A 115,343-nucleotide genomic window follows, 5' to 3' on the forward strand; every position below is an offset into this window, starting at 1 on the left:
CATTCCGAACCCGGAAGCTAAGCCTCACAGCGCCGATGGTACTGCAGGGGGGACCCTGTGGGAGAGTAGGACGCCGCCGAACTATCTTTAGAGAGTTGGTCCCTGAACTTCGGTTCAGGGGCCAGCTCTTTTTTGTTTACCGTTACTTGAAATTCACTTTGCGCGGCAAGTATCCGCGGCATGGGTACTGCTGCAATGCTCAGGGCTGCAGGCGTCGGAGTCGGTGACGAGGTCATCGTGCCGGCCTTCGGGAATGCCGATGTCGCCGAGGCCGTCGCCCAGGCCGGTGCGGCGGTCGTCTTCGCCGATATCGACCCGATGACGTACTGCCTCGACGCCGGCGCGGTCGAGGCCGTCGTGACTCCGCTGACGGCGGCCATCGTCGTCGTACACCGCTTCGGGCGGTCGGCGGACGTGGTGCGGTTGCGGGAGGTCGGGCAGCGGCGCGGGCTGTTGGTGTTGGAGCAGGGTGAGTCCGAGGTGCCGTACGACGAGGTGGCGCAGCGCAGGGCTCGGGCCGCGTACCTCGATGCGCGGCTGCGTGGGGTGAGGACACCGGACGGTGGCGACGGGCACACGTACCAGCAGTACGTCGTGCGGGTGCCGGGCAATGGCAGGCCGGACCGGGACGCTTTCGCTCGGGCCGTGCGGGCCAGGGGAGTTGAGTGCTCGGTGCCGGTGAAGACACCGGTGCACCGGATGGCCGGATTCCAGCAGGACGTACGGCTTCCGGTGACCGAGCGGGCCGCGGATGACACTCTCGCGCTGCCCGTGGACGGAGCGTTGACGAGGCGGGAGATGCAGCGGATCGTGTCCGCGTGCAACGCGCTCGGTGGGCTGCTTCAGCCCGCCGGCTGATCCGGGCCTGATCCAGCGGGACTTGTTGGGAGCACGCTTCTGTTCGGGGTATGATCTATTTCGTTGCCGCGAGGGAAACCTCGAACGGTGACCGGCCCCCCTAGCTCAGTCGGTAGAGCGTCTCCATGGTAAGGAGAAGGTCAACGGTTCGATTCCGTTGGGGGGCTCCAACAACAAAAGGCCTCTGCCCTTTCGGGCGGGGGCCTTTGTCGTATCTGAAGCGTCGTATCTGAAGCGTCGTGTCGCGAAGCCGTGCCTCAGTCCTTCTGGAGGCCGGGGACCCGCATCGCCAGAATCGCCATGTCGTCGGACGGGGCGTCGGAGGCGAAGCGTTCGACCGCGCGCATGATGCGGGCGGCCACCGCGCCTGCGGTGAGGCCCGTGCAGGTGGTGAGGACGTCCGTGAGGCCGTCGTCTCCGAGCATGCGGGTGCCCTCGCGGCGTTCGGTGACGCCGTCCGTGACGCAGAGGAGGACGTCGCCCGGGTCGAGCGTGATGGTCTGCTCGTAGAGCTCCAGGTCGTCCATGACGCCGAGGAGCGGCTGTGGATCGGCGGCCGGTTCGACCGTGCCGTCCTGGCGCAGGCGGAGGGGAAGCGGGTGGCCGGCGCAGACCACCTTCAGGAGCGCCGAACCGTCCTCCTGGGGCCACAACTCGCCGTACAGGAGCGTGAGGAAGCGGCTGCGGGCGCCCTCGTCGAGGATCGCGGAGTTCAGGCGCTCCAGGACGGCCGGGCCGGTGAAGCCCTCCCGGGCCAGCAGCCTGAGTGCGTGCCGGGCCAGGCCGGTGACCGCCGCCGCCTCCGGGCCCGTACCGCAGACGTCGCCGATCGCGAAGCCGTACGCACCGTCGCGGATCGGGAAGAGGTCGTAGAAGTCGCCGCCGACTTCGTTGCCCTCGCCGGCTGCTCGGTAGATGACCTCGACCTCGACGCCCTCGATCTGCGGGAGTTCCGGCGGCAGGAGGCTGCGCTGGAGGGACTGGCTGATGGCCGTGCGCTCCGAGTACAGGCGGGCGTTGTCGAGGGCGAGGGCGGCCCTGCGGCTCAAGTCCTCGGCGAGTTCCAGGATTTCCTGGCGGAAGTGTTCGTCCGAGGGCTTGCCCAGCGTCAGCATGCCGATGACGCGGTTGCGCGCCACCAGGGGGAGGACGACCGTCTCGCCGCCGACTGCGGCCGCGGTGGCGAGAGTTGTGCCGATGCCCGAGCTGAGCGTCGCGCGTTCGCCGAGGCTGCGCATGGAGGTGCGCAGGGCTGATTCGTGGGCCGCCTCGGCGGGCGCGGACCAGACGCGGGCGCCCGGGGTGGGGACCGGGTCCGGCGGGGAGATCTTGGACAGCAGGGCCTTGAGGCCGTCGATGCGTTCCTCGTCCTCGTGCAGGACGTACGAGAGATACGGCTCGGACGCCTGGTCGGCGATGGTGTAGACGGCGCACCAGGTGGCCAGGGTCGGGACCGTCATCTGGGCCATGAGGGCCAGTGTCTGGTCGCGGTCCAGGGTGCCGGCGAGGAGGTCGGAGGCCTCGACGAGGAAGGACAGCGAGCCGCGGCGCAGGCGTTCCAGCTCGCCGAGGCGGGCGGATTCCACTGCCAGCGCGATGCGGTCGGCGGCGAACTGGAGGCGCAGGGCCTCTTCGTTGGAGTATCTGCCCGGTCCCTCCGCGGCGACGCCGAGGGAGCCGGTGAGGCGGCCCTCGACCTTCAGCGGGACGGTGACGACCGAGCGCATGCCGGTGCCGTTGAGGAGGGGTACGGCGCCGGGGACGACCGTCAGGTCCTCGTGGACGGCGGGCATACGGGCCGAGCCGTAGCGCCCGGGGCCTGCCTCGACGGGGACGCGGGCGAAGCGCTGGCGGGCGGAGGGGAGGCCCGTCGAGGCTCGTACCTCCAACTCCGTTTCGTCGTCCGTCGCCAGGAGGAGGAAGGCGGAGTCGCCGTCGAGCATGTCGCGGGCGCGCTCCACCGTGCGCTGGAGGAGGCCGTCCAGGTCGTCGGGCGCCGGGGAGCCGATGAAGACCTCGAAGGGATCGGAGGCGTGGCCCTCGGAGCTGGTGGTGGTGTCGGTGGCCGAGACGCGCAACGGGGTCTGGAGAACGGCGCGTTCGTGGTCTCGTACGAGAAGGCAGACCGTGGAGGGCTCGCCGCCGGTGTCGCGGACCCGAAGATGTGAGGCGTAGACGGGAGTTACCCGGCCGTTGGCGCCGCGGATGCCGTACGTGCCTTCCCAGCGCGAGAGTTGGAGGGCCTCGACGATGCCGGTGGAGGTGCCCGGGGTGTGCGGCCAGGCGGCGAGGTCGGTGAGCGGCTTGCCGATGACCAACTCGGCCGCGTATCCGAAGAGGTCCTCGGCGTCCTCGTTCCAGGCGTTGATCGCGCCGGTCCGGTCGATCTGGACGACTGCGACGCGGACGCGGCCGTCGGCGAGCGGGAGGAGGTCGGCCGGCAGGGCCGGGCCGGCGGTCCGGGTGCCCACCGCGCGTTCGGGGAGTTCGAGCTGGAACCAGACCTGCTTCTGCGTGGGCGTGTACTCGACACCCCAGCGGCTCGCCAGGGCCGCGCAGAGCTGGAGGCCGCGGCCGCCCTCGTTGTCCGGGCTGCCCATGTTGACAGCCGTCCCCTGGAGTGGAATTTCACGTTCCGGGTAGCGGTCCGCCACCTCGATGCGTACGCCGTCGTCGCTGCGCAGGCACAACACGTCAGCGGCGGTGCCCGCATGCACGACGGCATTGGTCACCAGTTCGCTGGTGAGGACCACGGCGTCGTCGACGATGTCGGCGAAACCCCAGCCCTGGAGGGTGTCACGGACGAAGGAACGGGCGGTCGCGACCGATCGCCCCACGGGCTCGAAACTGGCGGCCGCGCGCGCGGTGATCACAGAACTCCTCGTCCGGTTGTCGGCATGCGGGGCTCCATGGCCGCCCCGCTCCTGCCGGGGCAGAGCGTGGTTCCCCGTCGGTCGGGGATCCTGGGGCGGTCCCCCAGGATGCAGTCCGGTGGTCATGGTGCGGTGCCCCTCCGATGCCTGCCCGCTCGTGCTCGTGCCACCGCCCAGGCCGGACGGGACCGGCATGGCTGGACAGCCGCATGCAAGGTTACTTACCTTCGCCGTCCATGCGGATGCCGGTTGCACTCTTTCCGTCCGGAGGGTGTGCGGACGGTGTGCGAAGCTGCCGAACTGTTATGGCCGGGTTCAGGCATGGTGAAACACTGGGCAAGCTTCAGAGGAAGGTCCTGGCAGGGTGAGTGCCTGCCGGCACGCGGAGCAGTAGTACCCGAGTACGCCGAGCAGTAATGGTCGACCCTTCTGGGAGGGACACAGTGGAGTCTGGCGCAGCGACGCGGGGCACTGAGACGCGCGCAAAAGGCGGACAGTCCCTGAAAGACCGGCGCCCACCGCGCAACGGCACCACCGAGGTGGATACGGCTGCGCTGAACCGGCTGATGGCGGCCCTGGTGTCGATGCGGGACGGGAACTTCCGCAAGCGGCTCACGGTCTCCGGCGACGGCGTGATGTCCGAGATCGCGGCGGTTTTCAACGAGGTGGCCGACCGGAATCTGCATCTGACGGGTGAGCTCTCGCGGGTACGACGCGTGGTCGGGCGTGAGGGGAAGCTGACCGAGCGCCTGGAGTCCGGGGCCTCCGAGGGGTCCTGGGCGGCCGCGATCGACGCCTCGAACGCGCTCGTCGACGATCTCGTACGGCCTGTCTCCGAGGTCGGCCGGGTGCTGTCCGCGGTCGCGGAGGGCGATCTGTCGCCGCGGATGGACCTGCGGGCGCAGGCCGCGGACGGGAACGGGCATCCGCTGCGCGGCGAGTTCCTCAAGGTCGGGCGCACGGTCAACAACCTGGTCGACCAGCTCTCTACGTTCACCGACGAGGTCACGCGGGTGGCCAGTGAGGTGGGCACCGAGGGCAAGCTGGGTGGACAGGCGCGAGTGCGCGGTATGTCCGGCTCGTGGAAAGATCTCACCGATTCGGTCAACACCATGGCGTACCGGCTGACGGCTCAGGTGCGTGACATTGCTCTCGTGACGACGGCGGTCGCCAAGGGTGACCTGTCCCGGAAGGTCACGGTTCACGTGGCCGGCGAGATGCTGGAGCTGAAGGAAACCGTCAACACGATGGTGGACCAGCTCTCCTCGTTCTCCTCCGAGGTGACGCGAGTCGCGCGTGAGGTGGGTACGGAGGGTGAGCTCGGCGGCCAGGCCAGGGTGCCGGGTGTGGCGGGTGTGTGGAAAGACCTCACCGATTCGGTGAATCTTATGGCCGGGAATCTGACGGCCCAGGTGCGCGGCATCGCGCAGGTGACGACGGCGGTCGCCAGTGGCGACCTGTCACAGAAGGTCACGGTCAGTGCGCGCGGTGAGGTCGCTCAGCTCGCCGAGACCATCAACCAGATGACCGAGACGCTGCGGACGTTCGCCGACGAGGTCACGCGCGTGGCCAACGAGGTCGGTGGCGAGGGCCGGCTCGGCGGGCAGGCGAACGTGCCGGGTGCGGCGGGTACGTGGAAGGACCTGACGGACTCCGTCAACACGGTCTTCCGGAACCTCACGACCCAGGTGCGCGACATCGCCGCGGTGACGACTGCCGTGGCCAACGGTGACCTCTCGCAGAAGGTGAGCGTCGAGGTAGCCGGCGAGATGCTGGAGCTGAAGAACACCGTCAACACGATGGTCGACCAGCTGTCGTCGTTCGGTGCCGAGGTCACGCGCGTGGCGCGCGAGATCGGTGTCGAGGGTGAACTGGGCGGGCAGGCCGCGGTGCCGGGTGCGGCGGGTACGTGGAAGGACCTGACGGACTCCGTCAACACGGCCTTCCGGAACCTGACAGGACAGGTCCGCAACATCGCACAGGTGACGACGGCGGTCGCCAACGGCGATCTGTCGCAGAAGGTCACCGTCGATGTCTCCGGCGAGATGCTCCAGCTGAAGAACACCGTGAACACCATGGTGGACCAGCTGTCCTCGTTCGCCGACCAGGTCACGCGGATGGCCCGGGACGTGGGCACCGAGGGACGCCTTGGCGGTCAGGCCCGCGTGGACGGCGTATCGGGTACGTGGAAGGAACTCACCGACTCCGTCAACTTCATGGCGGGCAACCTGACTTCGCAGGTACGGCAGATCGCGCAGGTCACGACCGCTGTGGCCCGGGGCGATCTCTCCCAGAAGATCGACGTGGACGCGCGCGGCGAGATCCTGGAGCTGAAGAACACCATCAACACGATGGTCGACCAGCTCTCCGCCTTCGCGGACCAGGTGACACGGGTCGCCCGTGACGTGGGTACGGAGGGCAGGCTCGGCGGGCAGGCGCAGGTGCCCGGCGTCGCCGGTGTGTGGCGCGACCTGACGGACTCCGTGAACGGCATGGCGGGCAACCTCACCGCCCAGGTGCGCAACATCGCGCAGGTCGCGACGGCGGTGGCGCGCGGTGACCTGTCGCAGAAGATCGACGTGGACGCGCGCGGCGAGATCCTGGAGCTGAAGAACACCCTCAACACGATGGTGGACCAGCTCTCGAACTTCGCCGAGCAGGTCACACGGGTGGCCCGAGAGGTGGGCACCGAGGGGCAGTTGGGCGGTCAGGCCGAGGTGCAGGGTGTCTCCGGCACCTGGAAGGACCTCACCCAGTCGGTGAACTTCATGGCGAACAACCTGACCATTCAGGTGCGGAACATCGCCGAGGTCACGACAGCGGTCGCCAAGGGTGACCTGTCCAAGAAGATCACCGTCGACGCGAAGGGCGAGATCCTCGAACTCGTCACCACCGTCAACACGATGGTCGACCAGCTCTCCAACTTCGCCGAGCAGGTGACCCTGGTGGCCCGCGAGGTGGGCACCGAGGGCAACCTGGGCGGACAGGCGCGGGTCCCGGGTGTCACGGGCATCTGGAAGGACCTGAGCGACAACGTCAACGTGATGGCCAACAACCTGACCAACCAGGTGCGGAACATCTCGCAGGTCGCGGCCGCGGTGGCCAACGGCGACCTCACCAAGACGGTCACCGTCGAGGCCAGCGGTGAGGTCGCCCAGCTCGCCGACACCGTCAACACGATGGTGAAGACGCTGAGTTCGTTCGCCGACCAGGTCACCAAGGTGGCCCGCGAGGTGGGCACGGACGGCATCCTCGGTGGCCAGGCGCACGTACCGGGAGTCGCCGGCACGTGGAAGGACCTCACCGAGTCGGTGAACGGCATGGCGTCGAACCTGACCGGCCAGGTGCGCAACATCGCGATGGTCACCACGGCCATCGCGAAGGGTGATCTGACCAAGAAGATCGACATCGACGCCCGCGGCGAGATGCTGGAGCTCAAGACCACCATCAACACGATGGTCGACCAGCTGTCGTCGTTCGCCGAGGAGGTCACCCGGGTGGCCCGCGAGGTGGGCACGGAAGGGCAGCTGGGCGGCCAGGCGCGGGTGCGGGACGTCGACGGCACCTGGCGCGACCTCACGGAGTCCGTGAACGAGATGGCCGGGAACCTCACCCGGCAGGTGCGTGCCATGGCGCGGGTGGCGACCGCGGTGACCCGCGGCGACCTGAACCTGAAGATCGACGTGGACGCCTCCGGCGAGATGCAGGAGCTGCAGGACTACATCAACAAGATGATCGCCAACCTGCGCGACACCACCATCGCCAACAAGGAACAGGACTGGCTCAAGGGCAACCTCGCCCGCATCTCCGCCCTGATGCAGGGCCGCCGCGACCTCGACGACGTGGCCTCGCTGATCATGAGCGAGCTGACTCCCGTCGTCGCCGCGCAGCACGGCGCGTTCTTCCTCTCCATGCCGCTCGTCGACGGCAAGGACGTACTCATCGAGGACGAGGACGCGTACGAACTGCGCATGCTCGGGTCGTACGGCTACTCGATGGGCTCCATGCCGACGTCGTTCCGGCCCGGTGAGGCGCTGATCGGGACGGCCGCCAAGGAGAAGCGCACGATCCTCGTGGAGAACGCCCCGAGCGGCTATCTGAAGATCTCCTCCGGGCTCGGTGAGGCACCGCCCGCGCAGGTGATCGTCCTTCCGGTGCTCTTCGAAGCGACCGTGCTGGGCGTCATCGAACTGGCGTCGTTCACACCGTTCACGCAGATCCAGAAGGACTTCCTCAACCAGATCGCCGAGATGATCGCGACGAGCGTCAACACCATCTCCGTCAACACGAAGACGGAGGTGCTGCTGAAGCAGTCGCAGGAGCTGACCGAGCAGCTCCAGGAGCGGTCGGCGGAGCTGGAGAGCCGGCAGAAGGCACTCCAGGACTCCAACGCGCAGCTGGAGGAGAAGGCCGAGCAACTCGCCCAGCAGAACCGCGACATCGAGGTCAAGAACACCGAGATCGAGGAAGCCCGGCAGGTCCTGGAGGAGCGCGCCGAGCAGCTCGCGGTCTCGATGCGCTACAAGAGCGAGTTCCTGGCGAACATGTCGCACGAGCTGCGTACGCCGCTCAACTCCCTTCTGATCCTCGCCAAGTTGCTCGCCGACAACGCGGACACGAACCTCACCCCGAAGCAGGTCGAGTTCGCCGAGACGATCCACGGCGCGGGCTCGGACCTGCTGCAGCTGATCAACGACATCCTCGACCTGTCGAAGGTCGAGGCGGGCAAGATGGACGTGTCGCCGACACGCATCGCGCTCGTCCAACTCGTCGACTACGTAGAGGCCACTTTCCGTCCACTGACGGCGGAGAAGGGCCTCGATTTCTCCGTACGCGTGTCGCCGGAACTGCCCGCCACGCTGCACACCGACGAACAGCGCCTCCTCCAGGTGCTGCGCAACCTGCTTTCCAACGCGGTGAAGTTCACCGACTCCGGAGCGGTCGAGCTGGTGATCCGGCCCGCCGGTGCGGAGGTTCCGGTGGCCATCCGGGAGCAGCTCCTGGAGGCGGGTTCGCTGCGGGACGCGGACGCCGACCTGATCGCGTTCTCCGTGACGGACACCGGTATCGGGATCGCGGCCAGCAAGATGAGGGTGATCTTCGAGGCCTTCAAGCAGGCGGACGGCACGACGAGCCGGAAGTACGGCGGTACGGGCCTGGGGCTCTCCATCTCCCGGGAGATCGCGCGGCTGTTGGGCGGCGAGATCCACGCGCAGAGCGAACCGGGACGTGGCTCCACGTTCACACTGTATTTGCCGTTGCACCCCAGTGAACTGCCTCCCCAGGGCTACGGGCAGCTCGCGCCGGCGCTGGAGGCCGGGGAGTTGCTGGCTTCCGAGGCGGAGCTGGCCTCGGCGGGCATCCATATGCCGGCCGAGGTGAAGTCGTACCAGGAGACCCAGAACGGGCCTGCCGCGCTCTTCCGGCGGCGCCGCCGGGCGGTGCCCGCGGACGAGCAGCGGGGCGCGTCGGCGGGGCAGCCGGGCGCGGCTCAGGAGCAGTGGGCGCCGGCGGGCCGGCCGGACGGGGCGCAGCAGCCGCGCCGTGGGATCCGGTTCGAGGGTGAGAAGGTGCTCATCGTCGACGACGACATCCGCAACGTGTTCGCGCTGACCAGTGTGCTGGAACAGCACGGCCTCTCGGTGCTGTACGCGGAGAACGGCCGTGAGGGCATCGAAGTCCTTGAGCAGCACGACGATGTGACGGTCGTTCTGATGGACATCATGATGCCGGAGATGGACGGCTACGCGACGACGACGGCGGTTCGCCGGATGCCGCAGTTCGCCGGGCTGCCGATCATCGCGCTCACGGCGAAGGCGATGAAGGGCGACCGGGAGAAGGCCATCGAGTCCGGCGCGTCCGACTACGTGACCAAGCCGGTCGATCCCGATCATCTGCTCACTGTGATGGAACAGTGGATGCGTGAGCGGTGACACACTCCTGTGAGGGAGCCTGTCGGGGCGCCCGTTTTCGCATAACTCACTGTGCCCGACGCGGTGTAGAAGTACGGGATTCGGGGAACCTTCTGGTCTCCCGCTACGTTTCTGCTACGTGCACAGTGACATCGCAGTGACAGGGTGTGGCGACAGGCGGGGTGCGGCTACCATGACCGGCACAAGGGCGGGCGACGCAACGGAGTCGTCCCCTGGGGCGGCGCCCGGTGCACTGCCGGGGCGAGGAGGGCGGGCCATGGTGCAGAAGGCCAAGATCCTCCTGGTCGATGACCGGCCGGAGAATCTGCTGGCGCTGGAGGCGATCCTCTCCGCGCTCGATCAGACACTGGTGCGGGCATCGTCCGGGGAGGAAGCGCTCAAAGCACTACTCACGGACGACTTCGCGGTCATTTTGCTGGACGTCCAGATGCCGGGTATGGACGGCTTCGAAACCGCCGCGCACATCAAGCGGCGAGAGCGGACCCGGGACATCCCGATCATCTTCCTCACCGCCATCAACCACGGCCCGCATCACACCTTCCGGGGGTATGCGGCCGGTGCGGTGGACTACATCTCCAAGCCGTTCGACCCATGGGTGCTGCGCGCGAAGGTCTCCGTCTTCGTCGAGCTCTACATGAAGAACTGCCAACTCCGGGAGCAGGCGGCGCTGCTGCGGCTCCAGCTGGAGGGTGGCGGAGGCAGGGCGGCGCTGGGCGAGGCCAAGGAGCCCGCCGGTCTGCTCGCCGAACTCTCCGCGCGGCTCGCGGCCGTTGAGGAACAGGCCGAGGCGCTGTCCAAGCAACTCGACGACGACTCGGCGGACGCGGCGGCGGTGGCGACCGCGGCCCATCTCGAACGCAAACTCACGGGGCTGCGCAGAGCCCTGGACGCCCTGGAGCCCGGCACGGGGAACGGGGCGGCTTCGGTGCCTTCGCAGAACTGAGCGGGGCCCTTCGGGGGCGCGGGTGACGTACCTATGCCCGGGGTCGGGAACCTGCCAAGGGTGTTCGTATATGTCGTCGGCGTGTGTCCAGCAGGGCAAGGCCGGTGAGCCGGCGTCAGTTTCGGGTACCGCTCCGGGCGACACGAACGGGTGAAGCAGTAAGCACACGTGTCCGCTGTCGTCTCCACCGGTAACCTCACACACATGGCCTCACGTCAGCCCGCAGCCAAGAAGCCGCCCGCGAAGAAGGCGGCCGCTTCGACGAAGGCCCCCGCGAAAAAGGCCGTCGCGAAGAAGGCGCCTGCCAAGAAGGCCGCGGCGAAGAAGCCCGCACCCGCGCCGGCGCCCAATCCCACCGCAGGCGTGTACAGACTCGTCCGCGCCCTCTGGCTGGGGGTCGCGCACGCCGTCGGAGCGATGTTCCGCGGCATAGGGCGGGGCGCGAAGGGGCTCGACCCGGCGCACCGCAAGGACGGTGTCGCGCTGCTGCTGCTCGGCCTTGCACTGATCACCGCGGCGGGCACCTGGTCCAATCTGCAGGGCCCCGTCGGCGACCTCGTCGAGATGCTCGTCACCGGCGCCTTCGGCCGCCTCGACCTGCTGGTCCCGATACTGCTCGGCGTCATCGCGGCCCGGCTCATCCGGCACCCCGAGAAGCCCGAGGCGAACGGCCGCATCGTGATCGGCCTGTCCGCGCTCGTCATCGGCGTGCTCGGCCAGGTCCACATCGCGTGCGGGGCGCCCGCGCGAAGCGACGGCATGCAGGCCATAAGGGACGCCGGCGGGCTCATCGGCTGGGGTGCCTCCACCCCGCTGACGTACACCATGGGTGACGTCCTCGCCGTACCGCTCCTGGTGCTCCTGACGATCTTCGGGCTGCTCGTCGTCACGGCGACCCCGGTCAACGCGATTCCGCAGCGGTTGCGGCTGCTCGGCCAGAAGCTGGGCATCATCCAGGCCGACGACGACGAGGACCGCTTCGGGGAGGACGACGAGCGCTACGGCGAGCAGTGGCGTGAGGCGCTCCCCACAGGCTCCAGGAGGCGCTCTCGCGCCCCTGAGGAGTACGACCCCGACAGTGCCGAGCAGGAGGCGCTCAGGAGGCGCCGTGGCCGCTCCAGGCGGCCCGCCATGCAGCAGCCCGACATGAACCGGCCGATGGACGCGGTGGACGTCGCCGCGGCCGCTGCTGCCGCGCTCGACGGGGCCGTGCTGCACGGGATGCCGCCCTCGGCGCTGGTCGCCGATCTGACGCAGGGCGTCGGCGTGGAGCGGGACGGGTTCGAGGAGACGACGCCGGTCCCGGCCGCGCGCGCCAAGCTCGTCCCCGGGGCCAAGCGGCCCAAGCAGGAGATGCTCAAGGCCGAGTCCGTGGTGCCCGACCTCACGAAGGCCGCGCCCGACGAGGCGCGCGAGCTGCCCCCGCGCGCGGAACAGCTCCAGCTCTCCGGCGACATCACCTACTCGCTGCCGTCGCTCGACCTCCTGGAGCGCGGTGGCCCCGGCAAGACGCGCAGTGCCGCCAACGACGCGGTCGTCGCCTCTCTCCAGAACGTCTTCATGGAGTTCAAGGTCGACGCCTCCGTCACCGGCTTCACGCGCGGTCCGACGGTCACCCGCTACGAGGTCGAGCTCGGACCCGCCGTGAAGGTCGAGCGGATCACGGCGCTCGCCAAGAACATCGCGTACGCCGTCGCCAGCCCCGATGTTCGGATCATCAGCCCGATCCCCGGCAAGTCGGCTGTCGGCATCGAGATCCCGAACTCCGACCGCGAGATGGTCAACCTGGGTGACGTACTGCGTCTCGCGGACGCCGCCGAGGACGACCACCCGATGCTCGTCGCACTCGGCAAGAACGTCGAGGGCGGCTACGAGATGGCCAATCTCGCGAAGATGCCGCACGTCCTGGTGGCCGGAGCGACCGGCTCCGGCAAATCGTCATGCATCAACTGCCTGATCACGTCCGTCATGGTCCGCGCGACCCCCGAGGACGTGCGGATGGTCCTCGTCGACCCCAAGCGCGTCGAGCTGACCGCGTATGAGGGCATTCCGCACCTGATCACGCCCATCATCACCAACCCGAAGCGGGCGGCCGAGGCGCTGCAGTGGGTCGTACGGGAGATGGACCTGCGCTACGACGACCTCGCGGCGTTCGGGTACCGGCACATCGACGATTTCAACGAGGCCATCAGGAACGGCAAGGTGAAGCTGCCCGAGGGCAGTGAGCGTGAGCTGACGCCGTATCCGTACCTGCTGGTGATCGTCGACGAGCTCGCGGACCTGATGATGGTGGCGCCGCGGGACGTCGAGGACTCGATCGTGCGGATCACGCAGCTTGCGCGTGCGGCCGGTATCCACCTGGTGCTCGCCACGCAGCGGCCGTCCGTCGACGTCGTCACCGGTCTGATCAAGGCGAACGTGCCGTCACGGCTCGCGTTCGCCACCTCCTCGCTCGCCGACAGCCGGGTCATCCTCGACCAGCCGGGCGCCGAGAAGCTGATCGGCAAGGGCGACGGGCTCTTCCTGCCGATGGGGGCCAACAAGCCGATCCGGCTGCAGGGCGCCTTCGTCACCGAGGGCGAGATCGCGGCGATCGTGCAGCACTGCAAGGATCAGATGGCGCCGGTCTTCCGGGACGACGTCACGGTGGGCACCAAGCAGAAGAAGGAGATCGACGAGGACATCGGCGACGACCTCGACCTGCTGTGCCAGGCGGCCGAACTGGTCGTCTCCACCCAGTTCGGGTCCACCTCGATGCTCCAGCGCAAACTGCGCGTCGGCTTCGCCAAGGCGGGGCGCCTGATGGACCTCATGGAGTCCCGCGGCATCGTGGGTCCCAGCGAGGGCTCCAAGGCGCGTGACGTTCTTGTGAAGGCTGATGAGCTGGACGGAGTGCTCGCGGTGATTCGCGGGGAAGCCGAGGCGTAAGGACGGCAGGTGGCCGAAGCGTGAGGAAACGGGACAGGCGGGCCGCTCCGCGCGTGGCTTTGCGGCAGATGGGTACTTGATCGTGACTCACCCGTAAGGGATCGGTGCGCAACCGTTTCCCTTCGGCGTACGTCAAGTTGAGCGAGGAGACACGTACGTGTCCCATCATCAGGATGACCGGCCATTCTGATGGCGTAAGAAGTCCTGCCGCCCGGTCGCATCATCCTTTCCCACCCCCCTAAACTGAACCTCCAGCACAGGTGGCTACACGCTCGAAAGGCGCCCCCGTGTCCATCGGCAATACCCCCGACGGCAACTCACCCGAAGACGAGCGTCCGTTCGAAGACGACCGCGCGGCAGAGCAGCCTTCGATCGGCCGTGCCCTGCGGCAGGCCCGCGTCACGGCCGGGCTGACCGTCGATGACGTCAGCAACGCCACCCGGGTCCGCATCGCCATCATTCACTCGATCGAGCAGGACGACTTCGCTCCCTGTGGGGGCGACGTCTACGCGCGCGGTCACATCCGGACTCTGGCGCGCGCCGTACATATCGATCCCGCCCCGCTGCTGGCGCGCTACGACGCCGAGCACGGCGGGCGTCCCGCGCCGACGCCGGCCGCCCCGCTCTTCGAGGCGGAACGTATCCGTCCCGAGCGACGCGGGCCGAACTGGACCGCCGCCATGGTCGCCGCGATCGTCGCGGTGATCGGCTTCGTCGGTTTCACCGTGGTCAAGGGCGGCGCCGACGACGACTCCAAGACACAGGTCGCCGAGGGATCCACGCCGACCACCAGCAAGCCCGCGACCAAGCCGACCACGGCCAAGCCCGTCGAGCCGAAGCCGGAGCCGTCCGACAGCGCCATCGCGGCCGCCCCGCAGGACAAGGTGACCGTCCAGGTGAGCGCCCCCGACGGGCGCAGCTGGATCTCGGCCAAGGACCACAACGGACGGCTGCTCTTCGACGGCCTTCTGGAGCGCGGCCAGTCCAAGACCTTCCAGGACCAGGAGAAGATCGATCTGGTCCTCGGCGACGCGGGCGCCATTCAGCTGCACGTGAACGGCAAGGAAATCGAAGACGAGTTCCAGCCCGGTCAGGTCGAGCGCCTCACTTACACGAAGGGCGACCCCGAAGTCGGCTGATCGACTCGAGGGAGTTTCCTCAAAGGGACAGGCAGTCACGGGGTTGGCCAAGATCGGCCAACCCCGTCGACGTGGGCTGTCGGCGGGACGAAGTAGTCTTGAGCCCATGCCTGAACGCCGTACCGTCGCACTCGTCACCCTTGGCTGCGCCCGTAACGAGGTGGACTCGGAGGAGCTCGCAGGCCGCTTGGAGGCGGACGGCTGGCAACTCGTGGAGGACGCCGAGGACGCGGACGTAGCCGTCGTCAATACCTGTGGCTTCGTCGAGGCCGCCAAGAAGGACTCCGTCGACGCCCTCCTCGAAGCCAATGACCTCAAGGGCCACGGGAGAACCCAGGCCGTCGTGGCCGTGGGCTGCATGGCCGAGCGGTACGGCAAGGAGCTCGCCGAGGCGCTGCCCGAGGCCGACGGCGTACTCGGCTTCGACGACTACGCCGACATCTCCGACCGCCTGCAGACCATCCTGAACGGCGGCATCCACGCCGCTCACACCCCGCGTGACCGTCGCAAGCTGCTGCCGATCAGCCCGGCCGAGCGGCAGTCGGTCTCCGACGTCGCGCTTCCCGGCCACGGCGCCCCCTCCGACCTTCCGGAGGGCCTCGCTCCGGAGTCCGGCCCCCGGGCGCCCCTGCGCCGTCGTCTCGACGGTTCGCCCGTCGCTTCGGTGAAGCTCGCCTCCGGCTGTGACCGGCGCTGCTCCTTCTGCGCCATTCCGTCCTTCCGTGGCTCGTTCATCTCGCGGCGCCCGAGCGACGTGCTCAACGAGACCCGCTGGCTCGCCGAGCAGGGCGTCAAGGAGGTCATGCTGGTCTCCGAGAACAACACCTCGTACGGCAAGGACCTCGGCGACATCCGCCTCCTGGAGACGCTGCTGCCCGAGCTGGCGGAGATCGAGGGCGTCGAGCGCGTGCGGGTCAGCTACCTGCAGCCCGCCGAGATGCGCCCCGGACTCATCGACGTCCTCACCTCGACGCCGAACATCGCGCCCTACTTCGACCTCTCCTTCCAGCACTCCGCGCCCGACGTGCTACGCGCGATGCGGCGCTTCGGTGACACCGACCGCTTCCTGGAACTGCTCGACACGATCCGCTCCAAGGCTCCGCAGGCCGGCGTGCGGTCCAACTTCATCGTGGGGTTCCCGGGCGAGACCGAGGCCGATCTCGCCGAGCTGGAGCGGTTCCTGACGGGTGCGCGGCTCGACGCGATCGGTGTCTTCGGGTACTCGGACGAGGACGGCACGGAGGCGGCGACGTACGAGCACAAGCTCGACGAGGACGTCGTCGCCGAGCGGCTGGCGCGGGTCTCCCGGCTGGCCGAGGAGCTTGTCTCGCAGCGGGCCGAGGAGCGCGTCGGGGAGACGGTCAGTGTCCTGGTCGAGTCGGTGGACTCCGCGGAGGGCGCCTTCGGGCGTGCCGAGCACCAGGCGCCCGAGACGGACGGCCAGGTGCTGTTCACAAGCGGCGAAGGTCTGACCGTCGGCCGTATCGTCGAGGCCAAGGTGGTCGGTACGGAAGGTGTCGACCTGGTGGCCGAGCCGCTTCTGGGCTCGCTCCCGTGTACTGAGGAGGCGGGCAGATGACCGGAGCCCCGGCATCCGCGGCGGGCGGCTCCCCCAGCGCGAAAGGGGCGGCGGGCGCTCCCGGCGCACCGGGGGGCGCGAAGCCTGTGCGGGCCGGGAAGCTGGGCGCTGCCGCAGTCAACCAGGCCAGCCTCTGGAACATCGCCAACCTTCTGACCATGCTCCGGCTCGTTCTCGTGCCCGGCTTCGTCGCCCTGATGCTGGCCGACGGCGGGTACGACCCCGCGATGCGCGCGTGGGCCTGGGCGGCCTTCGCCGTCGCCATGATCACCGACATCTTCGACGGCCATCTGGCGCGCACCTACGACCTCGTCACCGACTTCGGGAAGATCGCCGACCCCATCGCCGACAAGGCGATCATGGGCGCGGCGCTGATCTGTCTGTCCTATCTCGGCGATCTGCCGTGGTGGGTGACGGGGGTGATCCTCGGGCGAGAGCTCGGGATCACCCTGCTGCGTTTCGTGGTGATCCGTTACGGGGTCATCCCGGCGAGCCGCGGCGGCAAGATGAAGACGCTGGTCCAGGGCACGGCGGTCGGGATGTACGTCCTGGCACTGACGGGGCCGCTGGCCACCCTCAGGTTCTGGGTGATGGCTGTGGCGGTCGTCCTGACCGTCGTCACGGGGCTCGACTATGTGAGACAGGCCATTGTGCTGCGCAGGAGCGGGCTCGCCGAGCGTCTGGCCGCCACCGAGGAGGCGGAGCGGTGAGTTCCCTGGCTACTGAAGTGCTGCGACTACTGACGGTGAGGGGAGAGACGCTCGCTGTGGCCGAGTCCCTCACCGGTGGCCTGGTGGCGACGGAGATCACAGCGGTGCCTGGGGCGTCCAAGGCTTTCCGGGGCTCCGTGACCGCCTACGCCACCGAGCTCAAGCACGAACTGCTCGGCGTCGACGCCACTCTGCTGGCCGAGCGCGGGGCGGTGGATCCGCAGGTCGCGGCGCAAATGGCGGCCGGCGTGCGCACGGCTCTCGGTGCGGACTGGGGGATCGCGACGACCGGTGTCGCCGGTCCCGCTCCGCAGGACGGACAGCCCGTCGGCACGGTTTTCGTGGCCGTCGAGGGGCCCTCGCACGCCACTTCCGATTCCGCCGGTGGCGGGAAAGTCGTACCGCTGCGGTTGAACGGCGGCCGTGCGGACATCCGTATGGAGAGTGCACAGAGCGTACTCGCACTGCTCCTGAAGGAGCTTGCGGGCGAACACACCGGGAATGAGCGGGCACAGGATACGGAACAGAACGGGGGGTTTTGATGTTTGCAGCCCTGAGTGAACACGACATCGCTCCCCGCACGGCCGCGGCGCAAGGCGGTACGGTGGGGCGTGAAGGATGCGGCTACGCGGTCCGAGGAGGGAGCCACCGATGATTCTGCTCCGTCGCCTGCTGGGTGACGTGCTGCGTCGGCAGCGCCAGCGCCAGGGCCGTACTCTGCGCGAAGTCTCCTCGTCCGCCCGAGTCTCACTCGGCTATCTCTCCGAGGTGGAGCGGGGGCAGAAGGAGGCATCCTCCGAGCTGCTCTCCGCGATCTGCGACGCGTTGGACGTACGGATGTCCGAGCTCATGCGGGAAGTGAGCGACGAGCTCGCCCTCGCCGAGCTGGCACGGTCGGCTGCGGCCACCGAACCGGTGCCCGCACCGGTACGTCGCCCGATGCTCAATTCCGTATCGGTGACCGGTGTGCCACCGGAACGGGTCACTATCAAGGCGCCTGCGGAGGCGGTCGACGTCGTCGCCGCTTGACGCCCCATGATGTGGCGCGCATGAACTGAGAAAGCGTGCAGGAAGCCCCGGTCGGGGCCTTCGGGGAGACCTGGAGGAACTGGCTGGGGCTTTTGCATGCCTTCGATTACCCCGCTTGTGCCCGATCACTCTCGCTGCTCGTCCCCGCTCGCTTCGGCTCGCCTTCGAGTGACCCAAATTGTGCGTATATGACATTGTTGGTGATCTCGCGAGAATCGGAGGATTCAGATGTACGTCGTCAAGAGCTCATTGCCCGACCCGGACCTGAAGACCGTGGCCGAGGCCTTGCAGGGCGCACTGGTCGACTTGGTCGACCTCTCCCTGGTGGCGAAGCAGATCCACTGGAACGTGGTCGGACCGCGCTTCCGCTCCGTCCATCTCCAGCTCGACGAGGTCGTGGACACCGCGCGGCTGCACTCCGACACCGTGGCGGAGCGCGCCTCGACGCTGGGCGTCTCGCCCGACGGCCGGGCCGCGACCGTGGCCTCCAGCAGTGGCATCGGCTCGACGCCTGACGGCTGGGTCAAGGACACGGACGCCGTGGGGGCGCTCGTGGACGCCCTGAGTGCGGTGATCACGCGGATGCGGGAACGGGTGGCGGCGACCGGGGACCCCGATCCGGTGAGCCAGGACATCTTCATCGGCATCACGGCCGATCTTGAGAAGCATCACTGGATGTTCCAGGCGGAGAACGTGCAGGCGGAGAACCGGTGACCTGTCCGCTGCGGGAGCTCAGGGTGCATCTGTGTGCCGCCGGTGCGCCCTGTCGGGCGTGAGGGCGGTGTTCTAGCTTCGGGCTGGAGGTGGCGGCCATGACAGGGCGGATAGTGCGCTGGGGGGTGGTTCTGGGGCTCGGCGGGCTGTGGTGGTGGAGCGTGCTCCGGCTCGCACTGGTGCCTGGCGCGGGGGTCCTGGAGGGGGCGGTCGCGGCCGGCGGATGGGGGTTGAGCCTGCTGCCGGTGCACTGCGTTCCGAAGGTGAAGGCGAGGGTGAAGGTACGGGCGGGGCGGGGCGTGGGGGCGCCGTCAGGGCCTCGCGGCGCTGTTGTGGGGGAATGAGGCGGGCGGGGCGGTGCCGGGGTTGGTGTGGTGGCGGCTGGGGTGCTCCCGGCCTGGGGGAGGGGAAAGGGGTCGCCGAGTCCCTGGAGTGGGGCTACCAAGGCATGGCGACGCCGCCGTTGGGACGGAGGATCTGGCCCGTGGTGAACGCCGAGGCGTCGCAGGCCAGGTGCAGCACGGCGTGGGCGACGTCCTCCGGTTCGCCGACGCGGCCCAGCGGGGCCAGTCGGGCCATGAACGTCTCGGTGTGCGCTTGTGCCTCCCCCTCGTGCCGGTCTGTCATCGGCGTACGGATCCAGCCGGGCGCCACCGCGTTGACGCGGATGCCGTGCGGGCCGATCTCGGTCGCCAGGGTCTTCGTCAACTGGACGACCGCGGCCTTCGCCGCGCCGTAGCAGAACAGGCCGGGGCTGCCCGTGTCGACGGCGCCCGAGGCCATGGTGACGATACTGCCGCGGGTACCGGTCGCGATCATCGCGCGGGCCGCTTCCTGGCAGGCGTACAGCACGCCCTTGAAATTGACGCTCAGTACGCGGTCGAGGTCCTCGTCCCTGGTCTCCAGGACCGGGCTGCTGTGCATGATGCCGGCGACCGCAGCCATGACGTCCAGACGTTCGCAGGACGCGACGGCCTGCCTGAGCTGTTCGCGGTCGGTCACGTCGAGTGGATGGGCGTGGGCGGTGCCGCCCTGCCCCTTGATCAGAGTCGCCGTCTCATGCAGGCCCTGCGCATCGCGGTCCGCGCAGTGGACGGTGGCGCCCGCCTCGGCGAGCAGAACGGCGGACGCGCGGCCGATGCCGCTGGCCGCGCCGGTGACGAATGCGGTGCGTCCGGTGAGGTCGTACGCCTTGAGGGCCATGAAGGGACCGTACGAGGGTTTCTGACGGGCCGTCAATTGCCTGTACGTCGGCGACCTGTGCGAGGTTTGGCGGCGCCCGGCGGCGGCGTGGGGCCGGCTTGGCAGGTCGGGCACCAGTAGGTGGGGCGCTCGCGGGAGCCGTCGCCCTGGTCGGCTGAGCGGATCGGGGTGTGGCAGCGCAGACAGGGGCGGGCTGTGCGGCCGTAGACGTAGAGGTTCCGGGCGCGTGCCAGGGCGCTGGGTCCCTGAGGGCTGCGGGATGTGGTGTTACGGGTCCCGGTGTTGGGGGCTGTGGTGTTGAAGGTCGTGGTGGTGCGGGTCGGGCGGTCGCGGTTGGATTCGAGGAGCTTCTTGGCCAGGGCGGGCAGGTGGGCGGCGCGGTCGGCGGGGAGCGCGCCGATGGGCAGCCAGGGGGTGACGCCGAGGAGGAAGCACAGCTCGCTCTTGTAGACGTTCCCGATACCGGCGAGATTGCGCTGGTCGAGCAGGGCTTCGCCGAGCGGGCGGGCCGGGTCGCGCAGCAGGTTCTCCAGGGCTTTGTCCGGGTCCCAGTCCGGGCCCAGGAGATCGGGGCCGAGGTGGCCCACGGCGCGGTCCTCGTCGCTGGTGCGGATCAGTTCCAGCACGGGGAGCCGGTAGCCGACGGCCGTGCGGTCCTCGGTGCCGAGGATGGCTCGGATCTGGTGGGCGGGGCCGCCGCTCCAGCGCTGCCCGTTCGCGTACACCTTCCACGAACCGTCCATCCGCAGATGCGAGTGGAGGGTCAGGCCGCCCTCGATCCTGGTGAGAAGGTGCTTGCCCCGCGGGGTCACGTCCAGGACGGTGCGGCCGGTGAGATCGGCGGTGGCGAACTTCGGGACCCGCAGGTCGGAGCGGGTCAGCACCTTGCCGGCGAGGGCGGTGTGCAGTCGCCTCGCGGCTTGCCAGACAGTGTCTCCTTCGGGCATGGGTCCAGGGTGGCATGTCGGGGAGGGAGTGACTTGGGGTGTTTGCGCGGGGGCATGGGGGCCTTGGGGACAGGCCCTAAGCGCGGAGGCGCAGTCCGCGGGGGGTCGCGATGAAGCCTGCTCCTTCCAGGAGGGTGCCGAAGGGGGAGGTCAGGGCGGACGTGCCGTTGACGCGCTCCACCGTAACCGTGCCCAGGGAGCCGGCGCGGGCCGCTGCCGCGAGGGACTCGGCTGCGACGCGGAGGCGGGCGTCCTGCGTGATGGTGCCGTCCGGGTCGGCGGGCCAGGCCAGCAGGGTCTTGCCGCCACGCTCCATGTACAGCGTCAGCTCGCCGTCGACCAGCACGACCAGGGAGCCCGCCTTCCGGCCGGGCTTGTGTCCTGCGCCGGTCGGGGGTTCGGGCCACGGGAGGGCCGCGCCGTAGGCGTTGGCGGGGTCGGCGGCGGCAAGGACGACGGCTTGGGAGCCGGCGCGGCTGCGAGGGCGGGAGCGGCTGCCCGGGTGGACGACGGTGTTGGGGAATCCAGGGCCCTCGGGGGAGGCGGAGCGGTCTGAGAAGGCGGAGTCGGCCGAATCGGCGGAGAAACCGTGGTCGGCGGTGAGGCCGGAGTCGGCTGGGCCGGGTGGGAAGTCGTAGGAGTTTGTGGGGTCGAGGGCCCCCGGGTCGTGAAAATCACCGGGGGCGCCCGGGTGGCTCGGGGCGTCGAAGCGGCTTAGGGGGGCAGCCGGGTCGGGGCTGGTGGGGGAGCTTGAGTCGTGGTCACCGTCGCCAGGGAAGCTGCGGTGGCCGGAGGGGGCGTCGTGGGGTGGGGAAGTGGCTTCGCCCGGGAAGTCCGGGATGCTCGCGGAGGTGTGGCCGTCGGGTGAGTCCGAGGGGCTTGTGGAGCCGCTGTCGGTCCGGAAGGTTGAGGTGCTCGCGGAGTAGCGGTCGCCCGGGAAGGCGTGCTGGTCCGGGAATCCGTTCGGGAGGAGGTCCGGGTCGGACAGGGTCTCGCCCCGGTCCCGGGCGTTCGCCGCCGCGCGCAGGCGGTCCACCGCGCCGTCCATCGCGAACTGGGCCGCGCCGAGTCCTTCGACCACGTATCCACGGCGTGCCTGGCCGCTGTCCTCGAAGGCGGACAGGATGCGGTAGATCGCGGAGAAGCCGCCCTCGACGCCCTCGGCGGCGACAGCGCCACGGGTCACCACTCCGTGCCGGTCGAGCAGGGTGCGGGCCAGGGCGTGGGCGCGCACGGTGAGGTCGGGCTCGCGCTCGGGGAGCAGGGACCAGCGGCCCGCCACGGTCGGCGGGCCGGTACGGGACTGGGGGCGCGCGGCGCCGGTCACGGAGCCGTAGCGGCCGCGTGGCATCGAGCGCTTGGCACGGTGGGCCGTGGAGCCGGCGGTGCGGCCCGAGCCCAGCAGGGAGCGCATCGGGGCGAGCGTGTCGTTCGTGAGCCGGCCCGACCAGGCCAGGTCCCAGATCGCGTCGGCCAGTTGAGGATCGGTGACGTCCGGGTGCGTGGTCGCGCGGATCTGGTCGGTGATCTGACGGAAGAAGAGGCCGTAGCCCCCGGAGAGGGCGTCCAGGATGGATTGGTGGAGCGCAGTCAGCTCCAAGGGGTGCGGGGAGGGCAGCAGCAGCGGGGCGGCGTCCGCCAGGTAGAGCGAGACCCAGCCGTCCTTGCCCGGCAGCGACCCGGCCCCGGCCCAGACCACCTCGCCGGCGGCGGTGAGCTCGTCGAGGTGCGCGGGGGCGTAACCGGTGACCCGGGACGGCAGGACGAGCTTCTCCAGCGCGGACGCGGGAACGGACGCGCCCTGCAACTGCTCGATGGCGCGCACCAGTCCGTCGATGCCGCGCAGCCCGTGTCCGCTGCCGATGTGCTGCCACTGTGGCAGGAACTGCGCGAGCGCGGCGGGCGGCACCGGCTCCAGCTCATGGCGCAGAGCCGCGAGCGAACGGCGCCGCAGCCTGCGCAGGACCGCCGCGTCGCACCACTCCTGACCGATACCCGCCGGATGGAACTCCCCCTGTACGACGCGTCCGGCCGAGGCGAGTCGATGCAGGGCGCCGTCCGTGACGGCCGTGCCGAGCCCGAAGCGGGCGGCGGCCGTCGTCGATGTGAACGGGCCGTGGGTGCGTGCGTACCGCGCGAGGAGGTCGCCGAGTGGATCCTTGACCGGCTCGGTGAAGGCCTCCGGGACACCGACCGGCAGCGCCGTACCGAGTGCGTCGCGCAGCCGGCCCGCGTCCTCGATTCCTGCCCAGTGGTCCGCTCCGGCGACCCGGACCCGGATGGCGCGGCGCGAGGCGGCCAACTCCTGGGCCCACCGCGGCTCGGCGCCGCGCTCGGCCAGCTCGGCGTCCGTGAGCGGGCCGAGCAGACGCAGCAGGTCCGCGACGCCTTCGACGTCCTTGATGCGCCGGTCCTCGGTGAGCCACTGGAGCTCCCGCTCCAGCTCGGTCAGAACTTCGGCGTCGAGCAGCTCGCGCAGTTCGGCCTGGCCGAGGAGTTCGGCGAGGAGCCGCGAGTCCAGGGACAGGGCGGCGGCGCGCCGCTCGGCGAGCGGGGAGTCGCCCTCGTACAGGAACTGGGCGACGTATCCGAAGAGCAGTGAGCGGGCGAACGGCGAGGGCTCCGGTGTGGTGACCTCGACCAGGCGCACCTTGCGGGACTCGATGTCGCCCATCAACTCTGTGAGGCCAGGGACGTCGAAGACGTCCTGGAGGCATTCGCGAACGGTCTCCAGAACGATCGGGAACGAGCCGTACTCGCTGGCCACCTCGAGTAGTTGGGCGGCGCGCTGCCGTTGCTGCCACAGCGGAGTGCGCTTTCCGGGACTGCGGCGCGGCAGCAGGAGGGCCCGGGCGGCGCACTCGCGGAAACGGGACGCGAACAGCGCCGAGCCGCCCACCTGGTCGGTGACGATCTGGTTGACGTCACCCTTGTCGAAGGCGACGTCCGCGGCGCCGACGGGCGCTTGGTCGGCGTCGTATTCGGTGCCGGCTTTCGTCGGTGCCTGGTCGAGCAGGTCGAGGCTCATCAGGTCGGCGTCGGGCAGCCGCAGCACGATGCCGTCGTCCGCGTGCATGACCTGGGCGTCCATGCCGTAGCGCTCGGAGAGCTTGGCGCCGAGTGCTAGGGCCCAGGGGGCGTGGACCTGCGCGCCGAAGGGGGAGTGCACGACGACCCGCCAGTCGCCCAGCTCGTCGCGGAACCGCTCGACGACGATGGTGCGGTCGTCCGGGATGTGACCGCATGCCTCGCGCTGTTCGGCGAGGTACGAGAGCACATTGTCGGCGGCCCAGGCGTCCAGTCCCGCGGCGAGCAGCCGGAGGCGGGCGTCTTCCTTGGGGAGGGAGCCCACCTCGCGGAGGAACGCGCCGACCGCGCGGCCCAGTTCGAGTGGGCGGCCGAGCTGGTCGCCCTTCCAGAACGGCAGCCGGCCGGGGACCCCGGGCGCGGGGGAGACGAGGACGCGGTCGCGGGTGATGTCCTCGATGCGCCAGGAGCTGGTGCCGAGTGTGAAGACGTCGCCGACACGGGACTCGTAGACCATCTCCTCGTCGAGCTCGCCGACCCGGCCGCCGCCCTTCTTGGGATCGGCTCCCGCGAGGAAGACCCCGAAGAGCCCGCGGTCGGGGATCGTGCCCCCGGAGGTGACGGCGAGGCGCTGCGCCCCTGGGCGCCCGGTGACCGTACCGGCGACGCGGTCCCACACCACTCGGGGACGCAACTCCGCGAAGGCGTCGGACGGATAGCGGCCGGCGAGCATGTCGAGCACGGCCGTGAACGCCGACTCCGGGAGCGACGCGAAGGGAGCGGCACGGCGGACCGTGGTCAGCAGGTCGTCGACCTGCCAGGTGTCGAGGGCGGTCATGGCGACGAGCTGCTGAGCGAGCACGTCCAGGGGGTTGGCCGGGACCCGGAGGGACTCGATGGAGCCGGTGCGCATCCGCTCGGTGACCACGGCGGCCTGCACGAGGTCGCCCCGGTACTTGGGGAAGACGACGCCCGTGGAGACCGCGCCCACCTGGTGGCCCGCGCGGCCCACGCGCTGGAGCCCGGAGGCCACCGACGGCGGCGACTCGACCTGGATGACGAGATCCACCGCGCCCATGTCGATGCCGAGTTCCAGGCTGGAGGTGGCGACCACGGCGGGCAGGCGGCCTGCCTTCAGGTCCTCCTCGACGAGGGCACGCTGCTCCTTGGAGACCGAGCCGTGGTGGGCGCGGGCGAGAACCGGTGGGGCGCCCTGTGCCGCGCCCGAGCCGCCCATCAACTCGGCCGGAGCGTGGGCTTCATCGAGGGGCTCGCCGGTCGCACGCTCGTACGCGATCTCGTTGAGCCGGTTGCAGAGTCGCTCCGCCAGGCGGCGGGAGTTGGCGAACACGATGGTGGAACGGTGGGACTGGACGAGGTCGGCGATCCGCTCCTCGACGTGCGGCCAGATGGAGGGTTTCTCCGCGCCTTCGTTGGCATCGGCGACCGGGGAGCCGCCCAACTCGCCCAAGTCCTCCACAGGGACGACTACGGAGAGGTCGAATTCCTTGCCGGACGGCGGCTGGACGATCTCCACCTTGCGCTGGGGCGACAGATAGCGCGCGACCTCGTCCACCGGACGCACGGTGGCGGAGAGGCCGATGCGGCGGGCCGGCTTGGGCAGCAGCTCGTCCAGGCGCTCCAGGGTGAGCGCGAGATGGGCGCCGCGCTTGGTGCCCGCCACTGCGTGCACCTCGTCCAGGATCACCGTCTCGATGCCCGTCAGCGCCTCGCGCGTGGCCGACGTCAGCATCAGGAACAGCGACTCGGGGGTGGTGATCAAAATGTCCGGCGGACGGGTGGCGAGGGCGCGGCGCTCGGCGGGCGGGGTGTCGCCGGAGCGGATGCCGACCTTCACCTCGGGCTCGGGCAGCCCGAGCCGCACCGACTCCTGCCTGATGCCGGTCAGCGGGCTCCGCAGGTTCCGCTCGACGTCCACCGCCAGGGCCTTGAGCGGTGAGACATACAGCACTCGGCAGCGCTTCTTGGGGTCGGCCGGCGGCGGGGTCGACGCCAACTGGTCGAGCGCGGCGAGGAACGCGGCCAGGGTCTTGCCGGAGCCGGTCGGGGCGACGACAAGGACGTCCGAGCCCGCACCGATGGCCGCCCACGCCCCGGCCTGGGCCGCGGTGGGCGCGGAGAACGCCCCCGTGAACCAGCCGCGGGTCGCGGGGGAGAAGCCGTCGAGGGCTCGGTGTGCGGAGCTGACCATGCGTCCATCCTGCACCCGACCACTGACAAACGCTCTGACCTGCGGAAATATGATGGCAGAGGCTCCGTCGGACAAGGCAGTGGCGCCGGTCGGATGGGTCGCCTCGGTCGCTAGGGCGTCGTCGTACGGGTGCTGAGCGCGACCCCAGCCGGCGACCCGGCCTACGGCATGAGGCCATCGTCACCGCTGACGCAGAATGGGGGCATGGCGGGTTCGGCGGAGAAGGCGCGGCACTGGCGGTACGCGGAACTGCCCGGCGTCGATCTGCTGCGGGCCCGATACGTCGAGAAGATCTTCGTACGGCACACCCACGAGAACTTCGTCATCGCCGCCATCGCCGACGGGGTGGAGGTCTTCCACCACGGCGGCGCCGACCAGTACGCGGGCCCGGGCACCCTGGCGCTGGTCAACCCCGACACCCCGCACACCGGCCGTGCGGGCGTCCCCGAAGGCTGGCGGTACGGGGCGGTGTACCCGTCGCCGGAACTGGTGGCCGAGATAGCCGCCGAGACCACCACGATCCGGGGTACCCCGGGATTCACCAGCCCGGTGCTCGACGACCCGTACGCCGTGAATCTCGTCCACCAGGTCCTCAGGGCCGCCGAGGAGGGCAATGCGCTCGCCGCCGACACCCTGCTGCGGGTCGCCGTGACCCGGCTGCTGCGCCTGAACGGCGGCACGCTGCCGCAGCGGGCCGTGCACACCGCCGGCGCCCGGATCGCCGCACGTGCGCGTGCCGTGCTCGAAGAGCGGATGGCCGAGCCGCCTTCCCTGGAGCGGCTCGCCGCCGACCTCGGCACCAGTCCGTTCGCGCTGCTGCGTGCGTTCCGCGACGCCTACGGCATGCCGCCCCACACCTGGCTGACCGATGCCCGGGTACGCCGGGCCCGCCGCCTCCTGGACACCGGTTCCGCACCCGCCGAGGCAGCCGTGGCCGTCGGCTTCACCGACCAGCCGCACCTCAACCGCCACTTCACCCGGATCGTGGGCGTGCCCCCGGGCTCCTACCAGCGGGAGCGCAAGAACGTACAAGACGGCGACGGGCCGCTGCTCCTACCGTCCGGGGTGTGGCAGAACAGACAGCTCCCCCAGAAGCGCAAGAAGAAGACACTGGAAAACCCGACGCAGCCGTCGTCCGAGACGCCCTGGGAGTCGGGGTCGCCGTCGGACTGTCCGGTTTCGCCTTCGGGGTGACCTCGGCGGGCAGCGGGCTCACTCTGCTGCAGACCTGCGCGCTCAGCCTGCTGGTGTTCACCGGCGCCTCACAGTTCGCGCTCGTGGGCGCCCTCGCGGCCGGCGGGAACCCGCTCACGGCGGCCGCGGGCGCCTTCTTCCTCGGGGTGCGCAACGCGTTCTACGGACTGCGGCTGTCGCAGTTGCTGGCCCTCCCGCGCGCGGTGCGCCCGTTCGCCGCGCAGTGGGTCATCGACGAGACCACGGCGGTCGCCCTGGCCCAGCCCACCCGCCGTAGCGTCCGTATCGGCTTCACCGTCACGGGGCTCACCCTCTACGTGCTGTGGAATCTGACCACGTTGCTCGGAGCTGTCGGCGCCGAGGCCATCGGAGACACCGATGCCTGGGGGCTGGACGCGGCCGGGCCCGCCGTCTTCCTCGCACTGCTCGCACCGATGCTGAAGACCACCACGGAGCGTGTGGTCGCGGGATTCGCGGTCCTTCTGGGCCTCGGTCTGCTGCCCGTGCTGCCCGCCGGAGTCCCCGTCCTGGTGGCCGCGCTCGCGGCTCCCGTCGCGCTCTACGTAGAGGGCCGCCGCAGCGCGCGGACCGCCGACGAAGCACCCGGGGAGGACCGATGAACATCTGGATCGCGATCGGCGCGACCGCGGTCGGCTGCTATGTCGTCAAACTCATCGGGCTGCTGGTCCCTGCCGGCGTACTGGAGCGGCCGCTCGTCCAGCGACTGGCCGCCCTGTTGCCCGTCGCCCTTCTCGCCGCCCTCACGGCTCAGCAGACCTTCGCCGATGGGCATGCCCTGGTGCTGGACGCGAAAGCTGCTGGGCTTGCCGCGGCTGCGGTCGCACTGATCCTGCGTGCACCCTTCCTGCTCGTGGTCGCCGCGGCCGTGCTGGTGACGGCGGGGGTGCGGGCGATGACGGGGTGAGGTGCGGCGCGTCGGGAGGGATACCGCAGACCCACGGGCCGCCGCCTTGGGGATGCCGCTACCGCCTTGGGGATGCGGCCACCGCCCTGGGGGTGGCGGGATGTACGCCCATGGCTTGTCGCTGCACCTCCACGGTCGGCCGATGCGGCGTCCGTACGCCCGTGGTGTAGCCGCGGCATCGCACGGTCGGCCGATGGAGTGTCCGTATGCCCGTGGCATAGGCGCGGCATCGCACGGTCAACCGATGGCGCGTCCGTACGCCCGAAGGGTGCGCAGCGCCTCGATCGTCACCATGGGGCGGCACTCAAGGGCGGTGCCCGGTGCCCACTGGCGCCAGCGGATCGGCCAGCCGCCGTCCTCCTGCTGGTCTTTCGCCAGATGGTCGAGTGAGCGCGCCATCTCCTCGTCGGTGAACCACGCGCGCGCGAGCGAGCCCGGGGTCTTCGCGTAGTCATGGGGAAAATGGTGCTCACCGGGCGCGTAGCCGGGCGCTACCGGGAACGCCTCCAGGCGCTCCGGGTCCAGCGCCGCGAGCCGGTGTTCGCGCACCAGGCGGCCCAGCCGGTCGGCGGCCGCCTCCGCGCGCGGGCGGTCGGGCGCGGAGTCCAGGAAGGTCACGGCGGCTTCGATCTCGTACGGGTGGGACTTCTCCAGGGAGTCGATCGCCTGCCAGCAGAAGTCCGTCGCCCGGAACAGCCAGGCGTGCCACACCTCGTTGCGGTGCAGCAGGCCCACCACGGGCCCGGTGGCGAGGAGTTCGCTCGGCGGGTTGTCGACAACCGGCACGAAGGGAGCCGTCGGATAGCCGCGCTGGCTGGGATGGATCGTCGGCAGCGCGCCGTCAGGCGTCGAGACGGCGGTCAGATAGCGGCACACACGCTCCACGCGCTGTCCTCCACAGCGCCCGATCGAGTCGAGCACGCGCAGCGCGTGCCCGGTGTGCAGCGGCTGGCTGACGGGGCCGCGCAGATCGGGCTCCAGCGCGTGACCGTAGCCGTCGTCGTCATTGCGATAGGCGGCCAGCGCGGTTTCCACCGCGTCGGCGCCGTCGGCGTCGCTGTTCAGGAAGTGGTACTCGTAGCGGCGCTGCTCGAGCACGCGCGCGGTGAGCCAAACGAAGTGCTCGGCGCGCGCGAGTGGGGAGTGCGCCGGGGGCGTCGGGGGGAGTGGGGATGCTCCTGATTCGGCCATGGGTCCGACCGTAGGACGGAAAGCGGTCTCGGCAAGCGGTCCCGGCTCGGGCCCACTCTCAGGAGCGGGATACTGGAGTCATGCGGTTGACGGTCTTCTGGCAGCGGATGGCAGATCACTTCGGTGCGGGGTACGCCGAAACCTTCGCGCGCGATCACGTGATGACGGAGCTCGGCGGGCGGACCGTTCACGAGGCGCTGGACGCGGGCTGGGAGGCCAAGGACGTGTGGCGCGTGGTGTGTGCGGCTGTGGATGTTCCGTACGAGAACCGCTGACGGGGCAAGAAGATCCGGGGGCGGCGCTCGATTGTCGGTGGCGTGGGCGAGACTTGCTCCGTGGCCCCGACAGATGAGACCTCTCAGGTCGCCCAGCAGGCATCACCGTTCGGCACGACGCCGCCCGACGGCCCCCCGGCCGGGGACGCCGCCGCGCAGGGCGGACGCATGCCGCGCTGGCTGCCGCGCGCCATGGTGCTGGCCCTCGCGCTCATCGCCGTTTTCCAGCTGGGCAGTTGGGCCTTCCATGAACTCACCGGCCTGCTGATCAACATTCTCATCGCCTTCTTCCTGGCACTTGCCATCGAGCCCGCGGTGAGCCGGATGGCCTCGCGGGGCATGCGCAGGGGGCTGGCCACGTTCCTGGTCTTCCTCGGCCTGCTGATCTTCGCCGCGGGATTCGTCACGCTGCTCGGCTCGATGCTCGCGGGCCAGATCATCAAGATCGTCGAGGACTTCCCGGACTACCTCGACTCCGTCATCAACTGGGTCAACGCGCACTTCAACACCGACCTGAAGCGGGTCGACGTCCAAGAGGGCCTGCTCCGCTCCGACTGGTTGCGCAACTACGTCCAGAACAGTGCCACCGGTGTCCTGGACGTCTCCGCCCAGGTGCTCGGAGGCCTCTTCCAACTGTTGACGATCACCCTGTTCTCGTTCTACTTCGCCGCGGACGGGCCGAGGCTGCGCCGCGCGCTGTGCTCGGTACTGCCGCCCGCCCGGCAGGCCGAGGTGCTGCGCGCGTGGGAGATCGCCGTGGACAAGACCGGCGGTTATCTGTACTCGCGCGGCCTGATGGCACTCATCTCCGGAGTCGCGCACTACGTCCTGCTGGAAGCCCTGAGCGTGCCCTACGCGCCCGTGCTCGCCGTCTGGGTGGGCCTGATCTCGCAGTTCATCCCCACCATCGGCACCTATCTCGCGGGTGCCCTGGCAATGCTGATCGCCTTCACGGTCGATCCCTGGTACGCGCTGTGGGTGCTGATCTTCGTCGTGATCTACCAGCAGTTCGAGAACTACGTACTGCAGCCCAAGCTGACCGCGAAGACAGTCGACATCCACCCTGCGGTCGCCTTCGGATCGGTCGTCGCGGGCAGCGCGCTCCTCGGTGCCGTCGGCGCGCTGATCGCCATCCCCGCGGTCGCCACGCTCCAGGCGTTCCTGGGTGCCTATGTGAAGCGGTACGACGTCACGGACGATCCCCGGGTGCACGGTCACCGGGAACGGGGCACGAGCCCCCTCTCCGCGCGTGTGCGGCGGTTGTTCAGCAGGTGAGGACAAGCCCGGACCCGGGCTCCTTCGCCGACGCCGCGTTCGACGTGCGAGGCCAGAGGTTCGGCCGGTGTCAGAGCGCGAACGTACTCTCGGTGATGCCGCGTGGTGCGCTTGACACCAAAATCGAACATCCATTCTCATGGAGTCTCCGGCGAAGTTCCCGACGGGGATTTCGGCAGGGTTTTCATGGAGATGTGCCCGAGTTATCCACAGGCTGGACGGGCGTCGGGGCGCATTGTCAGTGGCAGGCGTTAGCGTCTTTGACGTGAAGCGATCGACTCAAGCAAATCGGGTGGAACCCATGGCAGGAACCGACCGCGAGAAGGCACTGGACGCCGCACTCGCACAGATTGAACGGCAATTCGGCAAGGGCGCGGTGATGCGCCTGGGCGAGCGGCCGAATGAGCCCATCGAGGTCATCCCCACCGGGTCGACCGCCCTCGACGTCGCCCTCGGCGTCGGCGGACTGCCGCGCGGCCGAGTGGTGGAGGTGTACGGCCCGGAGTCCTCCGGTAAGACAACGCTGACTCTGCACGCGGTGGCGAACGCGCAGAAGGCAGGCGGCCAGGTGGCCTTCGTGGACGCCGAGCACGCCCTGGACCCCGAGTACGCGAAGAAGCTCGGCGTCGACATCGACAACCTGATCCTGTCGCAGCCGGACAACGGTGAGCAGGCTCTGGAGATCGTGGACATGCTGGTCCGCTCCGGCGCGCTCGACCTGATCGTCATCGACTCCGTCGCCGCCCTGGTGCCGCGCGCGGAGATCGAGGGCGAGATGGGCGACTCGCACGTGGGTCTGCAGGCCCGACTGATGAGCCAGGCGCTCCGCAAGATCACCGGCGCGCTCAGCCAGTCGCAGACCACCGCCATCTTCATCAACCAGCTTCGCGAGAAGATCGGCGTGATGTTCGGCTCCCCGGAGACCACCACCGGTGGCCGGGCGCTGAAGTTCTACGCTTCGGTGCGTCTCGACATCCGGCGCATCGAGACGCTGAAGGACGGCACCGACGCGGTCGGCAACCGCACCCGCGTCAAGGTCGTCAAGAACAAGGTCGCGCCGCCCTTCAAGCAGGCCGAGTTCGACATCCTCTACGGGCATGGCATCAGCCGCGAAGGCGGCCTGATCGACATGGGCGTGGAGAACGGCTTCGTCCGCAAGGCCGGCGCCTGGTACACGTACGAGGGCGACCAGCTCGGCCAGGGCAAGGAGAACGCGCGCAACTTCCTCAAGGACAACCCCGATCTCGCCAACGAGATCGAGAAGAAGATCCTGGAGAAGCTGGGTGTCGGTGTGAAGCCGGAGAAGCCCACCGTCGAGCCGGGTGTGGACGCGGCGGTCTCGGTCGCTTCGGAGGGGGCCGCCAAGACGGTGCCTGCTCCGGCGGCGGCCAAGGTCTCCAAGCCCAAGACCGCGGCGGCCAAGAGCTAGCCCATGACACGACGAACCGACTGGGCCGAGTACGCCTACCCTGCTGCCCCGGAGGGGCAAGGGCAGGGGTACGACGGGGGCGTGGGTGGCTCGGCCGGAGACGGTGACGGGGCGTACGGCGGTGACGGGGCGTACGAAGGTGGGACGTCCGGCGCCGGCGGGTTCTACGGCGGCGATCCGGACGGCAGGGGGATGTCACCGGAGAGCGGCTCAGGGGGCGGCGAAAGCCTGCCCTGGGGCGAAGGTTCACCCAGCGGGGGCTCGCGCCGGGGCGGCGGCCGACGCGGTGACGGCGGGCCGCGCGGTGCACGAGTGCGTCGGAGGCGTGGCGGTTTCGGTGAGCCGTCCGGCGACCCACAGGACGGAGGTGCCCCTTCCTCGTCGAGGGCCGAGAAGGGGGAGCCCCCAGCGGACCCGGTTGAGCGGGCGCGGGCGATCTGCCTGCGCCTGCTCACCGGGACCCCGCGCACGCGCAAACAGCTCGCGGACGCGCTGCACAAACGCGAGATCCCCGACGACGTGGCGGAGAAGGTGCTGTCACGCTTCGAGGAGGTCGGCCTGATCAACGACAGCGCCTTCGCCGACGCCTGGGTGGAGTCCCGGCATCACGGCCGGGGCCTGGCCAGACGGGCACTCGTGCAGGAGCTGCGGACCAAAGGCGTGGACCCGACGCTGATCGATGAGGCGGTCGGACAGCTCGACTCCGAGCAGGAGGAGGCGACCGCGCGCGAACTGGTCGCCCGTAAGTTGCGCTCCACACGCGGCCTCGACCGGGACAAGCGACTCCGGCGTCTCGCGGGCATGCTCGCCCGCAAGGGCTACCCCCAGGGCATGGCCCTGCGAGTGGTCCGCCAGGCGCTGGAGGAAGAGGGCGAGGACACGGAAGGCCTTGAGGACGAGGGGTTCTGATCCGGCGGGGAGGGGCGGCGCGAGCCCGGCGCCACATCCACGTACGACGTGAAGAACCGCACGTCGCAGATGAAGAACTTCACGTGCGACGTGCGGAACTCCCACCACATCAGGGAAGAACTCCTCGTACTTGGCTATGGACCACTGACCGCGGACCACTGACCGCGGACCGCGGGCCACCGACCGCGTACTAGACCGTCACCGGAAGCCCGGCCGCCTTCCACGCCTGGAAGCCTCCGACCAGGTCGGTCGCCCGGTGCAGTCCCAACTGCTGCAGGGACACAGCGGCGAGGCTCGACGCGTACCCCTCGTTGCACACCACGACGACCCGCAGATCGTGGCTCGTGGCCTCCGGGGCGCGGTGGCTGCCCTGGGGGTCGAGCCGCCACTCCAGTTCGTTGCGCTCGACGACGAGGGCGCCGGGGATCAGGCCGTCGCGTTCGCGGAGGGCGGCGTACCGGATGTCGACCAGAAGGGCCTCGCCGGCCTGCTCGGCGTCGTATGCCTCCTTGGCCTCCACGCGGTCGAGTCCCTCGCGGACCTGGTCCAGCAACTCGTCCACTCCCAGCGGGCGTTGAGCGGTCACTGCCAGTCCTCCGGGCGCTCGACCTGCTCCAGGCGCAGCACTTGGCCGGTACGGCTGTAACGGCGGATCCGGGGCAGCGGTGGGTAGTAGGCGTGGACCGAGATCGCGTGTTCCTCGGTGGACTCGTTGAGGACCTCGTGCACATGGTGGCGGCCGAAGGCGCGGCCCTTGCCGGCCGTCAACCGGCGCTCGCGGTCCACCCCTTCGGTGAGTTCGAGGGTTTTCCAGCCGTCGGTGGGCAGTCGGGCGGCGAGCGAGTACTCCTTGAGTTCGCCCGACGCGGTGAGGAAGGCGCCGACCGAGTCGGCATGGTCGTGCCAGCCGGTTCCGGTGCCGGGAGGCCAGCCGATGAGCCAGGCCTCGCTGCCTCCGGGGCCTTCGAGACGTACCCAGGTGCGGCCTTCGGGATCGAGCGGCAGCGAGGCGATCAGCTCGGGGTCGGCGGCGCTACGGCGCACGAAGTCGAGCAGCTCGGCCTGGGTGGGAGCTTGCGGGGGCGCGGAAACAGAGGGTGACACAGACACACGTACCGTCCTGAGGGTTTCGCCTGGGAAGCCCGCGGCCATGGAGCCGGCTCTCGCGGGAGAAGGATGCGAATCAGCAGGACGGGTGACAGATGCAGCCTGCATAGCGGAGCAGGTCCATATGGACCCTCCGCCACAAGTGCACACAGGTATCGGTCACGATCCGGAGTACACCATGGCAGTGGAGAAGGGTCAACTGACAGTCACTATGTGGACCACCTGGTGTCCGACACATCGGGCAGGCGTGAGTGACCGTCGGATCAGCCCCACGACATGGGCTGAGTGACCGTTGGATCAGCCCCACGACATGGGTTGAATGGCCGTCGGATCAGCCCGTACCAGCCGTCGCCTCCGCCGTCGCCTCCGTCTTCGCCGGGCCGCCCAGTGTCGCCTCGGCCGCCGCGTACAGATCGGCCGGGCGGACTCCGCTCAGCGCGGTGACCAGGTGCCCGTCGGGGCGGACGAGCAGTACGGTGTGCGCGGCGGCGCCGGGGTAACTCTCCGCGACCAGCAGTTCGGCCGGGTGCGGCAGCGCGGTCACGGCGGCCGCGAGCCGGGGCATGATTCCGGCCGTCACCCAGTGCTTGCGCTCCCACACGCCGGTACCCGGTGCGATCAGTACGACCAGCAGTGCCCCGCGCCCGAGCCGCTCCCGCAACGGCACGAACGAGCCGTCCTCGGCCGTCACCTGCACGTCGACGACCGGCGCACCGGGCGTCGTGTCCACAGGCGCCTCCGACTCGGCGTACGGAGGCGCGAGCGGCGAATCGGCGTACGCCCCCGGCGCGCCCAGCGGACCGCGCCCCAGGTGACCGTCCGTGAGGAGTGTGTCGTGTCCCCGGGCCGACCCGGGGACGTACGAGCGCAGCCCACCGCCGCCGCGCAGCAGGGGCAGTGCCTGGTCGGCGGCGCGCAGCCGGCCCGCGACGACCGCGCGCCGCTCGGCCTGGTAGCTGTCGAGCAGCGCCTCGTGCGGCCCGTGGTGCCAGGCCAGTGCCAGCTTCCAGGCGAGGTTGTCGGCGTCCCGCAGCCCCTCGTCCAGGCCCTGCGCGCCGAGCGCGCCGAGCAGGTGAGCGGCGTCCCCGGCGAGGAAGACACGGCCGGACCGCCACCGGCGGGCGAGGCGGTGGTGGACGGTGTGGACTCCGGTGTCGAGAAGCTCGTACGGAGGGGTGGAACCGCCGCTCCAGCCTCCTAGGGTCTCCCGGATGCGTGCCACCAGCAGGTCGGGCGTGACCAGGTCCTTGCCCGGGGGCAGCAGCCAGTCCAGCCGCCACACGCCGTCGGGGAGGGGGCGTGCGGTCACCTCTCCGGCCGAGGGGCCCGACGTCCGCCACGGCGGCATCCGGTGCAACAACGCCTCGCCGGGCCAGGGGAGTTCCGTACGCAGCGCTGCTACGGCGTGTCGTTCTACGGCGGTACGGCCCGCGAAGCGGATGTCCTGGAGTTTGCGCACCGTCGAGCGCGGTCCGTCGCAGCCGACGAGGTAACTGCCGCGCCACCAGGTGCCTTTGGGGCCGCGGGTGTGCGCGGTGATGCCGGAGGTCTCCTGCTCGACGGAGTCGAGGCGGCTGTTCGTGGCGATCTTGACGAGTCGTTCGCCCGCGATGGCCCCGCGCAGGGCAGCGGTCAGGACGTGCTGGGCGACATGTAAGGGGGCGGCGAGGGACTCGCCCGCACCCGGAACGTCCGCACCGACGGGGCCCTGGCTCTCCGCGTCCTCGGATCCCTCTTGGCCGAACCTGATCTCGCGCATCACCTGCTTGCGCCGCATCGACCGCCATCCGGCCCAACGGAGGCCGGCCTCGGAGAGGGGGAAACCTGTCAGCCGCTCGACGAGTGCGGCCGTGTCCTCGCGCAGAACCACCGTTCGCGCGGGGCGTTGTTCTTCCTTGCCCGGTCCTTCGTCCAGCACCACGGAGGGGACCTCCTGGCGGGCGAGCGCAAGGGCGAGCGTGAGCCCCACGGGCCCCGCTCCGACGATGATCACCGGGTCCACGGCGCGGTGCCCCCTGCCCGGAGCGGTGCCCTGAGGGACGTACGGGAACAGGCAGTTGGAGCGGGGTGCACGATCACAGAACGTATGCAACCTATTGCCGGTGCTTGCGTCAAGTGACGGAGGCAGTGGCGATCATGCCACTGCCTCCGTGTCGTGCAAGCGTGTCGTTCAAGCCGCTTGACTGTACATCAGGTCATCGGGGTGGCTTGTCGGTGAAGGTGAAGCCGCTCGGGCCGCCGCCCTCGCCACCCGTCCCGAAACCGCCCCCCACCGCAGCGGGGTTGATCTCCACCGCGTCCTCGCCGAGGACCACGCCCGTGCCCTTCTTGCTGCGCCGCAGCCTGCCCTCCAGCCAGCTGGCGAAGCTGGTGAGGATGAAGTTCACGATGATGTAGATGACCGCCACCACGATGAAGCTCGGGATGACGTTGGCGTAGTTGGCCGCCAGCGTGCTGCGCGAGTTGAGCAGTTCGGTGAAATTCAGCATCGCGCCACCCAGCGCGGTGTCCTTCACGATGACGACGAGCTGGCTGACGATGGCCGGCAGCATCGCGGTGACGGCCTGCGGCAGCAGGACGTTGGTCATCGTCTGGCCCTTGCGCAGACCGACCGCCATGGCGGCCTCCGACTGCCCCCTGGGCAGCGAGAGGATACCGGCTCGGACGATCTCGGCGAGGACCGAGGCGTTGTAAAGCACCAGGCCGGTGACGACCGCGTAGAGAGGCCGGTCTTCGCTTGAGATGTCCGTGTAGCGGACGTAGACCTCGTTCGCGAACAGCATCAGCAGCAGCACCGGGATCGACCTGAAGAACTCGACCACCGTGCCCGCCGCGCCCCTCACCCATCGGTGATCGGAGAGGCGTGAGATGCCGAGGACCGCGCCCAGGGGAAGGGCGATCACCATGGCGATCGCCGCGGCCTTCAGCGTGTTGGCCAGGCCCGGCAGCAGGTATGTCGTCCAGGCCTGCGACGTGGTGAACGGGTCCCACAGGTCCCACTTCAACTGGCCCTTGTCGTCCATGGTCCGCCAGATCCACCACAGGAGGAGGGCAAGCAGGACGAAGAAGACCACGGAGAAGATCACATTGCGCCGCTTGGCGCGGGGACCCGGGGTGTCGTAGAGCACGGAGGTCATCGCTTCACCGCCAGTCGCTTGCTCAGCCAGCCGAGGAGGAGGCCGGTCGGCAGGGTCAGTACCACGAACCCGAAGGCGAAGACCGCTCCGATGGCGATCGTCTGGGCCTCGTTCTCGATCATTTCCTTCATCAGCGCGGCAGCCTCGGCGACGCCGATCGCGGCCGCCACCGTGGTGTTCTTGGTGAGCGCGATCAGTACGTTGGCCAGCGGGCCGATGACCGAACGGAAGGCCTGCGGAAGGACGATGAGCCTCAGGACCTGACTGAAGCTCAGCCCGATGGCGCGTGCCGCCTCGGCCTGTCCGGGGGGCACGGTGTTGATACCGGAGCGCAACGCCTCGCAGACGAAGGCGGCGTGGTAGCCGACCAGACCGAGCACGGCAAGGCGGAAGCCCTGGGTGTCGAAATTGTCGGGCGCTCCCATCGTCACGCCGAAAATGTCGGCGAGGCCGAGCGAGGCGAAGACGATGATGACGGTCAGGGGGATGTTCCGGACGATGTTCACGTAGGCGGTGCCGAACCCGCGCATGAGCGGGACCGGACTGACCCGCATGGCGGCCAGCAAAGTGCCCAGGATCAGGGAGCCGAGGGCGGAGAGGGCGGTGAGCTTCACCGTCATCCAGAACGCCCCGAGGACGTCATAACCATCAAGAAAGTCGAACACGATCTCCCGCGCTTCCGGGTGTGTGGCTTACGTGGAGGGCATGACGCGCCGCCGCCCTGATCGCTGCGGGCGGCGGCGCGCCATGGAACCCTGCGTTGCTGTGCCGGAGCCTGTGTTACGAGACGATGTCGCCGATCTTCGGCGCGGGCTCGTTCTTGTACTCGGCCGGACCGAAGTTGGCGTCGACCGCCTTCTGCCACGAGCCGTCACTGACCATCTTCGTCAGGGCGGCGTTGATCTTGTCCGTGGTGGCGGTGTCGTCCTTCTTCACACCGATGCCGTAGTTCTCGTTGCTCAGCTTGAGGCCGGCGAGCTTGAACTGGCCCTTGTACTTGTCCTGCGCGGCGAAGCCCGCGAGGATCGAGTCGTCGGTGGTCACCGCGTCCACGGCGCCGCTCTGCAGGGCGGCGATGCACTCCGAGTAGCCGCCGTACTCCTTCAGCTGCGCCTTGGGGGCGATTTCCTCCGTGACGTTCTGCGCCGAGGTGGAGCCGACCACGGAACACAGCTTCTTGCCGTTGAGGTCCGTGCCCTTGGTGATGTCGGAGTCAGTCTTGACCAGCAGGTCCTGGTGGGCCAGCAGGTAGGGGCCCGCGAAGTTGACCTTCGCCGCGCGCTCGTCGTTGATCGAGTACGTGGCCGCGATGAACTTGACGTCGCCGCGGGCGATCGCGTTCTCACGGTCGGCGCTCTTGGTCTCGACGAACTCGATCTTGTCGGCGGGGTAGCCGAGTTCCTTGGCCACGTACGTCGCCACGTCCACGTCGAAGCCGGAGAAGGAACCGTCGGGCTCCTTGAGGCCGAGACCGGGCTGGTCGTACTTGATGCCGACCTTGATCGTGCCGCCGCCGCTGGAGCCCGAGCCGGCGTCGTTGCTGTCGTCGCCACCGCACGCGGTGGCGGACAGGGCGAGCGCGAGTACGGCGGCCGAGGCAGTGGTGACCTTGCGAAGCTTCATGGTGAACATCCTTTGGAAGAGGACGGATGCGGGCCGTCGGTGACGAGAGGTAAAGACGATCAGTGGTGAAGGATCTTCGACAAGAAGTCCTTGGCCCGGTCGCTCCGGGGATTGCTGAAGAACTGGTCCGGCACAGCCTCTTCGACGATGCGGCCGTCGGCCATGAACACCACCCGGTTGGCAGCCGAACGAGCGAAGCCCATTTCGTGGGTGACGACGATCATGGTCATGCCGTCGCGGGCGAGCTGCTGCATGACCTCCAGCACCTCGTTGATCATCTCGGGGTCGAGCGCCGAGGTCGGCTCGTCGAAGAGCATGACCTTGGGGTCCATCGCCAGCGCCCGGGCGATCGCCACGCGCTGCTGCTGGCCACCCGAGAGCTGCGCGGGGTACTTGTCCGCCTGCGTGCTGACGCCGACGCGGTCGAGCAGCCCGCGCGCCTTCTCCTCGGCCACCTTCTTGTCGGCCTTGCGGACCTTGATCTGGCCCAGCATCACGTTCTCGAGCACCGTCTTGTGCGCGAAGAGATTGAAGGACTGGAAGACCATGCCGACGTCGGCCCGCAGCCGAGCCAGCGCCTTGCCCTCGTCGGGCAGGGGCTTCCCGTCGATCGCGATGTCGCCGGAGTCGATGGTCTCCAGGCGGTTGATGGTGCGGCACAGGGTGGACTTCCCGGACCCGGAGGGCCCGATGACCACGACGACCTCGCCACGGGCGATCGTCAGGTCGATGTCCTGGAGAACGTGCAACGCGCCGAAGTGCTTGTTGACGCTCTTCAGGACGACCAGGTCTTCGGTCGCGGCCACGGCGTCCTTGGCCACCGATACTTCGGTCATCGCTCTTTGGCTCCGTCCTCGCGGTTTGGGAGGACAGTAGTGACCCCGTACGACCAGCGTCATTACATCTGAGGGGAAATTGAGCATAACGATCCGATAGCGGGCGGCCACTCCGTGTAGCGATCATCGTCATGCTGCGTAGTGATCACCGCCATGCCGCGTACCGGCTGGATAACGGAAGCCGCGCGCAACCAGAACGCCCTTGACGCCGTCCTTGGCTATCGGCGTGACTACACAGGGTCCACGCGTGCGGGTCCGTGTTCAGGCATCATCTGTTTCTTACAACACGTGTTCGCGTTCTTACAATCCGGGACCGTACGACGGATGATTCGAGGCCGTGCGACCGATGAAGCTGGAGGGGGCCGGAATGAGACTGCTCCTCGTCGAGGACGACAATCATGTCGCCGCCGCCCTCTCCGCGGTCCTGGCGCGGCACGGTTTCCACGTCACGCACGCCCGCAGCGGCGAGGAGGCGCTCCAGGCGCTGGTCCCGGAAAGCGACGGCTTCGGGGTCGTCCTGCTCGACCTGGGCCTTCCCGACCAGGACGGTTACGAGGTCTGCGGCAAGATCCGCAAGCGGACCAGCACCCCGGTGATCATGGTCACCGCGCGCGCGGACGTACGTTCCCGGATCCACGGCCTCAACCTCGGGGCCGACGACTACGTGGTGAAGCCGTACGACACGGGAGAGCTGCTCGCCCGTATCCATGCCGTCAGCCGGCGCAGCGTGCCCGATGACGCCTCGGCCCCCGGTGAGAACGCGTTGCGGCTGGGACCCGTGCGCATCGAACTCCCCACCCGCCAGGTCAGCGTGGACGGTTTGGTTGTCCAACTGACCCGCAAGGAGTTCGACCTTCTCGCGCTGCTGGCCCAGCGGCCCGGGGTGGTGTTCCGCAGGGAGCAGATCATCAGCGAGGTGTGGCGCACGAGTTGGGAGGGGACCGGGCGCACCCTGGAAGTGCACGTCGCGTCCCTGCGCTCCAAGCTGCGTACGCCGGCGCTGATCGAGACCGTGCGCGGAGTCGGCTACCGGCTCGTCGCCCCTGCGGCGTAGCGGGGACCGTTGCGCACACGTCTCTTCCCGCTGCTCATCGTCCTGATGGCCGCCGTGCTGCTCGCGCTCGGCGTCCCGCTCGCGGCGAGCATCGCGGCCGCGCAGCAGCAGGAGGTGGTCGTCGACCGCATCGACGACACAGCGCGTTTCGCCTCCCTCGCGCAGTACGTGGCCGACCCGTCGACCGGTCCCACGGACGGCACCACGGACGAACGCCGCGAGACCCTGAGCAAGGAACTCGACCGCTACTACAGCCTGTACGGCATCCGGGCCGGCGTCTTCTACCGCGACGACGCCCCCATGGCCAACGCCCCGGACAGCTGGTTGCTGCCCAAGACGGGGGAAGGGCGCGATTCCTTCAACGAGGCGCTCGCGAGCCGTCGCAGCCACGATCCGGAGCAGGTCTGGCCCTGGCAACGGCACCGGCTCGTCGTCGCCTCCCCGGTCGTCAAGGACGGCGATGTCGTAGCGGTCGTGGTCACCGACTCGCCGACCGGGCAGATGCGTTCGAAGACCCTGCACGGCTGGCTGATCATCGGCGCGGGCGAGGTCGCCGCGATGCTCCTCGCCCTCGGCGCCGCGCTGCGCCTCACCGGCTGGGTGCTCAGGCCCGTACGCGTCCTGGACGCCACCACCCACGACATCGCCACCGGACGCCTCAAGTCCCGTGTCGCGGCCGCCGGCGGTCCGCCGGAACTCCGGCGCCTGGCCCACTCGTTCAACGAGATGGCGGACAACGTCGAGGACGTCCTGGAGCAGCAGCGCGCCTTCGTCGCCGACGCCTCGCACCAGCTGCGCAACCCGCTCTCCGCGCTGCTGCTGCGCATCGAGCTGCTCGCCCTCGAACTCCCCGAGGGCAATGAGGAGATCGCCTCGGTCCGCACCGAGGGCAAGCGCCTCGCCCATGTCCTCGACGACCTCCTCGACCTGGCGCTCGCCGAGCACGCCGAGGCGGACCTGCGACTCACCGACATCGGCGAGCTCACGGCCGAGCGGGTGGCGGCGTGGGGGCCGGTCGCCGCGAGCAAGGGCGTACAGCTCGTCGGCTCCTGCCCGGCCACCACCGCCTGGACCGACCCGGTCACGCTGTCCAGCGCGCTGGACGCGGTGATCGACAACGCGCTGAAGTTCACGCCCGAAGGGGAGAGCGTGGAGGTGAAGGTCGCCTCGAACGGCGAGTCCTCGACCGTCGTGGTCACCGACGGCGGCCCCGGCCTCGGCGACGACGACCTGAACCGCATCGGCGACCGCTTCTGGCGCAGCGCCGGGCACCAGAACATCAAGGGTTCGGGACTGGGCCTCTCCATCTCCCGCGCGCTGCTCACCGCGGCCGGCGGCTCCATCTCGTACGACCACCACGAGCCGCACGGCCTGAAGGTGACGGTGCGGGTGCCGAGGTCACGGCCCAGTTCGTGAGAAGGCCTGGCTACGGCTTGACCGACCGGTAGTAGCGCCGCGCGCCCTCGTGCAGCTGGAGCGGATCCGTGTAGATGGCCGTCCGCAGGTCCACCAGTTGCGCCGCGTGCACCACGCCGCCGATGTCGTCGCGGCTGTCTATCACCGTGCGGGTGATCTCCTCGGTGAGTCTCGCGTCCGTGTCCTCCCGAGTGACCAGGAGGTTCGCCACCGCCACCGTCTGCACGGACGAGCCGAGCTGGGCCTTGGGATAGGCGTCGGCGGGCATCACGGCGGCCCGGTAGTAGCCGGAGGCACCGCCCTGCTCGTGCAGCTTCTCGATCAGGTCGCTCCCTATCGGCACCAGCCTGATGTCGTAGTCCTCGGAGAGATCCAGCACGGCTTGCGTAGGCAGGCCGCCCGACCAGAAGAAGGCGTCGATCTCGTGCTTCTTGAGCTTCTCCGGCATGGTGCTGATGCCGTCGGCCAGCGGCTCGATGTCCTTCGTCGGGTCGAGTCCGGCCGCCTGGAGCACATGATTCGAGATCAGCCGAACACCGGAGCCCGTCGGCCCCACGGCGACCCTCTTGCCGCGCAGGTCGGCCACGGACCGTATCGACGACGTGCGCGGGACCACCAGGTGCACATAGTCGTCGTAGAGCCGGGCGCAGCTCCGCAGCAGGTCCGCTCCCGGCTGGCCCTGCTGAATGTACGTCGCCACCGCGTCGGCCGCCGCGATGGTGAAGTCGGCCTGGCCCGTGGCGACCCGGCGGACGTTCTCCTGCGATCCGTCGCTGTTCAAAAGCTTCACGTCCAGACTGGGCATGTCCTGGCTCAGCTCGCCCTGAAGGAGCTCGCCGTACTTCTGGTAGACACCGCTCGGCGTGCCTGTGCTGAACGTGATCGTTCCGCCGGGAGGCTCTTCGCCCAGCGGCAGCAGCCACCACAGCAGCAGCCCGAAGACCACGAAACCGGCGGCCGAACCGAACAGCGCGCGGCGCCTGCCGATGTGGGGGAATGCCTGGAACATGCGCGCGATCCTGCCATTCCGGGCGCGGATCTGACCAGGGCGGGCCCGCGGGGGTTGCGGGGGTTCCCTCCGGGATCCTGTGGGTCGGGGCACGGGCACCCGGGCGGACAAGAGGTACTCCGGGCACCGCCTACCCTTGTCACATGAGCAGCAGCGACCGGAGCCAGGCAGTGGACGTTCAGGAAACCAAGACCTACGAGGTACGCACGTACGGGTGCCAGATGAACGTCCATGACTCCGAACGGCTCTCTGGGCTCCTTGAGGACGCCGGTTATGTGCGCGCCCCCAAGGACGCGGACGGCGACGCGGATGTCGTCGTCTTCAATACGTGTGCCGTACGGGAGAACGCCGACAACAAGCTGTACGGCAACCTCGGCCGGCTCGCCCCGATGAAGACGAAGCGCCCCGGTATGCAGATCGCCGTCGGCGGCTGTCTCGCGCAGAAGGACCGCGACACCATCGTGAAGCGGGCACCCTGGGTGGACGTCGTCTTCGGGACGCACAACATCGGCAAGCTGCCGGTCCTCCTGGAGCGCGCCCGCGTACAGGAAGAGGCGCAGGTCGAGATCGCCGAGTCCCTGGAGGCGTTTCCGTCGACGCTGCCGACCCGCCGCGAGAGCGCGTACGCCGCCTGGGTGTCCATCTCCGTCGGGTGCAACAACACCTGCACCTTCTGCATCGTCCCGGCGCTGCGCGGCAAGGAGAAGGACCGCAGGACCGGCGACATCCTCGCCGAGATCGAAGCCCTGGTCGGCGAGGGCGTCTCCGAGATCACGCTGCTCGGCCAGAACGTAAACGCTTACGGCAGCGACATCGGCGACCCCCAGGCGTTCAGCAAGCTGCTCCGTGCCTGCGGCGCGATCGAGGGCCTGGAGCGCGTGCGCTTCACCTCGCCGCACCCGCGCGACTTCACGGACGACGTGATCGCCGCGATGGCCGAGACACCGAACGTGATGCCGCAGCTCCACATGCCGATGCAGTCCGGCTCGGACACCGTCCTGAAGGCGATGCGTCGCTCATACCGCCAGGAGCGCTACCTGGGGATCATCGACAAGGTGCGGGCCGCCATCCCGCACGCGGCGATCACCACCGACATCATCGTGGGCTTCCCCGGCGAGACCGAGGAGGACTTCGAGCAGACCCTGTACGCGGTCCGCGAGGCCCGCTTCGCGAACGCGTTCACGTTCCAGTACTCCAAGCGGCCCGGAACTCCGGCGGCCACCATGGAGGGGCAGATCCCCAAGGAGGTCGTCCAGGCGCGCTACGAGCGTCTCGTCGCCGTCCAGGAGGAGATCGCCTGGGAAGAGAACAAGAAGCAGGTCGGCCGCACCCTGGAGCTGATGGTCGCCGAGGGCGAGGGCCGAAAGGACGGCGCCACCCACCGCCTCTCCGGCCGCGCTCCCGACAACCGCCTGGTCCACTTCACCAAGCCCGACGAGGACGTACGCCCCGGTGACGTCGTCACCGTCGAGGTCACGTACGCCGCCCCGCACCACCTCCTCGCCGAGGGCGCCGTCCTGGACGTGCGCCGCACGCGCGCGGGGGACGCTTGGGAGAAACGACACGTCGAAAGCACAGCCGCGGCCGCGAAGCCGGCGGGCGTCATGCTCGGCCTGCCGAAGATCGGCGCGCCTGAGCCGCTGCCGGTCGTGGCGGGCAGCGGCTGCGGGTGCGACTGAGCGCGCTGCGCGTCGGGAAGGGGTGCCGGGTGGCGGCGTGGCCTGGTGCCTGGTGTGCGTTCCGTGCGGCGTGGAGTTCGCCTAGCGCGCCCAACCAGTGACGTTCCGCCGCTGAGCGGGGCTACGCTGCCGATCATGCTTGTAGCCGCCGCAGTCTGCCCCTGTCCGCCGCTGCTGGTCCCGGACGTTGCCGCCGGCGCGGCGCCCGAACTCGCCGACGCGCGCGCCGCCTGCACGGACGCGCTGGGCGTGCTCGCCGCCTCCCGCCCTGACCTGCTGGTCGTAGTGGGCCCCGCCGAACAGAGCGGGCGCGGGCCGCACCCCGAGGGCACCGAGGGCTCCTTCCGTGGCTTCGGCGTGGATCTCGACGTACGCCTTGGGAATGTGGAACTGGCGTCGGGCCCGCAGGCTTCCGGGCGTCCGCTTCCGCCGTCGCTCGCCGTCGCAGCGTGGCTCCTGGAGCGCACGGGCTGGTCCGATGCCCCTGTCGAGGGTCTCGGTGTGGGGGAACCTCTCGCGGCTGAGCGGTGTATCCAAGTGGGGGAGGAGATCGGCGCGCGGGCCGGGCGGGTGGCACTGCTGGTGATGGGCGACTCCAGCGCGTGCCGGACGCTGAAAGCGCCCGGTTATCTCGACGACCGTGCCGCGGGCTTCGACGAGGGCGTCGCGCGTGCGCTGGGGGCGGCTGACGTGGCGGCGCTGAAAGCGCTGGACGCGGAACTGGCGCAGGAGTTGAAGGTGTCCGGGCGGGCGCCCTGGCAGGTCCTCGCGGGCGCGGCGGAGGGAGCGGGGCTCGGCGGAGCGCTGCTGTACGAGGACGCGCCGTACGGGGTGGGGTATGTGGTGGCGGCCTGGTCGTAGACGTGACCACGGTCTCCTGAGACGCCCCGCCCAGCTGTCATGCAGCCCTGGGGCATGACCGCGAACACGGCGGACGGCCGGGAGCCCTGAGTGCTCCGCGGCCGTCCGTCGATGCGTGCTGTTCGGTTCAGTTCGGTCAAGAAGCCGGCGGCGGAGGCATGGCGCCACCGTCACCGTCCTTGTGCGCGAGGCGGTCCATGGCGCCCTTCGCCTTGCCCGTGCCTGTCTGGATCTTGTCGCTGTACTTGTGCTTGGTCTTTTCGTCGACCACCTTGGCGGCCTTGTCGAGACCCTGACTGACCTTGTCCCCATGCTGCTGCGCGAGGTCCGAGACCTTGTCCTTGGCAGGCGCCAGCTTGGCTTTGAGATTGTCCAGAAGACCCATGGTCCACCTTCCCTCGCGGGCGGTTATGTGCGGGCGCCTTCGCCGGCCTCGCTGTCGGCGGCCTTTTCGGCGGTCTGTTGCTGGGGGATCTCGACGTCCTCCGTGGTGGATGCCCCGACGGTCTCGGTCTCGGTCTCCGCCGTCGCCCCGCCCTCGGTCTCGGACGAACCCTTCGCCTCTTCCGCCACCGCCACCTCCGCCTCGGCCGTTACCGTGTCGGCCTGCACCTCAGCGGTTGACGCCTCCTCCGTGGCCTTCGACCTCCGGAGAAGTCGTGCAAAAACGCCCATATCCACTCCATACGTTACTCGTGAGGGTGAAATTCCGCGTTGCCCGGTGCGTCCCATTGCGCCGCCCGGGTCACCGCTCGTCCGAAACCGGCGGCTGGAACCTCGCAACAGGCAACGACCTCGGACTTTTGCCGTTACGTAACTCGTTCGAGGAGAGGTCCGGACGTTTGCGAGACTGGGACCGTGAGAAGCAACCCCCCCACCCCCCGGGTCATCGCCGTCGTCGGACCGACCGCGGCAGGAAAGTCCGATCTGGGCGTTTTCCTCGCCCAGCGACTCGGAGGCGAGGTCGTCAACGCCGACTCCATGCAGTTGTACCGAGGGATGGACATCGGCACCGCCAAGCTGACGTCCGAGGAGCGCGGCGGGGTCCCGCACCACCTCCTGGACATCTGGGACGTGACCGTCACGGCCAGCGTCGCCGAGTACCAGCGGCTCGCCCGCGAACAGATCGACGCACTGCTCGCCGAGGGCCGCTGGCCGATCCTGGTGGGCGGCTCCGGGCTGTACGTCCGCGGGGCCGTGGACCATCTCGAGTTCCCCGGCACCGACCCTGAGGTGCGGGCCCGCCTTGAGGAGGAGCTCACCCTGCGCGGCTCCGGCGCGCTGCACGCCCGGCTGGCGGTGGCCGACCCGGAGGCCGCGCACGCGATCCTGCCCAGCAACGGCCGCCGTATCGTCCGCGCCCTCGAAGTCATCGAGATCACCGGCAAGCCCTTCACCGCCAACCTGCCGGGCCACGACTCCGTGTACGACACCCTCCAGATCGGCGTCGACGTGGCGCGCCCCGAGCTGGACGAGCGCATCGCGCGCCGGGTGGACCGCATGTGGGGCGCGGGGTTCGTCGACGAGGTGCGTGCACTGGAGGCGCAGGGGCTGCGCGAAGGGCGCACGGCCGCGCGCGCACTCGGCTACCAGCAGGTGCTCGCGGCGCTCGCGGGGGAGTGCACCGAAACGGACGCGCGGGCCGAGACCGTACGTGCCACCAAGCGCTTCGCGCGCCGTCAGGATTCATGGTTCCGCCGGGACCCGCGGGTGCATTGGCTCAGTGGGGCTGCGGCAGATCTCACAGAACTCCCGCAGCTCGCGCTGGCGTTGGTCGAACGACCGGTCACAGCCTGATCACGTCATGGCATCGGGACGCTCCGGCCGTCATCCGGGCCTCTGGCGCCGTGCCATCATCGAGCTTCGATCGACCAGTGAAAGTCCGAGTTGGGAGGGCGCGTGGCGATGGAGGCCGGCCCTCGTGACACCGCACGAGACACTGAGCACGGTATCGATCCGGACGGCGATCGTCTGAACATCGATCCGGATATCGATCCGGACGGAGAACCCCTGATTTCCGACGGACCCGAGGACACCCCGGATGGTGTGATCGCCGACGGGCCCGGGCCGGGCGAGATGTCCCCGGAGCCCGAGGTCGAGGTCGAACTGCGTCCGCAGCGCCGGCTGCGTATCTGGCAGCTCGCGCCCATCGTGGCCCTCGCCGCGATCGGCTCCCTGATGTTCGCCTTCCCGCTGGCCTTCGAGTTCGGCGACGGCGGCGCCGTGGTCGCCATGCTCGGCCTGCTGATCTGCTCCTGCGCCGCCGGCTGGGGAATGATGGCCGCCCGCCGGGTCGGCTACACCTGGCCGGGCTTCCCGCAGCGCGGTTCGGGCCGAGGTCCGGACTGGCGTGTGGTGATCGCGTACGTCGTGCTGGTCGCCGCCGTGGTGGTGCTCGCCGTGGGGCGCGTGGCGCGGCTGCGCTGACGCACCTGTGTGCGTGATCCGGCTTCGCCGGTGTCGCGTCGGGCTCCGGCTGCGCCGACGCCCGCCCGCGTGCGTGCGGAGTGTCGGACCGAACCCGTACGATCGAGGAATGAGCGCGCGGATCGCCTTCCTCAAGGGGCACGGGACCGAGAACGACTTTGTGATCATCCCGGACCCGGAGAACGTCATCGACCTGCCCCCGGCCGTCGTCGCCGCCCTGTGCGACCGCCGCGCGGGAATCGGCGGAGACGGTGTGCTGCATGTCGTACGGTCCGCCGCGCACCCCGAGGCCAAGGAGATGGCGGCCGAGGCGGAATGGTTCATGGACTACCGCAACGGCGACGGGTCGGTCGCGGAGATGTGTGGCAACGGAGTGCGTGTGTTCGCGCGCTACCTCCAGCGGGCCGGACATGTGGCCGCAGGTGACATCGCGATCGCCACGCGCGGAGGCGTGAAGGCGGTGCATCTCGCCAAGGACGGCGACGTGACCGTCGGCATGGGCAAGGCGCTCCTCCCCGAAGGGGACGTCAGCGTGAGCGTCGGCGGGCGCACCTGGCCCGCGCGCAACGTCAACATGGGCAACCCCCACGCGGTCGCCTTCGTGGACGACCTCGCACACGCGGGCGAGCTGTACTCGCCACCGCCGTTCAGCCCGGAGTCGGCGTACCCGGACGGGGTGAACGTCGAGTTCGTGGTGGACCGGGGCCCGCAGCACGTCGCCCTCCGGGTCCACGAGCGCGGCTCCGGGGAGACCCGCTCGTGCGGCACGGGCGCGTGTGCCGTGGCCGTCGCCGCGGCCCGACGTGACGGCGCCGACCCGGCCGTGACCGGCACTCCGGCGACGTACACCGTGGATCTGCCCGGCGGGCGGCTGGTGATCACCGAGCACCCGGACGGCGAGATCGATATGACGGGACCCGCGGTGATCGTGGCCGAAGGTGAGCTTCTTGCCGAATGGTTCGAAACCGTAAACCCCTGAACCTTCGCTCGAATGGGTGATCCGTTTCACGCTCGGCGAGAGGCGGTCAGCGGCACGTGGCGGGCTCGGTAGCATCAAGCACCGGCCCGGACGGGGGATCGACACCATCCCCTGAGCCGTGTTCGCCATGGGGCACCCGTCCGCCGGTCTACGCAGCCGGAGGTGCCCATGAGTGCGGAGGCGACGAATCCCGCGACGCCAGGCCCTGTAATGCCGTCCCCCAAGCTCTCGGCCTCACCCCCGCTCGCGACTTCGCTGGACCGGGGGGACGCTCCTGAGCAGGGAGTACCTCCCGTGCACCGCAGGAAGGGCCTTCCCCGGATCGACCTGCGCCGCCTGGGCCGGGCCGCTTTACTCGGCCCCGCGGCCCGTGACCGGCTGCCGGACGCGATCGGCCACGTGGCCGAGGCCCACCGTGCCCACCACCCCAGCGCCGACCTGGAGCCGCTGCGCCGGGCGTACGTGCTCGCGGAGTCCTCGCACCGCGGTCAGATGCGCAAGAGCGGTGAGCCGTACATCACACACCCGCTCGCCGTGACCCTGATCCTCGCCGAACTCGGCGCGGAGACCACGACGTTGACCGCCTCCCTGCTGCACGACACCGTCGAGGACACGGAAGTGACCCTCGATCAGGTGCGGGAGGAGTTCGGCGAGGAGGTCTGTTATCTGGTCGACGGTGTCACCAAGCTGGAAAAGGTCGACTACGGAGCTGCCGCCGAGCCCGAGACGTTCCGCAAGATGCTTGTCGCCACCGGCAACGACGTCCGCGTGATGTCGATCAAACTCGCCGACCGGCTGCACAACATGAGGACCCTCGGCGTCATGCGCCCCGAGAAGCAGGCCCGAATCGCCAAGGTCACCAGGGACGTTCTGATCCCGCTGGCCGAACGGCTGGGCGTCCAGGCGCTCAAGACCGAGCTCGAGGACCTCGTCTTCGCGATCCTGCACCCCGAGGAGTACCAGCACACCAGGGGGCTGATCGCCGACAACGCGGCGCGCGACGGCGACCCGCTGGCGGAGATCGCCGAAGAGGTGCGCGGGGTCCTGCGCGAGTCGGGTCTGCAGGCCGAAGTCGTCATCCGGCCACGGCACTTCGTCTCCGTCCACCGGGTGTCACGCAAACGCGGACCCATGCGCGGCGCCGACTTCGGACGGCTCCTGGTCCTCGTGAACGAGGACGCCGACTGCTACGGGGTGCTCGGCGAACTGCACACCTGTCTCACGCCGGTGGTCTCGGAGTTCAAGGACTTCATCGCCGTGCCCAAGTTCAACCTCTACCAGTCGCTGCACACGGCCGTCGCGCGCGGCGACGGCGAGATCGCCGAAGTCCTCATCCGCACCCACCAGATGCACAAGGTCGCCGAGGCCGGGGTCATCGCGCTCGGCAATCCGTACGCCGCTCCCGCCGAGGAGCAGGCGGAGCGTTCCGCCGACGGCGAGCGGGCCGACCCCACCCGCCCCGGCTGGCTCTCCCGGCTCCTCGACTGGCAGGCGGGTGCCGCGGACCCCGACACGTTCTGGTCCACGCTGCGCGAGGACCTCGCCCAGGACCGCGAGATCACCGTCTTCCGTGCCGACGGCGGCTCATTGGGCCTTCCCGACGGCGCCAGTTGCGTGGACGCCGCGTACGCGCAGTACGGCGACGACGCGCACGCCTGCATGGGAGCCCGCGTCAACGGCCGCCTGGCGACGCTGAGTACGGTTCTGCGGGACGGCGACACCGTGCAGCTCCTCATGGGGCAGGACCCGGCCTCGGAGCCCTCCAGGGAGTGGCTGGAGCACGCGCACACACCCGCGGCACGGATCGCCATCCAGCGCTGGCTCGCCGCGCACCCTTCGCCCAGCGACGCCGAGGCCCCCGAGGCGCCCGCCGCGGCCCCTCGCCCGGCCTCGGACGGGCCCACCGCCCGGCCCGGCGCCGCGAACGCCGTCGTCGAGCAGTCCGGCGCGTCCGTACGGCTCGCGGGCTGCTGCACGCCCGTACCGCCCGACGCCGTGACCGGCTTCGCCGTACGCGGGGGAGTGGTCACCGTCCACCGGGTCGAATGCGCCGCCGTGGAGAGCATGAAGGGCGTGGGGCGCGCGGAGGTCGGGGTGAGCTGGGGCGACACCACCGAGTGCCGAGTCACGCTGGTGGCCGAGTCCTTCGGGCGCCCGCATCTGCTCGCCGATCTCACCGAGGCCATCGCCATGGAGGGCGTCGCCATCGTCTCGGCGACCGTCGAACCGCCCAGCCAGCAGCGCGTACGGCACACGTACACACTCCAACTCCCGGACGCGGCGCACCTTCCCGGGCTGATGCGGGCCATGCGGAACGTGCCGGGCGTGTACGACGTCAGCCGGGCGCAGCACCAGGCGGCGGCCGCGCAGTAGGAGGACCCTTTCGGGTGGACCCGGCGCGCGTCGTCACCGTACGGCGGTTGCGCGCTGGTAGCCGTGGTCCATGCCGCTCACCCCCACCCCCAGCCCAAGGGCTCGCCTCCCCAAGCCCCGTCGGATCAAGGCGGCCCTGCTCGCCTCCGCCGTCTCCGTCTGCCTCATCGCCGCGAGTGCGCCCTCCCCGGCCGCACCGCTCGGCGTCGGCGACCGGCTCTTCCCGTACCTGGGTAACCCCGGGTACGACGTCGCGTCGTACGACCTCGCCTTCACCTATCCCGGCACCAACACCAAGCCGCTCGCGGCCGTGACGACGATCGATGCCGTGGCGTCCGCCGCGCTCGATCAGGTCAACCTCGACTTCGCGCACGGGACGGTGGGCTCGGTCGACGTCAATGGGGTGCCCGCGTCCTTCAAGAGCGCTGGGGACGACCTGGTGGTGACGCCCGCGGAACCGGTGGCCGCCGGGGGCTGGATGCGGATCACGGTGCAGCACACCAGCGATCCGGTCCCCGCCGCGAACCAGGACGGCGGCTGGGTGCAGACCAAGGACGGGCTGGCGATGGCCAACCAGGCCGACGCCGCGCACCTGGTCTTCCCGTGCAACGATCACCCGTCCGACAAGGCGATGTTCACCATCCACGTCACCGCGCCCGACGGGTACACGGCTGTCGCGAACGGTCTGCCGGCCGGAACGGAGCGGGCCGGCAAGTCCACCACCTGGACGTACCGCACCCAGCACCCCATGGCGACCGAGCTGGCCCAGGTGTCCATCGGCCGCTCCACGGTGCTGCACAGGACCGGGCCGCACGGTCTGCCCGTACGCGATGTGGTGCCCACCAAGGACCGCGAGCTGCTGGAGCCGTGGCTCAAGAAGACCCCCGACCAGATCGCCTGGATGGAGGGGAAGGTCGGCCCTTACCCCTTCGAGGCGTACGGGCTGCTGATGGCCGACGCCCGGACCGGCTTCGAACTCGAGACGCAGACGCTCTCTCTCTTCGAGAGAGAGCTCTTCACCGAGCCCGCGTACCCGAAGTGGTACGTCGAGTCGATCATGGTGCACGAGCTGTCGCACCAGTGGTTCGGAGACAGTGTCAGCCCGCGCACCTGGTCCGACCTGTGGCTGAACGAGGGGCACGCCACCTGGTACGAGGCCCTGTACGCCGAGGAGAAGGCCGACAGGCCCATGGCGACGCGTATGAAGGCCGCCTACCGGGCGTCCGACGGCTGGCGGGCCGCAGGAGGGCCGCCGGCGGCGCCCAAGGGGCCCAAGCCCGGTCAGAAGATCAGCATCTTCCGGCCGAACGTCTACGACGGGGCCGCTCTGGCGCTGTACGCGCTGCGTGAGGAGATCGGGCGTCCGGCCTTCGAGCGGCTGGAGCGGTCCTGGGTGAGCGCTCACTACGACGGGGTCGCGTCGACGGCGGACTTCGAGAGCCTGGCGTCGGGCATCGCGGGCCGCGATCTGAGTGGGTTCTTCAAGGCGTGGCTGTACGGCGAGAAGACTCCGCCCATGCCGGGCCACCCGGACTGGAGGAGCGACACCCCGGCGCCGGCACAGAGCGCCGGATAACTCACGTGACGAGACGGGGCGTGCCGTGCGACCATCTTTCTGGTCGGCGGCACGGCCCCTCCGGGCCGGTGAAACGGTCCCTCGGGGGCCGGCGACCCGGACCCGTGAGGTTGACCTGGCGGAATCCGGGAATCTCACGGTGGCCCGGGACGTTCTACTCCACGACAGACGCTGTCCGCCGCCCCATCGTTGTCCCCCTAGACGTAAGGATCCAATGACCTCCTCTTCTTCCCCTTCCCAGGACGCGCAGAGCCTCGCGCAGAACCACCCCGAAGGTCTTCGGGCCGATGCCCTGATGGAAGAGGACGTCGCCTGGAGCCATGAGATCGACGAAGAGCGGGACGGCGACCAGTTCGAACGTTCCGAGCGCGCGGCCCTGCGCCGCGTGGCGGGCCTCTCCACCGAGCTTGAGGACGTCACCGAGGTCGAGTACCGGCAGCTCCGCCTGGAGCGCGTCGTACTCGTCGGTGTGTGGACGTCGGGGACCGCGACCGACGCGGACAACTCACTCGCCGAGCTGGCGGCCCTCGCGGAGACCGCGGGTGCCCTCGTGCTCGACGGCGTGGTCCAGCGCCGCGACAAGCCGGACGCGGCCACGTACATCGGTTCCGGCAAGGCAAATGAGCTGCGGGACATCGTCCTGGAGACCGGCGCCGACACCGTCATCTGTGACGGTGAGCTGAGCCCCGGCCAGCTGATTCACCTCGAAGACGTCGTCAAGGTCAAGGTCATCGACCGTACGGCCCTGATCCTCGACATCTTCGCCCAGCACGCCAAGTCCCGAGAGGGCAAGGCGCAGGTCGCGCTCGCGCAGATGCAGTACATGCTGCCGAGGCTGCGAGGCTGGGGTCAGTCTCTGTCCCGTCAGATGGGCGGCGGCGCGGGCGGCGGCCTCGCCACCCGTGGTCCCGGTGAGACCAAGATCGAGACCGACCGGCGCCGTATCCGCGAGAAGATGGCGAAGATGCGCCGGGAGATCGCGGACATGAAGACGGGCCGCGACATCAAGCGCCAGGAGCGCCGTCGCAACAAGGTGCCCTCGGTCGCCATCGCCGGTTACACCAACGCCGGCAAGTCCTCGCTGCTCAACCGCCTCACGGGCGCGGGAGTGCTCGTCGAGAACGCGCTGTTCGCGACCCTCGACCCAACCGTGCGCCGGGCCGAGACCCCGAGCGGGCGGCTCTACACGCTGGTCGACACGGTCGGTTTCGTCCGGCACCTGCCGCACCACCTGGTCGAGGCGTTCCGCTCCACGATGGAGGAGGTCGGCGACGCCGACCTGATCCTGCACGTGGTCGACGGTTCGCACCCGGCCCCGGAGGAGCAGCTGGCCGCCGTGCGCGAGGTCATCCGTGACGTGGGCGCCATCAAGGTGCCCGAGATCGTGGTGATCAACAAGGCGGACGCGGCCGATCCGGAGGTGCTCCAGCGGCTGATGCGGATGGAGAGGCGCTCCATCGCGGTCTCGGCCCGTACGGGTCTGGGCATCGACGAGCTGCTCGCGCTCATCGACAACGAGCTGCCGCGTCCCTCGGTCGAGATCGAGGTCCTCGTGCCGTACACGCACGGCAAGCTGGTCGCGCGTGCGCACAACGAGGGCGAGGTCATCTCCGAGGAGCACACCCCGGAGGGCACGCTGCTCAAGGTGCGGGTGCATGAGGAACTGGCGGCGGAGCTCATGCCGTATGTTCCGACGCCGGCGCTTTCGTAGGGTCGTATCCGATGTTCCGTCCGGTTCGGACCGATTCGGTGCTGTAGGCGTGTCAGCGCGGGCGTGTTCGGGCTTCGGCCGGGACCCTGGTCCGTGCGTATGAAGGCCCGCCCCTCTTGTCGGAGGGGCGGGCCTTCGTCGTATGGCGTATCGCTGCTACGGCCGTTGTGTCACTGCCCGGCGAACTTCTCGCTCACCTGGTCGTACACACCCTTGGCTTCGGTGCCGAGGTGCGGACCGGCCAGCCAGCCCGAACTGACCGGGCCGATCGACGTGTTGGACACCAGCGCGGGCTTGCCGTCGGCCCCCGCGGCCACCCAGCCGCCGCCGGACGAACCACCTGTCATGGTGCACCCGATGCGGTACATCGTCGGGTCGGCCTCCACGATCGACAACCGTCCCGGCTTGTCCGTGCACTGGAGCATCGTCTCGCCGTCGAACGGCGCCGCCGCCGGATAGCCGGTCGCCGTGATGCTCGCCACCTGCGACACGGCCGGTGCGCTGAAGTTCACCGGAAGCGCCGAACCGACGGTCTCCTCAAGGGACTTGCCGTTACCGCCCTCTTCCGGCGTCACATGCAGCACGGCGAAGTCGTACGGGGCTCCGTCGCCGCCCGTGGCACCGCCCTGCTCGATCCACTGGTCCGAGGTCTGCGCCCAGTCGCTCCACCAGACGCCGTACGGTGCGACCTCCTCCTTCGTCGCGGACGCCAACTCGGCTGCTGTGGCGGCGTCGTTGTTGTACGAGGGGACGAAGGCGATGTTGCGGTACCAGCCGCCCGTCTTGCCGGAGTGCACGCAGTGGCCCGCGGTCCACACCATGTTGGACTTGCCCGGGTTGGCCGGGTCCTCGACCACCGTCGCCGAGCAGACCATCGTGCCCTCGGGAGAGTCGAAGAACACCTTGCCCGCCTCGGCGGCGTTGTCGTGGTACGGCGCCGGCACGGCCTCCGCGGTCACGGGATCCGGGGTCGGGTCGGTTACACCCTGGTCACCGGAGAGATCGCTCTCGTCAACGCCCTTGTTCTCGTCCGGATCGTCCGCCTCGCGCATCCGGTCCGGGTCCCACAGGCCCTCGATGATCGGGTTGATGTAGTCCTCGGCCTCGCGCAGCCAGTCGTCCTTGTCCCAGTTCTTCCAGGCGCCGTCCTTCCACTTGTCGACATCGATTCCGTGCTCTTTGAGCCTGTCCTTGATGTCGTCCGGAATCGTGATCTTGTCGTCGCCGCTCTGCGCCGCGGAGGAGGCCTCGCCGCCTGCTGTGTCGTCGCCCGAGCCGCAGGCGGTGGCGGTCAGCGCGAGTGTCGCGGTGAGACAGACGGCGGCCAGCACGGGGGAGGTTCTGCGCCGCGCGCCCCTCCCTCGACGACCGGCGAAGGGCGGGCGTATCGATCGCATGGTGTAACTCCCCCTGGAGATATGAGAACTGGCTTGCTGCGGGTGCGGGTGCGGGTGCAGGTACGGGTGTTGTGTTCTGTGGTCTGCGAGGCGGTGCGAGTACGGGCTGGTGCTGGTGCCTCGCGGTGGGCTGTATGGCCTTACCTGCCTTGGCCGTTCGGCGTCACCGGACGGCATCACAGACTATGCGGTCGCTGTGGGGGACATCCGACGGAACAGCAACGGTTCCGTCACGGCAAGGATCTTCGCCACGCCCGCTTCCCCGCGCGCGCAGCGTCGTTGGTACGTACGGGGGACCTGACGCATGCGTTCAGAACCCCCTGCCAACTCGCCTCTGGACAGCGGGAGGACCTGAAGTCGTGGCCGTGACCGAGTCTGCGGTGGTGCCGGTGGGGCGAGAGCCCGAGGAGCTGCGGGAGGGTGCGTTCCGTGCTTCCGGCGGGACGGGAGAAGATGTGCCCCGCGCCGCAGAGGGGGCGCGAGAAGGTGGGTTCCGCGCGGCAGAAGGGGCGCGAGGCGATTGGGCTCGGGTAGCCGAGGGGGCGCGAGGAGATGGGTCCCGGGTCGCCGAGGGGGCGCGTGCGGCACACGAGGGGATTCTGCGGCGCCAGTCGGCGCGCGAGTCGGCGGCACGCACCTACGCACGCGCCCTTCCGATCGTCCCCGTGCGGGCGCGCGGCCTGACGATCGAGGGTGCCGACGGCCGCCGCTACCTCGACTGCCTCTCGGGTGCGGGGACCTTGGCCCTCGGACACAACCATCCGGTGGTCCTGGAGGCGATCAGAAAGGTCCTCGACTCCGGAGCCCCGCTGCACGTCCTCGACCTTGCCACGCCCGTCAAGGACGCCTTCACCACGGAGCTGTTCCGCACACTGCCGCCCGAGTTCGCCGCCCGCGCGCGGGTGCAGTTCTGCGGACCCGCCGGGACGGATGCCGTCGAGGCCGCGTTCAAGCTGGCGCGCGCGGCGACCGGGCGGACCGGGATGCTCGCGTTCACCGGCGCCTACCACGGGATGACTGCGGGGGCGCTCGAAGCATCCGCGGGCGCGACCGACGTACGAGTCGCGCGCCTGCCCTATCCGCAGGACTACCGCTGTCCGTTCGGCATCGGCGGTGACCGGGGCGCCGAACTGGCCGCACGCTGGACGGAGTCCGTGCTCGACGACCCCAAGTCTGGCGTGCCACACCCCGCCGGGATGATCGTCGAACCCGTCCAGGGCGAGGGCGGGGTGATTCCGGCGCCCGACGCGTGGATGCGCAGGATGCGTGAGATCACCGCAGCGCGGTCCATCCCGCTGATCGTGGACGAGGTCCAGACCGGCGTCGGCAGGACCGGGGCCTTCTGGGCGGTGGAGCATAGCGGGATCACCCCGGACGTCATGGTCCTGTCCAAGGCGATCGGCGGAAGCCTGCCGTTGGCGGTCGTCGTCTACCGCGACGACCTCGACGTCTGGCAACCCGGCGCTCACGCGGGCACGTTCCGCGGCAACCAACTCGCCATGGCCGCGGGCACGGCGACCCTCGCGTACGTCCGCGAGAACCACCTCGCCGAGCGCGCCGGGACCCTGGGTGCCCGCATGCTCGCCCAACTCCGGGTGCTGGCGGACGAGTTCTCCTGCATCGGAGACGTACGCGGCCGGGGACTGATGATCGGCGTCGAGCTGGTGGACCCCGAAGCCGCTCCGAACCCCGCTGCCGGCGGCTCCCGCCCCGCCGCCCCCGAACTCGCTGCCGCCGTCCAGCGGGAGTGCCTTCGCCGAGGCCTGATCGTGGAACTGGGCGGCCGCCACGCCGGCGTGGTGCGGCTCCTCCCTCCGCTGACCATCAGCGACGAACAGGCGACCGCCGTACTCGACCGCCTCGCGGACGCGGTGAACGCGGTGGCTCGGGGGCACCTGAGGCGTGGCGGGGGCGAGGCACGTGCGGAGCCGGACGGGGGCGTGAACCTTGGCGGGTGTTCCGGCGGAGGCCGACTTCGTGACCGTCGCGAGCTGCCGGGGCCCGCTGACCAAGGCCGGCGTTCCGGGTGTACCGAACACACCGGATAGGGCGGCACTGGCGGGGTGCGTGGGCCGATCGGTCGTTGCGCCGCTGGGGTGCTGGGGTGCTGGGGTGCTGGGGTGCTGGGGTGCTGGGGTGCTGGGGCGCTCGGGCGCTGGGGCACCAGGGCGCAGGGTTGCCGGGCCACCAGGGTGCCGGGTCGTTGGTGCGGCGAGTGGCGACGCGGCGGCGGAGGCACCGAGGCACCTCACGGGGCGCGAGCGCCGGATCACGAGGTGCGCGTGTCCGGATGGGCGGCGTACGGCTCGGGGATCCGGCGTACGCGCTTGGGTCTGCGTCCGGCGAGGGGGGTCCGGTGCTCGGCGCTTGGGCGCCCAGCGGAGGCCGGACCCTCGTACGGACACCCCACCCAAGCCGGACCGGACCTCCGATCCACCCCCACCCGCCGCCTCACCCGCATCAACCAGAAACGCCAAAGGCCCAACGCACACCCGTACAACCCCAGTTCGTCGCCGCACGAGCTAGGACGACCCCCCAAGGAAGTCTCTTGAACGCCAACCCCGCACCCGACGGTCGTCCCCACACCCACGAGCGAGCGGCCCACGCCGCGCAGAGCCGACTCGTACCCGCGGCCGAATCGGTCCCCCGCCAGAAGGGAGGGGCCAGGGAGTCCGAGCGTCTGCGCGGCGTCACGGCCGACCTGTTGGAGCACCCTGACGCCGATACCGCCGCCCAGGCCGCGGCCGTCGAGAACCTGTTGCGCTGCTGGGTACGGGAGAACAACCTGCCCGCACCCGAGGACGGCACTCTCCGCATCCCGCTCCCTGCCAGCGCCGTGACCCTGCTCGTCCCCGTCCACTACTGGTCACCCACCGGTTGGCACCGTCTCGGCCTCCCGTACTTTGCCGACGCTTCCGACGAGGCACCGCCCGTCGACGCTGTCACGGTTGCGGCGCTGCTTGCGCGGCAAACGGTCAGGAGCGCCAGGACGCCCCGCACCGATCCCACGCCGGCTGCACCCGGCGAAACAGCCGGAGGAGACAGAGCGCCCCGACCCCAGCCGCAGGGTTCGCACAGCTCTGCCGGCGAGGGAGCCGATCTCGTCGGCCGTGTCGCCGATTCCGTTCGACATACCGCCGTGTTCATCAGTGACCGCAGGGAACACCCCGCCGACGAACCCGACCTCTTTCTGACCGCCGAGCAGGCGCTCCTGCTCGGCCACCCGCTGCATCCCACCCCGAAGAGCCGTGAGGGCCTCTCCGAGGCGGAAGCCCGCCTGTACTCACCGGAGTTGCGTGGCTCCTTCCCGCTGCACTGGATGGCTGTGGCTCCCTCGCTGCTGGCGACGGACTCGGCATGGACGGAACGCGGCCGCCCTGTCCCCGCGGAGCAGCTCACCGCACGGCTGGCCGGCGCCGGACTGTCCCTGCCCGGCGGGTACGCCGCCCTGCCCATGCATCCCTGGCAGCTGGGCGAGGCCCGGCACCGTCCCGAGACCGCGGCCCTGCTGGATGCGGGACTGCTCAGGGACCTCGGCCCGCTGGGCTCCGTGTGGCACCCCACCTCCTCGGTCCGCACCCTCTACCGCTCCGGTGCCCCCGCGATGCTGAAGCTGTCGTTGGGCCTGCGCATCACCAACTCCCGTCGCGAGAACCTCCGCAAGGAACTCCACCGTGGCGTGGAGGTCCACCGCCTGTTGCGCAGCGGCCTGTTCAAGCAGTGGCAGGCCGTCCACCCGGGCTTCGACATCGTGCGTGACCCCGCCTGGCTGGCCGTCGACGGCCCGGACGGCACCCCCTTGCCCGGACTCGACGTGATGATCCGCCACAACCCGTTCAGCCCGACGGACGACGCCGGCTGCATCGCGGGACTCGTCGCGCCCCGGCCCTACGCCCGACCCGGCCCCCGGGACCAGGCAGAGGACAGGCCCCTGATGCCATCCCGGCTCGCCGAGATCGTCACCCGTCTCGCCGGCCGCACCGGTCGCCCCCGCGGAGCCGTCGCCGCCGAGTGGTTCCTGCGCTACCTGGAGCAGGTCGTACGGCCCGTGCTCTGGCTGGACGGCGAGGCGGGGATCGCTCTGGAAGCGCACCAGCAGAACACGCTGCTCCTGCTGGACCCGGAGGGGTGGCCCACGGGCGGCCGCTACCGAGACAACCAGGGCTACTACTTCCGCGAATCGCGGCGCGCGGAACTCGACGCCCGGCTGCCCGGTATCGGCGAGCGCAGCGACACGTTCGTCTCCGACGAGGTCACCGACGAACGCTTCGCCTACTACCTCGCGATCAACAACGTGCTCGGCCTCGTCGGCGCGTTCGGCTCCCAGCACCTCGCGGACGAAGAGCTGTTGCTCGCGGCGTTCCGCCGCTTCCTGGCTGACGTGGCCGTCGGCCCGGCTCGGCTGCGTACGTCTCTGCCCGCCCACCTCCTCGACTCCCGCGTCCTGCGCTGCAAGGCCAACCTGCTCACTCGGTTGCACGGCCTCGACGAACTTGTCGGTCCCGTCGACACCCAGTCCGTCTACGTCACCATCACCAACCCCCTTCATTCCTGAGGAACATGACCCACCACGTCTCCTGAGAGGAGCGTCGCCGTGCCCCCTGCCGATGCGAGCACCGACGCCGGTACCGGACCCGTCACCGGACCCGTCACCGAACTCGCCGTCCGAACGCGGCCTGGTTCGAGCGCCGGCGCCAATGCGGACTGCGAGGACACCCTGGACCTTCGCCTGCCAGACGACTTCATCGCGCTCTTCGCGGAGAAAGCCAGGGAGGAGCAAGCCAGGGCACACGGCGACACCAGGGAAGAGCGGAAGAGCACGGCGGAGGAAGCCGACCTCGCCCCGGCCGGTGACGACCTGCTCGACCGCGTCGGCGGCTGGGGGCCGACCGATACTCCCGCGGGCGCCTTCCACCTCGTCCCCGTACACGTCGAGCGCGATCTCCCGCTCGTCACCCGTTGGATGAACGACCCTGCCGTCGCCGCGTTCTGGGAACTGGCGGGTGCCCAGTCCGTGGCCGAGGAGCACCTACGCCGACAGCTCGAAGGCGACGGACGAAGCGTTCCCTGCCTCGGCGTGCTGGACGGCACGCCCATGAGCTACTGGGAGATCTACCGCGCGGACCTGGATCTCTTGGCGCGCCACTACCCCGCCCGACCGCACGACACCGGAATCCACCTCCTCATCGGTGGTGTCGCCAACCGTGGGCGAGGTCTCGGCTCCACCCTGCTCAGGGCTGTCGCCGACCTCGTGCTGGACAAGCGCCCCTCGTGCGCTCGCGTTGTCGCGGAACCGGACCTTCGCAACACCCCCTCCGTCTCCGCCTTCCTGAGCGCCGGCTTCCGGTTCTCCGCCGAGGTCGACCTGCCCGACAAGCGGGCAGCCCTCATGGTCCGAGACCGGGCCCTGCGCGATGTGTTGTAGCGCCGTCACATGTGGTACACCGCTCGTCCCGTTCAGGTTCCCTGTCGAGGAGTCCCCGTGCCGAATTCATCCGCCACCCCGGGCTCCGGGGAGCCATCAGCTCTGTACGACCCCGCTGAACTGGGCAAAGGCCGGTGGGAGCAGGCCGGCCACCGCCTGCTCGCCAAGATGATCGGCGAGTTCTCGTACGGGCCGATCGTCCAGCCGGAGCCGGAGCCGGAGCCGGAGCCGGAGACGGAGCGGGGGCCGGAGCCGGAGTTGCGGCCTGATTCGCGGCCTGAGTCGCGTCCGGTGCTCGTCTTGATCGCGACCGTCGTCCCCGCCTTGATCGCCCGGTTGTCGGTGCCGACCCTTAGGGTGGCAGAGCTATGACACAGCCCTCACTCCCCGAACTCCTGCATGCCGCCGTCACTGCTGTCGGTGGTACGGAGCGCCCTGGCCAGGTGACCATGGCCGAAGCCGTCGCAGGTGCCATCGACGACAGCTCCCACCTGCTGGTTCAGGCGGGCACCGGCACCGGAAAGTCGCTCGGCTACCTGGTGCCCGCGCTCGCGCACGGGGAGCGGGTCGTCGTGGCGACCGCCACCCTGGCGCTCCAGCGGCAGCTCGTGGAGCGGGACCTTCCACGGACCGTGGACGCGCTGCATCCGCTGCTGCGCCGCCGCCCCGAGTTCGCGATGCTCAAGGGCCGGTCGAACTATCTGTGTCTGCACCGCCTGCACGAGGGTGTTCCGCAGGAAGAGGAGGGGGGCCTCTTCGATCAGTTCGAGGCGGCCGCTCCCACCAGCAAACTCGGCCAGGACCTGGTGCGGCTGCGGGACTGGTCGGGCGAGACCGAGACCGGGGACCGTGACGACCTCACGCCCGGCGTCTCCGACCGCGCCTGGGCCCAGGTGTCCGTGTCGTCCCGGGAGTGCCTGGGCGCCAGCAAATGCGCCTACGGAGCGGAGTGTTTCGCCGAGGCGGCCCGCGAGCGCGCCAAACTGGCCGAGGTCATCGTCACCAACCACGCGCTGCTCGCGATCGACGCCATCGAAGGCGCGCCGGTCATCCCGCAGCACGAGGTGCTGATCGTCGACGAGGCCCACGAGCTGGTCTCCAGGGTCACCGGCGTCGCGACCGGCGAGCTCACGCCCGGCCAGGTCAACCGGGCCGTCCGCCGGGCAGCGAAGCTGGTCAATGAGAAGGCCGCCGACCAGCTCCAGACCGCCGCCGAGGGCTTCGAGCGGCTCATGGAGCTGGCCCTGCCCGGGCGCCTGGAGGAGATCCCGGAGGACCTCGGGTACGCCCTGATGGCATTGCGCGACGCCTCCCGCACGGTGATCTCGGCGCTCGGCTCCACGCGCGACAAGTCCGTCCAGGACGAGGACGCGGTACGCAAGCAGGCCCTCGCCTCGCTGGAGTCCGTGCACGATGTGGCGGAGCGGATCACCAACGGTTCCGAGTGGGACGTCGTCTGGTACGAGCGTCACGACCGCTTCGGCGCATCACTGCGCGTGGCCCCCATGAACGTCTCCGGGCTCCTCAGGGAGAAGCTCTTCACGGACCGCTCCGTCGTCCTGACCTCCGCGACGCTGAAGCTCGGCGGCGACTTCAACGGCGTGGGAGCCTCGCTGGGGCTCGCCCCGGAGGGCACGGAGGGCGAGGATCTCCCGCAGTGGAAGGGCGTCGATGTCGGCTCGCCCTTCGACTATCCCCGGCAGGGCATTCTCTACGTTGCCAAGCATCTGTCCCGCCCCGCCCGTGACGGCGATCGCGGCGACATGCTGGACGAGCTCACCGAGCTGATCCAGGCCGCCGGCGGCCGCACGCTCGGGCTGTTCTCCTCGATGCGGGCCGCCCAACTCGCCGCCGAGGAACTGCGCTCGCGTGTCCCCGAGTACCCCATCCTGCTCCAGGGCGAGGAGACGCTCGGCGAGCTGATCAAGAACTTCGCGGCCGACCCGAAGACCTGCCTCTTCGGCACCCTCTCCCTCTGGCAGGGCGTGGACGTCCCGGGTCCGAGCTGCCAGCTCGTCGTCATGGACAAGATCCCCTTCCCGCGTCCCGACGACCCCCTGATGAGCGCCCGCCAAAAGGCCGTCGAGGACAAGGGGGGCAACGGTTTCATGGCCGTCGCCGCCACCCACGCGGCCCTGCTGATGGCGCAGGGCGCCGGCCGTCTCGTACGAGCGTCGGGGGACCGCGGCGTCGTCGCGGTGCTGGACCAGCGCCTGGCCACGGCGCGCTACGGCAGCTATCTGAAGGCGTCACTGCCCGACTTCTGGTTCACGACGGACCGTAATCAGGTACGGAGGTCGCTGGCCGCGATCGACGAGGCGGCGCGGAAGTCGGAGGAGGAGGCGTAACGCCTGCGCGGCGAGCGGGCGGGTGCTACGCGGCGGGGCCGGCCCGCGTCGCTGCTGCGCCGCACCGAAGCCGGCCTCGCCCGGCTTCGGTGCGTTGCTGTGGCGGGCAAGGCGTCGGGCCTGGTCTGCGAACACGGCGGTGCTGTACGTCGCCCTCCCCGCGCGCCTTGCCCCTGCTGACAGCCCTGCGTTCGGGGCGGCGTTCGAACCACACAGGCTTGTCGATGCCCCGGGGTACCGGACGCCAGGCCCCACGGCTCCGGCAGGAAGCGCTCAGCAGGCCCCCAGCCCTCGGCCGGTAGGGACACATCCCCGAGGCGCCCTCGCCCGCGCCATGACCAGCTAAAAGGCCTCCGTCCAGGGCGCGCACAGCCCAAGCGCCCTCGGCCAGGACACCCACCGCCCAAGCCCCCAGGCAAGGACCGTCAGTCCAGGACCCCGGTCAGTACACCCACTCCCAAGGCCCCGACAAAAAGCAGGCGCTCCAGGCCCCGGCAAGGACACCCACCCTCTCAAGGCCCCCGGCCAGAAAACGCACAGGGCCCCGGAACCGGCGCAGTTGGTTCCGGGGCCCGGTCAAGGGCGGGGCGGAAGGTGCCGCCCGGCGCAGGGTGCTAGATCCGCCGCAGCACTGCCACGACCTTGCCGAGGATGGTCGCCTCGTCGCCGGGGATCGGCTGGTACGCGGAGTTGTGCGGCAGGAGCCACACATGTCCGTCCTCGCGCTTGAAGCGCTTCACCGTGGCCTCGCCCTCGAGCATGGCGGCCACGATGTCGCCGTTCTCCGCGACAGGCTGGCGGCGGACCGTGACCCAGTCTCCGTCGCAGATGGCGGCCTCGATCATCGAGTCACCGACGACCTTGAGGACGAACAGCTCGCCGTCTCCGACCAGTTGGCGGGGGAGGGGGAACACGTCCTCCACCGATTCCTCGGCCAGGATCGGCCCACCGGCGGCGATACGGCCCACGAGCGGGACGTACGACGCGGCAGGCTTGCCCGCCGTGTCCGTGGGCTGCGCCGAGGACTGGTCGGAGCCCCGGACCTCGTACGCACGCGGGCGGTGCGGGTCGCGCCGCAGGAAGCCCTTGCGCTCCAGTGCCATCAGCTGATGCGCGACCGAGGAGGTGCTGGACAGGCCGACGGCCTGCCCGATCTCGCGCATCGACGGCGGGTAGCCGCGCCGCTGCACGGAGTCCCTGATGACCTCGATCACCCGGCGTTGCCGGTCGGTGAGGCCCGAGCTGTCCGCCCGGATGCCTGGAGGTCGGCCCGGTAGAGAACGCTTGGGCCCCTCATGATTCGCAGCTTCGTTCATCGCTTGCACCGGCTCGAGTCGGCCCTGGGAGCGGTCCTGGGCAGTGATGGTGGCACTGTCTGCGGTGGTGGTCACGTCGGCCCCTCTCGATGGTCTCCCTGCTGGACAACGGTAGTTGCTTTCGAAAGGTTGCGCCAAACACACGTTCGAGTGAAAAAGTGTGGATTACCTGTCCTGATCATGTGTCTGGGTGTATGGCTAACGCTGCGTCTGGCGGACGAGGGGGCGTATTGCTGTACCCTCCACCGCCGGGGCGACAGTCGGGCCGGTCGAACTGGGCCGTCGCCCAGTCTGCCACCCGGTGTCCCGCCGACCGGGAACCGCCCCCCTTTTTCCTGCGGTGACCACGCTATCTCCGCGTGTCTGGAATCGGTATGGCCGTGCGGCACATGCCAATACGTGTGCGACACGCGCGTCATCGGTGAATTTACGCGCCAAGCCCCACATGTAGTGGTTGGATTGCGACAGCAGCCCAGAAGTTGTGGTCCCCCGGGTCTCCGACCTCTCGGCCATCGCCTATGCTGGGGACTGCTTCGAGGGGCCCAAGGGGTCTCCAGAGCTCTATGAGTCGTGCTGTGAAGGAGGGTTGGAGCCATGCACTGCCCCTTCTGCAGGCACCCTGACAGCCGCGTCGTCGACAGTCGTACGACCGATGACGGCACGTCGATCCGCAGGCGCCGCCAGTGCCCCGACTGCTCCCGTCGTTTCACGACCGTGGAGACGTGCTCACTGATGGTGGTCAAGCGCTCCGGCGTGACCGAACCCTTCAGCCGTACCAAGGTCATCAATGGCGTCCGCAAGGCCTGCCAGGGGCGGCCTGTCACCGAGGACGCACTCGCCCAGCTCGGCCAGCGGGTCGAGGAGGCGGTGCGGGCCACCGGAAGTGCCGAACTGACCACCCATGACGTGGGACTGGCCATACTCGGCCCCTTGCAGGAACTCGACCTCGTCGCCTATCTGCGATTCGCGTCCGTCTACCGGGCGTTCGACTCGCTCGAGGACTTCGAGGCCGCCATCGTGGAACTCAGGGAAGAGACGAGGCAGCGCCCCGCTGCGGACGAGGCGGACGACGAAGACGCCTCCGCGGAGCGCCCGGAAAGCGACCGCGGGTCCGGAGGGACTGTTCAGGTCCCCGTGCCCGCCAGCGCCGCCGACTGACGGAAAGGCCGACTCCGGTCGGCTCGCCGACGGCGACCACAGACCTGTTGCGCGCGGCCGCGTATGCGGCGCGCGCAGCATTTCAGACACACACCGTGCCACGGGAAGAACCAGGCACTTCTGGGCGTTTTAGCCCGATACAGGGAGGCGGCATGACAGAGACGGCGAGCGGTCCGGCACGAGGTTCCCGCACCAAGGGAACCAAGGCTGCCAGCAAGGGACTGCGCATCGAGCGCATCCACACCACTCCCGGCGTGCATCCGTACGACGAGGTGGAATGGGCGCGCCGTGACGTCGTCATGACCAATTGGCGCGACGGCTCGGTCAATTTCGAGCAGCGTGGCGTCGAGTTCCCCGACCAGTGGTCGGTGAACGCGGTCAACATCGTCACCAGCAAGTACTTCCGCGGTGCCGTAGGCACTCCGCAGCGCGAGGTGAGCCTCAAGCAGCTCATCGACCGCATCGTGAAGACGTACCGGAAGGCCGGTGAGGACTACAAGTACTTCACCTCGCCCGCCGACGCCGAGATCTTCGAGCACGAGCTGGCGTACGCCCTCCTGCACCAGATCTTCAGCTTCAACTCGCCGGTGTGGTTCAACGTCGGCACGCCGCAGCCCCAGCAGGTCTCCGCCTGCTTCATCCTGTCCGTCGACGACTCCATGGAGTCGATCCTCGACTGGTACAAGGAAGAGGGCATGATCTTCAAGGGCGGCTCCGGCGCCGGCCTGAACCTCTCCCGTATCCGCTCCTCCAAGGAGCTGCTCTCCTCGGGCGGCAACGCCTCGGGTCCCGTCTCCTTCATGCGCGGTGCCGACGCCTCCGCAGGAACGATCAAGTCGGGCGGCGCCACGCGCCGCGCCGCCAAGATGGTCATCCTCGACGTCGACCACCCCGACATCGAGGGCTTCATCGAGACCAAGGTGAAGGAAGAGGAGAAGATCCGCGCGCTGCGTGACGCGGGCTTCGACATGGACCTGGGCGGCGACGACATCACGTCCGTCCAGTACCAGAACGCCAACAACTCGGTCCGGGTGAACGACACGTTCATGAAGGCGGTCGAGGCGGGCGGCAAGTTCGGCCTGACCTCCCGCATGACCGGCGAGGTCATCGAGGAGGTCGACGCCAAGTCGCTCTTCCGCAAGATGGCCGAGGCGGCCTGGGCCTGCGCCGATCCCGGCATCCAGTACGACGACACCATCAACGCCTGGCACACCTGCCCGGAGTCCGGCCGGATCAACGGCTCGAACCCGTGCAGCGAGTACATGCACCTGGACAACACGTCCTGCAACCTCGCCTCGCTGAACCTGATGAAGTTCCTGAAGGACGACGACAAGGGACACCAGTCCTTCGACGTCGACCGCTTCTCGAAGGTCGTCGAGCTGGTCATCACCGCGATGGACATCTCCATCTGCTTCGCGGACTTCCCGACCCAGAAGATCGGCGAGAACACCCGCGCCTTCCGCCAGCTGGGCATCGGTTACGCCAACCTCGGCGCCCTCCTGATGGCGACCGGCCACGCGTACGACTCCGACGGCGGCCGTTCCCTCGCCGGCGCCATCACCTCGCTGATGACCAGCACCTCGTACAAGCGTTCCGCCGAACTCGCCGCGGTCGTCGGCCCGTACGACGGTTACGCACGCAACGCGCAGCCGCACCAGCGCGTCATGAAGCAGCACTCCGACGCCAACGCCGTGGCGCCTCGCGTGGACGACCTGGACAGTCCGATCTGGGCCGCCGCCACGGAGGCCTGGCAGGACGTGCTGCACCTCGGTGAGAAGAACGGCTTCCGCAACGCGCAGGCCTCGGTCATCGCCCCGACCGGCACCATCGGTCTCGCGATGTCCTGCGACACCACCGGTCTTGAGCCCGACCTCGCGCTGGTCAAGTTCAAGAAGCTGGTCGGCGGCGGCTCGATGCAGATCGTCAACGGCACCGTTCCGCAGGCCCTGCGCCGCCTGGGCTACCAGGAGGAGCAGATCGAGGCGATCGTCGCCCACATCGCCGAGAACGGCAACGTGATCGACGCCCCGAGCCTCAAGCACGAGCACTACGAGGTGTTCGACTGCGCCATGGGCGAGCGCTCCATCTCCGCGATGGGCCACGTCCGCATGATGGCCGCGATCCAGCCGTGGATCTCCGGCGCGCTCTCCAAGACGGTCAACCTGCCGGAGACGGCGACCGTCGAGGACGTCGAAGAGGTCTACTTCGAGGCCTGGAAGATGGGCGTCAAGGCGCTCGCGATCTACCGCGACAACTGCAAGGTCGGCCAGCCCCTCTCCGCCAAGACCAAGGACAAGGAGAAGTCCGAGGTCACGGCGAAGGCCGAGGAGACCATCCGTACCGCGGTCGAGAAGGTCGTCGAGTACCGCCCGGTCCGCAAGCGTCTCCCCAAGGGCCGTCCCGGCATCACCACCTCCTTCACGGTGGGTGGCGCCGAGGGTTACATGACCGCCAACTCCTACCCGGACGACGGTCTCGGCGAGGTCTTCCTGAAAATGTCGAAGCAGGGTTCGACCCTCGCCGGCATGATGGACGCCTTCTCCATCGCCGTCTCGGTCGGTCTGCAGTACGGCGTGCCCCTGGAGACGTACGTCTCCAAGTTCACGAACATGCGCTTCGAGCCGGCCGGTATGACGGACGACCCGGACGTGCGGATGGCGCAGTCGATCGTCGACTACATCTTCCGCCGCCTGGCGCTCGACTTCCTGCCCTTCGAGACGCGCTCCGCGCTCGGCATCCACTCCATCGACGAGCGTCAGCGTCACCTGGAGACCGGGTCGTACGAGCCGTCCGACGACGACGTGGACGTGGAGGGCCTCGCCCAGTCGGCGCCCCGTGCGCAGGAACTGAAGGCGGTCGCCGCCCCCAAGGCGGAGGTCGCGGTCGAGGCGGTCAAGCCCGCCCCGCAGGAGGTCCACACCAGTGCCGAACTGGTGGAGATGCAGCTCGGTATCCAGGCGGACGCCCCCCTGTGCTTCTCCTGCGGCACGAAGATGCAGCGGGCCGGCTCCTGCTACATCTGCGAGGGCTGCGGCTCGACGAGCGGTTGCAGCTGATCTCAGCGTTGAAGGCCTGAAGGTCTGAAACGCTGAAGGTCTGAAACGCTGAAGGTCTGAAGCAATGAAGGGCGGTACGGCCACAAGCCGTGCCGCCCTTCGCGTGCTTCAGATCTTCAGCGCTCAGGATTCCTCGGGGTTGCCCATCACCTTGGCGAAGGTCGCCGGGTCCGTGTCGTAGCCGCGGATGCCGGGGTGGAAGGTCCACTCTCCGGAGTCGTCGCGCACGAACTCCCCGACGGTCGCCGCCGTGGACCCCAGGACGCCGCCGAACTGGTCCTCGGCCAGGACGGTATAGCCCTCGCGCATGCGCAGCGCGGGGTTCGCCACGCCGACGAACGTCTTGTGGCCGCCGCGCTGTTGGATGAGCACGCCGACCACCACGCGGGCGAAGCGCCTGTCGAGGCGGTTCAGTTCCAGCGTCATGACCTCGTCCCAGCCGAAGCCCTTGCCGTCCTTGCTGTCCCGGTTCAGATAGATGGTGCCGTCCGGGGAGCGGCTGTCGAAGTGGACTACGTAGGTGGGTTTTCCGGGGTCGTCCGTCGTGTACGTCGCCGCGACGATATCCAGATCGGTCGAGGGCTCACCTACGGGACTCGGGTCCCACTTCACCGCGAGCTCGACCTTGCGGATGCCTTTGTTGAGACCGTTCACCGGATCTCTCCTCCCCGTTCCCCATCTGCTTCCCGACTCAACTGCTGCGAAATCAGGGCTGGTTGTCCATCGTGCCACGCGCGCCGGGGCGCTCGCGCGGATGTCCTGCGCCGGAGCGTGACCAACGCCACGTTCCGTGGCCTTACGATGGCGCGGTGCTGGTCAAGTGGATTCGCTGCACCGTGGTCGACCGCCGCGGTTTCGAGCGGGGGCAGCGAAAGTGGGCGGGGCTTCTGGGCGAGCCGGGATTCCGGGGACAGGGCGGAGGATGGAGCCGGGAGCGGTCCGGCGTCGCGCACGTTTTCGCCTTCTGGGAGAGCCGTGCCTTCTACGACTCCTTCATGGCCCGCTCCCATGACAGGCTCGCTGCGGCGCAGTCGGGCACCTTCAAGGATTCCCAGGTCAAGTTGTTCGATCACCGTTTCGATGTGAAGACGGGATTCGAGCCGCGCTTTACGGACGCCGACGTGGTGCGGGTGGCCCACCTGCGCATCCACGAGGAACGGGCCGAGCACTTCGCGCTGATGCAGGAGAAGGTCTGGAATCCGGCGATGGCGGGCTCGCCCGGCATGGTGCGGGGCCTGTTCGGCGAGGCGCCAGGCCATGAGTTCCTGATCCTCTCCATGTGGCAGTCGGCCGCCGAGCACGGCAAATACCGCTCCGAACGGGTGGAACGGCTCGCGTTGCGCGCGCAGACCGAGGCCGACGTGTCCGCCCTCGCGGGCGACATCGTGGAGCTGGAGCCCGGCTGGACGGTCTGACGGGGCCACCTGTCGTGCACCCCGATGTGTGCCGGTCTTGTGTGACCTACGCCGTATGGAGCCCGTACGAGTGCTCGATCTGGGGTCACCCCATTTAGGGTCTTGGCATGGTTCGACCACGGCGCATCGTCCTTGTCCGGCACGGCGAGTCAGTGGGCAACGCCGATGACACCGTGTACGAACGCGAGCCCGACCATGCCCTGGGGCTCACCGAGCTGGGCTGGCGGCAGGCGGAAGAGACCGGGAAACGGCTGCGGGAGGTGTTCGGGAGCGAGACGGTAAGCGTTTACGTCTCTCCATACCGACGCACGCATGAGACGTTCCGCGCCTTTCACCTGGACCCGGAGTTCGTACGGGTGCGCGAGGAGCCGCGGCTGCGCGAGCAGGACTGGGGCAACTGGCAGGACCGTGACGACGTACGCCTTCAGAAGGCATACCGGGACGCGTACGGGCACTTCTTCTACCGGTTCGCGCAGGGGGAGTCCGGCGCCGATGTGTACGACCGGGTCGGCGGGTTCCTGGAGAGCCTCTACCGGAGCTTCGAGGCGCCCGACCACCCTCCGAACGTGCTCCTGGTGACACACGGCCTCGCCATGCGGCTGTTCTGCATGCGCTGGTTCCACTGGACGGTCGCGGAATTCGAATCGCTGTCGAACCCGGGGAACGGCGAGACGCGGATGCTCGTCCTCGGCGAGGACGGCAGATACACCATTGACCGGCCCTTCGAACGCTGGCGCGATCCGGAACCGTACGGAATCACCGGATAGAGTGGCAGGGCGATGATCGCTGACTCCTCTCTCCCCGGACGCCTTGACCGTGCCATGGCGAGCCTGCGTGGACTCGCGGTGGGGGACGCGCTGGGCTCGCAGTTCTTCGTGCCCGCGAACTACCCGCTGCTGAAGCGCCGTGAGCTGCCGCCCAGGCCCTGGCAATGGACCGACGACACCGAAATGGCCTGCTCCGTGGTGGCCGTTCTGGCCACCCATGACCGCATCGACCAGGACGAGCTGGCCCGGTCCTTCGCCGAGCACCATGACTTCGACCGGGGCTACGGGCCTGCGGTCAACCGGCTGCTGAGGCTGGTCAGGGAGGGCGGCGACTGGCGTGAACTGTCGGCCGCCCTCTTCAACGGGCAGGGGTCCTGGGGCAACGGCGCCGCGATGCGGATCGCTCCTCTGGGTGCCTGGTACGCCGATGATCCGGAGCAGGCCACGCACCAGGCCGAGATCTCCGCGTACCCCACACACCAGCACCGGGAGGCCGTGGTCGGCGCCATGGCCGTCGCGGCGGCCGCGGCCCTTGCCGCCGGCCCGGCCGGTCCGCCGAGCCCCGAAGCCCTGCTCGACGGCGTCATCGCGCTCGTCCCGCGCAGCGCCGTCGGCGCCGGGCTGCGGCGCGCCCGGGACATGCTCGACTACGCAGACTCCGCCACCGTCGCCGCCGTCCTCGGCTGTGGTCGGCGTACTACGGCCCACGACACGGTTCCCTTCGCCCTCTGGTCGGCGGCCAGGACCCTGGGTGACTACGAAGGAGCCTTCTGGGCGACTGCCCAGGTGGGCGGCGACATGGACACGACCTGCGCCATCGTGGGCGGCGTCGTCGCCTCCGCGAAGGCGGGAGCGCCGCCCGGGGCGTGGCTGGAGCGGACGGAAGGCCTTCCGGACTGGATGCCGGGGGCGGCGTACGGACGCGGGACGACGCGCGGGGCGTAGCGGCGGTCCGTGGGGCTCCTGACGGGTGTGGCCCTGAGATCGGGGCGGCTGCCTGGGCCTGTGCGGCTGCGTGGGCCTGTGCGGCCTGCCGCGTGAGCCTCTGAAGACGATCCGCTGCGGAGAGCCCCGGGGACCCTGGTGGTCCCGTCAAGGGTGCACTGGGGACCCTGGTGGTCACGTCAGGGGTGCACTGGGCGTCAGGGGCGCGTTGGCCCCCTTTGGCGGCCGCAGCCCCAGCCGTCGCCTCTGTCACAGGCTTGCTACAGCGCCGCTGGCACGACCTGGAGCGGATGGCCCGTGGTTACCCTTTCCGCCACGCCGCCTGTTGATCATGCCGGGCGCGTGCCGACAAGACACCGGTCACCAGTCTCACCAGCCCCCCGCCGAGGCGGCGTGTCGTGGGCTGTGTCAGGGCCGGCAGGGAGGGGGTTTCGTGTCCGACATACCGTCCACGTCCGAACCGAGGGAGCAGGAGACCGCGCGGCCGGGAGATGGCGAGCCCGATGTGCCGGAAAGCGTCGGGGCGGCCGTAAATCGCGAGCCTGAAGACGCCGTCCCGGAATCTGCGTCCAAGGCCGCTCCCAAGGCCGCCTCCAAGGACGCTCCTGAACCCGTCGTCAGGTCCGTCGCAAAGTCCACCGTCGAGGATGATGCGGCCGAGGACGACGAGGACACCGACTGGGGCCATCCGCTGCCCGTCCCCTGGCTGCCCGAACTCCAGGTGGAGGCACCTGCCCCGGTGCGTACGGCCACCCTGTGGGCCGTGCTGGCCACCGGACTGGCCAGCATGCTGCTCCTGGGCGACGGACTGGCGCTCAACCTCGTGTTGGTCGCGATCCCGGCGTCGCTCGCCGCGTACTTCGCCGCCGAGGCCGCGGGGCGACGCCCGCGCGCGTGGGCGCTCGTCTGGGGGCTCGGCGGAATCGCGCTGCTGTTCGTACCCGCTCTGCGCGACGCCGGCTGGCCCTCGTTCCTGGCCATCGTCGCCGCGGTCGCGCTGGGCTCGTTGGCGCTGCACGGCGGCCGCACCTGGCCCGCAGTCCTGCTGGGCCCCATCGGCGTGCTCAACTCCCTGGTCACCGGCCCTGCCTGGGGCTGGCGCGGGCTGCGCGAACGGTCCGGTGGTACCCGCGGCAACGTGGGCGCGGTACTGCGCGCGCTCGCCGTGACCGCGGTTCTGCTGCTGGTCTTCGGGGCGCTGTTCGCGGGCGCCGACGCGGCCTTCGCGGATCTGCTCGGTGATCTGGTGCCGGACACCTCCGTCTCCGGCGGACCCTGGCGCCTCCTGCTTTTGCTGCTCGGCCTGGTCGGCGCGCTCGCGGTGGCCCACACGGCTGCCGCGCCGATCCAGTGGGACCGGGTCGAGGTGCCCGCGGGCCGGCCCCGCGGCCGGGTCGAGTGGGCGCTGCCGCTGGTCGTGCTCACAGCCCTGTTCGCGGCCTTCAACGCGGTCCAACTCGCCGTGCTCTTCGGCGGATACGACGCCGTACTGGAGAAGACCGGCCAGACGTACGCCGAATACGCGCGCCAGGGCTTCTGGCAGCTGCTCCTCGTCACGCTCCTGACCCTGCTCGTCATCGTCTTCGCCCTGCGCTGGGCGCCGCGCGACGGCGGAGGCGACCGGAAACTGGTGCGCGGTGTGCTGGGAACTCTGTGCGCGCTGGCGCTCGTTGTCGTGGCATCGGCGGTGCGGCGTATGGACATGTATGTGGACGCCTATGGACTGACACGGCTGAGGGTCTCCGTGGTCGCCGTGGAGCTCTGGCTGGGCCTGGTCATCGTTCTCATCATGGCGGCCGGGGTATGGGGTGCTCGCTGGTTGCCGCGTGTGGTCGCGGCGAGTGCGGCCGCGGTCGTCCTCGCGTTCGGGCTGCTGTCGCCCGACGGCCTGATCGCCGAGCGCAACGTCCAGCGGTACGAGGACACCGGCAAGTTCGACCTCGCTTACGCGCAGGGGCTGTCCGCCGACGCCGTACCCGCCCTGGACGCGCTGGAGGAGCCACTGCGGTCATGCGCGCTGCGGTTCATCGCCGCCGACCTGGAGGATGGCGACGCACCCTGGTACGCGACCAGTTGGGGCGAGGCGCGTGCCCGGGACATCCTCCGTGACCGGCCGGTGTCGAAGGACGCGGACGGGAGTATCTGCTACGGACTGGGTGACGACCTCACGTACCGGTGAGCCAGGTACGGGTAGGGCCGGCTGCGGCTGCTGATGGCCGGACCGGGGTGTCCTCGCCTTCGATCCCCTGGCCCCGGTCCGGCCTTCGCAGCCCGCGTCAGCCTCCGGCGGGTCCCGCTGTGGATGCCGTACCGGCGAGGGCGTCCAGGTCGCTCTTGCGGACCCGGATCACCAACGCGGCGGTGGCCAGCGCCAGTAGGGCCATCGCGACGGCCGGGATGAAGGCGGTCGAGATGCCGTTGGCGAGCACCTCGTGTCCCCATGGGGCGGGCAGCTGCTGTGTCTTGGCGAACTCGGCCTTCTGCTCGGCGGAGGCATTCGCCATGAAGTCCGGGATCTGCTTCTCCGCCTCGTTCCGGCTGGCCGTGCCGAAGACCGTGGTCAGGATGGAGAGTCCGAGCGAGCCGCCCACCTGCTGCGTGGTGTTGAGCAGGCCCGAGGCCGCGCCGGCCTCGTGGGCGGCGACACCGGAGACCGCGGTGAGGGTCAACGTCACGAAGTTCAGCCCCATGCCGAAGGCGAACAGCAGCATCGGGCCGAGCACTCCACCGACGTACGAACTGTCGGGGTTGATGAAGGTCTGCCAGCCGAGTCCGAGTGCGACGAGAGCCGAACCGACGATCATGAACGGCTTGGGCCCCAGGACCGGCAGGAACCGCTGGGACAGGCCCGCCCCGATCGCGATCGCGAACGTCACCGGAAGGAAGGCGAGGCCTGCCTCGATCGGCGTGTAGGACAGCACGTTCTGCACGAACAGGACGATGAAGAAGAACATGCCGAACATGGCGGCCGCCAGGCTGAGCATGATCACGTACGTGCCCGACCGGTTGCGGTCGGCGAACATCTTCAGCGGAGTGATCGGCTCCTTGGCCCGCATCTCGATGAACACGAAGGCCGACAGCAGGACCACCGCGGCGCCGAAGGACCCGATGGTGAGGCTGTCGCGCCAGCCTTCCTCGGCGGCGCGGATGAACCCGTACACCAGGGCGGCCATTCCGAGCGTGGAGGTGAGCGCGCCGGAGATGTCGAAGCGCCCGGGATGACGTTCGGACTCGCTGATGTACAGCGGTGTGAGTACGGCGATCAGGACGCCGATGGGCACGTTGACGAAGAGCACCCAGCGCCAGTCGAGCCACTCGGTGAGCATGCCGCCGGCGAGGAGTCCGATGGCGCCGCCGCCGGCCGAGACCGCGGCGAAGACACCGAAGGCCCGGTTCCGCTCGGGGCCCTCGGGGAACGTCGTGGTGATGAGGGCCAGCGAGGTGGGCGACGCGATTGCGCCACCGACCCCTTGGAGAGCGCGCGCGGCCAGCAACTGCCAGGGTTCCTGGGCGAATCCGCCCAGCAGCGAGGCGAGTGTGAAGAGCAGGATGCCGGTCAGGAAGACCCGGCGCCGACCGAGGATGTCCCCCGCACGCCCGCCGAGAAGCAGCAGGCCACCGAAGGTGAGGGTGTACGCGCTGACCACCCAGGTGAGGTCGGTCGTACTGAAGTTGAGCGCGTCTTGAATGTGCGGGAGGGCGATGTTCACAATCGTCGCGTCGAGTACCACCATGAGTTGGCAGGCCGCGATGACGGTGAGTGCGATGCCGGGATGTCCCTCCCGGCGGGCCGCTCCTGGTTTTGGGCCGTCCTGTATCAACTGAGAGGTTGTCACTATGGGTCCCCCACAAGTGCGTTAGTGAACGCTCGCGTTCACTGTTGCGTCAACGGTAGTGAGTCCCCGACAGTGAACGCAAGCGTTCACTGAAGTCTCTGCCGAGTGGCGTCACGCGACTGCTCTCCCTCCCCGTACGTCCCCCTCCTTCATGCTCAACGGAGACACTCAGATGACCATTTCGCGTTGGACGGCCGCACCCGCTCAGACGGCCTCCCCGCGTCGACGCGGTGCGGTGCTCGAACGGGCGATCCTCGAAGCCGCCCTGGAGCAGCTCAGTACGGTCGGCTGGAACGGCCTCACGATGGAGGGCGTCGCGGCGCGCGCTCAGACCGGCAAGGCCGCCGTCTACCGGCGCTGGCCCTCCAAGGAGGACCTTGTCGCGGACGCGCTCCAGGCCGGGCTGCCGAGCCTGACGGAGGCGCCCGACCTCGGGGGCGTACGGGAGGATCTGCTGGAACTGTGCCGGCGTGTGCGTAACGCGATGTTCTCGCAGCCCGGGTTCGCGCTTCGGTCGGTGCTTTACGAGTGCGATGTCGCTCAGGCCGAGCGCTTCCATGCCGTGATCCTCGGCGGGGTCGTCGAACCGACCCTGCAGATCCTACGAGAGGTCATCCACCGGGGAATCGAGCGCGGCGAGGTGCGGCCCGACGCTGCGAATCCGTACGTCTTCGATGCCATCCCGGCGATGATGATGTACCGCTCCAAGGTGTGCGCGAGCGAATGGAGCGACCGGGATCTGGAGGAGATGATCGACCAGTTGGTCGTCCCGCTGCTGCGGCGGACGGTTGTCTGACGGGCGTCGGGCGAGGGGGCTCGTGGGCCTTGCGCGAGGTGTCCGACCGGTCTTGCGCGAGGTGTCCGACCGGCTTTGTTTCAGGTGTCCGTCCGGGTTTGCGGAAGGCGTCCGACCGGCGTTGTTTCAGGTGTCCGTCCGGCCTCGCGCCGGGTCTTCGTCCGGTCTTGCGCCAGGTGTCCGTCCGGCCTCGCGTCAGGTCTTCGTCCCGTCTTGCGGAAGGTGTCCGTCCGGCCTCGCCGGGGAGGCCGTGGCCGCTCGGGGGACTGGGGTGTCGCGAGGCGGTTCGGGCGGCGTAGTCTGAGTGCGCCATGCCGTACGAACCTCCCACCCACACCGTCGAGCGCTCCCTCCGCGCCACGACCGGAGCGAAGATCATTGCCGGTGTCGACGAGGTGGGGCGCGGTGCTTGGGCCGGCCCGGTCACCGTCTGCGCCGCCGTCACGGGTCTGCGCCGTCCTCCCGAGGGACTCACCGACTCCAAACTCCTGACCGTCAAGCGCCGTACGGCGCTCGCCGGCGAGTTGGAGAAGTGGGTGACGTCGTACGGCCTCGGTCATGCCTCTCCGGAGGAGATCGACCAGCTGGGGATGACGGCCGCCCAGCGGCTCGCCGCCGTACGCGCACTGGAAGCGCTTCCGGTACGGCCGGACGCGGTCATCCTCGACGGGAAGCACGACTACCTCGGCTCGCCCTGGCGGGTTCGTACGGTGATCAAGGGCGACCAGTCCTGCGTGTCCGTCGCGGCGGCCTCGGTGATCGCCAAGGTTCAGCGCGACAAAATGATGGCCGAACTGGGTATCGACCATGCAGACTTCGGTTTTGCGGCCAACGCCGGGTATCCGTCTCCGGTGCACAAGGCCGCGCTGGAGGATCGGGGCCCCACCCCGTACCACCGGCTGTCGTGGGCGTATCTTGATGCGCTGCCCCAGTGGCGGCACCTCAAGAAGGTTCGCAGCTGGGCGGACGGAAGCGTTCCGGAGATCGAGGGCCAGCTCGGCTTCGATTTCTGACGATTCCGCTCGCACTAATGTGCCACCCGCCGACGCGAGTCGCACCGGCGTTTGATAGATATCAGCTCATGCCTCTCATTCCCGAGGAGCCTCAGATTCACGAGAGTGCCCAGGGTCCCCGCGCTACTCCGGCCAGTGGCCGCACAGCGCCGACCCCCCGTCCTGTACCCGGCCCCCGTCCCGCGGCTCCGCCGCGTCCCGGCCGTCCGGGTCCTGTCCGGCCGATGCCGGCCCAACGCACCCCGCGCGAGCCGGTAGTGGCCGCTCCGGGGCCGTCCGCCCCGGCGGCTGCTCCCGCTGCCGCCGCCACCCCGCAGATCCAGCTCATCCCGGCCTCGGCCGAGGGCGCGCTGGACGCCGCCGAAGAAGCCGTCGACCTGCTGTTGGAGTCGGGCCGTGCCCCCGGGGAGGTGCTGGTGATCACCACCGGCGAACCGCACCCGTGGGCCGCGCACGAACTCTCCTTCGGCGAGACCGCATACTGGGCGCAGCACGACGCGGGCGACGACGTCTTCTACGCCGACGCCTCAGCCGTGGGCCGGGCCGCGTCCCGTCCCGTGGTCGTGGTCGCCGTCAACGGCGGTTCCGACACTGTCGCCACCACCGCGCTGCCCCTGGCCCTCGGCCGGGCCGGTGCCCTGCTGATCGTCTGCGGTGACCCGCAGACGATCAACTCGGCGCTGGGCGCGGGGGTCTGAGCACGCTCCGGACGCCGTCCGGGGCTCGCTCGGGGGACACCCGCTCGGGGGGACGCTGAGGGTGCCGCTGCGGCGGCACCTGTCCGGTGGTCATCCTGACGTGCGCCGATGATCGCTGTGCGCCTCTGCGGGGCCTGTTTTTGAGATGTGTTTCGGGACGTCGTCCCATCTCGGCCGGTTCTGCCGGGTCTTCCTTGTGCATGCCTTGCCGTACGCCGCTGCCGGCGCGCTGGGGAGGTCTCTCGCCCCGGGTTGGACGGAAGTGGGTAGGCGGCGGGCAGGGGAGTTCGTTAGCCCTTGTTTGGTCGGCCGTCGGCCGTCGGCTGCCGGCGCGCTGGGGAGGTCATTCACCCGGGTTTGACGGACGTCGGTAGGCGGCGGGCAGGGGAGTTCGTTTGCCCTTGTTTGGACGGCCGTCGGCTGCCGGCGCGCTGGGGAGGTCTTTCGCCCCGGGTTGGACCGACGTCGGTAGGCGGCGGGAGGGGGAAGTCACGCCCCTGCTCGGCCGGACGTCGGGGGGCGGCTGTCCCGGGTCTCGGTGTGTGGCTGTCCCGGTCTCAGCGGGCGGCTGCCCGGCGCAGTATCTCCGAGGCGGCGCCGCCGGTGCGCGGCAGGGGTGGCAGTGCCTCCGTCGCCGTGAAGGACTCCGGGGCGGAGTCCGTGTTCGGACGGCGTCCGCCGCGGCCCTCGCCGAGGACCTGCCAGCCGTCACGCGTCAGCGTGATGTACGCCCCGCAGCGCAGCCCATGGAGCGTGCAGGCGTCCCGCAGCCCCCACATCCACGCCCCGTCCTCCTCCGTCCAACGCGCGTCGCCGTCACGGCAGTAGAGCAGCACCGCCGTCCGTACCGGAGTACGACGCCGCAGGTCGTGCGGTATGACCCGGCGCAGCTGCGCGAGCAGCGCGTTGCGGAACATCCAGCCGTCGGCCGGAGCCGACCGCCGGGTGAACGAGGCGCTTGCCGTCAGCCGCTCGTCCGGGTCGAGGACGGCCACGATCGCGGTCGCGGGCCGTGGCCGGTGCCGCGCGTGCAGTCCGCTGACGACCTCACGTGGGTTGCGCAGCAGCGGAATCCCGGCAGAGGCCCATTCGGCGGGTTCGAGCATTCGGGCCAGCGGGTCGGCGGAAGCGGCGGACAGATCGGCAGACGTCGACATGGATGCCGCCGAGGACGGAGCGAATCCGAAGGTCACGTTCCTCCCTTCGGCTACGCGCCCACACTGCGGGCGGGGGTCGGACTTGAGGGAGCGCGCCGCGGCACAGCCCTACCGGACCACCGATGAGGCATGCGGGGAGCGATCCCAATTCTTCCTGTCGAACTGGGATGCGGCAACGAGCAATTGGGGCCACCGACCGTATTCCGGCGATAGGTCGCGTATATCCCTGCCCACTGTTCTTGGCAGCGACACAAGAGCCACGCTTGCATGGCGAGGACCAGCGGCAACACCCCCGGCGCACCAGCTCGTCGAAGCATGCGCGCGGCCGGGGTGAGTGTCCAGCCGGTTTCCGCCACAGCGTCCGGAAGTAACCGTAAGCAACCGTAAGTAATGCGGGACTGCCCGGCCTGCGAGCCAGGTGTCACGCTGGGTGAGTTCGCCGATTGTCAGTGCCATCGGGTTGCATGGGGGGCATGGACAACCTGGAGCTCCGCGCAGAAGCCGATGCCATCCTCGCCGAGCTGGTGGGTGGCCCCGGGGGGTCGGCGCGGCTGCGGGAGGACCAGTGGCAGGCGGTGGCGGCCCTGGTGGAGGAGCGTCGGCGTGCGCTGGTGGTGCAGCGCACCGGCTGGGGCAAGTCGGCGGTGTACTTCGTGGCCACCGCACTGCTGCGGCGGCGTGGCTCCGGACCCACGGTGATCATCTCGCCGTTGCTGGCACTGATGCGTAACCAGGTCGAGTCGGCGGCGCGGGCCGGGATCCAGGCACGCACGATCAACTCGGCCAACCCGGAGGAGTGGGACACCATCTACGGGGAGGTCGAGCGCGGCGAGACCGACGTTCTCCTCGTCAGTCCTGAGCGTCTCAACTCTGTTGATTTCCGCGATCAGGTGCTGCCCAAGCTCGCGGCCACGACCGGACTGCTCGTGGTCGACGAGGCGCACTGCATTTCGGACTGGGGCCACGACTTCCGCCCCGACTACCGCAGGCTGCGCGCGATGCTGGCCGAGCTGCCCGCCGGCGTGCCGGTGCTGGCCACCACCGCGACCGCCAACGAACGGGTCACCGCTGATGTGGCCGAGCAGCTGGGTACGGGCGCCGGTGAGGCCCTAGTGCTGCGCGGCCCGCTGGAGAGGGAGAGCCTGCGCCTGGGTGTGGTCAAGCTGCCGGACGCCGCACACCGTCTGGCCTGGCTCGCCGAGCACCTGGACGAGCTGCCGGGGTCCGGGATCATCTACACCCTCACCGTCGCCGCGGCCGAGGAAGCCACCGCCTTCCTGCGTCAGCGCGACTTCCGCGTGGCGTCGTACACGGGGAAGACGGAGAACGCCGACCGGCTGCAGGCCGAGGTCGACCTCCAGGAGAACCGGGTCAAGGCGCTGGTCGCGACATCGGCGCTGGGTATGGGCTACGACAAGCCGGACCTCGGGTTCGTGGTGCACCTTGGTTCGCCGTCCTCGCCGATCGCGTACTACCAGCAGGTCGGACGTGCGGGTCGTGGCGTGGCCCACGCCGATGTGCTGCTGCTGCCGGGGCGGGAGGACGAAGCCATCTGGCGCTACTTCGCCGATACGGCCTTCCCGCCCGAGGCGCAGGTCCGGCAGACCCTCTCGGCCCTTGCCGACGCGGGACGGCCACTGTCCGTGCCGGCCCTGGAGGCGGCCGTGGATCTTCGGCGCAGCCGCCTGGAGTCGATGCTGAAGGTCCTGGATGTCGACGGCGCGGTGAAGCGGGTGAAGGGCGGCTGGACCGCCACGGGAGCCGACTGGGTGTACGACGCCGAGCGGTACGCCTGGGTGGCCAAGCAGCGGGCGGCCGAGCAGCAGGCCATGCGCGACTACGTGAGCACGTCCCAGTGCCGGATGGAGTTCCTTCGCCGACAACTCGACGACGAGGGCGCGATCCCGTGCGGCCGTTGCGACAACTGCGCGGGAGCCTGGGTCGATTCCTCCGTTTCGGCGGAGACGCTGACAGGAGCGACGAAGGAACTGGACCGCCCCGGGGTGGAGGTTGAGCCGCGCCGGATGTGGCCGACGGGGATGCCCGCACTGGGTATCGACCTCAAGGGGCGCATCCCGGCCAAGGAGCAGTGCTCCACCGGGCGTGCCCTGGGGAGGCTCTCGGACATCGGCTGGGGCAACCGGCTGCGCCCGCTGCTGGCCGAGAGCGCGCCGGACGGACCGGTCCCCGACGATGTCCTGCGGGCCGCGGTCGCGGTCCTTGCCGACTGGGCGCGCTCTCCGGGGGGCTGGGCGTCCAACACGTCGGATGCCACGGCCCGGCCGATCGGAGTCGTCGCTGTGCCGTCCCTGTCCCGTCCGCAGCTGGTCGGTTCCCTCGCACAGGGGATCGCGACCGTCGGCCGCCTTCCGTTCCTGGGCGCCCTGACGTATAGCGGGCCGAGCGACGCGCACGTGGTACGCCGCAGCAACTCCGCCCAACGTCTCAGGGCGCTGTCCGACGCCTTCACCGTCCCGGAGGAGCTGGCGGCTTCCCTGGCCGGCTCGCAGGGCCCGGTGCTGCTCGTGGACGACTACACCGACTCAGGCTGGACCCTCGCAGTCGCTGCCCGGCTGCTCCGCCGGGCAGGCGGCGGGGAGGTCCTTCCCCTGGTGCTTGCCGCGGCGGGCTGAGCTTCCCGCACGGGAGTTGCGCCGTGGGCGACGGCATTCGGGCGCTGTGGAATCCGGATGGAATTGCACACTTCAATGAGGCACTCGGGCATGTGCCAGGGGTTATTGCGGCGCTGTTGGCAGTACTTGCCGTCCCTGAGGTTTTCCGGAAAGTCCCGGAGGCCTTCAGTCAGTGGAGCGGACGGCGTCGAATCCCTGTGGAATTCGGCGAATACACTCCACGCGATGGGATAGCGACGCCACCGGATCCCGGACCGAGGCTCCGGCGTCGACGGCGCCGGACCGCTCCATTGGCGCGAGTTGCCACCGGGGGAACAGTCGCTCTCCATCGTTCACTCCTGCTAAGGATGGAAGCAGGTCGAACGTGTGGGACTCGTAGCGGTCCACCAGCAGGGCTCTCGTCCCCCGGAGTTCCCCCATTTCCGCTCGGGGGGCGCAGTGAATCCTGCCACCGGCGGATGAGGGAGGGGAAGGAGGATCAAGGCGAATTCATGGTGGGCAACACTGCGGACATATTGCGTACATACAGCGGCGGGTGGTGCTGGAAACCTGCCCCGCCCGGTGGGTCCTCGCTCCGTCCGTGGCGCCGCTCGCTTCACGGTCGTGGCCCCGCAGAGCCGGATGATTTCGGCCAGGTCGGCTGGTGGACGAGGTCCGGCGAGGTGACGGACGGGTATGCCGGGATGTCCGTGCTGCGGGGTGGTCCGCGCGTCCGTCGGTCCACGCCCCGGTCACCGCGAGCGCGCTGTCCGCGTCCCCGACCTGCGCACGCGCAAACTGCGCCGACCGTGGCGGGCAGTTGTGACACACAGCTCGGGGAGGGTGTCGCTGACCCCCGAGGCCGGGCCCGTCGACCGGGACGCCGACCTCGGGGGACGTGAGTGGGACTACTCGGTCACTTCGTGGCCGTTGCGCCGGCGCCCGCGCGGCCGCTGTCCGTCTGCGCCGAGACGGCCGGCCCCGTCACGGAGCTGAGGTCGTGCGCGTACGTGCCCACCGAGTTGGCGATGACGTCGGTGTTTATGTCGAACGCCTTCATGTTGATGTGCTCGATGGTGTCGTCGGCCTTCTGGTAGTTGACGTCGAAGGCGACACCCGCCGTACCCCCGAACTTCGCGGCCTGGGCAGGGGTCTTGATCGCCTCAGCGCCGCTGAACGTACCGCCGGAGGCGATGCCGGCGTCGACGAAGGGGCCGTAGTCGAAGCGACTGACGAACGGCGTGCCCTCGTGCGAGAGGCCCCGATTGTCGAGGAACTCTGTGATCCCGCGCTCGAGTTGGGCCGAGCCCGGCGGTACGTCCTGCGAGTTGGCGCCGTCCGAGCCGTCCCCGTCCAGCACGAACAGGCCGTAGTTCGGCGAGGCGAGCATCTCGAAGTGGAGGTAGAGCTTGATCTCCTGCTTCGCGAGCGGCGTCAGGTTCGTGACGTAGTTCTGGGAACCGACCAGGCCGCTTTCGGTGGCCGACCACCAGGCGAAACGCACCTTGTTGCGCGGGTGCTTCTCCTTCTTGGCCAGCTTCAGGGCGACGTCGAGCAGCCCGGCGGAGCCGGAGCCGTCGTCATTGATGCCCGGACTCCCCGGCACCGTGTCCAACTGCGCGCCGAGCATCACGGTGTTGGCGGCGTTGCCGCCCGGGGTCTCGGCGATGACGTTGTTCGTGGAGCGCACTTCCTGGAACTGACGGATCTCGAAGGAGATGTTCACCGGGCCCCGGGCGATGTCCGCGGCGAGCTTCTCGCCGTCCGCCTTGCTGATCCCGCCGGTCGGGATCCTGGCGGCGGCCGGGTCGCCGAGAGTGCCTGCCAACGGGCCGTACCCGGCGTCGATGTTGTTGTAGATGATGGCGCCGACCGCGCCCGCGGCGGCGGCCTGTTCCTGCTTGGCGGCGAAGGAGCAGCCGCCGCGCCTGATCAGGGCGATCCTGCCGGTGAAGCCGCCGGCGGCGTAGTCGCCGGACTCACAGCCCGTAGTGCCGTCGGCGTCGACGGGGACCGCGGCCAGGTCGGCCGTGATGCCGCCCACGGGCGTCGACTTGGTGTACGTCAGCGCCTTGATCTGGACGTCGCCCGGCGTGGGGGAGAGGACCGAGACCTTCTCGGCCAGCGTCTGCGTGTAGACGAACTCGAACTGCTGGTACGAGACGCGGTAGCCGGCCTTCTGCAGCAGCTTGTACACGTAGGCCGCCGCCGCGTCGTGCCCCGCGGAGCCGGCGACGCGATCGCCGCCCGTCGAGTCGGCTAACTGCTGGAACTTCTGGAGGTACTTGTAGGCGTCCTTGGCGGACGCCTCACGAACGAGCGCCTTCGAGAGCTTGGCTGCGTCCTTGCCCGGGTCGTCCTTGTGAGCCGAAGCGGGCGAGGTCGAGGCCATCAGGAGCGGTATCGAGAGTGTGACCGCGGCCAGAGTGGCCGTGGCTCTTCGACGGTATGCGTTCACAGAGGTCCTTCCCGGTGCGAACAAGGTTGAGAGGAAGCTAGCGATCTTCAGCCCGTTCTACGAACAGATGTGCCGCAACTACGTCATTTGTCGCACTGTTGATCATCATCCCGCTGTAGACAGTCGCTGTGGATGTCCAGGGTCAGTGCAGGCGATCGCGGCCCGGCCGAGGGGCGTCGGGCCGGATTGCCGGGGCCGCCCGTCGGCCCCAGTAGGTGATCGGGCCGGGCGCCGGGTCGGAAACCATTGCCTTGTGCGTCGCGGCGTGTGAAAGCTCGCCGTCATTGAGGAAATCATTTACCGGTGCAATCCTGCGTACGCTTCGACGGAGTCGTGGAGTCCTTGCCGCGGCGTCCGGCTACGTTCACTCGTCATTCGGTTTGTACTCGGACGTCTTCGGTGTCGACCGGAAGTCGATATATCGGACGCCTGTGGCTGTCTGATTCCTTTCGGTGGATTTGTGTGGCTGCTCAATGGTGCGAGAGGTTTGCATGGAGTCGCTTGACGTTCTTTAGGCAGTGCGGCAGGATCATGCCGAATCTCCGGCCTTTCTCCTTGTTTTTATCGTCCGGGCGACGAGGGAGCCGGGCCAGGGGAATCGGGGGAGGGGGAGGCGTGTCCGACACGTCGGTACGGGAAAAGCGACGGAAAGATCCTCGCGTCGAAGACACGAGGCTGGCCGCGGAATTACTTGCCTGTGAGCCTGAGTTGCTCGATGTCTATCGGAGCAGACTCATCGAGCAGCGGAATCCGCTGGGGATCAATTCTGAAGCTTGGGATTCCTGCCGTGACCAGGCCCGTGGAGTCCTGTCCGAGTGCCGCTCCGCGCTGGAAAGCGATGCCGCGGCTGCGCGCGATCAGCGTTCCCCGAAGCGTCCGCGTCTTGCGAGGAGAGTTCGGATCACTCAGGGAACCGTGCCGGTCCAAGCCGTGCATGCGGGGTCCCTGCTGGTCCAGCTTGTGGCGGAGTTCCTGGAGGGGTCGCCCCTCACAGGCCGCCCGTACAGCGGCCGGAGTCTGATGAGACTGATGGCGATGCTCCAGACGGCGATCACGTGCCGTTTCGAAGAATGCGGAGAAGGAGGAGACGGACGTGAAGGAGCAGGCGGGTACGCCCCGACCCTGCTCGACGTCACACCGGAAGCCGCCAGGCAGAGCCGCAGCTCAATGGCGCGGGAGGTTCACGACCGCATCGGCAGCGCGGCCAGCCTTGCCCTGCGTCAGTTGGAGCTCTACGAACTCGCCCGGAATGTCTCCTCGGCGACGGACCCCCGGCTGGACAGCCTGAAGCAGGCGATCCTGGAGACGATGCACGGCACCAGGGACATCGTGACCGAACTGCGTACCAGCGTGCGCTGCGTCGGTTCTCTGGAGACGGCGCTGTCCGCCTTCGTCACCGCCATGGCGATCGAGGAAACCGTCGTGGACATCCGGATCGAGGATTTCCACGAACCTCTGCCGGATGCCATCGGGGACAACGTCTTCCTCGTCCTGCGTGAATGTCTGCGCAACGCCCTGGCGCATGCCCGGGCCTCCCGCGTGACCCTTTCCGTGCGAAGTGACGCGCGTCGACTACGGGCGTCCGTGACCGATGACGGAGTAGGTCTCCCCGCGGAGCGGAAGTTTGGCAACGGCCTCGCCTCCATGGCGGAACGGATCCAGTCACTCGGCGGCCGGATGGAGATCAGGAGTGCTCCCGGGCGCGGCACGACCCTAGAGTTCTCGGTACCGATGGGCGAGGCCTGGCATGCGGTCGGCTGATGAGCAACGGCTGTTGAGGGCGGGCGAGCCCATTCGCATCGTCGCGGTCGACGACCACTCACTGTTGCGCGGTGCCCTCTGCCAGCTCCTCGACGCGGAGGACGACCTGTGCGTCGTGGGCGAGGCCGACACCTCCGAGGGGCTCGGCGACCTGGTGCAGAGCAGCGGAGCCCATGTCGTGCTGCTCGATGTGGAGATACCCGGCCACCACGCGCCGAGCGTGGTCGGTGAGCTGACCGCGCGCTTCCCGCGTCTGCGGGTGCTGATGCTGTCGATGTACGGCGACGGGCCGCTCGTCCACGAGTTGCTCGCCTGCGGCGCCCACGGATATCTGCACAAGAGCACCCCCCGCGCATCGCTGCTGTCCGCCATCCGCGGTGCGGTGGCCCCCAACCCGCAGGTCATGGTGGCTCTCCAGGGCAGCCTGATTCCGGAAACCGCCTTCCGTGGAGCCGGGCAGTCCCTCTCGCCTCGCGAACGAGAGGTCCTCACCCATGTCGCCGACGCGCTGAGTAACCGCCAGATCGCCCATGAGTTGGGCATCACCGAGGCAACGGTGAAGCGACACCTACGGAACATCTTCGAGAGACTCGGCGCGGCCTCACGTATCGAAGCCGTCAACAAGGCCGTGGACGCCCGGCTCATCGAGCCTGCGAGAAAGGGCAGGTGACCCCCCGGTCACCGACGCGTCGGCCACGTCGCGCAACCGGTCCCCGTACTCCTTTAGGAGCATGCCCGATGCTCCTTCAGAGGCCTGGTGTCGGCCCGGCGTCCGGATTACATTCGCAGGCATGCCTCAAGTGACGCTCTGCGAGACGCACAAGAGCGGCGATGTTGACCATCGATTCGCAAGTGACACGAGCCGGTGTCCCTCGGGGCGCGAACTGGCGGCACCTTCCTGTCGGGGTGTCACGACACGCGGCGCGGTTCTTCCTGCTGACGCCTGTCACGGGTGACCGCCACGGCCGGCCTGACCAGCCTCGGCCTTCCGCGACGTCCTGAACCCCGGACAGGCCTCCGGCCCGGTGCTGCCACCCTCGCCTGTCCTGGCGCCCCGGGCTCCTGACCTTCCTCGCGACCCCGGGCCTGCGTTCCGCGTTCCTCGGAACGCGCTCGGTGTCACTCCTCTCCGCCGACCAGTTCGCCGAGTCCGCCGCCGATCATCACCGGCGGACGCTCCGGCTCTTCATAGACGCGCGATACGCGGCGCAACTCGTCGCCTTCGTGCAGCCCGTGGCCCGAACGGCCACATCAGGCACGGACGTGAACAGCACACGACCCATAGGGGGAACGGGACCATGAACGGCACGGGGGACCCTTTTCGCATCCAGCTCTTAGGACCGATAAGAGCCTGGCGACGGGACGAGGAGGTGGCGCTCGGCTCACCCAAACAGCGTGCGGTGCTCAGTCTGCTCGCCAGCCGGGCGGGCGAAGTGGTGAGCGGGGAGACCATCACCAGTGCCCTCTGGGGCGGCGACGCTCCGCAGACCGCGGCCAACGGCGTCCACACCTATGTGGCCCGGCTGCGCCGCGCGTTGGAGCCGGGGCGCGGCAGCAGGGGCGCCAGTACGGTTCTCTCCTCGGAACCCGGGGGCTACTGCCTGCGCGTGGAGCCGGTATCGGTGGACGCCACACTCTTCGTCGAGCGGCACGGTCACGCGCGCAGGTCACGCGAGGGCGGTAGCGCTGAAACGACACTGCAGATGTACGAGGACGCGCTGGCCCTGTGGCGGGGCGAGGCGTACTCCGGAGTGCCGGGGCCCTTCGCCGCCATGGAAGGTGTCCGGCTGCGGGACATGAGGCTGACCGCGGTCGAGGAGTGGGCCGCCGTCATGCTGGAGGCCGGACAGTACGCCGAGGCGGTCGACGCGCTCTCGCGCGCCGTGTCGGAGGAGCCGCTGCGCGAGAAGCTCCGCTGGCTGCTGATGCTCGCGCTCTACCACGCGGGCCGTCAGGCACACGCCCTCTCGGTGTACACGGAGACCCGGCAACTGCTGCGCCGGGAACTGGGCATCGAGCCGGGGGCCGAACTGCAGGACCTCCACCGGTGGATCCTCGCCGGACAGCAGGAGTTGCGGCCTCTCGGCGGACGTATGTCCCGCAGGACTCGGGAGGGACTTGGCGCCGGTGTTCCCAAGCCCGCTCAACTCCCCTCAATGGCACGCGGGTTCACGGGGCGCGACAGCGAGCTGAGGCAGCTGGAGGGCCTCCTGGACGACGAGTTCGCACAGCGCGGCACCCCGGTGATCGTTGTCGACGGGGCCGCGGGCGTCGGCAAGTCGGCACTCGTCCTGGAACTGGCGCACCGGCTCGCGCACCGCTTCCCGGACGGCCAGCTTTATGTGGACCTCTGCGGCAACGGGCTGCGCGGCCGGCCGCTGAGTGCCTCGGACGCACTGCTGCAACTGCTCACCAGCATCGGGGCCGACACCGCGCGGATACCGCGGGACGTGACCGGCCGTGCCACGCTCTATCGCAGCCTGCTGTACGGCAAACGGATGCTGGTGGTGCTGGACGACGCCCTGAGCGTTGATCAGCTGAGGCCCTTGATACCGCGCGGCGAATCGTGTGTCGTGGCCACGAGCCGGCAGCGGTTCGGCGGACTGGCCGCACGGGACGGCGCTCGCACGTTCACCGTCAAACCGCTGGCCGACACCGAGGCGGCACACCTGCTCACCAACCTGTCCGCAGGACGGCTCACCGGAGAGCCGCAGGCAGCCCGGCGACTGGCGGCACTGTGCGGTGGACTGCCGCTGGCCTTGCGCATCGCCGCGGAGGAGCTCACCGCGAACCCCGGTGTCCCACTGGGAACGCTGGTGGAGCAGTACGCCGAGGAGAGCGGCCGGCTGGACCGCCTCACCATGGAGGACGACGGCCTGGCCAGTGTCCGCGACGCGTTCGAGACCTCCTACCAGGCACTGTCCGGCGAAGCGGCCCGGATGTTCCGCTTCCTGGGGCTGTCCAAGGACGGCCCGATCACGGTTCCCGTCGCGGCGTCACTGACGGACACGGACCCAGACACCGCCCGCCGGCTGCTCGACCTGCTGGCCGCCAACCACCTCCTCGAGACACACGGGCATCAGTACCGCTTCCACGACCTCCTGGGGATCTACGCGGCCGAGTGCGCAAAACGTGAGCCGATGCTGAACAGGAGAGCGGCCCTGGCCCGGCTGGGTTCGGCGAGCCTGGCCGCTCCGCGCGAGCGGATCGCGGACGAGAACAGGGAGGTGGCCGGCGAGGTCGTACTCGCGTAGTGCCGCCCTGTTCCGAGTCCGCCGAGGGATCTCACACCGAGGTGAGGACACCGTCCTCGGGCCCCGTCGGCATGCTGCGCAGCCTGCCGACGGGGGACAGGATGATCGGGACCAGCATCGCGGCGGAGACCAGGCCCGCGATCCACAGGGCACCGTGAAGGCCCGCGAGCGCGGCCAGCAGGCCGCCGACGGGTCCGCCCAGCGCACCGCCGCCGTACAGCAGCATGCGCATCGCGGCCGTCATCCGGCCCATCAGATGCTGCGGAGTGACGGTCTGGCGCAGGCTCACGATGAGGACGTTCGAGACGCTGCTGCCGAAGTACTCCAGGAAGAACGAGGCGACGAACAGGCCCAGGAGCAGCCAGCGGGGACCGCCGGCGGCGGGTATGAGCAAGGGGCCGAGGAAGATGATCGAGACCGACACCCGGTAGGCGGTGCCCACCGACAGCCGGCGCACCACCATGCCGGACACCAGCGCGCCCAGCAGACCGCCCACGGCGGCCGCGCCCATGATGAAACCGACTGCGGCCGCGGACAGTTCCTTGTCGCGCACCGCGTACAGCAGGAACAGCGTCTGCACCATGGTCAGGAGGAAGTTGCAGCTGCAGCCGACCAGGCCCATCGCCCGCAGCAGCCGGTTGCCGAACACCCAGCGCAGGCCCTCGGCCAGTTCGGCGCGCAGCCGGCGTTCGGCCTTGGGCGCCTCCGGGACGGGCTCCGGCCTCCTGATGAGGAGCAGCGACAGCACCGACAGGGCGTACGAGAAGGCGTTGGCGGTCATGGCGAACGGCGCCGAGAACGCGCTGACCAGCGTTCCCGCCAGCCCCGGCCCGGCTATGTCCGCCGACGACAGTGTGGCGTTGAGCTTGGTGTTGGCCTCCAGCAGGCTGCGCCTGTCCTTCACCAGCACCGGGACGTACGACATCCAGCTCACGTCGAAGAGCACCGACGCCACCCCGATACCGAGCGCCAGGGCGTACAGGAGGGGGAGCGTCAGCAGGTCGAAGTGGTGGAGGAGGGGCACCAGGCCGATCAGCACCATGCGGGCCAGGTTGGCGCCCAGCATGATCGGACGCTTGCGGGCCCGGTCCACCCATACGCCGAAGAGCAGGGCGAGCCCGAGGAAGGGAACCAGCTGGGCGAACCGCAACAGGCCCAGTTCCTCGGCCCCCACCTCGAAGACCAGTACCGCGGTGAGGGGGAGTGCGAGAAGGGTGATCTGGGTGCCGTAGAGGGAGAGCCCCTCGCCGGTCCAGAACACCATGAAGTCCCTGTTGTGCCAGAGGGACCGAGGTGGGTCCTCCGTCTCGGCCGCGGTGGCCGGTGCGGTGGGCGTGCCGTGCTCCGTCATGCCGGACTTGCCTCTCGTAGGGCTTGGTTGACGACGCCGCTGATGACACCCAGCCCCTGGCCCTGCCACACGGAGTGGTGGTCACCGGGTGCGGTGTGTTCGGTGAGACGGCTCACATAGGGGCGCCAGTCCAGCAGCCTTCCCTCCGATTCCGCGGCCTTGATCAGGAGAGCGGGCCCCTGGTGGACGGAATCCAGCCGATGCCGTCGCAGGGCCAGAACGCCCGTACGGAAGAGGGCATAGCGCTCCAGCAGGAACTCCACGTCGAACTCCTCGGGTACGGCGCCGTGGTGCTCCGCCGCGGCGAAGATCTCGGCCGGTTCCGCGCCCGGCGGCATGCCTGCCAGAGCCCTGTCGACTTCGGGTGCCCGGTCACGGGTCACGCCGAGGAAGTCGTACAGGAAATAGCGGGCCAGTTGCTCGTCGGGCGGCACCGACTGTGTCCCGGGCAACGCCGCGTCGACGATGACGAGCAGCGGCACCTCCTCGCCCGCGGCGACCAGCAGCCGTGCCATCTCGTAGGCGACGACGCCGCCGAGCGACCAGCCGAGCAGCTGGTAGGGGCCGTGGGGGCGGGCCGCCCTGAGCGAGGCCGTGTGCAGTTGGGCCAGCTCGTCGATCGACTTGGCGGGCTCGGAGACACCGTCGAAACCAGGTGCCTCGAATCCGAACACCGGGTGCCCGGCGTCGAGTTGGTGCGCCATCGCCGAATAGCAGTAGGGCGAACCCGAGACCGGGTGGACGCAGTGGAGCGGGAGCAGGTCGCCTGCCTCCCGGAGGGGGACGAGACTGTCGACGCTGGGTTCGATCACTGTGCCGACGCTCCGTTCGAAGTGGGTGCGAGCTGTGCGAGCCGCTCGTCTATGACGGAGGCGATACCGCTGACGCTGCTCCCGCCGTACAGGAGACGGACGTTCACCCTGATCCCGAAGTGCTTGTTGAGCCGGGTCACCGCACGCATGGCCTGCAAGGAGTTGCCGCCGACCGCGAAGAAGTCGCCGTCCGTGCCGATCCTGGGCACGCCGAGCACGGCCGCGAAGATCTCGGCCACGGTCCGCTCGGTCGCCGTCGCCGGCGCGGCCAGGCTCTCCGGGGGCCCGCCGATGTCTTCGGGCGGCGCCGGCAGGGCCCTGCGGTCGACCTTGCCGTTGGGCGTCAGGGGCAGTTCGTCCAGGACGAGCAGCGTGCTCGGCACCATGAAACGGGGCAGGGAGCGGGCCGCGTGCTCGCCGACCGTCCCTGGCTGTACCGTCCGGCCGGCCTCGGCGACGACATAGGCGACCAGCCGCCGGTCGCCCGCCCCGTCGGGGTGTGCGGTGACGACCGCCTCCCGGACGGTGTCGTGGGCGCGCAACACGGCTTCGATCTCGCCGAGTTCGATCCGCAGGCCGTGCAGTTTGACCTGGAAGTCCGCCCTGCCCAGCAACTCGATGAGACCGTCGGGCCCGTAGCGGGCCACATCGCCGGTCCGGTAGAGCCGCTCGCCCGACACCTCGCCGAACGACCACTCGAAGAAGCGCTCCGCCGTCTGCTCCGGCCGGCCGAGATAGCCCCGGGCGAGCCCGATTCCCGCCAGATGGAGTTCGCCGGGGACGCCCGGCGGCACGGGCTGGAGAGCTTCGTCGAGGATGTACGTGCGCTGGTTGGCCATGGGGCGCCCGTACGGGATGCTCGTCCAGCGGTCGTCGGTCTTCGTCACCTCGTAGAGCGTGGAGTGGATGGACGACTCGGTGGCCCCACCGAGGGCGATGAAGCGCAGGGCGGGAGCGATCGCCCGTGCCCGGTCGGGCAGCGACACGGGGATCCAGTCCCCGCCGAGCAGGGCAAGGCGAAGGTCGCCGAGAGGCTGCGCACCCGTACTGTCGAGGTGGTCGACGACCAGATCGAGGAGAGCGGGAGCCGAGTTCCAGACGGTGACCCGGTGGGCGGCGAGGAGTTCGGCCCAGTGCTCAGGGTCCTTGGCCCGCCCCGGCTCCGGCAGGATCACGGTGCCACCCGCGGCCGTCAGCCCGAGGAACTCGTACACGGACATGTCGAAGCTGGGCGACGACAGCGCGAGGACCCGGTCGTCGGCGCCCACGCCGAAGCGGGAGTTGAGATCCGCGATGTTGTTCATCACCCCGCGATGGCGCAGGGCGATCGGCTTCGGGGCGCCGGTGGACCCCGAGGTGTGGATGACGTACGCGAGATCCTCGGGGGTGGCGCCGCCCGGGGGATTGTGGTGCGGGCGCTCGGCGAGGAGCTCCTCGACCTGATCGAGGAGGACCACGGGAGTGTCCGTACCGGTGTCCGGCAACGAGAGGCTCGCTGCCGGACCGGTCCGGCTGACCACCACCGTGCAGGAAGTACCGGTCACCATCGTGGTGAGGCGCTGCTGGGGGTAGTCGGGGTCGAGCGGCACATAGGCACCGCCCGCCTTGAGCACGCCCAGGACAGCGACCAGCAACTCGGCGGACCGCTCCAGGCAGATGCCGACCCGCCGGTCGGGACCGATGCCCAGGTCGCGCAGATGATGAGCGAGACGGTTCGCCGCCTCGTTGACCTCGCGATACGTCCATGTCCTGCCGCCGCCTACCAGGGCGACGGCGTCGGGTGACTCGGCGGCGCGGTTCTCGAACGCGGTGTGCAGGCACACGTCGTGCGGAAGATCCGCCGCCGTGTCGTTCCATTCGACGAGCATCCGGCGCAGCTCGTCCCGCGGGAGCAGCCGCAGCCCCGACACCGGCCGGTCCGGATCGGCGAGCCCGTCCTCCAGCAGAGTGCGGTAGCCGACGAGGAGACGCTGGATGGTGGCCAGGTCGAAGAGCTCGGGGGCGTAGCGCAGCTCGGCAGTGGGAACGCCGTCGTCGCCCGGCGTGTGCAGCACCAGCTCGAACTCGTCCGGCTGCGCCGGCTCCGCGACCGGCTCCGGCCCGCCACCCGTGTCGCGGGCCAGCTCGGCCAGGGTCGCCGTCCCGGTGACGGTCCGGTTCAGGCGGGCCGCGCCCGACCCGGGCGTCCGCACGGCGAAGCCGAATGCGGACTGTCCGGTCCAACGGTGGAGCAGCGCGGTGAAGCCGGCCAGGAGCATCTCCTCCGTGGCGGTTCCCGCCGAGGGGCCGAGCGGCACCTGGGCGGTGCCGGTACGTTCCGGCGTGGCTCCGGGCAGTCGTGGCCGGTCGGCCGGCAACAGCGCGGGCGGTGCCGGCACGGGGGATGTCCTGGGGGCTGTGTTCCGGCTCAAGACCTCGCTCCTCGGTCGCGGTCGGAGACCTCGGCGGTGTCGGCTCCGGCGCCGAAGGGCAGTGGGTGGGTGCGGCACAGGGCGGCGACCTCGGCCGCGACCCGGTCGCGCACCACGGGATCCGTGCGGTACTCGGCGTCGCCGAGCACCGTGGTTGCCCTGAGCACCTCGTCCAGCAGACCGGCGCAGACCCGCATCTCGGCGGGCCCCATGCCCCGTTGCGACAGCACGTTCGTGCCCAGCCGCAGACCGCTGGCGACGAGAGGGGCCTTGGTGTCCTTGGGGATGCGGTTCCGGTTCGTGAGGATTCCGCAGTCCTCCAGGGCGCGTTCGGCGACCACACCCGTGATGCCGCGGTCGAGGATGTCCAGTAGCACCATGTGATTGTCGGTGCCTCCGGCCAGGACCCGGTAACCGAGTCCGGCCAGATCCTCGGCGAGCGCCGCCGCGTTGTCGACGACGAGCCGCATGGTCGCCTTGAACGCCGGTTCCGCAACCAGCTTGAGCGCATGTGCCTTGGCGGCGATCGACGCCGGGCTCGGCGTCCCCTGGGACTGGGGGAAGACCGCGCGTTGCATCAGCCGTTCGAGCGGGGTACGGCGACTGTCCGGGCCGGGAGTCCGGTGCTCCTGGCCGATGAGGATCAGCCCTCCGCGCGGCCCGCCCAGCTGCTTGTACGTACTGGTGGTCGTGATGTGGGCCAGGTCGATGGGGCTGGGGTGTTCCCCCGCGGCGACCAGACCGGCGATGTGCGAGATGTCGGCCACCAGATAGGCCCCGACCGAGTCCGCGATCGCGCGGAAACGCGCGAAGTCCAGGGTCCGCGGATAGGCGCTGGCTCCCGCGATGAGCACCTTGGGACGGTGGGCCAGGGCCAGCTCGGCCACCTGCTCGTAGTCGATGAACCCCTGTTCGTCGAGGCCGTAGTGGACGGCCCGGTAGTGACGCCCGGTCACCGAGGCGGTGGATCCATGGGTGAGATGGCCGCCGGAGTCCAGGTCGAGGGCGAGCAGCACACCGCCCGGGGGCAGCAGCGCGGCCAGTACGGCCTGGTTGGCCGAGGAGCAGGAATGCGGCTGCACATTGGCGTAGCGGGCGCCGAAGGCATCCTTGGCCCGTTCCACGGCCAGGCGTTCCACCGCGTCGAACCGGGCCGCACCGGGGTGGTAGCGGGCCCCCGGATAACCCTCGGCCGTCACGTTCGACAGGGCGGCTCCCCCGGCCGCCAGGACAGCCGGGTTCGCGACGCTGGCGGACGCCACCATGGCCAGGGTGCCGGCCTGCTCGCCCACTTCACGGTCGAGGACCAGGGCGAGTTCGGGATCGGTCCGGCTCAGCAGCGTTGCTCCCTGGTGCAGGAGCAGAGTCTGCGCGGAGTCGGTGTCGACGGCGGACCCGAAGCGGGAGCCGATCGGTCGGAGGTCCTGGGACGGGAGTGACACCCGTGAGGTCTCAAGCACGGCTACCCGTCGCCTCCTTGGACGCCGTCAGCGCGTCGATGGCCGTGGCGACCGTGGCAACCGTGGCACCGCCGTACAGGAGGCGGACGTTGACCTTGACGGCGAAGTGCTTGTTGAGCCGGCTCACGACGCGCATCGCCTGCAGTGAGTTGCCCCCCAGCTCGAAGAAGTTGCCGTCGCCACTGATTTGCGGCGCGGACAGTACGGCACCGAACACCTCGGCCACCTTCTCCTCGGTCGCGGTCACCGGGGCGACGAAGCTCGCCGTCCCGTCGCCCGAACCGGCCACCGGAGCAGGGAGTTTGGCGCGGTCGATCTTGCGCGCCGCCGTCAGCGGGAACTCCGCCAGCTCCACCCAGCCCGTCGGCACCATGTACTCGGGCATCGTGCGGCCCAGGTGCTCACGGAGTTCGGCCACGGTCGGCGAACTGTCGCCCAGCACCGTGTAGTACGCGACGAGCTGCTTCTCCCCGTAGTCCTCGCGCAGCAGGACCACGGCCAGCCGGACCTTCGGGTGCGTCAGCAGCCCTGACTCGATCTCACCGAGCTCGATCCGCAGCCCCCGCAGCTTCACCTGGTTGTCGAGCCGCCCGATGAAGTCGATCTGCAGATCGCGGTTCCAGCGCACCAGGTCCCCGGTGCGGTAGACCCGGCCCTCACCCAGGAACGGGTCGGGGACGAACTTCTCCTCCGTCAGCTCCGGCAGGTTGAGGTAACCACGGGCCAGGCCCTCGTCGCCGCCGATCAGCAACTCGCCCGGGACGCCCACCGGCACGAGGTTGAACTCCTTGTCCACCACGTAGTGCAGACGGCTGAACTCGGGCCTGCCGATGGGCGGCGACGACTGCCATTCCTTGTGCTCGCACAGGTACTCGGTGGTGGCTACCGACGCCTCGGTGGGTCCGTAGAGGTTCACGAACTTGCGACCCGGCAGATTCCACTTGTTGACCAGCTCGGCCGGCAGCGCCTCGGCGCCGCCCATGATGTATTTCAGGTCCGGGTACGGTCCCGCGTCGACCACGGAGAGGATCGCGGGAGACAGTCCGGCGTAGGTCACCCGCTGGTCACGGATCAGGGCGCCCAGCGACTCGGGGGACGAGGCGTCCTCCGGCGCCACAAGGACCAGCGCCGAACCGCTGATCAGTCCGGCGAAGATCTCGCCCTCGGACATGTCGAAGGTCAGCGCGGGCAGTTGCAGGAGCCGGTCCTCGGTGGTCCACTCGCCGAAGGTGCGCCGGTACGCCTCGATGAACATGCGCAGACCGCGCTGCTCGATCATCACGCCCTTGGGGCGCCCGGTCGACCCGGAGGTGTAGAGGACGTAGACCAGGGAGGTCGGGTGCGCCCACTCCTCCAGCGGTTCGTCGTCCGGCTGCGCCTCGATGAGCTCCCAGTCGGCGTCGATCCGGATGCTCTCCCAGCCGCACGAGTCCGGCAGGTCGCCCACCGAGGCCGACCGGGTGATGACCAGCGGGGCCTTGGTGTCCCGCAGCATGTGGTCCAGACGGGCGTTGGGGTGCGAGGGGTCGATGATCGTGTAGGCGGCACCGGACACCATGACACCCAGGATCGCCACCAGGGCGTCCAGATCGCGGTCCATCGCGATGGCCACGACCTCCTCGCGCCGCACTCCGCGGGAGCGGATGTACCGGGCGAGCTTGCCCGCCTGGCGCATCAGTTCGCCGTACGTCAGCTCCACGCCACGGCAGACCGCCGCGACCAGCTCCGGGTTCTCCTCGGCGATCCGCGCGATGGTCGCGTGCACCGGCTCCGTCGGGTAGTCGAAGTCGGCGCCGCGCCCCACCTCGAGCAGCTCGCGCCGCTCTTCCTCGGACAGCAGCGGCAGCGCCGAGACCGGGGTGTCCGGGGCGTCCGCCGCGGCGGCCAGCACCGTACGGAAGTGCCCGATCAGGGCCTCGACGCGCCAGCGGTCGTAGAGGTCGGTCGCGAACTCGACGATCAGACGCAGCCGTTCGGTGCCCTCCACAAAGCTGAACGAGAGGTCGAAACGGGAGCGGGAGCCGGCCACCGTGATCGACTCGGACGTCAGACCGGCCAGCTCCAGCGTGTCGCTGGTGCTCGCCTCGCCCAGCAGCTGGCAGGCGATCTGGAACAACGGGTTGCGTCCCGCGTCCCTGGTCGTCTGCACCCGGTCCACGACATGGTCGAACGGCACGTCCTGGTTGTCGTACATGTCGAGGTTCGCGTCGGCGACCCGTTCGAGCAGCTCGGCGAAGGTGACACCGCCGGACAGGTCGCAACGGAGCACGGTCATGTTGATGAACAGGCCGACGACGTCTTCGAGTTCCGGGTCGGTGCGGCCGAGCATGGGCACGCCGAGGGCGATGTCGTCCTGCCCGCTGTAGCGGCTCAGTACGACGTTCAGCGCCGCGGCGACCACCATGTAGAGGGACGCGCCCTGTTCGTGGGCCAGGGCGCGGGCCTTTACCAGCAGTTCGGCCGGGAAGTCGACCACGAAGGTCTCGCCGTTCTGCGTGGGCTCCGTCGGGCGGAGCCGGTCGGCGGGCAGTTCGAGCGCGTCGAGGCCGGCCAGCCGCTCCTCCCAGAACTTCAGCTCCTCCTCCCAGACGCCGTCGGCCCGCTGCTTGCGCTGCCGCTTGATGTGGTCGTCGTAGCCGATGGACAGTTCCGGCAGGGACGGAGTGGTGCCCGCGGCCAGGGCCCCGTAGGCCTGGGAGAGTTCGCGGCTGATCACACCCCCGGACCAGCCGTCGGTGACGATGTGGTGGAAGCTCAGGCTGAGCACGTGCTCCTCGGGGGCCAGCCGGAACAGCTGGAACCGGGAGATCGGCCCCGCGGCCAGGTCGAACGGGGTGTCCGCCTCGGTCTGCAGCGCCTCGCGCAGCGCGCTCTCGGCGTCGTCGGGGGCCAGCCCGGAGAGGTCCCGGACCGCCAGTGGCCGGTCCTCCGCGGGCGAGACGACCTGGTAGGGGACGCCGTCCTGCGCGTGGAAGGTCACCCGCAGCTGTTCGTGGCGCTTCACCAGCAGGTTGAGCGCGCCTTCCAGGGCAAGCGGGTCGAGCGGGCCGCGCAGCCGGTAGGCCACGGGAACGTTGTACGTGGTCTCACCGGGACTCATCTGGGACAGGAACCACAACTGTTCCTGCCCGAATGACAGTTGGATGCGCGCGTCGGCGGTGTGCAAGCTCATCGTCTCAGGACTCCATTCGGGTGTTCACGGTGATTTCCCAGGGGCCGGGGAGCCCGGGCTCGGCGCACCGGGGCGGCAGGAAGCGAGCCCCGGAGAGCGGGGGCGACAGCAGGCAGGGAAGGGAGGAGCACGGAGGGTGAACCGGGATCTGGGATCTGGGATCTGGGATCTGGGATCTGGGATCCGGGATCCGGGACCTGGGATCCGGGATCCGGGACCTGCGATCTGGGGACTTGGCAGCGGCGCCGGGGTCAGCGGGCCTGGGCGGAGCCCCAGGGGTTTGGGGTAGCGCCGGGGTCAGCGGGCCTGGGCTGAGAGCCCCCGGGGTTTGGGGGCAGCGCCGGGGTCAGCAGGCCTGGGGGTTTGGGGTAGCGCCGGGGTTCAGCGGGCCTCGGCGGAGCCGGCCGTGGGAGAGGCGGGCCTGAGCACACGCTCCACGCGGCGCAGCCCCTCGGCGACGGCCTCGGGCGAGCGTGCGAAGCAGATACGGAAGCCGTCGGTCGCGCCGAGTGTCTCGCCGGGCATGAGCAGCACGCCCAGGTCCAGCGCTCTGCGGCACATCGCCAGCGGCTCCTCCCCGGTGTTGAGCCAGAGCCAGGCGAACGGGGTGTCCTCGGGCTCCACGAGGGTCACCGCGTCCGCGTTGCGCCGGGCGAAGTCCCGGACCAGGTCCAGCCCTTGGCGGGTGAGGTCGTGGTACGCGCGCAGATGGTGCTCCCGGTTGGCCAGGACGTCGAGGGCCAGGGTCTCGCACAGCACCGAGTTGGAGATGGTGGACAGGAACTTGCGCCGGGCGCAGCTCTCCACGACGTCCGGCGGACCGTAGAGCCAGCCGACCCGCAGTCCGGGGAAGCCGTACACCTTGGACAGACTGGACACGGAGATCACCCGATCGCTGCCCAGGGCGGGGGACCGCGAGAGGTCGAGCGCGTACTCCTCGTCGAGCAGAAGATGGGCCCCCGTGCGCTCCGCGAGGGCCAGCAGGCCGCGCAGGTCCTCCTCCGTCATGCGCCGACCGGTGGGATTGCACGGGCTGTTGGCGACGATCAGCCGCACATCCGGCCCGGCCACCGCCTCGGCGGCCTCGACATCGAAGCTGAGGTCGGGGCGGAACCCGACGAGTTCGACACGGCAGCCCAGCTCGGGAGGCACATCCCAGGACTGCTGCCAGCCGGGCCGGAAGGCGATCACCCGGGATCCGGGTGTCAGCAGCGCCGTGTAGACCAGGTAGAGCGCCTGCTGGGCGCCTTGGGTGATGAGGATCGAGTCGGCCGCCCCGCCGTAGAGGCCGGCGACCGCTTCGCGGAGGGCGCCGAGGCCCCGGTCGTGTCCGTAGTCCAGCTCCAGTCCGGGCGGCACCTTGAGGGCGTCGAGCCGTCCGGGGACCATGTTGCTGTCGCCCAGGTCTATGTCGAAGCGCCCCACGGCGTCCTCGAAAACCCACCGCTGGATCGGATAGTCGCGCGACTGCTGCGAGGAAGTGGTCACCGTCGGCTCCCTGTTGACGCCATCCGGTCCAGCCGTGCGCGCAGAGCGGGTGCGAAGGATCCGGCGGCCACCTGCTCGGCGTCGCCGGTCATGGTGACATGTCCGTCGTCGGCGACGGTGATCTCCACGCTGCCACCGGGCATCCTGACCTCGACCTTGCCGTCACACAGCCCGAGTTCGCGGGCCGCGGACACCGCGGCACAGGCGCTCGCCCCGGACGCCGTCACATATCCGGCGCCGCGCTCGAAAACCTCCAGCTCCATCACGGCCCGGTTCGCCATGCGCACGAACTGCACATTGGTGGCGTCCGGGAACCGGATGTGCCGGGCGATCCTCGGGCCGAGCCGACGGGCCAGCTCCGCAGTCGGCTCGTCCACCAGCACCACGGTGTGCGGATTGCCGTTGTACACACAGGTGACGACGAGTTCGTCGCCGTCCACGGACAGCGGTACGCCCACCGCACGGCCGCTGTACGGCGCCCCGTGCTCGTCGAGCAGAGGCAGATCGGCGGCCTCGAAGCTGGGCTGCCCCATACCGACCTCCACGCGCCCCTCGTCCGCGTCGACCACCCGCACCGGGCAGTCTCCGGCGGCCGTACGGAGGGTGAACTCCCTTCCGTCGGACCAGGTGTCGCGCTCCTGCTCGGCGAGATGGAGCGCGAACATCCTCAGCCCGTTGCCGCTCCTCCTGCAGTCGGAGCCGTCGGAGTTGTACAGGTCGAGGGAGACCGGCACACCGGCACGGGGCGTTTCCAGCGGCCCGTAGAGGACACCGTCCGCCCCTATGCCGCGGTGCCGGTCGCAGACCAGCCGGATCGCTTCAGGGGTCACGCGGAAGTTGGTGTAACGGGGGTCGATCACCAAGTAGTCGTTGCCTGCTGCCTGATATTTGAAGAAGTCGATCACAGCTGATCTCCAGGGGCTGCTGGGCGCGGTGCCGCCCCGAGGCTTCGTGCCTCACCTCGGGGCGGCACCCCGGTTCACTGCTCGGCGAGAGCGGCGGAGTCGTGCTCCTCGCCGTACCACTTCTCGGCCCACCGCGAGAACGCGACGATGACGATGTCCCGGTGACCGGGGCCGCCGTCGGCGGAGAGCACGTCGGTGACGTCATGGGCCAGCGCCTGGTCGTCCAGCAGGACCGCCTGTCCCGGTTCGAGCGTGCCGCTCCAGAAGGGCGCGTCGGCCCCGGGGTTCCACAGACGCGTGGTGCCGCCCGCGACGTTCACCTTGTTGAGAATCGCGATCATCACGAACTCGTGCCCGTCGTGGTGCACCCCCTCGGGGGTGAGGGGGCCCGGCTTGCCGCCGTCCGCACGGGTCCTGTTCTGGTGGACGTTGATCTGCCAGTCCTCGGACCTGTCGAGGCCGAGTTCGCGGATGCCTGCCTCGATCAGCGGTGTGAAGTCCACCTTGATCGGCTCGTAGACCCGACGAATGCCGCCACCGACCGAGTTGAACTTCTTGTACGTCGTGTAGTTGCGGTGCGGGAGACGGTCGAACGACCAGTCGTCGCTGCCCTGAGGGGTGATGCGGTACTGCGAGAACCGCTTGAACCGGGTGCCGTTGCCCATGTACTCGTCGACCGGGCAGTCGTCGTAGCTGGGCACGATGTCGGGCGAAACGTCCGACAGTTCGATGATGGTGAAGCCTTCGCTGCCGAGTGGCATGGTCACTCTCCTCCAGGATGGGTGGCGTCGTGGGACTTCAGACGGCGAGGGTCGGCATGCGCTCGTCCAGGTAGGCGGCAGAGGAGTTGAGCCGCCACAGGATGCCGCGGGCGATGGCACGGCGCATGTACGCGGATTCGGCAGCGGGCAGCACCACGTTGTGGAACCAGCCCTGGGCGTGCTGCGAGTCGATGGTGATGTGCAGCCGGTGATAGGTGATCCCGACCTCCGGCAGACCCAGGCGCTCCCAGGCGTGCACGACCTGGACGAACCTGTCCGGTGCCATCCACTCGGTCATCCCCAGGAAGCCGACGGCCTCCGAGTACAGCGAGCGGTGGCGGCACAGCATGACCGCGAGGTTGCCGTTGAGCAGCGAGGTGCCGGTGAGCGAGCGACCGAGCTCCTCCTCCGAGATCTCGAAGACCTCGAAGATCTTGTTGAAGAGATGGGTGTGGACCTCGGCGTGATCGCCGTTGCCCATCTCGTCCCAGAAGTTGGCGGCGATCTCCATCTTGGCCGCGCCGGCGGTACCCACCTGCATCATGGCGAGCAGGTCGTCGAAGCGGCCGTCCACGACCGACTCCTGCATCACGTAGTTCCGCAGGTCGCTTTCGGTGGCCGTGTTGCGGATGAACTCGTGGTAGTACGGGTGCTTGTACACCCGGTGCTCGCGGGCGGTCTTCTTGAGCCAGGACAGGTATTCCCGCGGCTCCGTGGGCGCTTCTTCGAGCAGTCCCGGCTCGATCAACTGGTCCTGGGCGGCCGCGGTGGCTGTCTCGAGGAGACGGGATATCTCGTACACGACGACGGATCCTTCGGCGTTCTGCTGCTGAGGGATCTTCGTGTACAGCTGGTAGATACGGTCGAGCAGAAACTGCTGTGCGTACAAAGCGCCGCTGTCGCCCGCGGCCGCAGCGGCGTTGATGTCGGCCACCTCGCCCAGGACGCGGGTCCTCTCGCCGCCCGACAGGTCGGAATCGACCTTCTCAGGTGCGGAATCGAGCAATGCGCGAATTCTGTCCACGGTGGACAGAAACGAATCACTGGATACAGTCAGACCCTTGGAGCCGCCGACTTCTGCCATGTCTTCCCCCTTGGATTCACTGAACGAATCGGATTTCCGTCACGAAAGTCTCTGCACCGTCATCCGCAACGACGACGGAGGACGGGCCTCGCACCCAACGATTTCCGGCAGCGGGTCGGGAAGCTCCCTTTCACGGGCCTCGAACTCCCTTCCCCTGTCTCGTGTCAAGCTGCGAACGAAACCCTTACCTGCCGTCCCTGCGGTGCGGGAGGTTGTTCCACGGGGGCGGAACCGAAAGAGTACGATCCGACTCCGCTCCCCCTTTTGACGCTGCCCTTCCTTGTGTCATCGGTCGGGCTGAATTTCCGCATGGACGGCGGGCGTTGCCATTCTGCAAGGGCATCACTGGACGGAGTATGTACGCCGTCTGTACGTCGCCGACCTTCTCTGCCCTTCGCCTCCCAAGCCCTGGTGGCAGCGGGTGCATCCACTAGCTGGTGACGGTCCGTTACTTTCTCCGCCGATAGTGGCGGGGAGGCGGAAGCCGGCAGTCGCTGTCACTCAAGGGGAGTTGCAGCCGACGTGAGTTGTCGCCGAGATGAACGTGGAATGCGGAGGGGTTGAAACGGTTGTTCGAGGCCGCCCGGTTTTTCCGGGGCGATCCGGAGCTGCCTGACCGAGGTGACTCGGCCGCGGCCGGTGTTCTCGCCGAATTAGCGGGAGTGTGGGTTGTTGAGGCGATCGGCTCAGTCGATTCCGTTCCGGCGCGGATTCCAGTGTGTCGCCACTTCCATCCAGTCGGTCCATTCAGTCCACCCGATCCAATCGGTGTGCGGTATTCGCACGGCTCCGCGTTCATGGCTCCATGTAATCCGATGGGTCGGACATGACTCGTGCGAGAGCGATGGGCTGTGGACAACTCCTGTCGTGGTCATGGTCATAGTTGTCCACAGGGCAAAGCGGAATTTTGAAATCCGCGGGATGGTCTCGGCATGACGAATCACAACGAAGCGGCCGGCTGGTCCGGCGAAGCATCCGACAGCAACAGGTTCGGCATCGGGCCCAGCGAAGGGGCCGATGAGCGCTCCGCGTACGCCGGAAGGGATGAGCCGGGGGAGGGAGAGGAGCGAGGCGAGCTCACCGGGCAGGTGGGGCTTGACGGCGCCGACAGTCGCGTGGGCCATCGCGGGACCGGACTGTGGGCGGGGCACGGCCCCTTCGGGCAGGACGCACAGCGTGGAGCTCGCGGGCACGAGTCGGGACTCTCCGGGCAGGGTGCGGGACGCAACGCACCCAGCGGCCCGGCCGAGGAGCACCAGGTGACCTTGCGGACGCCGGCGGAACTGGCCGACGCCTTGCCCTACTTGCTCGGGTATCGGCCCGAGGACAGCATCGTGCTGGTCGCCCTGCACGACGGCGAGCGGCGCGGCCGTTTCGGCGGGCGAGCGCGGCTCGGTATCCCCGCCAACGCGGACGACTGGCCGTCGGTGGCCGAACAACTGGCCCAGGGGCTGGTGAAGGGAAGCGTACGGAGGGGCGCCCCGCCGGAGAGCATCGTCGCCTACCTCTGCCAGGAACCGGCGCGCGGCGAGTCGGGGCAGGAGGTCATGGAACGGCTGCGCTCGCTGGCGCAGTTGCTGCGTACAGCCTGCGGCCGCCTCGATGTGCCGGTGGTGGAGGCCCTCTGCATCTCCGACGGTCGTTTCTGGTCGTACTGCTGCCCGGGCCAGGGGTGCTGTTCGCCTGAGGGCCAGTCAATGGGCCTGCCCGGTACGTCGGTTCTCGCCGCCGCCGCGACCTACGCGGGACTCCAGGTGCGCGGCAGCCTGCGGGAACTGACGGCCAGGCTCCTTCCGTGGGAGACCGAGTTCGTGGAGCAGGAAGTCGCACTCGACAGGGCGAACTCGGCTCTCGTTCCCAGGATTCTGGACGACGAGAGCCGCGCCGCTGTTGCCCAGCAGACCCTCGCACTCGCCCAGCAGGTCATGCTTCGGTTCGCCGACGCTCCAGCGGTGTCCGGCACGCGTCCGGCGGACCTGCGCGACGACGGTCTGCTGGAGCATGCGGAGGCGGCCACCCTGATCCTCGGTCTTCAGGACCGCACGACCCGGGACCGCGCCGCGGAGTGGATGGAGGGCGACGAGGCCGGCCCAGCCCTGCGGCTGTGGCGAGCGTTGGCACGCCGTTGCGTCGGCTCCTATCACGAGCATGCCGCCGCACCCCTCACGCTCGCCGGATGGGTCTCCTGGTCGACCGGTGACGAGCTGGAGGCGCGGGAGGCCCTGGCCATGGCGCTCGGCGTCGATCCCGACTATCTCTTCGCCCGCCTTCTGCACCAGGCGTGCAATGAGGGACTGGATCCGGAATCGGTCCGCCGCTGTCTGCGTGCGGAGCGCACCGGCCGTGTCGCGGTGGACACGGAGGAGCCGAGGGATCTCTCGGCGCCGTTCGGGGTAGCTGAAGCGGTGCTGGACTCGAGGCCGTCCAGCCCTGTGGCCCGGGCGCAGTCACCCGACGTGATGGCGCCCTCGGCCGAGTCGGAATCGGTCGGCGCTGAGTCGGGCGTCTCCGATTCAGTCGGCTCCGAATCGGTCAAATCCGAATCGGTCGGCTCAGGATCGGTCGGAGTCATGGCTCAGTCTTTGGGGACCGTCGGCCGGCGTCGCCGCCGAGCGCGCTCGGCGGCGAACAGCGAAACACGTCAGAGCCGACGTGCCCCGGCAGCGGGGAGTGCCCGAAGGCGTCGGCCCATCGACGGTGTCTCGCCGGCAGGAGATGGACCAGGGCGTGCCGCCGAGGGCGGGACCGACCGCTCACGGGCCCGCCGTGACTGCGGTCGGCGCGGCGCGGAGGAGGACACGTGAGCGCCGGCTTCCATCGAACCGACGGCGCACGGCACCTCTGTCACGCAGACGCGAACGGACGCGCAGCTGTGGGCGAGAGTGCCGACCGGGTAGACCGGGTGGACTGCGTGGACCGGGTGGACCGGGTGGACTTTGTGGATCGGGTGGACCGCGTGACCCAGGTGGACCGGGTGAACCACGGCCACTGCGCCGCCACCCAGCCTGGCCCTGCTACCCCTGCCAGACCCGCTAGCCCCGCCAGCCGTGCCAGCCGTGCCAGCCGTGCCAGCCGTGCCAGTCGTGCCAACGCCGCCAACCGTGCCGAGCACGCTCACGGCGCGCCCCCGTGTCGGGTCGCCTCCCGCCCGGCTCCCCACCGCCATTCGGTCGGCTTCCCCCGTCGAGGGCGTGACCCCGGGCGGGGCCGCCCCGTTCACCTGAGTGGCGGAACCGTGGCCGGGCCGCGCCGCCGCGACGTCCCCGCCCCTCCGGAGCCCCCCACCCGGCGCCGAGCGCGCCAAGGCGCGCCGAGCGCGGAGGAAACCGCCCCATGTCCCTGCCCACTCCGCCCTCGCCCCTCGACGGCGATCGCCCGCCTCTTCGCATGACCGGGCAGCCCCTCATGAGCCGAAGCGGCCCTTCGAACCCGCGCGCCGCAAGGGACAGCGCCCGGCCCTCCTTCGCGGGGGCGGGCGGCCCGGCGGCTCCGCAGGCCTCGGCAGCCTTGCCGCCCCGGACCGTGGACCTGCCACCTGCCCACACGGCCCTGATCTGTGTCGCCCTGCCAGGACTGGCGATCTCCACGGATCAGGGGCAGTTGACCGGCCAGGGACTGGAGGGCTTCTATCGCGCGGGACGGCGGATGCTCTCCCGTTGCCAGGTGCGTGTCGCGGGACGCGAACCGCTCGCGGTTCAGGCCCGAATGCTCACGGCCGACCGCGCCCGCTTCGTGGGGACGCTGCGCGCGTCCGCCGACGGAGGCCCGGATCCGGACGTTGTCGTCGAGCGGACACGGCACGCGGACGGCACAGAGCGGATCACCCTGCGGAGCGCGGCCTCTCGTACGCTGCGGCTGCCTGTCGAGGTCGCTCTCGGCACGGATCTCGCGGAACTGAGCTCGGTCGCCGCGGGCAGAGCCGGGCCCGAACTGCCCGCCAGCGTTCACGACTCAGGCCTGCGCTGGTCCTGCGCCACGGGGCACTCGGCCGTCACCGCCTATCCTCCGCCCGTCGACGCGCTGGCCTCTGCCGGACTGCTGCGCTGGGAGTTCGAGTTGGCTCCCGGCGGCAGTCGGAGCGTGGAGTTGCGTGTGCGGCCGGACGGCGCGGGCGCCAACAGGACGGTGGGTCGCGGCAGCGCGGCAAGTCCGATCGCACAGGCTCAGGCAGCGGGCGACGACCCAAGAGCCCAGGCGCTCCTGCACACCTGCGTCGAGGATCTCCGGGCTCTGCTGTTGCGCGACCCCGGGCACCCGACGGACGCGCACCTAGCGGCCGGGGCTCCCTGGAGGTGCGGCCTGGCCCCGGCCGAGGCGCTTGCCGCAGCGCGGATGACGTTGCCGCTGGGCACCCGACTTGCCCTGGGCACGCTGCGGACACTCGCGCGTACCCAGCTCGCGGGCTCGCGGTCCGGCCTGATTCCTGGACCGCGCAGGGACGCGGGCCCGCACCTGCCACCGGGTTGCACGGCCACCGAGGCGACTCTGCTGTTCCCCGTGCTCCTCGCGGAGGCCCGGCGCTGGGGGCTCGCGGCAGCGGAGACCGAGGATCTTCTACCCGTGGCCGAGCGATGCCTCGACTGGCTTCGGGTGACCGTCGGCGACGGCCCCTACCTCCCCGATTCCTACCCCGGAGGGCCGCTTCGCTCCGAGACCCAGGCGCACGCCCATCGGGCCGCACTGCTGGGGGCCGATCTGCTCGACGCCCATGGCCGGCCGGGTGGTGCGGGACTGCGGCAGTGGGCCCAGGCACTACGGACCGCGTTCCGCGAGGACTTCTGGGTCGAAGACCGGGGCGGCGGCAGACCGGCGGCCGCCCGCGCCCCGGACGGTCGCCTCGTGCCGCACCTCGCCGCGGGTGCCGCCCATCTCCTTGACACCGGTCTGCTCGGCTCCGGCGCGACGGCACCCGGACTGCTCGACAAGGTGCAGACCGAGCAGCTTGCGCGGTTGCTCGGAGGCCCCGCCATGGACTCCGGGTGGGGGCTGCGCAGCCTCGGGGTGAAGGAGGCGGCGTACAACCCGTTCGGGCATCGCGCGGGTGCGGTGCGGGTTCAGGAGAGCGCGGTCGCCGTCGCGGGGCTGGCAGCCGCCGGCTACGAGAAGGAGGCGAGTTCCCTCTTGCGGGGGGTGCTGGCGGCCGCTGAGGCCTTCGGCCACCGGCTGCCCGAGATGTACGCGGGGGAGCAGCGCGCGCAGGGCAGCGCACCGCTGCCTCATCCCGCGGCCTGCAGACCGGCGGCCACGGCCGCTGCCGCTGGAGTGCTGCTCCTCACCTCGCTCGCGGGGATCCGCCCCGACGCCCCGGCCGGCACGGTGACCCTGCGCCCGGTCCGCAGCGCTCCGCTGGGCGAGATCGGACTCACGGGACTGCGCATCGCGGGCGCCCCCTTCGCCGTACGCGTCAGCCGGCTCGGCCTGGCCATGGTCGAGGAAGCGGCCGAGGGGCTGCAGTTGGGAGTGTGACCTTGCGCGACAAGCCTTCGGAGGGTGGTCGGTCACGGCGGGGAGACCGGTGGCGGTGGGTGGTCGGTCACGGCGGGGAGACCGGTGGCGGTGGGTGGTCGGTCACGGCGGGGAGACCGGTGGCGGAGGTGGTCGGTCACGGCGAGGAGACCGGTGGCGGAGGTGGTCGGTCACGGCGGGGAGACCCGTACCGAAGGCGATCGGCCATGGCGCGGAGATCCGTACTGGATGGTGATCGGCAACGGCCGTCGAGACCCGTACCGGAGGGAAGTGGATCAGCCGTGGAAGCGACCGAAGGGCGTGTTTATCGTCAGGCAGACGACTATGATCGCGGCATGCCCTACGACCCATCGGCCTTTCCGCCCTTTGCCGTGACCGTGGACCTGGTGGTGCTGACCGTGCGCCGCCACGCTCTGTGCGCGCTGGCGGTGCGGAGGGGCGAGCAGCCGTTCCAGGGGCGGTGGGCACTCCCGGGCGGCTTCGTGCGGACGGATGAGGATCTGGGGCAGGCGGCGGCGCGCGAGCTGGTCGAGGAGACCGGGCTGCGAGCTCACGACCCCTCCGTTCCCGCGCAGGACAACGGCGCACACCTGGAGCAGCTCGCGACGTACGGCGACCCCAAGCGCGACCCGCGGATGCGGGTGGTCAGCGTCGCCCATCTCGCCCTGGCACCCGATCTGCCCGCACCCCGGGCCGGCGGCGATGCCAACAGCGCGCGCTGGGCGCCCGTCGAGGAGCTGCTGCAACAGGGTGGTTATGGCCGTGACGGCGAGCAGGCGGCGCCCCTCGCCTTCGACCACGCGCAGATCCTCTCGGACGGTGTGGAGCGTGCCCGGTCCAAGATCGAGTACTCCTCGCTGGCCACCGCCTTCTGCCCGACCGAGTTCACCGTCGGCGAGCTGCGCCGGGTGTACGAGGCTGTGTGGGGTGTGGCGCTCGACCCGCGCAACTTCCACCGCAAGGTGACGGGGACACCGGGCTTCCTGGTGCCCACGGGCGGTACGACCACACGCCAGGGCGGTCGCCCGGCCCAGCTTTTCCACGCGGGCGGTGCCACGCTGCTCAATCCGCCCATGCTGCGCCCCGAGGTCTGACGAAGAGCCCGGAACACAGGTCCGGGCTCGGGGGCCGGAGTGTGTCCGTGGGCAACTTGAGCCTTGTCCGAGGCGAGGCCCAAGTTGCCCGAAAAACCGGACATATAGCGCTATCTTGCTTTGGGTGATCCAGGCCATCGGACTGACCAGCAACCCCCGCAAGGAGCTTCCGCCCGCCCTCGACGACGTGACCTTCGAGGCGCGCGGGGGTCGCGTCACAGCGATCGTCGGAGCCCCGGGCGCGGGCAAGACGACGGCGCTGAAGCTCATGCTCGAACTCCAACAAGGCCGCGGAATCACCTACTTCAGAGGCCGCCCACTGCACCGGATCGCGCATCCCTCGCGCGAAGTCGGGGTACTGCTGGGCGAGGTGCCCGGCCATCCGGCGCGGACCGTCCGCGGACAGCTCCGCATGCTGTGCGCCGCCGCCGGCGTGCCCGTACGGCGCGCGGACGAAGTCCTCGAAGTGGTCGGGCTCGTCAGCCTGCGCGACGAGCGGCTGGGCACGCTGTCGCGTGGCATGGACCGCCGCCTCGGTCTGGCATGCGCACTGTTGTCCGACCCGCACACCCTCCTCCTGGACGATCCGGCCGACGGTCTCTCCGCCCGCGAAGGCCGTTGGCTGCACGGGATTCTGCGCGCGCACGCGGCCCAGGGCGGCACGGTGCTGTTCACCACGGACGACCTCAAGGAGGCCGCGCACACCGCCGACCGGGTCGTCACGCTGGAAGGGGGCCGCCTTGTCGCCGATCAGGAAGTCGCGGACTTCTCCCGCACTCGGCTGCGCCCTCGAGTCGCCGTCCGCAGCCCCTACGCCGCCCGGCTCGGTGCCCTGCTGACAAAGGAGGCCCGCACCGCGCGGCGTTCCGTCGAGATCGTGCGCGAGGACGGCAACCGGCTCTCCGTGTACGGCAGCACGTGTGCCGAGGTCGGCGAGACCGCCTTCCGGCACGGCATCCTCGTACACCAACTCGCGGACGAGATCGGCGACATGGGGCCTGCCGCCCAGCCGCCCGCGGAGGGGGGTGCGCAAGAGGGCGACGCCCCGCGCGCGGCCGAGAAGCCGGTCCTGGACACACACTCACCTCTCCCGCCGCCCATCGCCGTCCGTCAGGCACCGAGCCCGCTGCGCCCTCTGCGCTACGAACTGCGCCGCGCCGCGGGCGTGGGCACGGGTTACCTCACCGCCGTGGCCGTGCTTGCCGTCTCGGCCCTGCTGTCCGTACTGCTCGCCAGAGTCGGTCACACGCCCCAGCCGCGCCTGCTGGCCGCGTGGCCGCAGGAACTCCCGCTGCCGCCCGCCGCGCTCGGTGCGGGGCTGCTCGGCGCGATCGCCTTCGGCGACGAGTTCCGCCACCCCGCCCTGGCCGCGGACCGCGGTACCGTCCCCCGCCGCCTGGGACTGCTCACCGCCAAACTCCTCGTCGCCTCGGTCACCGCGCTGATGCTGGCCATTCTCACCGTGGGATGCGACCTCGAAGTGCTCTATCTCGTCTACGGACGGGAGCTCACCGGAGTTCCCGCCGACTGGCTGCCCCTGGGTGCGAGTTGGCTCGGGCTGGTGGTGGGCTGTGCCTGGGCGGGCGTGCTGGCCGCGGGAATCTTCCGGTCCACGACCGCCGGGCTCGCGGCGGTACTCGCCGTGCCGATCGTCGTCGTACCGCTCGTACAAAAGGTCTTGGAGGGGCCGTCTGTGCGGACCGCGGCCGGGTTCTCCGGGAGGATGCGTGAGCTGGTGCTGATGCAGTGGCCGTTCGGTGGAGAGCGGTATCTGGCGGCCGGGGTGCGGACGGTAGCCCAACCCGTGGGCGGCGCGCTGATGTTGTCGCTGACCGCTCTGCTCTGCGCATATCTGCTCACGACCCTGCGAAGCAGGGTCCGATGACGACCGCCGGCGCCCTTCCGGTTCCGTGGTGCGCACAACTCCCCGGATAACGCCCATTTCTTTCCGATAAGGCGTCAATTGCGACGGGGTGAGCGATCACCCTTTCGTGTGCTTTTCACCAAAGACCTCAAGGGAGTTGGAGACAGCGCCGACAAAGGATCCGTGAGTACCCTTGCGCAGACCATGATGACCGCCGCCCGCTCCGCAGACTCCGGCCTGACCGGCCCGGGCGAACTCAACCGTTACCCCTATGCCGAGGCTCCTGGCGCCGGCCGTGTGGGTCCCCCCGCGTGGGAGGGCGCGGACCCCGAGCTCGGCCGCGTGGGCCGGCGTGCCGCGGGCAGCCGTGGGCGCGGGCTGCACGGTCAACTCGTCCAGCAGCTCGGCCAGATGATCGTCTCCGGCGACCTCGGCGCGGACCGCCCGCTCGTTCCCGAGGAGATCGGACAGCGGTTCGAGGTCTCCCGGACCGTCGTTCGTGAATCGCTCCGCGTCCTGGAGGCGAAGGGGCTGGTCAGCGCCCGCCCCAACGTCGGTACGCGGGTGCGTCCCGTCAGCGACTGGAACCTCCTCGACCCGGACATCATCGAATGGCGTGCCTTCGGCCCGCAGCGTGACGATCAGCGGCGTGAGCTGAGCGAGCTGCGCTGGACGATCGAGCCGCTCGCCGCGCGGCTCGCCGCCGGGCACGGTCGCGAGGATGTCCAGCAGCGGCTCGGCGACATGGTCGAGATCATGGGCCACGCCATGGCACAGGGTGATTCGCTCACCTTCTCGCGCGCCGACGCGGAGTTCCACGCGCTGCTCATCCAGCTCGCGGGGAACCGGATGCTGGAGCACCTCTCCGGGATTGTGTCGGCCGCGCTCCAGGTCTCCGGAAACCCCGTCACCGGCTGCGACCGGCCGAACGAGGCTTCTCTGGGGCACCACGCCCGGATCGTCGACGCCCTTGCCGCAGCCGATGGTGCCGCCGCCGAAGCCGCCATGCGCCAACTGCTCACCGTGCATCCCGAGGTGGAGCGCGTGGTGCCCGCGCCGCGCGAGCACTGACCGCGCACCGAAGGCGACGCGGTCGGGGGTGTGTGCCCTCTCGTGGCATCGCCTGGCCGGCGAACCATCTGCCGCGGGACCCCGTCGGATCCTCCTCGGACCTGGCGGGGTCCGGCGGTGTGATGGGGCGGTGGGCCCATCGGCTGACCTCCTCTGACCGTATCTGGCCGCTTTTGCTCGCTTACGGGGTGTGACTCGGGCCACGCAGATTGGGCGTAACGCTCTTCGAGGCAGCGCGATGACCTAAGAGGTGGCAGCCGAGGAGGGAATACAGACGCCGTTTGCGGCGCTGTGCATCTTCCCGGCCCCCGCCCGCGCCGTCGGCCCATCCCCAAGTCGGCGGTCGTCGGCTCCTGTCCTTACCGGACGGGGCCGGAAGCCGTTTTCCAACGTTCCGAGAGGTTGTTCGTGTCGGCCAGCACATCCCGTACGCTCCCGCCGGAGATCGCCGAGTCCGTCTCTGTCATGGCGCTCATCGAGCGGGGAAAGGCTGAGGGGCAGATCGCCGGCGATGACGTGCGTCGGGCCTTCGAAGCTGACCAGATTCCGGCCACTCAGTGGAAGAACGTACTGCGCAGCCTCAACCAGATCCTCGAGGAAGAGGGTGTGACGCTGATGGTCAGTGCCGCGGAGCCAAAGCGCCCCCGAAAGAGCGTCGCAGCGAAGAGTCCTGCCAAGCGAACCGCCACCAAGACGGTCGCGGCGAAGACGGTGACCACCAAGAAGGCCACCGCCACCGCTGCCCCGGCAGTGCCCGCCGCCGACGAGTCGGCCGAGGACGCGACCGCGCAGAAGGCCGTTGCCAAGAAGACGGTCGCCAAGAAGGCCGTCGCGAAGAAGACGGTCGCCAAGAAGGCTGTCGCGAAGAAGACCACCGCCAAGAAGGACGACGCGGAGCTGGTCGACGACGAGGCGGCCGAGGAGACCCCGGGTGCCAAGCCCGGCGAGGAGGAAGAGGAGGGAGCCGAGAACAAGGGCTTCGTCCTCTCCGACGACGACGAGGACGACGCGCCGGCCCAGCAGGTCGCCGTCGCCGGTGCCACCGCCGACCCCGTCAAGGACTACCTCAAGCAGATCGGCAAGGTCCCCCTCCTCAACGCCGAGCAGGAGGTCGAGCTCGCCAAGCGCATCGAGGCCGGTCTGTTCGCCGAGGACAAGCTGGCCAACGCCGACAAGCTGGCGCCGAAGCTCAAGCGCGAGCTGGAGATCATCGCCGAGGACGGCCGCCGCGCCAAGAACCACCTCCTGGAGGCCAACCTCCGTCTGGTGGTCTCCCTGGCCAAGCGCTACACCGGCCGCGGCATGCTCTTCCTGGACCTCATCCAGGAGGGCAACCTCGGTCTGATCCGCGCGGTCGAGAAGTTCGACTACACCAAGGGCTACAAGTTCTCCACGTACGCCACCTGGTGGATCCGTCAGGCGATCACCCGCGCGATGGCCGACCAGGCCCGCACCATCCGTATCCCGGTGCACATGGTCGAGGTCATCAACAAGCTCGCGCGCGTGCAGCGCCAGATGCTCCAGGACCTGGGCCGCGAGCCCACCCCGGAGGAGCTGGCCAAGGAACTCGACATGACCCCGGAGAAGGTCATCGAGGTCCAGAAGTACGGCCGCGAGCCCATCTCGCTGCACACCCCGCTGGGCGAGGACGGTGACAGCGAGTTCGGTGACCTCATCGAGGACTCCGAGGCCGTGGTCCCGGCGGACGCGGTCAGCTTCACGCTCCTCCAGGAGCAGCTGCACTCCGTTCTCGACACCCTGTCCGAGCGCGAGGCCGGCGTGGTCTCGATGCGTTTCGGTCTCACCGACGGTCAGCCGAAGACTCTCGACGAGATCGGCAAGGTGTACGGCGTGACGCGCGAGCGGATCCGCCAGATCGAGTCCAAGACGATGTCGAAGCTGCGTCACCCG

The 115,343-nt window shown here is 69.6% G+C and carries 83 protein-coding genes, 1 tRNA gene and 1 rRNA gene (1 of these 85 running past the window's edge); 54 read left to right on the forward strand and 31 right to left on the reverse strand.

Features of this window, described 5'->3' with window-relative positions:
* The 3 genes from rrf to ACFVKT_RS37665 form a co-directional block, all read left to right on the forward strand.
* A 5S ribosomal RNA gene (gene rrf, locus ACFVKT_RS37655) occupies positions 1-82 on the forward strand; the annotation flags it as partial.
* 113 nt (positions 83-195) lie between these two features.
* Positions 196-858: a DegT/DnrJ/EryC1/StrS family aminotransferase gene (locus ACFVKT_RS37660; RefSeq protein ID WP_385740846.1), complete on the forward strand. Its 663-nt coding sequence runs from the start codon at positions 196-198 to the stop codon at positions 856-858.
* 94 nt (positions 859-952) lie between these two features.
* Positions 953-1,028 (forward strand) — tRNA-Thr (locus ACFVKT_RS37665).
* Between the two features lie 87 nt (positions 1,029-1,115).
* On the opposite strand, the gene ACFVKT_RS37670 is transcribed toward ACFVKT_RS37665, so the two are convergent.
* Positions 1,116-3,857 (reverse strand): SpoIIE family protein phosphatase, encoded by a 2,742-nt coding sequence (locus ACFVKT_RS37670; RefSeq protein ID WP_385740619.1) that lies wholly within the window; start codon positions 3,855-3,857, stop codon positions 1,116-1,118.
* A gap of 317 nt (positions 3,858-4,174) precedes the next feature.
* Between ACFVKT_RS37670 and ACFVKT_RS37675 the strand changes: the two genes are divergently transcribed.
* The 10 genes from ACFVKT_RS37675 (at position 4,175) to ACFVKT_RS37720 (ending at position 19,050) form a co-directional block, all read left to right on the forward strand.
* Positions 4,175-9,664, forward strand: a complete 5,490-nt coding sequence (locus ACFVKT_RS37675) for a HAMP domain-containing protein (RefSeq protein WP_385740622.1) — start codon at positions 4,175-4,177, stop codon at positions 9,662-9,664.
* 256 nt (positions 9,665-9,920) lie between these two features.
* Positions 9,921-10,607 carry a two-component system response regulator gene (locus tag ACFVKT_RS37680; protein WP_385740625.1) on the forward strand — a complete coding sequence of 229 codons (687 nt, stop codon included), beginning with the start codon at positions 9,921-9,923 and terminating at the stop codon, positions 10,605-10,607.
* Positions 10,608-10,811: 204 nt separating this feature from the next.
* Positions 10,812-13,535, forward strand: a complete 2,724-nt coding sequence (locus ACFVKT_RS37685; protein ID WP_385740627.1) for a DNA translocase FtsK — start codon at positions 10,812-10,814, stop codon at positions 13,533-13,535.
* Between the two features lie 287 nt (positions 13,536-13,822).
* Positions 13,823-14,674 (forward strand): helix-turn-helix domain-containing protein, encoded by an 852-nt coding sequence (locus ACFVKT_RS37690; RefSeq protein ID WP_385740630.1) that lies wholly within the window; start codon positions 13,823-13,825, stop codon positions 14,672-14,674.
* Between the two features lie 106 nt (positions 14,675-14,780).
* Positions 14,781-16,253: a 30S ribosomal protein S12 methylthiotransferase RimO gene (gene rimO / locus ACFVKT_RS37695; protein ID WP_385740633.1), complete on the forward strand. Its 1,473-nt coding sequence runs from the start codon at positions 14,781-14,783 to the stop codon at positions 16,251-16,253.
* Positions 16,250-16,963, forward strand: a complete 714-nt coding sequence (gene pgsA / locus ACFVKT_RS37700) for a CDP-diacylglycerol--glycerol-3-phosphate 3-phosphatidyltransferase (RefSeq protein WP_385740636.1) — start codon at positions 16,250-16,252, stop codon at positions 16,961-16,963. Before rimO ends, pgsA begins: the two co-directional genes overlap by 4 nt.
* Positions 16,960-17,505: a CinA family protein gene (locus ACFVKT_RS37705; protein ID WP_385740639.1), complete on the forward strand. Its 546-nt coding sequence runs from the start codon at positions 16,960-16,962 to the stop codon at positions 17,503-17,505. Before pgsA ends, ACFVKT_RS37705 begins: the two co-directional genes overlap by 4 nt.
* Before the next feature lie 109 nt (positions 17,506-17,614).
* Positions 17,615-17,992 carry a helix-turn-helix domain-containing protein gene (locus ACFVKT_RS37710; RefSeq protein ID WP_266474405.1) on the forward strand — a complete coding sequence of 126 codons (378 nt, stop codon included), beginning with the start codon at positions 17,615-17,617 and terminating at the stop codon, positions 17,990-17,992.
* A 228-nt stretch (positions 17,993-18,220) separates the two neighbouring features.
* Positions 18,221-18,706 carry a Dps family protein gene (locus tag ACFVKT_RS37715; RefSeq protein ID WP_385740642.1) on the forward strand — a complete coding sequence of 162 codons (486 nt, stop codon included), beginning with the start codon at positions 18,221-18,223 and terminating at the stop codon, positions 18,704-18,706.
* 98 nt (positions 18,707-18,804) lie between these two features.
* A complete protein-coding gene (locus ACFVKT_RS37720; RefSeq protein WP_385740645.1) occupies positions 18,805-19,050 on the forward strand; it encodes a hypothetical protein in 246 nt (81 codons plus the stop codon).
* Between the two features lie 94 nt (positions 19,051-19,144).
* Here the strand turns inward: ACFVKT_RS37720 and ACFVKT_RS37725 are convergent, their stop codons facing one another.
* The 3 genes from ACFVKT_RS37725 to ACFVKT_RS37735 all read right to left on the reverse strand — a co-directional run bounded on the left by ACFVKT_RS37725 (position 19,145) and on the right by ACFVKT_RS37735 (position 26,095).
* On the reverse strand, positions 19,145-19,909 hold the full coding sequence (locus tag ACFVKT_RS37725; RefSeq protein WP_385740648.1) for an SDR family NAD(P)-dependent oxidoreductase: 765 nt from the start codon (positions 19,907-19,909) through the stop codon (positions 19,145-19,147).
* A gap of 32 nt (positions 19,910-19,941) precedes the next feature.
* The gene (locus ACFVKT_RS37730; protein ID WP_385740651.1) at positions 19,942-20,856 is read right to left on the reverse strand and encodes an Fpg/Nei family DNA glycosylase; all 915 of its coding nucleotides are present in this window, start codon (positions 20,854-20,856) and stop codon (positions 19,942-19,944) included.
* Between the two features lie 76 nt (positions 20,857-20,932).
* A complete protein-coding gene (locus ACFVKT_RS37735) occupies positions 20,933-26,095 on the reverse strand; it encodes an ATP-dependent helicase (RefSeq protein ID WP_385740654.1) in 5,163 nt (1,720 codons plus the stop codon).
* 204 nt (positions 26,096-26,299) lie between these two features.
* On the opposite strand from ACFVKT_RS37735, the gene ACFVKT_RS37740 reads away from it, so the two are divergent.
* The 3 genes from ACFVKT_RS37740 to ACFVKT_RS37750 are packed head-to-tail and all read left to right on the forward strand — an operon-like array spanning position 26,300 to position 28,214.
* A complete protein-coding gene (locus ACFVKT_RS37740; RefSeq protein ID WP_385740657.1) occupies positions 26,300-27,289 on the forward strand; it encodes an AraC family transcriptional regulator in 990 nt (329 codons plus the stop codon).
* Positions 27,241-27,909, forward strand: coding sequence for an AzlC family ABC transporter permease (locus ACFVKT_RS37745; protein WP_385740849.1), 669 nt, complete (start codon positions 27,241-27,243; stop codon positions 27,907-27,909). The genes ACFVKT_RS37740 and ACFVKT_RS37745 overlap by 49 nt, the downstream gene beginning before the upstream one ends.
* Positions 27,906-28,214, forward strand: a complete 309-nt coding sequence (locus ACFVKT_RS37750; RefSeq protein ID WP_385740660.1) for an AzlD domain-containing protein — start codon at positions 27,906-27,908, stop codon at positions 28,212-28,214. The genes ACFVKT_RS37745 and ACFVKT_RS37750 overlap by 4 nt, the downstream gene beginning before the upstream one ends.
* 237 nt (positions 28,215-28,451) lie before the next feature.
* Here ACFVKT_RS37750 and ACFVKT_RS37755 read toward each other — a convergent pair whose 3' ends face one another.
* Positions 28,452-29,405, reverse strand: coding sequence for a hypothetical protein (locus ACFVKT_RS37755; protein WP_385740663.1), 954 nt, complete (start codon positions 29,403-29,405; stop codon positions 28,452-28,454).
* An 80-nt stretch (positions 29,406-29,485) separates the two neighbouring features.
* Here ACFVKT_RS37755 and ACFVKT_RS37760 point away from each other — a divergent pair, with 80 nt between their 5' ends.
* The 4 genes from ACFVKT_RS37760 (at position 29,486) to recX (ending at position 33,293) form a co-directional block, all read left to right on the forward strand.
* Entirely contained in the window at positions 29,486-29,680 is a 195-nt protein-coding gene (locus tag ACFVKT_RS37760; protein ID WP_385740666.1) for a DUF3046 domain-containing protein, read from the forward strand.
* Between the two features lie 60 nt (positions 29,681-29,740).
* Entirely contained in the window at positions 29,741-30,955 is a 1,215-nt protein-coding gene (locus ACFVKT_RS37765) for an AI-2E family transporter (RefSeq protein ID WP_385740669.1), read from the forward strand.
* 301 nt (positions 30,956-31,256) lie between these two features.
* On the forward strand, positions 31,257-32,384 hold the full coding sequence (gene recA / locus ACFVKT_RS37770) for a recombinase RecA (RefSeq protein WP_385740672.1): 1,128 nt from the start codon (positions 31,257-31,259) through the stop codon (positions 32,382-32,384).
* A gap of 3 nt (positions 32,385-32,387) precedes the next feature.
* Entirely contained in the window at positions 32,388-33,293 is a 906-nt protein-coding gene (gene recX / locus ACFVKT_RS37775) for a recombination regulator RecX (protein ID WP_385740675.1), read from the forward strand.
* Positions 33,294-33,483: 190 nt separating this feature from the next.
* Here recX and ACFVKT_RS37780 read toward each other — a convergent pair whose 3' ends face one another.
* The 8 genes from ACFVKT_RS37780 to ACFVKT_RS37815 all read right to left on the reverse strand — a co-directional run bounded on the left by ACFVKT_RS37780 (position 33,484) and on the right by ACFVKT_RS37815 (position 39,996).
* Complete coding sequence (locus ACFVKT_RS37780) at positions 33,484-33,879, reverse strand: rhodanese-like domain-containing protein (protein ID WP_385740678.1); 396 nt, start codon at positions 33,877-33,879, stop codon at positions 33,484-33,486.
* Positions 33,876-34,445: a cysteine dioxygenase gene (locus tag ACFVKT_RS37785; RefSeq protein ID WP_385740681.1), complete on the reverse strand. Its 570-nt coding sequence runs from the start codon at positions 34,443-34,445 to the stop codon at positions 33,876-33,878. Before ACFVKT_RS37785 ends, ACFVKT_RS37780 begins: the two co-directional genes overlap by 4 nt.
* Before the next feature lie 31 nt (positions 34,446-34,476).
* A complete protein-coding gene (locus tag ACFVKT_RS37790; protein ID WP_385740684.1) occupies positions 34,477-34,638 on the reverse strand; it encodes a putative leader peptide in 162 nt (53 codons plus the stop codon).
* Between the two features lie 93 nt (positions 34,639-34,731).
* Positions 34,732-36,402: an FAD-dependent monooxygenase gene (locus tag ACFVKT_RS37795; protein WP_385740687.1), complete on the reverse strand. Its 1,671-nt coding sequence runs from the start codon at positions 36,400-36,402 to the stop codon at positions 34,732-34,734.
* A gap of 193 nt (positions 36,403-36,595) precedes the next feature.
* Positions 36,596-37,537, reverse strand: coding sequence for an amino acid ABC transporter permease (locus tag ACFVKT_RS37800; protein WP_385740690.1), 942 nt, complete (start codon positions 37,535-37,537; stop codon positions 36,596-36,598).
* Positions 37,534-38,202 (reverse strand): amino acid ABC transporter permease, encoded by a 669-nt coding sequence (locus ACFVKT_RS37805; RefSeq protein WP_385740693.1) that lies wholly within the window; start codon positions 38,200-38,202, stop codon positions 37,534-37,536. Before ACFVKT_RS37805 ends, ACFVKT_RS37800 begins: the two co-directional genes overlap by 4 nt.
* 115 nt (positions 38,203-38,317) lie before the next feature.
* Positions 38,318-39,160, reverse strand: a complete 843-nt coding sequence (locus tag ACFVKT_RS37810) for a glutamate ABC transporter substrate-binding protein (RefSeq protein WP_385740696.1) — start codon at positions 39,158-39,160, stop codon at positions 38,318-38,320.
* Between the two features lie 59 nt (positions 39,161-39,219).
* Positions 39,220-39,996 (reverse strand): amino acid ABC transporter ATP-binding protein, encoded by a 777-nt coding sequence (locus ACFVKT_RS37815; RefSeq protein WP_385740698.1) that lies wholly within the window; start codon positions 39,994-39,996, stop codon positions 39,220-39,222.
* Between the two features lie 367 nt (positions 39,997-40,363).
* Here ACFVKT_RS37815 and ACFVKT_RS37820 point away from each other — a divergent pair, with 367 nt between their 5' ends.
* Positions 40,364-41,050, forward strand: a complete 687-nt coding sequence (locus ACFVKT_RS37820; RefSeq protein WP_385740700.1) for a response regulator transcription factor — start codon at positions 40,364-40,366, stop codon at positions 41,048-41,050.
* Between the two features lie 9 nt (positions 41,051-41,059).
* Positions 41,060-42,466 carry a sensor histidine kinase gene (locus ACFVKT_RS37825; RefSeq protein WP_385740702.1) on the forward strand — a complete coding sequence of 469 codons (1,407 nt, stop codon included), beginning with the start codon at positions 41,060-41,062 and terminating at the stop codon, positions 42,464-42,466.
* A gap of 10 nt (positions 42,467-42,476) precedes the next feature.
* Here ACFVKT_RS37825 and ACFVKT_RS37830 read toward each other — a convergent pair whose 3' ends face one another.
* Positions 42,477-43,475 carry a TAXI family TRAP transporter solute-binding subunit gene (locus tag ACFVKT_RS37830; protein ID WP_385740703.1) on the reverse strand — a complete coding sequence of 333 codons (999 nt, stop codon included), beginning with the start codon at positions 43,473-43,475 and terminating at the stop codon, positions 42,477-42,479.
* Between the two features lie 143 nt (positions 43,476-43,618).
* Between ACFVKT_RS37830 and miaB the strand changes: the two genes are divergently transcribed.
* Both miaB and ACFVKT_RS37840 read left to right on the forward strand, forming a co-directional pair.
* Positions 43,619-45,154, forward strand: a complete 1,536-nt coding sequence (gene miaB / locus ACFVKT_RS37835) for a tRNA (N6-isopentenyl adenosine(37)-C2)-methylthiotransferase MiaB (RefSeq protein ID WP_385740706.1) — start codon at positions 43,619-43,621, stop codon at positions 45,152-45,154.
* 135 nt (positions 45,155-45,289) lie between these two features.
* Positions 45,290-46,015 (forward strand): class III extradiol dioxygenase subunit B-like domain-containing protein, encoded by a 726-nt coding sequence (locus ACFVKT_RS37840; RefSeq protein WP_385740709.1) that lies wholly within the window; start codon positions 45,290-45,292, stop codon positions 46,013-46,015.
* Positions 46,016-46,151: 136 nt separating this feature from the next.
* On the opposite strand, the gene ACFVKT_RS37845 is transcribed toward ACFVKT_RS37840, so the two are convergent.
* Complete coding sequence (locus ACFVKT_RS37845; RefSeq protein ID WP_385740712.1) at positions 46,152-46,400, reverse strand: antitoxin; 249 nt, start codon at positions 46,398-46,400, stop codon at positions 46,152-46,154.
* A gap of 23 nt (positions 46,401-46,423) precedes the next feature.
* Positions 46,424-46,690, reverse strand: a complete 267-nt coding sequence (locus ACFVKT_RS37850; protein ID WP_385740715.1) for a hypothetical protein — start codon at positions 46,688-46,690, stop codon at positions 46,424-46,426.
* 183 nt (positions 46,691-46,873) lie between these two features.
* On the opposite strand from ACFVKT_RS37850, the gene miaA reads away from it, so the two are divergent.
* The 6 genes from miaA (at position 46,874) to hflX (ending at position 55,081) form a co-directional block, all read left to right on the forward strand.
* Positions 46,874-47,812: a tRNA (adenosine(37)-N6)-dimethylallyltransferase MiaA gene (miaA, locus tag ACFVKT_RS37855; protein WP_385740718.1), complete on the forward strand. Its 939-nt coding sequence runs from the start codon at positions 46,874-46,876 to the stop codon at positions 47,810-47,812.
* 108 nt (positions 47,813-47,920) lie between these two features.
* Positions 47,921-48,442, forward strand: a complete 522-nt coding sequence (locus ACFVKT_RS37860) for a hypothetical protein (RefSeq protein WP_385740851.1) — start codon at positions 47,921-47,923, stop codon at positions 48,440-48,442.
* Positions 48,443-48,551: 109 nt separating this feature from the next.
* Positions 48,552-49,421, forward strand: a complete 870-nt coding sequence (gene dapF, locus ACFVKT_RS37865) for a diaminopimelate epimerase (protein WP_385740721.1) — start codon at positions 48,552-48,554, stop codon at positions 49,419-49,421.
* 168 nt (positions 49,422-49,589) lie between these two features.
* Positions 49,590-51,794, forward strand: coding sequence for a RelA/SpoT family protein (locus ACFVKT_RS37870; protein ID WP_385740724.1), 2,205 nt, complete (start codon positions 49,590-49,592; stop codon positions 51,792-51,794).
* Between the two features lie 70 nt (positions 51,795-51,864).
* On the forward strand, positions 51,865-53,370 hold the full coding sequence (locus ACFVKT_RS37875) for a M1 family metallopeptidase (RefSeq protein WP_385740727.1): 1,506 nt from the start codon (positions 51,865-51,867) through the stop codon (positions 53,368-53,370).
* A 214-nt stretch (positions 53,371-53,584) separates the two neighbouring features.
* A complete protein-coding gene (gene hflX / locus ACFVKT_RS37880; protein WP_385740730.1) occupies positions 53,585-55,081 on the forward strand; it encodes a GTPase HflX in 1,497 nt (498 codons plus the stop codon).
* Positions 55,082-55,251: 170 nt separating this feature from the next.
* Here the strand turns inward: hflX and ACFVKT_RS37885 are convergent, their stop codons facing one another.
* Positions 55,252-56,478 carry a trypsin-like serine peptidase gene (locus ACFVKT_RS37885; RefSeq protein ID WP_385740733.1) on the reverse strand — a complete coding sequence of 409 codons (1,227 nt, stop codon included), beginning with the start codon at positions 56,476-56,478 and terminating at the stop codon, positions 55,252-55,254.
* A gap of 596 nt (positions 56,479-57,074) precedes the next feature.
* Here ACFVKT_RS37885 and ACFVKT_RS37890 point away from each other — a divergent pair.
* The 5 genes from ACFVKT_RS37890 (at position 57,075) to ACFVKT_RS37910 (ending at position 64,251) form a co-directional block, all read left to right on the forward strand.
* Positions 57,075-58,526 carry a diaminobutyrate--2-oxoglutarate transaminase family protein gene (locus ACFVKT_RS37890; RefSeq protein WP_385740854.1) on the forward strand — a complete coding sequence of 484 codons (1,452 nt, stop codon included), beginning with the start codon at positions 57,075-57,077 and terminating at the stop codon, positions 58,524-58,526.
* A gap of 500 nt (positions 58,527-59,026) precedes the next feature.
* On the forward strand, positions 59,027-61,033 hold the full coding sequence (locus ACFVKT_RS37895; protein ID WP_385740736.1) for an IucA/IucC family protein: 2,007 nt from the start codon (positions 59,027-59,029) through the stop codon (positions 61,031-61,033).
* Between the two features lie 39 nt (positions 61,034-61,072).
* The gene (locus ACFVKT_RS37900; protein ID WP_385740739.1) at positions 61,073-61,903 is read left to right on the forward strand and encodes a GNAT family N-acetyltransferase; all 831 of its coding nucleotides are present in this window, start codon (positions 61,073-61,075) and stop codon (positions 61,901-61,903) included.
* A 57-nt stretch (positions 61,904-61,960) separates the two neighbouring features.
* Positions 61,961-62,275, forward strand: coding sequence for a hypothetical protein (locus ACFVKT_RS37905; protein WP_385740742.1), 315 nt, complete (start codon positions 61,961-61,963; stop codon positions 62,273-62,275).
* The gene (locus ACFVKT_RS37910) at positions 62,272-64,251 is read left to right on the forward strand and encodes an ATP-dependent DNA helicase (protein WP_385740745.1); all 1,980 of its coding nucleotides are present in this window, start codon (positions 62,272-62,274) and stop codon (positions 64,249-64,251) included. The genes ACFVKT_RS37905 and ACFVKT_RS37910 overlap by 4 nt, the downstream gene beginning before the upstream one ends.
* Positions 64,252-64,865: 614 nt before the next feature.
* Here the strand turns inward: ACFVKT_RS37910 and lexA are convergent.
* Positions 64,866-65,642 (reverse strand): transcriptional repressor LexA, encoded by a 777-nt coding sequence (gene lexA / locus ACFVKT_RS37915; protein WP_365426069.1) that lies wholly within the window; start codon positions 65,640-65,642, stop codon positions 64,866-64,868.
* Between the two features lie 519 nt (positions 65,643-66,161).
* On the opposite strand from lexA, the gene nrdR reads away from it, so the two are divergent.
* Positions 66,162-66,725 carry a transcriptional regulator NrdR gene (nrdR, locus tag ACFVKT_RS37920; RefSeq protein WP_385740748.1) on the forward strand — a complete coding sequence of 188 codons (564 nt, stop codon included), beginning with the start codon at positions 66,162-66,164 and terminating at the stop codon, positions 66,723-66,725.
* A 152-nt stretch (positions 66,726-66,877) separates the two neighbouring features.
* Positions 66,878-69,781: a vitamin B12-dependent ribonucleotide reductase gene (locus ACFVKT_RS37925; RefSeq protein WP_385740751.1), complete on the forward strand. Its 2,904-nt coding sequence runs from the start codon at positions 66,878-66,880 to the stop codon at positions 69,779-69,781.
* 123 nt (positions 69,782-69,904) lie between these two features.
* On the opposite strand, the gene ACFVKT_RS37930 is transcribed toward ACFVKT_RS37925, so the two are convergent.
* Positions 69,905-70,435 carry a TerD family protein gene (locus tag ACFVKT_RS37930; protein WP_385740754.1) on the reverse strand — a complete coding sequence of 177 codons (531 nt, stop codon included), beginning with the start codon at positions 70,433-70,435 and terminating at the stop codon, positions 69,905-69,907.
* 155 nt (positions 70,436-70,590) lie between these two features.
* Between ACFVKT_RS37930 and ACFVKT_RS37935 the strand changes: the two genes are divergently transcribed.
* From ACFVKT_RS37935 to ACFVKT_RS37950, 4 genes are all read left to right on the forward strand, one after another.
* Positions 70,591-71,196, forward strand: a complete 606-nt coding sequence (locus ACFVKT_RS37935; RefSeq protein ID WP_385740757.1) for a YdbC family protein — start codon at positions 70,591-70,593, stop codon at positions 71,194-71,196.
* 107 nt (positions 71,197-71,303) lie between these two features.
* Positions 71,304-71,963, forward strand: a complete 660-nt coding sequence (locus tag ACFVKT_RS37940) for a histidine phosphatase family protein (RefSeq protein WP_385740760.1) — start codon at positions 71,304-71,306, stop codon at positions 71,961-71,963.
* Between the two features lie 12 nt (positions 71,964-71,975).
* Complete coding sequence (locus tag ACFVKT_RS37945) at positions 71,976-72,908, forward strand: ADP-ribosylglycohydrolase family protein (protein WP_385740763.1); 933 nt, start codon at positions 71,976-71,978, stop codon at positions 72,906-72,908.
* A 433-nt stretch (positions 72,909-73,341) separates the two neighbouring features.
* Positions 73,342-75,087, forward strand: coding sequence for a DUF4153 domain-containing protein (locus ACFVKT_RS37950; RefSeq protein WP_385740766.1), 1,746 nt, complete (start codon positions 73,342-73,344; stop codon positions 75,085-75,087).
* Positions 75,088-75,184: 97 nt separating this feature from the next.
* On the opposite strand, the gene ACFVKT_RS37955 is transcribed toward ACFVKT_RS37950, so the two are convergent.
* Positions 75,185-76,744 carry an MFS transporter gene (locus tag ACFVKT_RS37955; protein WP_385740769.1) on the reverse strand — a complete coding sequence of 520 codons (1,560 nt, stop codon included), beginning with the start codon at positions 76,742-76,744 and terminating at the stop codon, positions 75,185-75,187.
* 172 nt (positions 76,745-76,916) lie between these two features.
* Here ACFVKT_RS37955 and ACFVKT_RS37960 point away from each other — a divergent pair, with 172 nt between their 5' ends.
* The 3 genes from ACFVKT_RS37960 to ACFVKT_RS37970 all read left to right on the forward strand — a co-directional run bounded on the left by ACFVKT_RS37960 (position 76,917) and on the right by ACFVKT_RS37970 (position 79,251).
* Positions 76,917-77,540 (forward strand): TetR/AcrR family transcriptional regulator, encoded by a 624-nt coding sequence (locus tag ACFVKT_RS37960; protein ID WP_385740772.1) that lies wholly within the window; start codon positions 76,917-76,919, stop codon positions 77,538-77,540.
* A 311-nt stretch (positions 77,541-77,851) separates the two neighbouring features.
* Positions 77,852-78,553, forward strand: a complete 702-nt coding sequence (locus ACFVKT_RS37965; protein WP_385740775.1) for a ribonuclease HII — start codon at positions 77,852-77,854, stop codon at positions 78,551-78,553.
* A gap of 68 nt (positions 78,554-78,621) precedes the next feature.
* Complete coding sequence (locus ACFVKT_RS37970; RefSeq protein ID WP_385740778.1) at positions 78,622-79,251, forward strand: hypothetical protein; 630 nt, start codon at positions 78,622-78,624, stop codon at positions 79,249-79,251.
* 557 nt (positions 79,252-79,808) lie between these two features.
* Here ACFVKT_RS37970 and ACFVKT_RS37975 read toward each other — a convergent pair.
* On the reverse strand, positions 79,809-80,444 hold the full coding sequence (locus tag ACFVKT_RS37975) for a hypothetical protein (RefSeq protein WP_385740781.1): 636 nt from the start codon (positions 80,442-80,444) through the stop codon (positions 79,809-79,811).
* A gap of 437 nt (positions 80,445-80,881) precedes the next feature.
* On the opposite strand from ACFVKT_RS37975, the gene ACFVKT_RS37980 reads away from it, so the two are divergent.
* The gene (locus tag ACFVKT_RS37980) at positions 80,882-83,041 is read left to right on the forward strand and encodes a RecQ family ATP-dependent DNA helicase (protein ID WP_385740783.1); all 2,160 of its coding nucleotides are present in this window, start codon (positions 80,882-80,884) and stop codon (positions 83,039-83,041) included.
* 895 nt (positions 83,042-83,936) lie between these two features.
* Here the strand turns inward: ACFVKT_RS37980 and ACFVKT_RS37985 are convergent.
* Complete coding sequence (locus ACFVKT_RS37985) at positions 83,937-85,478, reverse strand: M28 family peptidase (protein WP_385740786.1); 1,542 nt, start codon at positions 85,476-85,478, stop codon at positions 83,937-83,939.
* 615 nt (positions 85,479-86,093) lie between these two features.
* Here ACFVKT_RS37985 and ACFVKT_RS37990 point away from each other — a divergent pair.
* The 3 genes from ACFVKT_RS37990 (at position 86,094) to ACFVKT_RS38000 (ending at position 90,493) form a co-directional block, all read left to right on the forward strand.
* A complete protein-coding gene (locus tag ACFVKT_RS37990) occupies positions 86,094-87,239 on the forward strand; it encodes a sensor histidine kinase (RefSeq protein ID WP_385740789.1) in 1,146 nt (381 codons plus the stop codon).
* The gene (locus tag ACFVKT_RS37995; RefSeq protein ID WP_385740792.1) at positions 87,226-87,909 is read left to right on the forward strand and encodes a LuxR C-terminal-related transcriptional regulator; all 684 of its coding nucleotides are present in this window, start codon (positions 87,226-87,228) and stop codon (positions 87,907-87,909) included. Before ACFVKT_RS37990 ends, ACFVKT_RS37995 begins: the two co-directional genes overlap by 14 nt.
* A gap of 628 nt (positions 87,910-88,537) precedes the next feature.
* Complete coding sequence (locus ACFVKT_RS38000) at positions 88,538-90,493, forward strand: BTAD domain-containing putative transcriptional regulator (RefSeq protein WP_385740795.1); 1,956 nt, start codon at positions 88,538-88,540, stop codon at positions 90,491-90,493.
* A gap of 31 nt (positions 90,494-90,524) precedes the next feature.
* On the opposite strand, the gene ACFVKT_RS38005 is transcribed toward ACFVKT_RS38000, so the two are convergent.
* From ACFVKT_RS38005 to ACFVKT_RS38045, 9 genes are all read right to left on the reverse strand, one after another.
* Entirely contained in the window at positions 90,525-91,844 is a 1,320-nt protein-coding gene (locus tag ACFVKT_RS38005; RefSeq protein WP_385740798.1) for an MFS transporter, read from the reverse strand.
* Positions 91,841-92,656 (reverse strand): alpha/beta fold hydrolase, encoded by an 816-nt coding sequence (locus ACFVKT_RS38010; protein WP_385740801.1) that lies wholly within the window; start codon positions 92,654-92,656, stop codon positions 91,841-91,843. Before ACFVKT_RS38010 ends, ACFVKT_RS38005 begins: the two co-directional genes overlap by 4 nt.
* Complete coding sequence (locus tag ACFVKT_RS38015; RefSeq protein WP_385740804.1) at positions 92,653-95,034, reverse strand: amino acid adenylation domain-containing protein; 2,382 nt, start codon at positions 95,032-95,034, stop codon at positions 92,653-92,655. The genes ACFVKT_RS38010 and ACFVKT_RS38015 overlap by 4 nt, the downstream gene beginning before the upstream one ends.
* A 29-nt stretch (positions 95,035-95,063) precedes the next feature.
* Positions 95,064-96,527, reverse strand: coding sequence for a serine hydroxymethyltransferase (gene glyA, locus ACFVKT_RS38020; protein ID WP_385740806.1), 1,464 nt, complete (start codon positions 96,525-96,527; stop codon positions 95,064-95,066).
* Positions 96,520-99,699: an amino acid adenylation domain-containing protein gene (locus ACFVKT_RS38025; RefSeq protein WP_385740809.1), complete on the reverse strand. Its 3,180-nt coding sequence runs from the start codon at positions 99,697-99,699 to the stop codon at positions 96,520-96,522. Before ACFVKT_RS38025 ends, glyA begins: the two co-directional genes overlap by 8 nt.
* Before the next feature lie 381 nt (positions 99,700-100,080).
* The gene (locus ACFVKT_RS38030) at positions 100,081-101,187 is read right to left on the reverse strand and encodes an aminotransferase class I/II-fold pyridoxal phosphate-dependent enzyme (RefSeq protein WP_385740812.1); all 1,107 of its coding nucleotides are present in this window, start codon (positions 101,185-101,187) and stop codon (positions 100,081-100,083) included.
* The gene (gene dapF / locus ACFVKT_RS38035) at positions 101,184-102,092 is read right to left on the reverse strand and encodes a diaminopimelate epimerase (protein ID WP_385740815.1); all 909 of its coding nucleotides are present in this window, start codon (positions 102,090-102,092) and stop codon (positions 101,184-101,186) included. The genes ACFVKT_RS38030 and dapF (ACFVKT_RS38035) overlap by 4 nt, the downstream gene beginning before the upstream one ends.
* Positions 102,093-102,166: 74 nt before the next feature.
* Positions 102,167-102,853: a 2OG-Fe dioxygenase family protein gene (locus ACFVKT_RS38040; protein ID WP_385740817.1), complete on the reverse strand. Its 687-nt coding sequence runs from the start codon at positions 102,851-102,853 to the stop codon at positions 102,167-102,169.
* 37 nt (positions 102,854-102,890) lie between these two features.
* Complete coding sequence (locus tag ACFVKT_RS38045) at positions 102,891-103,859, reverse strand: iron-containing redox enzyme family protein (protein ID WP_385740820.1); 969 nt, start codon at positions 103,857-103,859, stop codon at positions 102,891-102,893.
* 1,010 nt (positions 103,860-104,869) lie between these two features.
* Here ACFVKT_RS38045 and ACFVKT_RS38050 point away from each other — a divergent pair.
* From ACFVKT_RS38050 to ACFVKT_RS38075, 6 genes are all read left to right on the forward strand, one after another.
* Positions 104,870-106,741, forward strand: coding sequence for a DUF4192 family protein (locus ACFVKT_RS38050; protein WP_385740823.1), 1,872 nt, complete (start codon positions 104,870-104,872; stop codon positions 106,739-106,741).
* A 583-nt stretch (positions 106,742-107,324) separates the two neighbouring features.
* Entirely contained in the window at positions 107,325-109,403 is a 2,079-nt protein-coding gene (locus ACFVKT_RS38055) for a glycogen debranching N-terminal domain-containing protein (protein ID WP_385740826.1), read from the forward strand.
* A gap of 335 nt (positions 109,404-109,738) precedes the next feature.
* Positions 109,739-110,497, forward strand: a complete 759-nt coding sequence (locus ACFVKT_RS38060) for an NUDIX domain-containing protein (protein ID WP_385740829.1) — start codon at positions 109,739-109,741, stop codon at positions 110,495-110,497.
* Between the two features lie 124 nt (positions 110,498-110,621).
* Positions 110,622-112,382 carry an ATP-binding cassette domain-containing protein gene (locus ACFVKT_RS38065; RefSeq protein ID WP_385740832.1) on the forward strand — a complete coding sequence of 587 codons (1,761 nt, stop codon included), beginning with the start codon at positions 110,622-110,624 and terminating at the stop codon, positions 112,380-112,382.
* 162 nt (positions 112,383-112,544) lie between these two features.
* Positions 112,545-113,432, forward strand: coding sequence for a FadR/GntR family transcriptional regulator (locus ACFVKT_RS38070; protein ID WP_385740835.1), 888 nt, complete (start codon positions 112,545-112,547; stop codon positions 113,430-113,432).
* Between the two features lie 408 nt (positions 113,433-113,840).
* Positions 113,841-115,343 carry the 5' portion of an RNA polymerase sigma factor gene (locus tag ACFVKT_RS38075; protein WP_385740838.1) on the forward strand. The gene runs 36 nt beyond the window's last position, so 1,503 of the gene's 1,539 nt are visible here — the first part of the coding sequence; its start codon is at positions 113,841-113,843; the stop codon falls past the right edge of the window.

This window comes from Streptomyces sp. NPDC127595 (genome assembly GCF_042671685.1).
Classification (GTDB): domain Bacteria; phylum Actinomycetota; class Actinomycetes; order Streptomycetales; family Streptomycetaceae; genus Streptomyces.

What these genes read in the sequence shown, in the direction of transcription:
- ACFVKT_RS37680 (WP_385740625.1), top strand. Translation starts at nt 9,921, where the DNA reads ATGGTGCAGAAGGCCAAGATCCTCCTGGTCGATGACCGGCCGGAGAAT.
- ACFVKT_RS37815 (WP_385740698.1), bottom strand. Translation starts at nt 39,996, where the DNA reads ATGACCGAAGTATCGGTGGCCAAGGACGCCGTGGCCGCGACCGAAGAC.
- ACFVKT_RS37785 (WP_385740681.1), bottom strand. Translation starts at nt 34,445, where the DNA reads ATGGCCGCGGGCTTCCCAGGCGAAACCCTCAGGACGGTACGTGTGTCT.
- rimO (WP_385740633.1), top strand. Translation starts at nt 14,781, where the DNA reads ATGCCTGAACGCCGTACCGTCGCACTCGTCACCCTTGGCTGCGCCCGT.
- ACFVKT_RS37945 (WP_385740763.1), top strand. Translation starts at nt 71,976, where the DNA reads ATGATCGCTGACTCCTCTCTCCCCGGACGCCTTGACCGTGCCATGGCG.
- ACFVKT_RS38040 (WP_385740817.1), bottom strand. Translation starts at nt 102,853, where the DNA reads ATGCCACTCGGCAGCGAAGGCTTCACCATCATCGAACTGTCGGACGTT.
- miaB (WP_385740706.1), top strand. Translation starts at nt 43,619, where the DNA reads ATGAGCAGCAGCGACCGGAGCCAGGCAGTGGACGTTCAGGAAACCAAG.
- ACFVKT_RS37965 (WP_385740775.1), top strand. Translation starts at nt 77,852, where the DNA reads ATGCCGTACGAACCTCCCACCCACACCGTCGAGCGCTCCCTCCGCGCC.
- ACFVKT_RS37685 (WP_385740627.1), top strand. Translation starts at nt 10,812, where the DNA reads ATGGCCTCACGTCAGCCCGCAGCCAAGAAGCCGCCCGCGAAGAAGGCG.
- ACFVKT_RS37725 (WP_385740648.1), bottom strand. Translation starts at nt 19,909, where the DNA reads ATGGCCCTCAAGGCGTACGACCTCACCGGACGCACCGCATTCGTCACC.
- ACFVKT_RS37755 (WP_385740663.1), bottom strand. Translation starts at nt 29,405, where the DNA reads ATGGCCGAATCAGGAGCATCCCCACTCCCCCCGACGCCCCCGGCGCAC.
- hflX (WP_385740730.1), top strand. Translation starts at nt 53,585, where the DNA reads ATGACCTCCTCTTCTTCCCCTTCCCAGGACGCGCAGAGCCTCGCGCAG.
- ACFVKT_RS37845 (WP_385740712.1), bottom strand. Translation starts at nt 46,400, where the DNA reads ATGGGTCTTCTGGACAATCTCAAAGCCAAGCTGGCGCCTGCCAAGGAC.
- ACFVKT_RS37735 (WP_385740654.1), bottom strand. Translation starts at nt 26,095, where the DNA reads ATGGTCAGCTCCGCACACCGAGCCCTCGACGGCTTCTCCCCCGCGACC.
- dapF (WP_385740721.1), top strand. Translation starts at nt 48,552, where the DNA reads ATGAGCGCGCGGATCGCCTTCCTCAAGGGGCACGGGACCGAGAACGAC.
- ACFVKT_RS37940 (WP_385740760.1), top strand. Translation starts at nt 71,304, where the DNA reads ATGGTTCGACCACGGCGCATCGTCCTTGTCCGGCACGGCGAGTCAGTG.
- ACFVKT_RS37830 (WP_385740703.1), bottom strand. Translation starts at nt 43,475, where the DNA reads ATGTTCCAGGCATTCCCCCACATCGGCAGGCGCCGCGCGCTGTTCGGT.
- ACFVKT_RS37995 (WP_385740792.1), top strand. Translation starts at nt 87,226, where the DNA reads ATGCGGTCGGCTGATGAGCAACGGCTGTTGAGGGCGGGCGAGCCCATT.
- ACFVKT_RS37660 (WP_385740846.1), top strand. Translation starts at nt 196, where the DNA reads ATGCTCAGGGCTGCAGGCGTCGGAGTCGGTGACGAGGTCATCGTGCCG.
- ACFVKT_RS37925 (WP_385740751.1), top strand. Translation starts at nt 66,878, where the DNA reads ATGACAGAGACGGCGAGCGGTCCGGCACGAGGTTCCCGCACCAAGGGA.
- ACFVKT_RS37750 (WP_385740660.1), top strand. Translation starts at nt 27,906, where the DNA reads ATGAACATCTGGATCGCGATCGGCGCGACCGCGGTCGGCTGCTATGTC.
- recX (WP_385740675.1), top strand. Translation starts at nt 32,388, where the DNA reads ATGACACGACGAACCGACTGGGCCGAGTACGCCTACCCTGCTGCCCCG.
- ACFVKT_RS37980 (WP_385740783.1), top strand. Translation starts at nt 80,882, where the DNA reads ATGGACAACCTGGAGCTCCGCGCAGAAGCCGATGCCATCCTCGCCGAG.
- ACFVKT_RS37910 (WP_385740745.1), top strand. Translation starts at nt 62,272, where the DNA reads ATGACACAGCCCTCACTCCCCGAACTCCTGCATGCCGCCGTCACTGCT.
- ACFVKT_RS37960 (WP_385740772.1), top strand. Translation starts at nt 76,917, where the DNA reads ATGACCATTTCGCGTTGGACGGCCGCACCCGCTCAGACGGCCTCCCCG.
- ACFVKT_RS37740 (WP_385740657.1), top strand. Translation starts at nt 26,300, where the DNA reads ATGGCGGGTTCGGCGGAGAAGGCGCGGCACTGGCGGTACGCGGAACTG.
- ACFVKT_RS37860 (WP_385740851.1), top strand. Translation starts at nt 47,921, where the DNA reads ATGGAGGCCGGCCCTCGTGACACCGCACGAGACACTGAGCACGGTATC.
- ACFVKT_RS37840 (WP_385740709.1), top strand. Translation starts at nt 45,290, where the DNA reads ATGCTTGTAGCCGCCGCAGTCTGCCCCTGTCCGCCGCTGCTGGTCCCG.
- ACFVKT_RS37885 (WP_385740733.1), bottom strand. Translation starts at nt 56,478, where the DNA reads ATGCGATCGATACGCCCGCCCTTCGCCGGTCGTCGAGGGAGGGGCGCG.
- ACFVKT_RS37730 (WP_385740651.1), bottom strand. Translation starts at nt 20,856, where the DNA reads ATGCCCGAAGGAGACACTGTCTGGCAAGCCGCGAGGCGACTGCACACC.
- ACFVKT_RS37800 (WP_385740690.1), bottom strand. Translation starts at nt 37,537, where the DNA reads ATGACCTCCGTGCTCTACGACACCCCGGGTCCCCGCGCCAAGCGGCGC.
- recA (WP_385740672.1), top strand. Translation starts at nt 31,257, where the DNA reads ATGGCAGGAACCGACCGCGAGAAGGCACTGGACGCCGCACTCGCACAG.
- ACFVKT_RS37875 (WP_385740727.1), top strand. Translation starts at nt 51,865, where the DNA reads ATGCCGCTCACCCCCACCCCCAGCCCAAGGGCTCGCCTCCCCAAGCCC.
- ACFVKT_RS37715 (WP_385740642.1), top strand. Translation starts at nt 18,221, where the DNA reads ATGTACGTCGTCAAGAGCTCATTGCCCGACCCGGACCTGAAGACCGTG.
- ACFVKT_RS37810 (WP_385740696.1), bottom strand. Translation starts at nt 39,160, where the DNA reads ATGAAGCTTCGCAAGGTCACCACTGCCTCGGCCGCCGTACTCGCGCTC.
- ACFVKT_RS38050 (WP_385740823.1), top strand. Translation starts at nt 104,870, where the DNA reads ATGACGAATCACAACGAAGCGGCCGGCTGGTCCGGCGAAGCATCCGAC.
- ACFVKT_RS37760 (WP_385740666.1), top strand. Translation starts at nt 29,486, where the DNA reads ATGCGGTTGACGGTCTTCTGGCAGCGGATGGCAGATCACTTCGGTGCG.
- ACFVKT_RS38005 (WP_385740798.1), bottom strand. Translation starts at nt 91,844, where the DNA reads ATGACGGAGCACGGCACGCCCACCGCACCGGCCACCGCGGCCGAGACG.
- ACFVKT_RS37720 (WP_385740645.1), top strand. Translation starts at nt 18,805, where the DNA reads ATGACAGGGCGGATAGTGCGCTGGGGGGTGGTTCTGGGGCTCGGCGGG.
- ACFVKT_RS38060 (WP_385740829.1), top strand. Translation starts at nt 109,739, where the DNA reads ATGCCCTACGACCCATCGGCCTTTCCGCCCTTTGCCGTGACCGTGGAC.
- ACFVKT_RS38025 (WP_385740809.1), bottom strand. Translation starts at nt 99,699, where the DNA reads ATGAGCTTGCACACCGCCGACGCGCGCATCCAACTGTCATTCGGGCAG.
- ACFVKT_RS37710 (WP_266474405.1), top strand. Translation starts at nt 17,615, where the DNA reads ATGATTCTGCTCCGTCGCCTGCTGGGTGACGTGCTGCGTCGGCAGCGC.
- ACFVKT_RS37820 (WP_385740700.1), top strand. Translation starts at nt 40,364, where the DNA reads ATGAGACTGCTCCTCGTCGAGGACGACAATCATGTCGCCGCCGCCCTC.
- ACFVKT_RS37790 (WP_385740684.1), bottom strand. Translation starts at nt 34,638, where the DNA reads ATGTGTCGGACACCAGGTGGTCCACATAGTGACTGTCAGTTGACCCTT.
- ACFVKT_RS37870 (WP_385740724.1), top strand. Translation starts at nt 49,590, where the DNA reads ATGAGTGCGGAGGCGACGAATCCCGCGACGCCAGGCCCTGTAATGCCG.
- ACFVKT_RS38055 (WP_385740826.1), top strand. Translation starts at nt 107,325, where the DNA reads ATGACCGGGCAGCCCCTCATGAGCCGAAGCGGCCCTTCGAACCCGCGC.
- ACFVKT_RS37850 (WP_385740715.1), bottom strand. Translation starts at nt 46,690, where the DNA reads ATGGGCGTTTTTGCACGACTTCTCCGGAGGTCGAAGGCCACGGAGGAG.
- ACFVKT_RS37970 (WP_385740778.1), top strand. Translation starts at nt 78,622, where the DNA reads ATGCCTCTCATTCCCGAGGAGCCTCAGATTCACGAGAGTGCCCAGGGT.
- ACFVKT_RS37670 (WP_385740619.1), bottom strand. Translation starts at nt 3,857, where the DNA reads ATGACCACCGGACTGCATCCTGGGGGACCGCCCCAGGATCCCCGACCG.
- pgsA (WP_385740636.1), top strand. Translation starts at nt 16,250, where the DNA reads ATGACCGGAGCCCCGGCATCCGCGGCGGGCGGCTCCCCCAGCGCGAAA.
- nrdR (WP_385740748.1), top strand. Translation starts at nt 66,162, where the DNA reads ATGCACTGCCCCTTCTGCAGGCACCCTGACAGCCGCGTCGTCGACAGT.
- ACFVKT_RS38000 (WP_385740795.1), top strand. Translation starts at nt 88,538, where the DNA reads ATGAACGGCACGGGGGACCCTTTTCGCATCCAGCTCTTAGGACCGATA.